127 protein-coding genes (2 of these 127 running past the window's edge) are annotated in these 108,320 nt (G+C 63.2%); 60 read left to right on the top strand and 67 right to left on the bottom strand.

Annotated elements, in window-relative coordinates; translation table 11 throughout:
- The 3 genes in view from J5J10_RS12700 to J5J10_RS12690 are tightly spaced (at most 10 nt apart) and all read left to right on the top strand, a layout consistent with a single transcriptional unit that may run on beyond the window.
- Positions 1–694, top strand: the 3' portion of a protein-coding gene (locus J5J10_RS12700) for a DUF692 domain-containing protein (RefSeq protein WP_211930152.1). 161 nt of this gene lie to the left of the window's left edge; the window shows 694 of its 855 coding nt (coding positions 162–855); its start codon lies off the left edge, out of view; its stop codon occupies positions 692–694.
- Between the two features lie 4 nt (positions 695–698).
- Positions 699–1,475 (top strand): DNA-binding domain-containing protein, encoded by a 777-nt coding sequence (locus J5J10_RS12695; protein WP_211930151.1) that lies wholly within the window; start codon positions 699–701, stop codon positions 1,473–1,475.
- A gap of 10 nt (positions 1,476–1,485) precedes the next feature.
- Positions 1,486–1,944 (top strand): DoxX family protein, encoded by a 459-nt coding sequence (locus J5J10_RS12690; RefSeq protein WP_249116896.1) that lies wholly within the window; start codon positions 1,486–1,488, stop codon positions 1,942–1,944.
- Positions 1,945–1,992: 48 nt separating this feature from the next.
- Here J5J10_RS12690 and J5J10_RS12685 read toward each other — a convergent pair whose 3' ends face one another.
- On the bottom strand, positions 1,993–2,754 hold the full coding sequence (locus tag J5J10_RS12685; RefSeq protein ID WP_211930150.1) for an SDR family oxidoreductase: 762 nt from the start codon (positions 2,752–2,754) through the stop codon (positions 1,993–1,995).
- A 160-nt stretch (positions 2,755–2,914) separates the two neighbouring features.
- Between J5J10_RS12685 and J5J10_RS12680 the strand changes: the two genes are divergently transcribed.
- A complete protein-coding gene (locus tag J5J10_RS12680) occupies positions 2,915–3,508 on the top strand; it encodes a TetR/AcrR family transcriptional regulator (RefSeq protein WP_211930149.1) in 594 nt (197 codons plus the stop codon).
- 238 nt (positions 3,509–3,746) lie between these two features.
- Here J5J10_RS12680 and J5J10_RS12675 read toward each other — a convergent pair whose 3' ends face one another.
- Together J5J10_RS12675 and J5J10_RS12670 are read right to left on the bottom strand one after the other, a co-directional pair.
- Positions 3,747–5,663, bottom strand: coding sequence for an EAL domain-containing protein (locus tag J5J10_RS12675; protein ID WP_211930148.1), 1,917 nt, complete (start codon positions 5,661–5,663; stop codon positions 3,747–3,749).
- 197 nt (positions 5,664–5,860) lie between these two features.
- Positions 5,861–6,337: a YcgN family cysteine cluster protein gene (locus tag J5J10_RS12670; RefSeq protein WP_211930147.1), complete on the bottom strand. Its 477-nt coding sequence runs from the start codon at positions 6,335–6,337 to the stop codon at positions 5,861–5,863.
- A 143-nt stretch (positions 6,338–6,480) separates the two neighbouring features.
- Here J5J10_RS12670 and J5J10_RS12665 point away from each other — a divergent pair, with 143 nt between their 5' ends.
- The 4 genes from J5J10_RS12665 to J5J10_RS12650 all read left to right on the top strand — a co-directional run bounded on the left by J5J10_RS12665 (position 6,481) and on the right by J5J10_RS12650 (position 11,230).
- Positions 6,481–8,664 (top strand): PBP1A family penicillin-binding protein, encoded by a 2,184-nt coding sequence (locus J5J10_RS12665; RefSeq protein ID WP_249116735.1) that lies wholly within the window; start codon positions 6,481–6,483, stop codon positions 8,662–8,664.
- Between the two features lie 148 nt (positions 8,665–8,812).
- The gene (locus J5J10_RS12660) at positions 8,813–10,009 is read left to right on the top strand and encodes a GGDEF domain-containing protein (protein WP_249116734.1); all 1,197 of its coding nucleotides are present in this window, start codon (positions 8,813–8,815) and stop codon (positions 10,007–10,009) included.
- Positions 10,010–10,092: 83 nt separating this feature from the next.
- Positions 10,093–10,680, top strand: a complete 588-nt coding sequence (locus J5J10_RS12655; protein WP_211930145.1) for a DUF1214 domain-containing protein — start codon at positions 10,093–10,095, stop codon at positions 10,678–10,680.
- Complete coding sequence (locus J5J10_RS12650) at positions 10,673–11,230, top strand: DUF1254 domain-containing protein (protein WP_211930144.1); 558 nt, start codon at positions 10,673–10,675, stop codon at positions 11,228–11,230. Before J5J10_RS12655 ends, J5J10_RS12650 begins: the two co-directional genes overlap by 8 nt.
- 22 nt (positions 11,231–11,252) lie before the next feature.
- Here the strand turns inward: J5J10_RS12650 and J5J10_RS12645 are convergent, their stop codons facing one another.
- The gene (locus J5J10_RS12645; RefSeq protein ID WP_211931308.1) at positions 11,253–11,459 is read right to left on the bottom strand and encodes a hypothetical protein; all 207 of its coding nucleotides are present in this window, start codon (positions 11,457–11,459) and stop codon (positions 11,253–11,255) included.
- Between the two features lie 328 nt (positions 11,460–11,787).
- Here J5J10_RS12645 and J5J10_RS12640 point away from each other — a divergent pair, with 328 nt between their 5' ends.
- From J5J10_RS12640 to J5J10_RS12605, 8 genes are all read left to right on the top strand, one after another.
- The gene (locus tag J5J10_RS12640; RefSeq protein ID WP_349252065.1) at positions 11,788–12,864 is read left to right on the top strand and encodes a DUF2336 domain-containing protein; all 1,077 of its coding nucleotides are present in this window, start codon (positions 11,788–11,790) and stop codon (positions 12,862–12,864) included.
- Between the two features lie 103 nt (positions 12,865–12,967).
- Positions 12,968–13,309 (top strand): DMT family protein, encoded by a 342-nt coding sequence (locus J5J10_RS12635; protein ID WP_208548867.1) that lies wholly within the window; start codon positions 12,968–12,970, stop codon positions 13,307–13,309.
- Between the two features lie 134 nt (positions 13,310–13,443).
- Positions 13,444–14,352, top strand: coding sequence for a hypothetical protein (locus tag J5J10_RS12630; RefSeq protein ID WP_211930143.1), 909 nt, complete (start codon positions 13,444–13,446; stop codon positions 14,350–14,352).
- Between the two features lie 15 nt (positions 14,353–14,367).
- The gene (locus J5J10_RS12625) at positions 14,368–16,263 is read left to right on the top strand and encodes a peptidoglycan-binding protein (RefSeq protein WP_211930142.1); all 1,896 of its coding nucleotides are present in this window, start codon (positions 14,368–14,370) and stop codon (positions 16,261–16,263) included.
- Positions 16,264–16,420: 157 nt separating this feature from the next.
- A complete protein-coding gene (locus J5J10_RS12620) occupies positions 16,421–18,007 on the top strand; it encodes an MBL fold metallo-hydrolase (RefSeq protein WP_211931230.1) in 1,587 nt (528 codons plus the stop codon).
- A gap of 139 nt (positions 18,008–18,146) precedes the next feature.
- Positions 18,147–18,725 carry a hypothetical protein gene (locus tag J5J10_RS12615; protein ID WP_211930141.1) on the top strand — a complete coding sequence of 193 codons (579 nt, stop codon included), beginning with the start codon at positions 18,147–18,149 and terminating at the stop codon, positions 18,723–18,725.
- Positions 18,726–18,741: 16 nt separating this feature from the next.
- Positions 18,742–19,098 (top strand): YciI family protein, encoded by a 357-nt coding sequence (locus tag J5J10_RS12610; protein WP_211930140.1) that lies wholly within the window; start codon positions 18,742–18,744, stop codon positions 19,096–19,098.
- The gene (locus J5J10_RS12605; protein WP_211930139.1) at positions 19,095–20,321 is read left to right on the top strand and encodes a DUF6596 domain-containing protein; all 1,227 of its coding nucleotides are present in this window, start codon (positions 19,095–19,097) and stop codon (positions 20,319–20,321) included. The genes J5J10_RS12610 and J5J10_RS12605 overlap by 4 nt, the downstream gene beginning before the upstream one ends.
- Positions 20,322–20,547: 226 nt before the next feature.
- On the opposite strand, the gene J5J10_RS12600 is transcribed toward J5J10_RS12605, so the two are convergent.
- Positions 20,548–22,158, bottom strand: coding sequence for a BCCT family transporter (locus tag J5J10_RS12600; protein ID WP_349252091.1), 1,611 nt, complete (start codon positions 22,156–22,158; stop codon positions 20,548–20,550).
- A 497-nt stretch (positions 22,159–22,655) separates the two neighbouring features.
- On the opposite strand from J5J10_RS12600, the gene J5J10_RS12595 reads away from it, so the two are divergent.
- Positions 22,656–24,419 (top strand): methyl-accepting chemotaxis protein, encoded by a 1,764-nt coding sequence (locus J5J10_RS12595; protein ID WP_211930138.1) that lies wholly within the window; start codon positions 22,656–22,658, stop codon positions 24,417–24,419.
- A gap of 81 nt (positions 24,420–24,500) precedes the next feature.
- Here J5J10_RS12595 and J5J10_RS12590 read toward each other — a convergent pair whose 3' ends face one another.
- Entirely contained in the window at positions 24,501–25,376 is an 876-nt protein-coding gene (locus J5J10_RS12590) for a LysR substrate-binding domain-containing protein (RefSeq protein WP_211930137.1), read from the bottom strand.
- A 106-nt stretch (positions 25,377–25,482) separates the two neighbouring features.
- Between J5J10_RS12590 and J5J10_RS12585 the strand changes: the two genes are divergently transcribed.
- Together J5J10_RS12585 and J5J10_RS12580 are read left to right on the top strand one after the other, a co-directional pair.
- Entirely contained in the window at positions 25,483–25,677 is a 195-nt protein-coding gene (locus tag J5J10_RS12585; RefSeq protein WP_211930136.1) for a hypothetical protein, read from the top strand.
- 32 nt (positions 25,678–25,709) lie between these two features.
- Positions 25,710–26,105: a rhodanese-like domain-containing protein gene (locus J5J10_RS12580; protein WP_211930135.1), complete on the top strand. Its 396-nt coding sequence runs from the start codon at positions 25,710–25,712 to the stop codon at positions 26,103–26,105.
- 104 nt (positions 26,106–26,209) lie between these two features.
- On the opposite strand, the gene J5J10_RS12575 is transcribed toward J5J10_RS12580, so the two are convergent.
- The 5 genes from J5J10_RS12575 to J5J10_RS12555 all read right to left on the bottom strand — a co-directional run bounded on the left by J5J10_RS12575 (position 26,210) and on the right by J5J10_RS12555 (position 29,983).
- Positions 26,210–26,686: an N-acetyltransferase gene (locus tag J5J10_RS12575; RefSeq protein ID WP_211930134.1), complete on the bottom strand. Its 477-nt coding sequence runs from the start codon at positions 26,684–26,686 to the stop codon at positions 26,210–26,212.
- A 68-nt stretch (positions 26,687–26,754) separates the two neighbouring features.
- Complete coding sequence (catB, locus tag J5J10_RS12570; protein WP_211930133.1) at positions 26,755–27,390, bottom strand: type B chloramphenicol O-acetyltransferase; 636 nt, start codon at positions 27,388–27,390, stop codon at positions 26,755–26,757.
- Positions 27,391–27,651: 261 nt separating this feature from the next.
- On the bottom strand, positions 27,652–28,293 hold the full coding sequence (locus tag J5J10_RS12565) for a glutathione S-transferase family protein (RefSeq protein ID WP_211930132.1): 642 nt from the start codon (positions 28,291–28,293) through the stop codon (positions 27,652–27,654).
- Between the two features lie 163 nt (positions 28,294–28,456).
- Positions 28,457–29,509: an NAD(P)-dependent alcohol dehydrogenase gene (locus J5J10_RS12560; RefSeq protein ID WP_211930131.1), complete on the bottom strand. Its 1,053-nt coding sequence runs from the start codon at positions 29,507–29,509 to the stop codon at positions 28,457–28,459.
- Between the two features lie 75 nt (positions 29,510–29,584).
- The gene (locus tag J5J10_RS12555) at positions 29,585–29,983 is read right to left on the bottom strand and encodes a cupin domain-containing protein (protein ID WP_211930130.1); all 399 of its coding nucleotides are present in this window, start codon (positions 29,981–29,983) and stop codon (positions 29,585–29,587) included.
- Positions 29,984–30,098: 115 nt separating this feature from the next.
- Between J5J10_RS12555 and J5J10_RS12550 the strand changes: the two genes are divergently transcribed.
- Positions 30,099–31,001, top strand: a complete 903-nt coding sequence (locus J5J10_RS12550) for a LysR family transcriptional regulator (RefSeq protein ID WP_211930129.1) — start codon at positions 30,099–30,101, stop codon at positions 30,999–31,001.
- 6 nt (positions 31,002–31,007) lie between these two features.
- Here the strand turns inward: J5J10_RS12550 and dmeF are convergent, their stop codons facing one another.
- The 5 genes from dmeF to J5J10_RS12525 all read right to left on the bottom strand — a co-directional run bounded on the left by dmeF (position 31,008) and on the right by J5J10_RS12525 (position 33,892).
- The gene (dmeF, locus tag J5J10_RS12545; protein WP_211930128.1) at positions 31,008–31,973 is read right to left on the bottom strand and encodes a CDF family Co(II)/Ni(II) efflux transporter DmeF; all 966 of its coding nucleotides are present in this window, start codon (positions 31,971–31,973) and stop codon (positions 31,008–31,010) included.
- Entirely contained in the window at positions 31,970–32,248 is a 279-nt protein-coding gene (locus J5J10_RS12540; RefSeq protein ID WP_211930127.1) for a metal/formaldehyde-sensitive transcriptional repressor, read from the bottom strand. The genes dmeF and J5J10_RS12540 overlap by 4 nt, the downstream gene beginning before the upstream one ends.
- A 60-nt stretch (positions 32,249–32,308) precedes the next feature.
- On the bottom strand, positions 32,309–32,935 hold the full coding sequence (locus tag J5J10_RS12535; protein ID WP_211930126.1) for an FMN-binding negative transcriptional regulator: 627 nt from the start codon (positions 32,933–32,935) through the stop codon (positions 32,309–32,311).
- Between the two features lie 98 nt (positions 32,936–33,033).
- Complete coding sequence (locus J5J10_RS12530) at positions 33,034–33,444, bottom strand: GNAT family N-acetyltransferase (RefSeq protein WP_349252090.1); 411 nt, start codon at positions 33,442–33,444, stop codon at positions 33,034–33,036.
- Positions 33,445–33,541: 97 nt separating this feature from the next.
- The gene (locus J5J10_RS12525; protein ID WP_211930125.1) at positions 33,542–33,892 is read right to left on the bottom strand and encodes a DUF1778 domain-containing protein; all 351 of its coding nucleotides are present in this window, start codon (positions 33,890–33,892) and stop codon (positions 33,542–33,544) included.
- Positions 33,893–33,976: 84 nt separating this feature from the next.
- On the opposite strand from J5J10_RS12525, the gene J5J10_RS12520 reads away from it, so the two are divergent.
- Positions 33,977–34,318, top strand: coding sequence for a DUF1491 family protein (locus J5J10_RS12520; protein WP_211930124.1), 342 nt, complete (start codon positions 33,977–33,979; stop codon positions 34,316–34,318).
- 77 nt (positions 34,319–34,395) lie between these two features.
- A complete protein-coding gene (locus J5J10_RS12515) occupies positions 34,396–34,683 on the top strand; it encodes a hypothetical protein (RefSeq protein WP_211930123.1) in 288 nt (95 codons plus the stop codon).
- 3 nt (positions 34,684–34,686) lie between these two features.
- Here J5J10_RS12515 and J5J10_RS12510 read toward each other — a convergent pair whose 3' ends face one another.
- The 3 genes from J5J10_RS12510 to J5J10_RS12500 form a co-directional block, all read right to left on the bottom strand.
- Positions 34,687–36,156 carry a methyl-accepting chemotaxis protein gene (locus tag J5J10_RS12510; RefSeq protein ID WP_211930122.1) on the bottom strand — a complete coding sequence of 490 codons (1,470 nt, stop codon included), beginning with the start codon at positions 36,154–36,156 and terminating at the stop codon, positions 34,687–34,689.
- Positions 36,157–36,263: 107 nt separating this feature from the next.
- Entirely contained in the window at positions 36,264–37,181 is a 918-nt protein-coding gene (locus tag J5J10_RS12505) for a peptidoglycan-binding domain-containing protein (protein ID WP_211930121.1), read from the bottom strand.
- Entirely contained in the window at positions 37,156–38,730 is a 1,575-nt protein-coding gene (locus tag J5J10_RS12500) for a HAMP domain-containing sensor histidine kinase (RefSeq protein ID WP_349252064.1), read from the bottom strand. Before J5J10_RS12500 ends, J5J10_RS12505 begins: the two co-directional genes overlap by 26 nt.
- A gap of 437 nt (positions 38,731–39,167) precedes the next feature.
- Between J5J10_RS12500 and J5J10_RS12495 the strand changes: the two genes are divergently transcribed.
- Both J5J10_RS12495 and J5J10_RS12490 read left to right on the top strand, forming a co-directional pair.
- Complete coding sequence (locus J5J10_RS12495; RefSeq protein WP_211930119.1) at positions 39,168–39,566, top strand: DUF5330 domain-containing protein; 399 nt, start codon at positions 39,168–39,170, stop codon at positions 39,564–39,566.
- 247 nt (positions 39,567–39,813) lie between these two features.
- Complete coding sequence (locus J5J10_RS12490) at positions 39,814–40,242, top strand: SufE family protein (RefSeq protein WP_208548843.1); 429 nt, start codon at positions 39,814–39,816, stop codon at positions 40,240–40,242.
- Here the strand turns inward: J5J10_RS12490 and J5J10_RS12485 are convergent.
- From J5J10_RS12485 to J5J10_RS12435, 11 genes are all read right to left on the bottom strand, one after another.
- The gene (locus J5J10_RS12485) at positions 40,239–41,057 is read right to left on the bottom strand and encodes a DUF6456 domain-containing protein (protein ID WP_249116733.1); all 819 of its coding nucleotides are present in this window, start codon (positions 41,055–41,057) and stop codon (positions 40,239–40,241) included. The two genes, J5J10_RS12490 and J5J10_RS12485, sit on opposite strands and share 4 nt — an antisense overlap.
- Complete coding sequence (locus tag J5J10_RS22430; RefSeq protein WP_249116732.1) at positions 41,054–41,443, bottom strand: helix-turn-helix domain-containing protein; 390 nt, start codon at positions 41,441–41,443, stop codon at positions 41,054–41,056. Before J5J10_RS22430 ends, J5J10_RS12485 begins: the two co-directional genes overlap by 4 nt.
- A 202-nt stretch (positions 41,444–41,645) precedes the next feature.
- Positions 41,646–42,074, bottom strand: coding sequence for a MucR family transcriptional regulator (locus J5J10_RS12475; protein WP_208548841.1), 429 nt, complete (start codon positions 42,072–42,074; stop codon positions 41,646–41,648).
- A 439-nt stretch (positions 42,075–42,513) separates the two neighbouring features.
- Positions 42,514–42,876 carry a monovalent cation/H(+) antiporter subunit G gene (gene mnhG / locus J5J10_RS12470; RefSeq protein ID WP_211930118.1) on the bottom strand — a complete coding sequence of 121 codons (363 nt, stop codon included), beginning with the start codon at positions 42,874–42,876 and terminating at the stop codon, positions 42,514–42,516.
- A complete protein-coding gene (locus J5J10_RS12465) occupies positions 42,873–43,226 on the bottom strand; it encodes a cation:proton antiporter (RefSeq protein WP_211931225.1) in 354 nt (117 codons plus the stop codon). Before J5J10_RS12465 ends, mnhG begins: the two co-directional genes overlap by 4 nt.
- Positions 43,226–43,699 (bottom strand): Na+/H+ antiporter subunit E, encoded by a 474-nt coding sequence (locus tag J5J10_RS12460; protein WP_211930117.1) that lies wholly within the window; start codon positions 43,697–43,699, stop codon positions 43,226–43,228. The genes J5J10_RS12465 and J5J10_RS12460 overlap by 1 nt, the downstream gene beginning before the upstream one ends.
- Positions 43,696–45,255: a Na+/H+ antiporter subunit D gene (locus J5J10_RS12455; protein ID WP_211930116.1), complete on the bottom strand. Its 1,560-nt coding sequence runs from the start codon at positions 45,253–45,255 to the stop codon at positions 43,696–43,698. Before J5J10_RS12455 ends, J5J10_RS12460 begins: the two co-directional genes overlap by 4 nt.
- 81 nt (positions 45,256–45,336) lie before the next feature.
- Complete coding sequence (locus tag J5J10_RS12450; protein WP_211930115.1) at positions 45,337–45,714, bottom strand: Na+/H+ antiporter subunit C; 378 nt, start codon at positions 45,712–45,714, stop codon at positions 45,337–45,339.
- Positions 45,714–46,133: a Na+/H+ antiporter subunit B gene (locus J5J10_RS12445; protein ID WP_211930114.1), complete on the bottom strand. Its 420-nt coding sequence runs from the start codon at positions 46,131–46,133 to the stop codon at positions 45,714–45,716. The genes J5J10_RS12450 and J5J10_RS12445 overlap by 1 nt, the downstream gene beginning before the upstream one ends.
- Complete coding sequence (locus J5J10_RS12440) at positions 46,130–48,529, bottom strand: putative monovalent cation/H+ antiporter subunit A (RefSeq protein WP_211930113.1); 2,400 nt, start codon at positions 48,527–48,529, stop codon at positions 46,130–46,132. Before J5J10_RS12440 ends, J5J10_RS12445 begins: the two co-directional genes overlap by 4 nt.
- A 147-nt stretch (positions 48,530–48,676) precedes the next feature.
- Complete coding sequence (locus J5J10_RS12435) at positions 48,677–49,084, bottom strand: hypothetical protein (RefSeq protein ID WP_211930112.1); 408 nt, start codon at positions 49,082–49,084, stop codon at positions 48,677–48,679.
- A gap of 83 nt (positions 49,085–49,167) precedes the next feature.
- On the opposite strand from J5J10_RS12435, the gene J5J10_RS12430 reads away from it, so the two are divergent.
- Both J5J10_RS12430 and msrB read left to right on the top strand, forming a co-directional pair.
- Complete coding sequence (locus J5J10_RS12430; RefSeq protein WP_211930111.1) at positions 49,168–49,608, top strand: helix-turn-helix domain-containing protein; 441 nt, start codon at positions 49,168–49,170, stop codon at positions 49,606–49,608.
- Positions 49,609–49,668: 60 nt separating this feature from the next.
- Positions 49,669–50,076, top strand: coding sequence for a peptide-methionine (R)-S-oxide reductase MsrB (gene msrB / locus J5J10_RS12425; RefSeq protein WP_211930110.1), 408 nt, complete (start codon positions 49,669–49,671; stop codon positions 50,074–50,076).
- 126 nt (positions 50,077–50,202) lie between these two features.
- Here msrB and J5J10_RS12420 read toward each other — a convergent pair whose 3' ends face one another.
- Positions 50,203–50,460 carry a hypothetical protein gene (locus J5J10_RS12420; RefSeq protein ID WP_208548831.1) on the bottom strand — a complete coding sequence of 86 codons (258 nt, stop codon included), beginning with the start codon at positions 50,458–50,460 and terminating at the stop codon, positions 50,203–50,205.
- Between the two features lie 220 nt (positions 50,461–50,680).
- Between J5J10_RS12420 and J5J10_RS12415 the strand changes: the two genes are divergently transcribed.
- Positions 50,681–50,914: a hypothetical protein gene (locus tag J5J10_RS12415; protein WP_211930109.1), complete on the top strand. Its 234-nt coding sequence runs from the start codon at positions 50,681–50,683 to the stop codon at positions 50,912–50,914.
- Here the strand turns inward: J5J10_RS12415 and J5J10_RS12410 are convergent.
- Positions 50,896–51,957, bottom strand: a complete 1,062-nt coding sequence (locus J5J10_RS12410; RefSeq protein ID WP_211930108.1) for an AraC family transcriptional regulator — start codon at positions 51,955–51,957, stop codon at positions 50,896–50,898. The genes J5J10_RS12415 and J5J10_RS12410 overlap by 19 nt on opposite strands.
- 142 nt (positions 51,958–52,099) lie before the next feature.
- Between J5J10_RS12410 and J5J10_RS12405 the strand changes: the two genes are divergently transcribed.
- Both J5J10_RS12405 and J5J10_RS12400 read left to right on the top strand, forming a co-directional pair.
- Positions 52,100–52,837 carry a hypothetical protein gene (locus J5J10_RS12405; RefSeq protein WP_211930107.1) on the top strand — a complete coding sequence of 246 codons (738 nt, stop codon included), beginning with the start codon at positions 52,100–52,102 and terminating at the stop codon, positions 52,835–52,837.
- A gap of 120 nt (positions 52,838–52,957) precedes the next feature.
- Positions 52,958–53,554, top strand: a complete 597-nt coding sequence (locus J5J10_RS12400) for a hypothetical protein (protein ID WP_249116731.1) — start codon at positions 52,958–52,960, stop codon at positions 53,552–53,554.
- A gap of 4 nt (positions 53,555–53,558) precedes the next feature.
- On the opposite strand, the gene J5J10_RS12395 is transcribed toward J5J10_RS12400, so the two are convergent.
- Positions 53,559–54,059 carry a GNAT family N-acetyltransferase gene (locus J5J10_RS12395; RefSeq protein ID WP_211930106.1) on the bottom strand — a complete coding sequence of 167 codons (501 nt, stop codon included), beginning with the start codon at positions 54,057–54,059 and terminating at the stop codon, positions 53,559–53,561.
- Positions 54,060–54,191: 132 nt separating this feature from the next.
- Here J5J10_RS12395 and J5J10_RS12390 point away from each other — a divergent pair, with 132 nt between their 5' ends.
- Positions 54,192–54,707: a hypothetical protein gene (locus tag J5J10_RS12390; protein ID WP_211930105.1), complete on the top strand. Its 516-nt coding sequence runs from the start codon at positions 54,192–54,194 to the stop codon at positions 54,705–54,707.
- A 10-nt stretch (positions 54,708–54,717) separates the two neighbouring features.
- Here the strand turns inward: J5J10_RS12390 and J5J10_RS12385 are convergent, their stop codons facing one another.
- Positions 54,718–55,374: a hemolysin III family protein gene (locus J5J10_RS12385; protein WP_211930104.1), complete on the bottom strand. Its 657-nt coding sequence runs from the start codon at positions 55,372–55,374 to the stop codon at positions 54,718–54,720.
- 211 nt (positions 55,375–55,585) lie between these two features.
- Here J5J10_RS12385 and J5J10_RS12380 point away from each other — a divergent pair, with 211 nt between their 5' ends.
- Together J5J10_RS12380 and J5J10_RS22425 are read left to right on the top strand one after the other, a co-directional pair.
- Positions 55,586–55,969 carry an MAPEG family protein gene (locus tag J5J10_RS12380; RefSeq protein WP_208553143.1) on the top strand — a complete coding sequence of 128 codons (384 nt, stop codon included), beginning with the start codon at positions 55,586–55,588 and terminating at the stop codon, positions 55,967–55,969.
- 493 nt (positions 55,970–56,462) lie between these two features.
- Positions 56,463–58,118, top strand: a complete 1,656-nt coding sequence (locus J5J10_RS22425) for a flagellin (RefSeq protein ID WP_249116730.1) — start codon at positions 56,463–56,465, stop codon at positions 58,116–58,118.
- Positions 58,119–58,278: 160 nt separating this feature from the next.
- On the opposite strand, the gene J5J10_RS12365 is transcribed toward J5J10_RS22425, so the two are convergent.
- Positions 58,279–58,929 carry a pyridoxamine 5'-phosphate oxidase family protein gene (locus J5J10_RS12365; protein ID WP_211930103.1) on the bottom strand — a complete coding sequence of 217 codons (651 nt, stop codon included), beginning with the start codon at positions 58,927–58,929 and terminating at the stop codon, positions 58,279–58,281.
- A gap of 211 nt (positions 58,930–59,140) precedes the next feature.
- Between J5J10_RS12365 and J5J10_RS12360 the strand changes: the two genes are divergently transcribed.
- A complete protein-coding gene (locus J5J10_RS12360) occupies positions 59,141–59,563 on the top strand; it encodes a DUF421 domain-containing protein (RefSeq protein ID WP_249116729.1) in 423 nt (140 codons plus the stop codon).
- A gap of 44 nt (positions 59,564–59,607) precedes the next feature.
- On the opposite strand, the gene J5J10_RS12355 is transcribed toward J5J10_RS12360, so the two are convergent.
- Entirely contained in the window at positions 59,608–60,015 is a 408-nt protein-coding gene (locus J5J10_RS12355) for a GNAT family N-acetyltransferase (RefSeq protein WP_211930102.1), read from the bottom strand.
- Positions 60,016–60,156: 141 nt separating this feature from the next.
- Between J5J10_RS12355 and greA the strand changes: the two genes are divergently transcribed.
- Together greA and J5J10_RS12345 are read left to right on the top strand one after the other, a co-directional pair.
- Entirely contained in the window at positions 60,157–60,639 is a 483-nt protein-coding gene (gene greA / locus J5J10_RS12350) for a transcription elongation factor GreA (RefSeq protein ID WP_211930101.1), read from the top strand.
- Positions 60,640–60,750: 111 nt separating this feature from the next.
- Positions 60,751–61,683, top strand: a complete 933-nt coding sequence (locus J5J10_RS12345; protein WP_211930100.1) for an MYG1 family protein — start codon at positions 60,751–60,753, stop codon at positions 61,681–61,683.
- 79 nt (positions 61,684–61,762) lie between these two features.
- Here the strand turns inward: J5J10_RS12345 and J5J10_RS12340 are convergent, their stop codons facing one another.
- Positions 61,763–62,122, bottom strand: a complete 360-nt coding sequence (locus J5J10_RS12340; RefSeq protein ID WP_249116727.1) for an Atu4866 domain-containing protein — start codon at positions 62,120–62,122, stop codon at positions 61,763–61,765.
- Positions 62,123–62,148: 26 nt separating this feature from the next.
- Positions 62,149–62,874: an SDR family oxidoreductase gene (locus tag J5J10_RS12335; protein WP_211930099.1), complete on the bottom strand. Its 726-nt coding sequence runs from the start codon at positions 62,872–62,874 to the stop codon at positions 62,149–62,151.
- Positions 62,875–62,980: 106 nt separating this feature from the next.
- Here J5J10_RS12335 and J5J10_RS12330 point away from each other — a divergent pair, with 106 nt between their 5' ends.
- A complete protein-coding gene (locus tag J5J10_RS12330) occupies positions 62,981–63,871 on the top strand; it encodes a LysR family transcriptional regulator (RefSeq protein WP_211930098.1) in 891 nt (296 codons plus the stop codon).
- Between the two features lie 12 nt (positions 63,872–63,883).
- Here the strand turns inward: J5J10_RS12330 and J5J10_RS12325 are convergent, their stop codons facing one another.
- The 6 genes from J5J10_RS12325 to J5J10_RS12300 all read right to left on the bottom strand — a co-directional run bounded on the left by J5J10_RS12325 (position 63,884) and on the right by J5J10_RS12300 (position 69,266).
- The gene (locus J5J10_RS12325) at positions 63,884–64,162 is read right to left on the bottom strand and encodes a hypothetical protein (RefSeq protein WP_211930097.1); all 279 of its coding nucleotides are present in this window, start codon (positions 64,160–64,162) and stop codon (positions 63,884–63,886) included.
- Complete coding sequence (locus tag J5J10_RS12320; RefSeq protein WP_211930096.1) at positions 64,159–66,459, bottom strand: FdhF/YdeP family oxidoreductase; 2,301 nt, start codon at positions 66,457–66,459, stop codon at positions 64,159–64,161. Before J5J10_RS12320 ends, J5J10_RS12325 begins: the two co-directional genes overlap by 4 nt.
- Before the next feature lie 118 nt (positions 66,460–66,577).
- Positions 66,578–67,399 carry a class I SAM-dependent methyltransferase gene (locus J5J10_RS12315; RefSeq protein ID WP_211930095.1) on the bottom strand — a complete coding sequence of 274 codons (822 nt, stop codon included), beginning with the start codon at positions 67,397–67,399 and terminating at the stop codon, positions 66,578–66,580.
- 14 nt (positions 67,400–67,413) lie between these two features.
- Positions 67,414–68,334, bottom strand: a complete 921-nt coding sequence (locus J5J10_RS12310; protein WP_211930094.1) for a metal-dependent hydrolase — start codon at positions 68,332–68,334, stop codon at positions 67,414–67,416.
- Positions 68,335–68,487: 153 nt separating this feature from the next.
- Complete coding sequence (locus tag J5J10_RS12305; RefSeq protein ID WP_208548809.1) at positions 68,488–68,808, bottom strand: TraR/DksA C4-type zinc finger protein; 321 nt, start codon at positions 68,806–68,808, stop codon at positions 68,488–68,490.
- A 47-nt stretch (positions 68,809–68,855) separates the two neighbouring features.
- A complete protein-coding gene (locus J5J10_RS12300; protein WP_208548808.1) occupies positions 68,856–69,266 on the bottom strand; it encodes a universal stress protein in 411 nt (136 codons plus the stop codon).
- Positions 69,267–69,450: 184 nt separating this feature from the next.
- On the opposite strand from J5J10_RS12300, the gene J5J10_RS12295 reads away from it, so the two are divergent.
- Complete coding sequence (locus J5J10_RS12295) at positions 69,451–70,344, top strand: VOC family protein (RefSeq protein ID WP_249116726.1); 894 nt, start codon at positions 69,451–69,453, stop codon at positions 70,342–70,344.
- A 109-nt stretch (positions 70,345–70,453) separates the two neighbouring features.
- Positions 70,454–71,743, top strand: coding sequence for an FAD/NAD(P)-binding oxidoreductase (locus tag J5J10_RS12290; protein ID WP_211930093.1), 1,290 nt, complete (start codon positions 70,454–70,456; stop codon positions 71,741–71,743).
- 69 nt (positions 71,744–71,812) lie between these two features.
- Here the strand turns inward: J5J10_RS12290 and J5J10_RS12285 are convergent, their stop codons facing one another.
- Positions 71,813–73,624, bottom strand: coding sequence for an SLC13 family permease (locus tag J5J10_RS12285; RefSeq protein ID WP_211930092.1), 1,812 nt, complete (start codon positions 73,622–73,624; stop codon positions 71,813–71,815).
- Between the two features lie 284 nt (positions 73,625–73,908).
- Positions 73,909–74,310, bottom strand: coding sequence for a DUF930 domain-containing protein (locus J5J10_RS12280; protein WP_208548805.1), 402 nt, complete (start codon positions 74,308–74,310; stop codon positions 73,909–73,911).
- Positions 74,311–74,425: 115 nt separating this feature from the next.
- Between J5J10_RS12280 and J5J10_RS12275 the strand changes: the two genes are divergently transcribed.
- The 4 genes from J5J10_RS12275 (at position 74,426) to J5J10_RS12260 (ending at position 78,605) form a co-directional block, all read left to right on the top strand.
- Positions 74,426–74,671, top strand: coding sequence for a hypothetical protein (locus J5J10_RS12275; RefSeq protein WP_211930091.1), 246 nt, complete (start codon positions 74,426–74,428; stop codon positions 74,669–74,671).
- Between the two features lie 197 nt (positions 74,672–74,868).
- Positions 74,869–76,977: a S9 family peptidase gene (locus J5J10_RS12270; RefSeq protein ID WP_211930090.1), complete on the top strand. Its 2,109-nt coding sequence runs from the start codon at positions 74,869–74,871 to the stop codon at positions 76,975–76,977.
- A 235-nt stretch (positions 76,978–77,212) separates the two neighbouring features.
- A complete protein-coding gene (locus J5J10_RS12265; protein ID WP_211930089.1) occupies positions 77,213–77,758 on the top strand; it encodes a hypothetical protein in 546 nt (181 codons plus the stop codon).
- 154 nt (positions 77,759–77,912) lie between these two features.
- The gene (locus tag J5J10_RS12260; RefSeq protein WP_211930088.1) at positions 77,913–78,605 is read left to right on the top strand and encodes a hypothetical protein; all 693 of its coding nucleotides are present in this window, start codon (positions 77,913–77,915) and stop codon (positions 78,603–78,605) included.
- Positions 78,606–78,685: 80 nt separating this feature from the next.
- Here J5J10_RS12260 and J5J10_RS12255 read toward each other — a convergent pair whose 3' ends face one another.
- Positions 78,686–79,306: a glutathione S-transferase N-terminal domain-containing protein gene (locus tag J5J10_RS12255; RefSeq protein WP_211930087.1), complete on the bottom strand. Its 621-nt coding sequence runs from the start codon at positions 79,304–79,306 to the stop codon at positions 78,686–78,688.
- A gap of 243 nt (positions 79,307–79,549) precedes the next feature.
- Between J5J10_RS12255 and J5J10_RS12250 the strand changes: the two genes are divergently transcribed.
- From J5J10_RS12250 to J5J10_RS12235, 4 genes are all read left to right on the top strand, one after another.
- Positions 79,550–80,074, top strand: coding sequence for a DUF1697 domain-containing protein (locus tag J5J10_RS12250; RefSeq protein WP_211930086.1), 525 nt, complete (start codon positions 79,550–79,552; stop codon positions 80,072–80,074).
- A 172-nt stretch (positions 80,075–80,246) separates the two neighbouring features.
- Positions 80,247–80,540 carry a hypothetical protein gene (locus J5J10_RS12245; RefSeq protein WP_211930085.1) on the top strand — a complete coding sequence of 98 codons (294 nt, stop codon included), beginning with the start codon at positions 80,247–80,249 and terminating at the stop codon, positions 80,538–80,540.
- Between the two features lie 137 nt (positions 80,541–80,677).
- Positions 80,678–81,091, top strand: coding sequence for a helix-turn-helix domain-containing protein (locus J5J10_RS12240; protein WP_208548798.1), 414 nt, complete (start codon positions 80,678–80,680; stop codon positions 81,089–81,091).
- A gap of 4 nt (positions 81,092–81,095) precedes the next feature.
- Positions 81,096–81,554, top strand: coding sequence for a cupin domain-containing protein (locus tag J5J10_RS12235; protein ID WP_211930084.1), 459 nt, complete (start codon positions 81,096–81,098; stop codon positions 81,552–81,554).
- Between the two features lie 8 nt (positions 81,555–81,562).
- On the opposite strand, the gene J5J10_RS12230 is transcribed toward J5J10_RS12235, so the two are convergent.
- Complete coding sequence (locus J5J10_RS12230) at positions 81,563–83,101, bottom strand: cryptochrome/photolyase family protein (protein ID WP_211930083.1); 1,539 nt, start codon at positions 83,099–83,101, stop codon at positions 81,563–81,565.
- Positions 83,102–83,346: 245 nt separating this feature from the next.
- Between J5J10_RS12230 and J5J10_RS12225 the strand changes: the two genes are divergently transcribed.
- Both J5J10_RS12225 and J5J10_RS12220 read left to right on the top strand, forming a co-directional pair.
- A complete protein-coding gene (locus tag J5J10_RS12225) occupies positions 83,347–83,835 on the top strand; it encodes a GNAT family N-acetyltransferase (protein ID WP_208548795.1) in 489 nt (162 codons plus the stop codon).
- A gap of 20 nt (positions 83,836–83,855) precedes the next feature.
- Positions 83,856–84,422, top strand: coding sequence for a DJ-1/PfpI family protein (locus J5J10_RS12220; protein ID WP_208548794.1), 567 nt, complete (start codon positions 83,856–83,858; stop codon positions 84,420–84,422).
- A 12-nt stretch (positions 84,423–84,434) separates the two neighbouring features.
- On the opposite strand, the gene J5J10_RS12215 is transcribed toward J5J10_RS12220, so the two are convergent.
- From J5J10_RS12215 to J5J10_RS12185, 7 genes are all read right to left on the bottom strand, one after another.
- The gene (locus J5J10_RS12215) at positions 84,435–84,659 is read right to left on the bottom strand and encodes a hypothetical protein (RefSeq protein ID WP_208548793.1); all 225 of its coding nucleotides are present in this window, start codon (positions 84,657–84,659) and stop codon (positions 84,435–84,437) included.
- Positions 84,660–84,736: 77 nt separating this feature from the next.
- Positions 84,737–85,159, bottom strand: coding sequence for a VOC family protein (locus J5J10_RS12210; protein WP_211930082.1), 423 nt, complete (start codon positions 85,157–85,159; stop codon positions 84,737–84,739).
- 202 nt (positions 85,160–85,361) lie between these two features.
- Positions 85,362–85,700 carry a type II toxin-antitoxin system HicB family antitoxin gene (locus tag J5J10_RS12205; protein ID WP_211930081.1) on the bottom strand — a complete coding sequence of 113 codons (339 nt, stop codon included), beginning with the start codon at positions 85,698–85,700 and terminating at the stop codon, positions 85,362–85,364.
- The gene (locus J5J10_RS12200) at positions 85,697–85,927 is read right to left on the bottom strand and encodes a type II toxin-antitoxin system HicA family toxin (protein ID WP_249116725.1); all 231 of its coding nucleotides are present in this window, start codon (positions 85,925–85,927) and stop codon (positions 85,697–85,699) included. Before J5J10_RS12200 ends, J5J10_RS12205 begins: the two co-directional genes overlap by 4 nt.
- Positions 85,928–86,000: 73 nt before the next feature.
- Entirely contained in the window at positions 86,001–86,918 is a 918-nt protein-coding gene (locus tag J5J10_RS12195) for a cytochrome c (protein WP_211930079.1), read from the bottom strand.
- A gap of 85 nt (positions 86,919–87,003) precedes the next feature.
- Positions 87,004–87,447 (bottom strand): cytochrome c, encoded by a 444-nt coding sequence (locus J5J10_RS12190; protein ID WP_208548790.1) that lies wholly within the window; start codon positions 87,445–87,447, stop codon positions 87,004–87,006.
- Positions 87,448–87,598: 151 nt separating this feature from the next.
- Positions 87,599–88,237, bottom strand: coding sequence for a LysE family translocator (locus J5J10_RS12185; protein WP_211930078.1), 639 nt, complete (start codon positions 88,235–88,237; stop codon positions 87,599–87,601).
- A gap of 120 nt (positions 88,238–88,357) precedes the next feature.
- Here J5J10_RS12185 and J5J10_RS12180 point away from each other — a divergent pair, with 120 nt between their 5' ends.
- Positions 88,358–89,047, top strand: a complete 690-nt coding sequence (locus J5J10_RS12180) for a YafY family protein (RefSeq protein ID WP_211930077.1) — start codon at positions 88,358–88,360, stop codon at positions 89,045–89,047.
- A 24-nt stretch (positions 89,048–89,071) separates the two neighbouring features.
- Here the strand turns inward: J5J10_RS12180 and J5J10_RS12175 are convergent, their stop codons facing one another.
- Complete coding sequence (locus J5J10_RS12175) at positions 89,072–89,866, bottom strand: class I SAM-dependent methyltransferase (RefSeq protein WP_211930076.1); 795 nt, start codon at positions 89,864–89,866, stop codon at positions 89,072–89,074.
- A gap of 94 nt (positions 89,867–89,960) precedes the next feature.
- Positions 89,961–90,806, bottom strand: a complete 846-nt coding sequence (locus J5J10_RS12170) for a metallophosphoesterase (protein ID WP_211930075.1) — start codon at positions 90,804–90,806, stop codon at positions 89,961–89,963.
- Between the two features lie 139 nt (positions 90,807–90,945).
- On the opposite strand from J5J10_RS12170, the gene J5J10_RS12165 reads away from it, so the two are divergent.
- Both J5J10_RS12165 and J5J10_RS12160 read left to right on the top strand, forming a co-directional pair.
- On the top strand, positions 90,946–91,743 hold the full coding sequence (locus J5J10_RS12165; RefSeq protein ID WP_211930074.1) for a type II CAAX endopeptidase family protein: 798 nt from the start codon (positions 90,946–90,948) through the stop codon (positions 91,741–91,743).
- A gap of 78 nt (positions 91,744–91,821) precedes the next feature.
- On the top strand, positions 91,822–93,741 hold the full coding sequence (locus tag J5J10_RS12160; RefSeq protein WP_211930073.1) for a glycosyl transferase: 1,920 nt from the start codon (positions 91,822–91,824) through the stop codon (positions 93,739–93,741).
- Between the two features lie 63 nt (positions 93,742–93,804).
- Here J5J10_RS12160 and J5J10_RS12155 read toward each other — a convergent pair whose 3' ends face one another.
- Complete coding sequence (locus J5J10_RS12155; protein WP_211930072.1) at positions 93,805–94,197, bottom strand: GFA family protein; 393 nt, start codon at positions 94,195–94,197, stop codon at positions 93,805–93,807.
- Positions 94,198–94,345: 148 nt separating this feature from the next.
- Between J5J10_RS12155 and J5J10_RS12150 the strand changes: the two genes are divergently transcribed.
- From J5J10_RS12150 to J5J10_RS12140, 3 genes are all read left to right on the top strand, one after another.
- Positions 94,346–94,726, top strand: a complete 381-nt coding sequence (locus J5J10_RS12150) for a metalloregulator ArsR/SmtB family transcription factor (RefSeq protein WP_211930071.1) — start codon at positions 94,346–94,348, stop codon at positions 94,724–94,726.
- Positions 94,726–95,262: an SRPBCC family protein gene (locus tag J5J10_RS12145; protein WP_211930070.1), complete on the top strand. Its 537-nt coding sequence runs from the start codon at positions 94,726–94,728 to the stop codon at positions 95,260–95,262. The genes J5J10_RS12150 and J5J10_RS12145 overlap by 1 nt, the downstream gene beginning before the upstream one ends.
- A 157-nt stretch (positions 95,263–95,419) precedes the next feature.
- Positions 95,420–96,217, top strand: coding sequence for an SDR family oxidoreductase (locus J5J10_RS12140; RefSeq protein WP_211930069.1), 798 nt, complete (start codon positions 95,420–95,422; stop codon positions 96,215–96,217).
- 31 nt (positions 96,218–96,248) lie between these two features.
- On the opposite strand, the gene J5J10_RS12135 is transcribed toward J5J10_RS12140, so the two are convergent.
- Positions 96,249–97,151 carry a LysR family transcriptional regulator gene (locus J5J10_RS12135; protein WP_211930068.1) on the bottom strand — a complete coding sequence of 301 codons (903 nt, stop codon included), beginning with the start codon at positions 97,149–97,151 and terminating at the stop codon, positions 96,249–96,251.
- Between the two features lie 124 nt (positions 97,152–97,275).
- On the opposite strand from J5J10_RS12135, the gene J5J10_RS12130 reads away from it, so the two are divergent.
- Both J5J10_RS12130 and J5J10_RS12125 read left to right on the top strand, forming a co-directional pair.
- Positions 97,276–98,208: a VOC family protein gene (locus tag J5J10_RS12130; RefSeq protein ID WP_211930067.1), complete on the top strand. Its 933-nt coding sequence runs from the start codon at positions 97,276–97,278 to the stop codon at positions 98,206–98,208.
- A gap of 247 nt (positions 98,209–98,455) precedes the next feature.
- Entirely contained in the window at positions 98,456–99,061 is a 606-nt protein-coding gene (locus tag J5J10_RS12125) for an alpha/beta hydrolase (RefSeq protein ID WP_211930066.1), read from the top strand.
- A 60-nt stretch (positions 99,062–99,121) separates the two neighbouring features.
- Here the strand turns inward: J5J10_RS12125 and J5J10_RS12120 are convergent, their stop codons facing one another.
- A complete protein-coding gene (locus tag J5J10_RS12120) occupies positions 99,122–99,685 on the bottom strand; it encodes an NADPH-dependent FMN reductase (RefSeq protein ID WP_211930065.1) in 564 nt (187 codons plus the stop codon).
- Between the two features lie 266 nt (positions 99,686–99,951).
- Between J5J10_RS12120 and J5J10_RS12115 the strand changes: the two genes are divergently transcribed.
- On the top strand, positions 99,952–100,506 hold the full coding sequence (locus J5J10_RS12115; protein WP_211930064.1) for an NADPH-dependent FMN reductase: 555 nt from the start codon (positions 99,952–99,954) through the stop codon (positions 100,504–100,506).
- Positions 100,507–100,678: 172 nt separating this feature from the next.
- Positions 100,679–101,902 carry an MFS transporter gene (locus tag J5J10_RS12110; protein ID WP_211930063.1) on the top strand — a complete coding sequence of 408 codons (1,224 nt, stop codon included), beginning with the start codon at positions 100,679–100,681 and terminating at the stop codon, positions 101,900–101,902.
- Positions 101,903–102,149: 247 nt separating this feature from the next.
- Here J5J10_RS12110 and J5J10_RS12105 read toward each other — a convergent pair whose 3' ends face one another.
- On the bottom strand, positions 102,150–102,752 hold the full coding sequence (locus tag J5J10_RS12105; protein ID WP_211930062.1) for a superoxide dismutase: 603 nt from the start codon (positions 102,750–102,752) through the stop codon (positions 102,150–102,152).
- A 4-nt stretch (positions 102,753–102,756) separates the two neighbouring features.
- A complete protein-coding gene (locus J5J10_RS12100) occupies positions 102,757–102,960 on the bottom strand; it encodes a hypothetical protein (protein ID WP_208548767.1) in 204 nt (67 codons plus the stop codon).
- On the opposite strand from J5J10_RS12100, the gene J5J10_RS12095 reads away from it, so the two are divergent.
- On the top strand, positions 102,959–103,276 hold the full coding sequence (locus J5J10_RS12095) for a hypothetical protein (protein WP_211930061.1): 318 nt from the start codon (positions 102,959–102,961) through the stop codon (positions 103,274–103,276). The two genes, J5J10_RS12100 and J5J10_RS12095, sit on opposite strands and share 2 nt — an antisense overlap.
- A gap of 23 nt (positions 103,277–103,299) precedes the next feature.
- On the opposite strand, the gene J5J10_RS12090 is transcribed toward J5J10_RS12095, so the two are convergent.
- The 5 genes from J5J10_RS12090 to J5J10_RS12070 all read right to left on the bottom strand — a co-directional run bounded on the left by J5J10_RS12090 (position 103,300) and on the right by J5J10_RS12070 (position 107,402).
- A complete protein-coding gene (locus J5J10_RS12090) occupies positions 103,300–103,539 on the bottom strand; it encodes a type II toxin-antitoxin system prevent-host-death family antitoxin (protein WP_211930060.1) in 240 nt (79 codons plus the stop codon).
- A 30-nt stretch (positions 103,540–103,569) separates the two neighbouring features.
- On the bottom strand, positions 103,570–103,893 hold the full coding sequence (locus J5J10_RS12085; protein ID WP_211930059.1) for a YkgJ family cysteine cluster protein: 324 nt from the start codon (positions 103,891–103,893) through the stop codon (positions 103,570–103,572).
- Positions 103,894–103,898: 5 nt separating this feature from the next.
- Positions 103,899–105,074, bottom strand: a complete 1,176-nt coding sequence (locus J5J10_RS12080; RefSeq protein ID WP_211930058.1) for an MFS transporter — start codon at positions 105,072–105,074, stop codon at positions 103,899–103,901.
- Positions 105,075–105,157: 83 nt separating this feature from the next.
- The gene (locus tag J5J10_RS12075; protein WP_211930057.1) at positions 105,158–106,438 is read right to left on the bottom strand and encodes a hypothetical protein; all 1,281 of its coding nucleotides are present in this window, start codon (positions 106,436–106,438) and stop codon (positions 105,158–105,160) included.
- An 82-nt stretch (positions 106,439–106,520) separates the two neighbouring features.
- On the bottom strand, positions 106,521–107,402 hold the full coding sequence (locus J5J10_RS12070) for a branched-chain amino acid aminotransferase (protein ID WP_211930056.1): 882 nt from the start codon (positions 107,400–107,402) through the stop codon (positions 106,521–106,523).
- 266 nt (positions 107,403–107,668) lie between these two features.
- Here J5J10_RS12070 and J5J10_RS12065 point away from each other — a divergent pair, with 266 nt between their 5' ends.
- Positions 107,669–108,320 carry the 5' portion of a haloacid dehalogenase type II gene (locus J5J10_RS12065; protein WP_211930055.1) on the top strand. It continues 11 nt past the right edge of the window, so only the first 652 of its 663 coding nucleotides appear in the window; the start codon lies at positions 107,669–107,671; the stop codon falls past the right edge of the window.

Below are 108,320 nucleotides of genomic sequence, written 5' to 3'. Positions count from 1 at the left end.
GGAAGACTATGCGCTGTCCGTCCACGGCGTCGGCCTCTCCATCGGGGCGATGCAGCCGCTCGACCGTGACCATCTTCTTCGGCTGAAGACACTCTGCGATCGCTACGAGCCGGAAAGCTTTTCGGAACATCTGGCCTGGTCCAGCCATGGCGAGGTGTTTCTCAACGACCTCCTGCCGCTGCCCTACACCGAAGAGACGCTTGCCCGCGTCGCCGCGCATGTCAGCGAGGTGCAAGACACACTCGGGCGGCAGATGCTGCTGGAAAACCCGGCGACCTATCTGGTGTTCGAGGAAAGCACGATCGAGGAAACCGCTTTCCTGCGCGAGATCGTGGGCCGCACCGGCTGCGGGCTGCTGCTCGACGTCAACAACGTGTTCGTCGCCTCGATCAACCACAATCTCGACCCGCGCGCCTATCTTGCGCAATTCCCGCTGGAGGCGGTGCGCGAAATCCATCTGAGCGGCCATTCCGAGACGGTGGACGATGCCGGCGCACCGCTTTTGATCGACAGCCATGACACGCCGGTCAAGGACCCGGTCTGGGCCCTCTATGACGAGGTGATCGCCCGAACCGGACCGATGGCGACGCTGATCGAATGGGACAATGACGTTCCGGACTGGCCAATTCTAAGATCCGAAGCGGAAGCCGCAGGCGCGATCCTTTCCCGCGCCGCGCAAAGCCGGGCCGCGTGACGCCATGTCGACCGCCACGCAAGAGCGTTTCGCCGCCGCCCTCACCGACCGGGAAAGCCCGGTGCCCGAGGGCCTGACAAGCTGGACCGCGCCGCGCCCCGAGCGCCGGTTCGGCGTCTATCGCAACAATGTGCGCGTCGGGCTGACCGGCGCGCTCGCCTCGCGCTTTCCCGCAACGGAGCGGATCGTCGGCGCGGACTTCTTCGCCGCCATGGCCGGCGAATACGTGGCAGCCGATCCGCCGCGCTCGCCGCTGCTTCTGACCTATGGCGACGGCTTCGCGGACTTCGTCGCCGGGTTCGAGCCGGTCGCGGGCCTGCCTTATCTGCCTGACGTGATCCGGCTGGAGGCAGCGCGAAGCCGCGCCTACCACGCCGCCGATGCCGCGCCGCTTGTTCCGGAACGGCTGGCCGCGATCCCGCCGGAGCGGCTGGGCGACATAAGGCTTCAGCCGCATCCCTCCACCGCCATCCTGCGCTCGCCCCACCCGGTCGTGACGATCTGGGCGATGAACGCCGAAGGCGGCACGCCGCACCCGGTCGAGACATGGATCGGCGAGGACGCGCTCGTCGTCCGCCCGGCCATGCTGGTCGAGGTTCACCGCCTGCCGCCGGGCGGGGCGACCTTTCTGTCGGCTCTTGCCGAGGGGGAACAGCTCGGAATGGCGGCGACGCTGGCGATGGCCGAGACCGACCAATTCGATCTGACCCGAAACCTCGCCGGTCTGCTGACCACCGGCGCCTTTACCGACATACTCCCGGAGGACGACCATGATGCATGACGACCACACCATGGGCGCCCTGCCCGACCGCCCGCTTGCCCGCAATCTCGCATCGGGACGCGCCATTCTGGAGCGGATCCCGCACGATCTCGTCGCGCTCGTGGCGCGGCTTTCGATCGCCGGCGTATTCTGGCGCTCCGGCCAGACCAAGCTCGACGGCTGGTCTGTATCCGACAGCGCGCTCTTCCTGTTCGAAAACGAATACCGGCTGCCGCTGCTCTCGCCCTGGCTGTCGGCGCATCTCGCGACGATAGCGGAACATCTGTTCCCGATGTTGCTGGTGATTGGTCTCGCCAGCCGTCTTTCGGCGCTGGCGCTGCTCGGCATGACGCTGGTGATCCAGATCTTCGTCTATCCCGATGCCTGGCCGACCCACGGCACCTGGGCCGGCTGCCTGCTGATCGTCATCGCCAAGGGACCGGGGCGGCTGTCGCTGGATCAGTTGATCTGGAAGCGGATGGGGACGTGAAGGGGCGCGGCGCGATCGGAAAATGATCGCGCCGTCTTGTTTCAAGCCTCAGGTTCCAATGCCCCCGGCGATGTCGATGGTGGAGCCGGTGATGTAGCCGGCGTGCGGGCCGGCGAGGAAGGCGACGGTTTCGGCGACTTCCTCCAGCGTGGCGATGCGGCGGATCGGGTGCATGTCGAGGATGGCGTCGCGGTTCGGCAGTTCGCCCGCCACCTCCGCCGCCATGTCGGTCGGCATGATGCCCGGCTGCACGACATTGACGGTGATGTCGCGGGGCCCGAGTTCGCGGGCGATGCCGCGGGCATAGCCGACGAGCGCGGTCTTGGTGGCTGCGTAGTCGGCGACGCCGGGGAACGGAACGACGGAGCCGAGCCGCGAGCCGATGAAGATGACGCGGCCGCCCTCGGCAAGCTTCGAGGCAGCCGCCCGGGTATTGGCGATCGTGCCGGTGACGTTGACCTGCCAGTTGCGGTCGTAGGCGGTCCAGTCGAGGTTGGGATCATCGACCATATGGCCCTGGATCGCGACGCCGGCGTTGTTGACGAGGATGTCGAGACGGCCGAATTCGGCGATGACTTTGTCGATCAATGGCCGGGCGGAGGCGGGATCGGACTGGTCGCTTTTGATGGCGATGGCGCGCACGCCTTTCGCTTTCAGCCTTTCGACGACCGCTTCGGCCTTCTCGGCGGAGGCGGCGTAGCTGATCGCGACATCGGCGCCATAACCGGCGAGCGTTTCGGCGATTGTGGCGCCGAGGCCGCGCGAGCCGCCGGTGACGAGGGCGACCTTGCCCTTGAACTGCTGAGACATGGGTATCCTTTCAAAGAGACTGTTCAGCGCCGCCGGACGGGACGTCGGCCGTCGCGCTTCAATTTCATAACGGTCATTACGTAATGAGTGTTACGGAATGTGGACAAAGGCTGTCAAGCGGTTTATTAATGGTCGTTATGAAATTGATCGGAGCGGACTGATGGGACGTCCCAGGGAATTCGACGTGGACAAGGCACTCGACGCGGTGACGTGTGTCTTCTGGCGCAAGGGCTACGAGGGCGCGTCCTATGCCGACCTCACGGAGGCGACCGGCGTGGAGCGCCCTGCCCTTTATTCGGCGTTCGGCAACAAGGAAGCGATGTTCCGCCGGGCGCTAGACCACTATTACGAACGCTATCTCGACTTCATTCCCCAGGCGCATGCACAAAAAACGTCACGCGAGGTGGCATCCTACATCCTGCACAGCGCGATCGACCTGCACACCCGATTCCAGACCCATCCGGGATGCCTCGGCATCAACGGGCTGCTGGCGGGATCGGACGAGGCTGAACCGGTGCGGCAGGCGCTGATCGATGCCCGCGCCGTCGGCGAGGAGGAATTGCGGCAGCGGTTCGAACGGGCAAAGGCGGAGGGCGACCTGCCTGACAACGCCGACCCGGAAGCGCTGGCTGCCTTCCTGCTGGCGATGGTGCATGGGCTGGCGGTTCAGGCCAAGGCCGGTTTCAGCCGCGAGAAGCTGCAGGCCGTCGCCGAGCAGGCGCTGGCGACATGGCCGGGCGGCGGGGCCGGGTGAAGGGTCAGGGAGGGGCTGAACTTCTCAGGGGGATAGGCGGGAGACTGCTCCGCGATGACCGTCAGTTGTGTCGGCGGCGAGCGTAGTAGACAACGAAAACGACCACCGAGATCGCCAGGAAGACAAACCCGACCTGATTGTAGAAGCCGGTCGTCGTCGTGAAATCGATCATTGCGCTTCCTCCAGATCTTTGACCCACAAAAGATCGACCTGAAGTCTAGCGGAAGTCGGTCGACAGTTAAACCGTCGCGGCGCTCGCCGACCGGTTATCCGCGTTGCGCACCCCTTGCGTCGCGGCGACGGCAACGGCTTCGTCGGCGGTCATGGGGCGGCCGAAGTAGTAGCCCTGGATGAGATCCGGCTCGAGCGGCAGGACGACGGCGAGTTCGGCGTCGGTCTCCACGCCTTCCAGCACGCTGCGCAGGCCGAGGCGCTGGCAGAGCGCGATGACGCCCGCAACGATCTCGCGCGAGGTGACGCTGTGGGCGACCTGGCGGACGAAGCTCTTGTCGACCTTCACCTTGTTGAGCGGCAACTGGTCGATATAGCGGAAACTCGAATAGCCGGAACCGAAATCGTCAAGCGCGATCCGGCAGCCGGCGGCGCTCAGGTCTTCCAGGATCAGGCGGGCGAGCGGCAGGTCGGCCATGACGGCGGTTTCGGTGATCTCGAACTCCACCCGGTCGGCGGCGATGCCGCGCGCCGCGATCATGCGCAGGAGACCTGCAGCCACAGAGCGATCGACGAGATCGCGGGCTGAGAGATTGAACGACAGGCTCATGTCGGCAGGCAGCCTTGCGAGCGTTTCGAGCCCTTTGGCAAACAGGATGTCGGTGACCCGACGCATGAGGCCGGAGCGCTCGGCGATGCGGATGAACTTGTCCGGCTGGACCTCGCCCAGTCCGTCGCACCGCCAGCGGGCCAGAGCCTCGAAGCCGGTGATGGCGTTTTCCCGCAGGGAGTATTGCGGCTGCAGCAGAAGGTAGAGCTCGGCGTTCAGATCATGCTCGCGCAGCGCCCGCTCCATCGCCACGTTCTCCTTCATCTCCTCGTCCTCGTCGCTGTCGAACAGCACGGTGCGGCCGCGGCGATGCGCCTTTGCCTTGTAGAGCGCGTAATCGGCGCGCTCGTAGAGCTGGGCACCGGAGGCTCCCATCGAGGGAAAATGGGCAAAGCCGGCGGAGGCGCCGACCGACAGCGACAGCAGCGAAATCTGGAACGGCAGCGCCAGACGTCCGATCATGGCGTCGCCGAGCGCCTCGATCTCGGCCGGCGGACGGTCGCCGGGAACGATGATCGCGAACTCGTCGCCGCCGATGCGGCCAAGCAGGATGTCGCCCTTCGAGGCCTCCTCCGCCAGCCGTTCGACGACAGCGCCAAGCAGGCGGTCGCCGATCAGGTGGCCATAGACGTCGTTGATGGACTTGAAGCCGTCGAGATCGACGATGCCGAGCCAGAGCGGCTTGCCGGACGCGACCAGACCATCGAGCTCGGCGAACATGGAGCGGCGATTGGGCAGAGCGGTCAGCATGTCGGTACGGGCGAGCGCCTGGGCCCTGGCCGCCATTTCGTCGGCGGCAAGACGTGCCTCGATCTGCTTCAGGATCGCCTTGCGCAGCAGCGAGGCCATGCCGAACGCGGCGAACGAGGTGGCGATGCCGATGAAGACAAATTGCTCGCGCGTTTCCTGATCCGCACCGCCGGCGAACCAGAACAGCGAGCCGATGGACAGCACGATGCTGAAGAGCGTTCCCCGCAATGTGACACCAGAGGTCGAGAACACCACCGCCATCAGGACAAAGTAGATGAGCTTGGACGGCTCGAAATGCAGCAGCATGTAGGCGAGTACATTGGAATACATGAGGACGTTGGTGAGGACGCCGCAGGCCTCCAGCACGCCGAGGCTTACCTTCGGACGACCCAGCACGGACTGGCGCATCAGCCAGTAGGCAAGCGCGGTCAGCGCGCTGATGCCGCCCAGGATCGCAAGTTCGCGTCCGGTTTCATCGCGCCAATGACCCCAGGTGACGAAGACGTAGTAGGCGCAGCCCGGCAGCAGGAAGCCGCGAACGATCGGCACGTAGGCATCGGCAAGGGCCTGCCGGCGCACCGGATCGCGCCAGGCCTTGCCGTAGGTCTCGATAAATCGCAGCACGTTCCGTCCCTCCCGACCTTACCAAGATGAAACCGAGGGAACGAAGTAAAAAATGATCAACGAAACCGAGCCCCCGCACCGGATACAATGTAATGAAACGTTTTAAATGCTCGCGATTAATGGGGGCTTAATCGGCAAGGACGCTTTACGGGGTGTTTTACTTGACAATATTCAACGCGAGAGGCCGTGTCATGTCATCACCCGCGGGCCGCTTTCGGGTCGAGGCCGACGGTCAGGGGCCAGTCGACGACATAGTCCTCGAAGTCCTCGACGTCGACATCTTCCTCCGACACCGTCCGCCCCTGGGCGGAGATGCCGGCCTGATGCACCGTGTCGCGGTCGCCTGAGACGAGATAATGCCACCAGTAGAGATCCTCGCCGTCGCGGATGAGGCGGTAGGCGCAGGTGGGCGGAAGCCAGTGGATGGTCTCGACGCTCTCTATCGTGAGGCGGATGCAGTCCGGAACCGTCGCCATGCGGTTGTCGTAGTCCTTGCAACGACAGCTTTCCCCGTCGAGCAGCTTGCAGGCGACAGAGGTGAAGACGACATCGCCGGTGTCCCAGTCCTCAAGCTTGTTGAGGCAGCAGAGGCCGCAGCCGTCGCACAGCGACTCCCATTCGGTGTCGCTCATCTCGGCCAAAGCCTTGGTCTTCCAGAACGGTTCGCCCGTCATCGTTTACCTTTCGGCACGGAACGCAAGCTTCGCACCGGTTTTTCCTTGTTTCCTAAGCGCAAATCGACCATTTATCAGCAAATGCCGATCCTCGCAGCGCAGGCCACAACTGGCCTCTCGAAGGCCCGGCGTCAAGCACAGCATTGGGCAGGGCTGGTTTTAGCGTGCAGAATACCGACAAGCCGGAAGAGAAGCCGAGGCTCAAACGCCATTACCTGCTGCGGATCGACAGCTGGATCGACTCGACGTTGTGGAACGCGGGGTTCCGGGCGGTCGACATGTGGGAGGACATCACCATTTTCTTCCGCCGCTTCCGCGTGCGCGGCTGGAAGAAGCTGTTCTTCGAGGTTCTCGGCGAAGGCATGACGCTCGGCACCGCCGGTACTGTCCTGCTGCTGGCGCTCGCCTTGCCGGCCTTTGAGGAAACGAAAAAGGACTGGCGCAACCGCGGCGACTTCGCCGTCACCTTCCTCGACCGCCAGGGCAACGTCATCGGCCATCGCGGCATCATCCACGAGAACTCCGTTCCGATCGACGAATTGCCCGATCATTTCATCAAGGCGGTCCTGGCGACCGAGGACCGGCGCTTCTTCGAGCATTTCGGGATCGACTTCATGGGCCTTGCGCGCGCCATGAGCGAAAACGCGAGGGCCGGCGGCGTCGTGCAGGGCGGCTCGACGATTTCGCAGCAGCTTGCCAAGAACCTGTTCCTGACCAACGAACGTTCGCTGGAGCGCAAGATCAAGGAAGCCTTCCTCTCGCTCTGGCTGGAAGCCAATCTGTCGAAGAAGGAAATCCTCACCCTTTATCTCGACCGCGCCTATATGGGCGGCGGCACGTTCGGCGCGGCGGCCGCCTCGCAATTCTATTTCGGCAAGCCGCTCACCGAGGTGACGCTGGCGGAATCGGCGATCCTCGCCGGCCTCTTCAAGGCGCCGGCCAAATATGCGCCGCACGTCAACCTGCCGGCCGCGCGTGCCCGCGCCAACGTGGTGCTGACCAACATGGTGCAGGGCGGGCTGATGACCGAGGGCCAGGTGATCGCCGCCAGGCGCAACCCGGCAACCGTCATCGACCGCGACGAGGCGGAGGCGCCGGACTTCTTCCTCGACTGGGCCTTCGACGAGGTTCAGCGTCTTGCCTATCGTTTCCCCGACCACACGCTGGTCGTGCGCACAACGATCGACATGGGACTGCAACACGCGGCCGAAGCGGCCGTCGAATCCAGCCTTCGGGAATATGGCGAAGGTTACAAGGTGCGCCAGGGCGCACTCGTGATGATCGAGAATGGCGGGGCGGTGCGCGCCATGGTCGGTGGCCGCGACTATGGCGAGAGCCAGTTCAACCGCGCGACGAAGGCGCTGCGTCAGCCGGGCTCGTCGTTCAAGGTCTACACCTATGCCGCCGCCATGGAAAAGGGCATGACGCCGGAAACAACCGTCGTCGATGGACCCGTGACCTGGCGCGGCTGGTCGCCACAGAACTACGGCCGCTCCTATTCCGGCCGTGTGACGCTGATGACGGCGCTCGCCAAGTCGATCAACACCGTGCCGGTGCGGCTCGCCAAAGATGAGCTGGGTCTCGACGCGATCGTCGACATGACCAAACGCATGGGCGTGGAGACGCCGATCCGCAAGGACAAGACCATCCCGCTCGGCACGTCGGAGCTGACCGTTCTCGACCAGGCAACGGGTTATGCGGTGTTTCCGGCCGGAGGCATGCAGTCGCGACGCCATGGCATCGCGCAGATCATGAACTATTCCGGCAAGGTGCTCTACGATTTCGAGCGGGACGAGCCGCCGGCAGAGCGGGTATTGTCCGAGCAGGCGATGTCGTCGATGAACCGCATCCTGGTGACCATCCCGGTCAACGGCACGGCGCGCCGTGCCGCGCTCGACAACGGCATCGTCACCGGCGGCAAGACCGGCACGACTCAGGCATACCGCGACGCGTGGTTCGTCGGTTTCACCGGCAACTACACGACCGCCGTCTGGTTCGGCAATGACGACTACACCTCGACCGCCAACATGACAGGCGGATCGCTGCCGGCGATGACGTTCAAGACGCTGATGGACTACGCCCACCAGGGCATCGAGCTTCGGGCCATCCCCGGCATCGAAAATCCTCTGCCGACCGGCACCCGCCCGCAGGCGATCGCCAAGGCGGAGAAGGGAAAGACGGACGCGAAGACCATTCCCGAGCTCGTGCGTCCGCGATCGCTCTCGGCCGAATCGACCCGGATCCTGCGTGACATCCAGCGCATGCTGAAGGATGCCGCGCCGCTCGCCGTCGATCTGCAGACGACCGCCAGCCTCGCGAAACCCTGAGGCGACCGCTCTCCAATATACAATTTTAGTGTTCACCCCAATTTTGGGGTGAATCGACCCGTTTTATTAATCCAAACTTAACTTCTGGCGCCGCACAAGAACCGCACGGGCATCACGCCCCCGACGCACGCGATCCCAGGGATGATCCATGAAGAACTGGTTTGGCCTCGATGCCCGTCCGACGCTCAGCCCCGAACAGGCTGCCGCCTTCGACCGGTACCGAAACCCCGTGCGAACGCAGGTGCTGATCGCCAACGTCGTGATCATCGGCTTGTTCTACATGAGCTACGCGGTCGTCGATGCCCTGCTGCTATCGGATGTCACGGAGCTTTCCCTTCTCCTGCGCTTCGGCGTCGTCCTGCCGCTCGCGCTGGTTCTGCTCGCCTTCCTGCACCAGGACCGGCCGATACGCCACAAGGAGTACGCCGCGATCGGGGTCTCCATCATCGGCAACATTGCCTGGTGCGTGATCCTCATGCATAGCAACAGCGAGGCAGCCCTGCACTACTATTATGCTGCTGTCATCTTCCAGATGGTGGTGACGATCGGCGCCCGCCCGCCTTTCGTCACCGCGCTCGCGGCGAGCCTCGTGACCTTCGTCGTCAACTATAGCTGCATCTGGTTCCTGCACGGCTTCTACACCTCGTTCCTGGTGTTCCACATGACCGTCTACGTGCCGGCGATGATGCTGACCTTGATCGCCTGTCACCAGCTGGAGGCCGAACGGTTGATCGCCTTCGTGCAAATGCACGAGAACGAGATGCTGAAGCGCGAACTGAAGCGCCGCAACGGCGAACTCGAGCAGTTGTCGGTCACCGACCCGCTGACAGGCCTGCCGAACCGCCGCGGCACCAGCGTCTCGATCGCCAGCATGCGGGCCGGCGCGGAAGCGGACGATCTCGACCGCTGTGCACTGCTTTTGATCGATATCGACCATTTCAAGAGCTACAACGACGGCTACGGCCACGCGGCCGGCGACGACTGCCTCGTGCGCGTGGCGGAGACGATGCGGGCGGAGCTGGACGGGCACCTGCATCTCGGACGCCATGGCGGCGAGGAATTCCTGGCGATCCTGCCGGCGATCGAGCCGGGCCACGCCCGCTACATCGCCGAGCGGTTGCGCGCGGCGGTGTTCAACCTGGCGATCCCGCACGACCACATCCGCGACGGACGCGGCCGCGTCACCGTCTCGATCGGCATAGCCTGCGGTTCAGCCACCGACGACAAGACGCTCGGCGAACTCGTCGAGGCGGCCGACCGGGCGCTCTACTCCGTCAAGGCCGGCGGCCGCAACGGCACGTGGATGGCAGAGCCGGTGGCAAAGGGCGTGACGGCCGCGGCGTAGGGGACAGCCGCCGCGTCCCCTTCCCCTGATCGCGGAATCAGTGTTACGCCTCGACAAAAGCCTTTCGAGGATCGAATCGACCCGTGTTTCGTGTTCCCCTGCTCGTTGCCCTTGCCCTTGCCATCGCCTTCGGCGGCGGCATCGGCGTGACGCTTTCGGCGCTCAACGCGTCGGCGGGCATGGGCGCGGTGCGCGTCGGGGTCTGGAGCGCCTTTCCGGAAGCGCAGCTTGCCAGCGCCGACCCCTATGCCAAATCGCACCGCGCGCGCGCCGGGCGACTGCTCTACGGGTCCGCAGAGGGACTGACCTTCACGGCCCGCACGGACGACAGCGGCCAGCGGCTGACCGGCACCTGCAGCTACAGGATTCGCGGCGCATCGCCGCCGGCACGGCTCTGGACGCTCTATGCTGCCGATGCCGGTGGCCTGCCCTTGCAAACGCCGGCGGGTTTGCCGGGCGCGATCAATTCGCTCACCGTGCTGCGCGATGGCGACGGCCTGTTCGACATCACGATCTCGCCGACGGCGCAGCCGATGAACTGGATTGCGCTGGCCGATACCGGCGGTTTCCAGCTGGTGATGACGTTGTTCGATACGCCGGCGTCGGGCAATTCGGGCCTCATCGGTTTCGAGATGCCGAGCGTCGCGGCGATCGGGTGCGGCGATGAATAGGCTTGCGCAGATCCTCATGGCGATCGTGACCGGCCTTGTCGGGGCGGCGGTGCTGCACATCGTGATCATCCTGGCGCTGCCGCACTTTACCGGCAAGGACGCCTATACGCGGGTGCGCGCCGAAGGTGCGGCGAACCGCTTTCACCTGCTGGACGACAGCCCGGACCGCATCGGGCTTTCCAACCTCGATCCCTTCGTGAAGACGGCGGTCTGCCATTTCGACACCACGGAGCGCGCGGCACGGCTGGTTTCGCCTGCCTATGCCGGCTTCTGGTCGCTGGCGATCTACGACCGGTCATCCAACGAGGTTTTCTCGATGAACGACAGGACCTCGCTCGACGGGGTGCTGGATGTCGTGGTGGCCTCGCCGGTGCAGGTCGCGCGGCTGAGAAAGGCACCGCCGGAGGGGCTGGCAAGCGCCATCATCGTCGAGCTTCCGACACAGGCCGGCTACGCCGTGCTTCGCACGCTGGCACCCCAGGCCAGCCTGGAGGCGGGTGCCGCCGCCTTTCTCGCGGAGGCAGGCTGCGTGTCGCTCAGGATCGACTGACGCCAACACGCGAGAACAACAATCAGACCGACCAGGGATCCTGACCGGGAGCCGGCAACTGAGCCGGCAGCTTCGCCACCGCCGGCAGACGACGATCGACGGGCGCGCCGACGGCGGTCCGTTCGTACCGGATACCGGTGAACAAGAGAATATCCGCGCCCTCGCCATCGACACGCTCGCGCCTGACCGAGCGGGGTTTCCTATCCTTGAGCATTACAACTTCCGCCATACGCGTCTCCTGTCTGTTGCGAGACGGATGAAGAGACAGTGATCTCATCCTGCCCCGGTTCCAACGGGGCTGGCACATCCCCGTGCGGCCTGACGGCGGCATGGCACGGCGGGGGGCATCTGCGCCTTTCTCGACGCGTGACCGGGGAGGGAAACAAAGCTGCCCTCATGAACACCGGGCACGCGGACTCTACGTTCGCAACGCCGGCATGATCGCGCAAGTCCGCACGAATCACCGGCAAGACCATATCGCCATAGGATAGTTAACAGCTTGCTAATAAATTTGGTCCAAGATGCGGCAAGTGTATCGCGTAGACGCAGGTTCAGTCGTGAGTGATGAGTTTCGTGAACTTGAACGGCCCTCGGGTGGCCGCAGAAAGGATGTGGTGTTGATGGCGACCGTCACCGGTTTCGAAAGCCTCACGCATCCGACCAAATCCGAATTGCGGCAGTTCGCGGAGCTCTTTACCCCGCTGTTCCAGGCCTCGAGCGACGAGGCGCGCCGGCAGGCGGTGGCCGCGCTCTCGCAATGCGCGAACGTGCCGGAGGCGGTGGCGCTGTTCATCGCCAGCCAGCCGATCTCGGTGGCCGCACCCTTTCTCGCCTCTTCGCCCTGCCTGTCCGACGACCTCCTGATCATGGTCGCGAAGACCCAAGGGCTCGCCCATGCGCGCGCCATCGTCCGGCGCGAGAACCTGTCGCCCAAGGTGATCGACGCGCTCGTCGACCTGCGCCACGAGCGTCGCCCGGAAAAGGCGCGACCCGTGCCGCAAGCGGACGCCGCCGCCACCCCGCCCGTCGCCTCCGTGAAGGTGCGGCCGACACCTGCCGCGGACGTCGAAACGGCGCGGCAGGCACGCGAGGAGGTGCTGCGGCAGACGATCAAGTCGCTTGCCAACCAGCTTGCCCGCCCGTCCAGCGATCGCCTCGGTCTCCTGACCGTCACGCCGATGCAGGAGGCGCTTCTCGTCCGCTTCGCGCGCAACCGCGAGACGGGGCTTTTCGCCTCGACGCTTTCCGATGCGCTCTCCGCCAGCCGGTGGCTGGCCGAACGCATCCTGCTCGACATTTCCGGTCGGCAGCTGGCCGTCACGCTCGTCGGTCTCGGCATGGAGCCGGAGGAGACTGTGGCGGTGCTCACCGATCTCTATCCGCAACTCTCCGCCCGCGAGGGCATCCGCAACCGTGCCATCAACCTGGTGGCGGAGCTCGACCCGGTCGAGTGCGAGGAACGGATCGAGGCCTGGCGCAAGGCCGACAGCTACACGTTCCCGAAGGAGGGCGCGGCACCTGCCCTGCCCGCCGAGGACGCGCAGCCGATGGCCACGTCTCCCGCCAAGCGTGCGGCAGCGAGACTTGCCGGCGACGAGCACGCCCGGGTGGTTCTGCGGCAGCGTCGCGGCTAGCGGCGCGGCCGACTATCGATGGCGTTTGACGAACGCCATCTTTCCGGCGTGAAGCTTCGGTGCTATGCGGCGTTTTCCCTCCCCCTTCCAGGAATCCCGCCGCATGTCCGCCAACATGATCCTCCCGCCCCTGATGCTGATTGCCTCCAACGTGTTCATGACGTTTGCGTGGTACGGCCACCTGAAGCACAAGGGATCGGCGATCGCGCTCGCCATCCTCGTCAGCTGGGGCATCGCCTTCTTCGAATACTGCCTTGCCGTGCCCGCCAACCGCATGGGCAGCGCGGTCTACACAACGGCACAGCTGAAGACGATGCAGGAAGTGATCACGCTCGTGGTGTTCGCCGGCTTCTCGGTGTTCTGGCTGAAGGAAGCGCTGACCATCAACCACGTGATCGGCTTCTGCCTGATCGCGGCGGGGGCCGCTTTCGTGTTTCGGGGGTGAGGAGACGGCAAAGGCCGCAACCTCAACAATAGGCGCTTTGAATTTTACACGCGACAAACGCCGGCCTATATGCTACCTTGAATTGCTGCGAGCATGATGCTCGCGTTGCGAGGTGTCGTGCGGGAGGATGGGGCGTGGCATCGATATGGGGCAATGTCGCTCGATGTGTGGCCGCGTGGCTGTGCTTGTCATCGCTTGCATCATGCACGCCGGGATTTACGGAATTCGGCTTCTACGATCAAGCATTCGATGCGCAGCACGCCCAGGGTGAACGGGTCCTCGACCGACTTTCCACGGCCGAACGCACCGTCATGCAGCGGGCGTTTTCCGAAAAGCTCGATATCCGCGAGTTTCATCCCGACCTTGCCGGTTACTACCTCGAAACGGGCGACGCACCCGCAACAGCCTCGCTGCGCTCCAGTTTAAGAGCGGTCAGGGATTACAACAAGGTTCTACTTGGGCTTGCGAATGGCGAAGGCGCCAACCTCGTGCGGGCGCGCGTCACGGAGATCGCAACTACGCTTGACAGCACGGGAACCCTTATTCGAGACAGCAGTGCGACGCTCGCAGCAACCGGAGTTGCCGGCTCCAACCTCGTCGAGGCGATGAAGGATCTGTGTGCTGCCTGTGGCGCGGCCATGACGATCGCGCGCCAGCTCAGTCCCGCCTTCGACGAGATTCTCAAGCTGCAAACCTACGCCGAATTTCGTTCGCGTCTCATCGCGCAATATCCGCATATGCGTGCACTGCTGGTGAGGCTGCGCGAAGGAAGCCAGGACATTTACCGAATCGTCGTTCGCGCCAACTCCGGAACATCCTTGGCAACCGGCATTGGGATCAATCCGGCGGCACGGGACGACCTGCTGCAGTTTCGCAGGGAACTGGCCGCATGGGTGGTGATGCTGGATCAAACGCTGTTGGCGATGGATGCCGCCGTTCAGGCTGCCCGTAGCCCAACACAACTTTCCGCCACCGCTCTTCTCAGCCAGTCCATCAAGCTGCGCGAAGCCGCCATCACTGCCGAGATCGCCCGCTCCCAATAACGAAGGTCGCTTGCCATGACAGACAAACTGACGCTTGAACGGCAGCTCTACTCCATGCTCGACGACCTCCAGAGCCAGTACAATCGCGCCCGAGCGGCCAACGACACGCAAACCATGGAGAAACTCGAGGTTCTCGCGGCACGCCTTAACAAGGCATTGGACCGGTTCGCGCTTTTGTCACTGTTCGAACTCAGCGATGAAGTTGCGGCGTTGCGCAAGCTAATCGACGGCGGGACCAGTCAGCCGCCCAGTCCTGCGGAGGATGCTGAAGCGCTTCAGAAGGAAATCGAGGCCATACTCGCCCAATCGTCGGAAGAAGAGGTGGCGACGGAGCCCGTCCCGTCTGAACCGGTGGTCGCGCCAGAGGACATCACCGCTCCTCCGCCTCCCGCCGTGGCCGGCGGACCGCTGACACTGACCGAAGCGCATCTGATCGCGCTTTGGAAGCGATCCCAGTTTCCATTGCCGACGGCGGGGATCGTCGTCTTCGGAATACGAGGATGCCGTCCCGTCGACTATTCCGGCACGGATTTCGGCCCCGGCCACGCGCTGGAAATGCGCGAACTTAACTACACCACGATGAACTGCACGATTGGCTTGTGGAAACCGGGAAAGGGCCTCGCTCTCTTTCCCGGCTCGACGGTGCCGTATCGAGGCGTTGTGGCAGGCGCTGTCTCCAAGGGTGGTAAGGATGTCAACCAGCTGGGGCGCGGGCGATACAAGAAATACATCCCCGGCTGGCACAAGTTTTCTGAGGGTGCGAGCGGGCACTGGGCGTTGCGGCAGAGCTGCTTCATCACGCTCCAGCGAACCGGAGACGATCTCGACTATGACGGGAACGACCCCTGGACGGTGACCGAGGGTGCCGGCGACAACATCCACTGCGCCTTCGGCATGGGACCGGATGGCAAGATTCCGGATGCGAAATTTTCCTCGGCGGGATGCCAGACGATCGCTGGGCTCGTGACCAAAGGAACAGAGGGCAGCGAACGCGGCCCCTGGAAGAAGTTCATCGCTCCTTTCAGGCGCGGCCTCTCGCAGGAATACGGCAGTACCGAGTACGTTTTGTTCGACGCCGCCGAAGTCCAGCAGATGATCGTCAATCGCTGCAAGGGCAAGTCCGTCATCCTCCGCTTCGGTAGCGAGGGGGCTCTGGTGAAGAAGTTACAGGCAAGTCTCAAGGCTCGGGGCGCCGATGTTGGCGTCGATGGTGATTTCGGACCCGAGACCTTCAATGCGATCAAGGAGTTCCAGATCAAGACGCGGGGCTCCGTGGACGGAATTGTTGGCGCCGAAACAGCCGGCGCGCTGGGGTTCGAACTACCTCAGTTCGAGTTCGATTCGGCGATTTCCGGAAATCCCGGCTATAGCGTTACCAAAGGCTCGGTCGGACGCCAGATCGCTTGGGGCCAGGTGACGGCGAAGCACCCCAATTTCAACGAGACTGTGCTTGACCTATGCGAACGGCTTCACATCGATCCCGATCACCTCATGGCCGTCATGGCCTTCGAGACGGGCGAAACCTTTGCGCCGGACAAGAAAAACGCTGCCGGAAGCGGAGCGACGGGTCTTATCCAGTTCATGGGAAGCACCGCGGAAGATCTCGGCACATCGACGGCCGCCCTGGCGGCAATGACCGCGACCGAACAGCTCAAATGGGTCGAGAAGTATTTTCGGCGGGTCGCCGCCGGTCGCAATCTGGCATCGCTGTCTGACGTCTATATGGCAGTCCTCTGGCCAGCCGCCATCGGCAAACCCGAAAGCTACGCGCTCTTTGTCCAGGGGACGAAGCAATACACGCAAAACGACGGCTTGGACGTCAACAAGGACGGCGTCGTGACAAAGGCGGAAGCGACGGCCAAGGTACAGCAAAAGCTCGTCAAAGGACTGGCCGCCGACCGTATCGGCTGACCGCAGCCTCCCGAAGCCTTGCGCGGCGACTGGACAAGCGACCGACCCCGACGCGATCTATCTCATCCCCCGCCGCACTCGACCTGCCTCGCCGGCGGGCGTAAACCTGTGATCCAGAATTAAAAAAAGATCGCGGGAGGATGTCATGACACTTCATATGCCGGAACAGCCGTCCATCAGTTTCCACGGAGCGGCGGGGACCGTTACCGGGTCGTGCCACCTGGTGACGCTGGGGGAGAGCCGCGTGCTTGTCGACTGCGGCATGTTCCAGGGGTCGAAGAGCGAGAAGGAGCTCAATTACCGCGCCTTTCCATTCGATCCCCGGCGGATCGACGCTGTCATCCTGACGCACGCACATATCGACCATTCGGGGCTGTTGCCGAAACTTGTGAAGGCCGGGTTCGACGGGCCGATCTTCGCGACCCGCGGTACGATAGACCTCTGCTCGGTGATGCTGCCGGATTCGGCGCATATCCAGGACATGGAAGTGGAAACGCTCAATCGGCGCAACGCTCATCGCGGCCGCAGGACGGTGGAGCCGATCTACGACGCGGCGGACGCGGCGCGCACGGTCACGCTGATGCGGCCGGTGGAGCTGAAGGTGTGGCAGGAGGCGGCCGACGGTATCCGCTTCCGCTTGTGGAATGCCGGGCACCTTCTGGGCTCGGCCTCGATCGAGATGGAGGCTGGCCGTGGCACGCCGGTGCGGCTTGCGTTTTCCGGCGATATCGGCCCGCACCACAAGCTGCTGCAATATGAGCCGGAAGGGCCGAGCGCGGTCGATTACGTGATCACCGAAAGCACCTATGGCAATACCGAGCGCGAGGAACTGGACGATGCCGCGCGGCTGAAGGCGCTGAAACGGGAGGTGGACGGTGCCTATAGGCCCGGCGGAGCGCTGCTGATCCCCTCCTTCGCGGTGGAGCGCACGCAGGAGCTGGTGGCGGACCTGATGTTCCTGATGCAGGAGGGGCAGATCCCGCATTGCCCTGTCATCATCGATTCCCCGCTTGCCACCCGCGCCAGCGAGATCTTCCTGCGGCATGCCCGCGACCTGGAAAACGGCGAGCAGCTGGCGCGCGCCTTCCGCTCACGCAATCTGCGGTTCACGGAAACGGTGGAGCAGTCAAAGTCGGTCGATCATATCCGCGAGTTCCACATCGTCATCGCGGCGAGCGGCATGTGTGATGCGGGCCGGATCCGGCATCGGTTGAAGAACTGGCTCTGGCGGGAAGAAGGCACGGTTCTGCTGGTGGGTTACCAGGCGGCCGGTACTCTGGGGCGCATTCTGGCCGAGGGGGCATCGACGGTGCGCATCCAGGGCGAGGAGATCAACGTGCGGGCCCGCATCCGCACGCTCGATGTCTATTCCGGCCATGCGGATGCGGAGGAGCTGACCGACTGGGTCCGGGCGCGAAGCCCGATCAGCGGCGGCATTTTTCTGGTGCATGGCGAAGAGCCGCAGATCGCGGGGCTTGCCGCCAGGCTCGCGGATTTCCTGATGGAAGGACAGGTGATCCCGCCGAGGCTCGATTCCTGCTACCGGCTCGCGAAGAACGGCAGGCCGGTTCTGGTGAGCGAGGCACCTGCCCCCCGGATCGAGCCGATGCTGATGGGCAGCCGCGACTGGCACAACGAGTTCCAGTCGCTGGTGCTGGATCTACAGCACGACCTGATGGAGGCGGCCGACGACCGGCAGCGCGGCGTGATCCTGAGGCGCATGCGCCGGGCGCTATCGGAATAGCACCCTTCGGCCAACCGGAGCAAAAAAATCTGAATCAGCGCGATTGCCGACTGGCTGGATGTAGAAATGCGCTGTTGGCCAATCGTCATGGGGTATCGGCGCCCATAGGGGGCGTCCGCACAGGAGAAGGTATTACCCCATGAAATTCCTTGTTCTCGCAGTCGCATCCGCCTTGGCCGTTGTCACGCCGGCCTCGGCTGACTCAACCGCCGTTGCCGCGCTTCAGGCGCTGAACGGCACCTTCCAGAGCCCCGCCGTCGAACAGTGGTATGGCGGCTACGGCACGCGCGAATTCGTCTTTGCCGATGGTCGGTGGAGCCTGACCTTCATACACGCGCTTGATCCGGGCATGACACAGCGCACCTTCCAGTTCCGAACCGGTGGCGAATACACCGTGAAAAACCCCTCCGGGGCCGTGCCCGGCGCTTTCCACACGGTGTTCAACGAGGACTGGAAGCATCTTACCCTGCTCACCCCGGTGCCCGAGATCGCTGCCGCTATGGGTATGGCCGACTGCGGACTGACCGTGAACCTCGAGGCCGACATTTCCGAAACCGGCTGTGCCGCATGGCGGCCTGTGGCAGACTGCGGAGAAGATCACGACCTTCTCGCCCTGACCGACGAGGGGCTTCACTTCGGCGTGCGGCCGGCTGACAACGATATGTGCTCAGCCGACAAGACACCCACCGCACTGCTGACCGCCGTCGTGGCCCGCTAAGAAGGAGATCGTAACCATGCAGTACATGATCCTCAACTATACCCCGCCCTCGGAGTATGCCGATGCCGCTGCGGTCGCCGCCGCTGCAGAAGGCGAGGTCTGGGGTGCCTATACCCGTGCCCTCATGGAGGCTGGTGTGTTCGTTGGCGGAAACGCCCTGCACCCGCCGCACACGGCAACCACTCTGCGTGTACGCGGCGAAGCACGCGACATCCAAGACGGCCCCTATGCCGCCAGCAAGGAACAGTTCGGTGGCTACTACCTCATCGATGTGCCCGACCTGGACGCTGCGCTGCACTGGGCGGCGTTGAACCCCGCCGCGTCCTCCGGAGCGGTAGAGGTGCGTCCTGTTGTGACGCGCGGGGCTGCGTGAACACGGCCGAACAGATCGAGAAGGTGGCGCGCCTGTCTCATGGCAGGCTCGTCGCCATCCTCGCCGCCCGGACAGGCGGCGTGACCGACGCCATGGACGCCCTCTCGGATGCGGTGCTGCGCGCGCTGGAAGTCTGGCCACTTCGGGGCGTCCCCGACAATCCCGAGGGCTGGCTTGTGGCAACCGCGCGCAACCGCGCGGCCGATGCCGCCCGCAGGTCAGCGCGTGCGGCGCGGGCGGCCGACACCCTTGCTATCCTGGAAGAGGAACGCGCCGATATGGGACAGGCCGTCACCCCAGACCGCACGCTGAACCTGATGTTCGTCTGCGCCCACCCATCCATCGATGCGCGGATGCGCACGCCGTTGATGCTACAACTCGTGCTCGGGCTTGATGCGCGACGCATGGCCGGCGCATTCCTGATACCGCCGGGGACACTGGGCCAGCGGCTGACGCGGGCCCGCGCTAAAATCGAAGCGGCGAGGATCGGTTTTTCGATTCCCGAGGGTGCTGACCTCGCGCCGCGGCTGAGCCATGTGCTGGATGCAATCTATGTTGCCTTCACCGTGGGTACCGACGGCGAGGGCGCAGGGGACGCCAAATCCTCCTCCTTGGCACGCGAGGCAATCTGGCTCGGGAGTCTCGTCGCCGCACAGATGCCCCACGAAGCCGAGGCGCAGGCGCTTTTCGCACTCATGCTCTACACCCAGGCCCGCAGACCCGCGCGGGTGGATGCGGAGGGCTGCCTTGTCCCGCTAGACAAGCAGGACATGTCTTTGTGGGACGCTCGCCTGCTCGACGACGCCGACATGGCGCTCCGGCTCGCCGCAAGCGAGGCCAGCCTCGGGCGATATCAGATCGAAGCCGCGATCGCTGCCGCACATGTCGCCAGGCGCCATGGCCTCACGACGGATTGGCAGGCAATCGCCGCACTCTATCGGGGGCTGGTGGCCTTGTTCCCGACGATGGGAGCCTTAACCGGCCTCGCCGCTGCCCTTGGCGAGTGCGGGGAACCGGCGGCGGGACTTGCGATACTTGACGATGCCGAGCCCGTCCAAGCACGCCAGTATCAGCCTTGGTGGGCGGTGCGCGCCCACCTCCTGGCGGCCGTTGGAGACCAGGCGAACGCCCGCGCCGCCTACGATCAGGCGATCACATTGAGCCCCGATCCGGCCACGCGGACGTTTCTGGCGTGCCGGAAAGCGCTTTTGCTGTCTTCGTGACAAGGCGCTACAGACCTGGAATGGGGCCATCCGGTTTGGCGACAGACGCCCAGGTGTCAAGGACGGCAACAATTCTTGCTGGTTCGTTTCCGCCGCGGGGCCAGGCAACGACATTCGATTCCCTGCCTGAACCCAGGTCGAAAAGGCTCTGGCGGGCGGCTTAGCGGCAGCCGCGCACGGCTGCCGCAGTTGGTCAATTCCACCTCACACCCCACCGCGGATTTTGTCAGCGCGGTTCGGCGCGCAACCCCATGACGAGGGCCACCGCCGCGCCGAGCAGGACGAGGGCGAATGGCAGGCCGGTGGAGACGGCCATGGCCTGTAGCGCGGCAAGCCCGCCGCCGAGCAGGAGCGCGATCGCGACGAGACCCTCGAACGTGGCCCAGAAAACGCGCTGGGGCACGGGGGCATTGACCTTGCCGCCGGCGGAGATCGTGTCGATCACCAGCGAACCCGAATCCGACGAGGTGACGAAGAAGACGATCACCAGAACGATGCCGACAAGCGAGGTGAGCCAGGTGAGCGGCAGGTGGGCCAGCATCTCGAAGAGCTGGATTTCAAGCGCCGCGTCCTGAACGGAGGTCAGGCCATCGGTGACCACCTGGCTGATGGCGGTGCCGCCAAGCGCGGTCATCCAGAGGACGGAGACGAGCGACGGGATCAGCAGGACGGCCACCAGGAACTCGCGCACGGTGCGGCCACGGCTGACGCGGGCGATGAACATGCCGACGAACGGCGACCAGCTGATCCACCAGGCCCAGTAGAAGGCGGTCCAGCCCTGGCGGAAGTTGTCATCGGTGCGGCCGAACGGGTTCGACAGTGCCGGCAGATGCTGGACATAAGCGGAGAGGTTGAGGAAGAAGCCGGAGGCGATCTGCATGGTCGGACCGAAGAGGATCACGAACAGCAGCAGCAGGAGCGCGAGACCCATGTTGATCTCGGAGAGCCGCTTGACGCCACTGTCCATGCCAGCGATGACCGAGGCGGTGGCGATGCCTGTGATGATCATGATCAGGAAGATCATCTCGCCGGTCGACGAGGCAATGCCGAACAGAAAGTCGAGACCGGCGGAGGCCTGCTCGGCGCCGATGCCGAGCGAGGTCGACAGGCCGAAGATGGTCGCGAAGACGGCGAGGATGTCGATGATGTGGCCCGGCCAGCCCCAGACGCGCTCGCCCAGAAGCGGATAGAAGATCGAGCGCAGCGTCAGTGGCAGGCCTTTGTTGTAAGCGAAGAGCGCCAGCGACAGGGCAACCACCGCATAGATCGCCCAGGGATGCAGCGCCCAGTGGAAGATGGTGGCGGCCATCGCCAGTCGGCGTGCGCCTTCCGCGTCGCCGGCGGCACCGTCGAGCGGCGCCCAGTCGGTGCGAACGCCGTTCTCGATCACCGGCCCGCCAAAGGCCGAGGTGTAGTGGCCCAGCGGCTCGGACACGCCGTAAAACATCAGGCCGATGCCCATGCCGGCGGCAAAGAGCATCGAGAACCAGGAGAGATAGCCATAATCCGGCCGCGCATCGGGACCGCCGAGCCGGATACGGCCGAGCGGCAGGACGATCAGCGCCACGCACAGAAGCAGAAAGACATTGCCCGCGAGCAGGAAGAACCAGTCGAGATTGGCTGTCAGCGTATCGCGCAGCCCGACGAAGAGCGGATCGAGCGTCGTCTGGAACATCAGCGTCAACAGGGTGAACGCGATGATCGTCAGCGCCGAGACGCTGAAGACGATGTTGTGGATGTCGAGTTCGAACACAAAACGACGACGGTAGTTGATGTTGTCCTGGCCGATTTCATAGTCGGTGTCGATGATCTCGGTCGGCCCCTCCGGCGCCGGCACAGCTTCGACGTCATCGACCTGCGGCTCCCTGAAGGTATCGTTCACGGTCGTGGTCAATGTCACACGGATCTCCTTTTTGCGTCATCCTATCTCAATTGCGACGTAACGGCGGCTTTATTGCAGCGGAAACATGAAATTGCAAATTCGGATGGAACAAAAAGGTTCCGGTGGCTGATAGGTATTTCTTGCGGGTTTTTCGCGCATTCACCGCACCGCACTCGCGTCCTGATCGCCTGACGCGGCTTTCGCCCGATGACCGGGCAAATACCCAAAATGATCCAGAAGCGGTAGAATTGTATATAAGCTTTTCAGAAAGCATCAGGTTTTGCCGGATATGTTCACGGCCGAGCCGCACCTACGGCAGCAGGACGCGACCCGACCCGTCGCCACGACACGGGATAGTTTCGACCAACGCTACAGAATTTAACCGTTCCCGTGACCTGACGAGCCGAAACTATGGCTTCAGAGGCCGCCGGACGCCATGCAGAGATATTGCGATGAAGGTCTTCCCCACCACAAATTCCGACGCCATTCTCCAGGCCATCGGCCGATCCCAGGCGATCATCGAGTTCGACCTGACCGGCCGCATCCTGAAGGCCAATGACAATTTCTGCGCCGCGCTCGGCTATCGCTCCGAGGAGATCGTCGGCCAGCACCACCGTCTGTTCGTCGATCCGGCGGAGGCCGGCAGCCCCGAATATCAGGCGTTCTGGGAAAAGCTCGCCAAGGGTGAGTACGACCGCCGCCAATACCGCCGGATTGCCAAGGGCGGGCGCGAAATCTGGATCGAAGCGTCCTACAACCCGGTGTTCCGTAACGGGAAGCCGTGGAAGGTCGTGAAGATCGCCACCGACATCACGGCGGAAAAGCTGAAATCGGCCGAGGACGCCGGCAAGCTCAACGCGTTGTCGCGGACGCAGGCGGTCATCGAGTTCAACCCCGACGGCCAGATTCTGACGGCGAACGAGAACTTCCTGCAGGTGATGGGCTACAGCCTCGAGGAAATCCGCGGCAAGCATCATTCGATGTTCTGCGATCCGGATTATGCCCGCAGCCAAGACTACGCGCAGCTCTGGGCGGATCTGCGCGCCAACACGCCCAAGGCCGAGGAGTTCATGCGGATCGCCAAGGGCGGCCGCAAGGTGTTCATCCAGGCCTCCTACAACCCGATCGTCGACGAGCAGGGCCGCGTCTTCAAGGTCGTCAAGTTCGCGACCGATGTGACCGGTCGCGTCCAGAACGTCAACGACCTCGGCGCCGGCCTCAAGGACATGGCGAACGGCGACCTCACAGTTCACATCGACGAGCCCTTCATTCCCTCGCTCGAACAGCTGCGTGTGGACTTCAACGAGGCGGTGCACAGGCTGAACGACGCGATGGAGACTGTTCACCGCAATGCCCAGACGATCGCCTCGGCCTCGTCGCAGGTCCGCACGGCTTCGGAGGATCTCTCCCGCCGTACCGAGCGGCAGGCGGCATCCGTCGAGGAGACCGCCGCCGCGCTGGAAGAGATCACGCAGACGGTCGCCGACAGCAGCCGGAGGGCCGCCGAAGCGGGACGACTTGTCGCCGATGCCCGGCTCAACGCGGACAGATCCAGTACCGTGGTGCAGAACGCCATCGAGGCGATGAGCGCCATCGAGGGCTCCTCCAAGGAGATCTCCAACATCATTTCGGTGATCGACGAGATCGCCTTCCAGACCAATCTCCTGGCGCTGAACGCCGGCGTCGAAGCGGCGCGCGCCGGGGATGCCGGCCGCGGCTTTGCCGTGGTTGCCCAGGAGGTGCGCGAACTCGCCCAGCGCTCCGGCAAGGCGGCCAAGGAGATCAAGACGCTGATCACCACATCGGGCAATCAGGTCGGGCAAGGCGTTTCGTTGGTCAACGAGACCGGGGCGGCCCTGAAGAGCATTCGCGGGCAGGTCGACGAGATCAACATCAACGTCGCGGCGATCGTGGAAGGCGCGCGCGAACAGGCGGTGGGACTGAAGGAGATCAACGTCGCGGTCAACACGATCGACCAGGGCACGCAGCAGAACGCCGCGATGGTCGAGGAATCGTCAACGGCAAGCGCGAGCCTCGCGTCCGAAGCCTCGGCCCTATTCGGCCTCGTCTCGCAGTTCCGGCTAAGGGGCTTCACCGCCGCCACCAAGCCAACCCCGATGACCGCTTCCGCTCTCACCAGGGTGCCCGCCGTCGCAAAGCGTGCAGCCTCCGTTGTCGGAAACACCGCGATCAAGGAGGACTGGGAGTCGTTCTGAGCACGCCCCCACATCCCGGCTGCAACCGGCTATGACCAGCCATCGCCGCGCGTCACCCGCGCGGCGATATCGTCTTCCCGGTCAGGCCTCCCAGGCGCGCGCCAGCGGCGAGAATGCCTCGCGGATCATCGCCGCCAGTCCTTCGATCGTCGCCGACGAGCGGTGGCGGCTGCGTTTGAGCACGACGCGGGAGGAATCGACCGGCGGGAAGCCGTCCGTTGCAGTCAGCGCGCGGCAGCCGGGCGGGATGTGGCTGCGAGCAAGCGGGGCGATGGCAAGGCCCGCCGCGACAGCCGAGCGCAGGCCGCCGGCCGTGTCGCAGGTAAACGCGATGCGGTAGGGAATGGCATGCTGTTCGAGCGAGCGGATGGCAAATTCCCGGCACCAGTCGGAATTCCAGTAGACGCCGATCGGCACGGGCCTGAGGAGATGGCGGTCGTGCAGTTCCGATGTCACCCAGACGGTCGGGTCGATCGCCAGCACCTCGCCCGATGCATTGTTGGCGCTGTCGAAGACCACGGCGAGATCGATCTCGTCGTTCGTTAGCGCCGCCGCCTGCTGGGCGGAGTAGCCGCAAAGCACGGTCACCTCGGTTGCCGGATGTCGTTCGGAAAATGCGGCGAGTGCGGCCGGCAGGATCGTCTCGCTGTACTCGGGCGGAATGCCGACCCGGACCGGCCCATCGAGGGGTGCCACCCGCATGGCGGCGGTGGTTTCATCGACAAGGCCGACAATGCGGCGCGCGAAGGGAAGCAAGCGTTCGCCCTCCCCTGTCAGCCGTACGCCGCGCGGACCGCGCTCGAACAGCGGCGCGTCCGCCAGTTCCTCCAGCCGCTTGATCTGCATGCTGACAGCCGACTGCGTGCGGCCAAGCTGGCTCGCGGCATGGGTGACGTTTCCGCATTCCGCGACGATGAGAAAGGTGCGCAGCAGATCGCTTTCGAGCGGGAGTGACATGCGGTCTCGCAATCGAATTTCCTGATGATAGGCATAATCACTATTCGTTTGTGGAATGTCCAGCGGCGGCGATCATGAGGCCGAAACAGGTCGAGGAGGTCGGGTCATGACGTGGTTTCGCCGTCTGGTAAGAGTTGGACGTGATTTGTTGGCGTCGAAGGACGGCCGCGACCAGTTGCGCCTTATCCGGGCGCGCGCCAACGATCATCTCCTCCGCGACGCCTGCGTTGATCGCGATCCGAAGACGAACGGAGCTCTCAGTTTCAGGGAACGGCTTGAGCCGCGCCATCCGGCGCTCTAGTCTGGCGACAGGAGCAATGCGGGAGGAAAACCATGCTGAAGAAGGGCTACAAGGAGCTGCTCGCGGAGGCGAATGCGCAGGTGACAGCCGTGCCGGCCGGCGAAGCGCGGTCCCTTGCCGGTGCAGGCGACGTGGTGTTCGTCGACCTGCGCGACCCGCGCGAACGCGAGCGCGAGGGTACCATCCCCGGCGCATTCTCCTGCCCGCGCGGCATGCTGGAATTCTGGATCGACCCGGAAAGTCCCTATGGCAAGCCTGTCTTCCAGGAAGACAAACGCTTCGTCTTCTTCTGCGCCTCCGGCTGGCGCTCGGCGCTGGCGGCGAAGACGGCCGAGGACATGGGGCTTGCGAATGTCAGCCATGTCGAGGGCGGATTTTCGGCGTGGAAGGCGGCGGGTGGAGACGTGGAAGCGGTGGAGCGGAAGTGAGGGCGCTTTGTATCTTCTCCCGCAAGGTTCCGCGCCCCATGACGTTGACCGGGTCCTCGCTAAGACGCTGTAGAACCTGAATAGCGCGGTCTCGAAGGTCGCTATCAAAGATCCTTGTGAAGCGCCACTTTCTCCAGCGTCACGCCAAGTATCGGATCATACGCCCTGCCCCGCCAGGTGTCGACGTAGCCGAGGTGGCGGTAGAGGCCGAAGGCACGGGTGTTTTCGGCTGCCACGCTGATGGTCGCCTCCGTGAAGCCGGCCGCCCGTATGTCTTCTTCCAGCGCGCGTATGAGCGCGGAGCCGACACCCCTGCCCTCATGGTCCGGCGACACCCAGATGTCGCTGATGTGGTTGTCGGCATGTTCGCGGCCACCGAGACCGGCCAGCGCGCCATTCCATTCGGCGACCAGGATGCGCCCGCCCTGCTCCCGCAGGAAGGGAATGAAGGGGTTGTCACCTTCGAGGCGCCGGACGACCTCGGACGTCACAAGCGGGAGGATGCCGCGTTTCCATGCAGAAAAGCCGAGTTCGGCAAGGCCGGGGATGTCGTCTGGGCGCGCCGGTCGAAGAGAAATCATGGTGCAGGTCCTGGCGGGGTAATCGGGATGTAGCGATCCGCACGGCAGGCGCGCGGATCGCCATGGGATCAGCTCTTCCGGATCGCCGAGGTCCAGTGACGGTAGAGGGCATCCACATCGCCGCTCGTCAGGATCGGCATCACCTCATGCAACTTGTCATCCGGCCAGTCCCACCATTTCATATCGAGGAGCAGGCCGATCCTCCGATCGTCGAAGCGCCTGCGGATTTCCTTCGCCGGATTACCGCCGACGATGACATAGGGTTCCACGTCGCGAGTGACGAGCGCTCGCGTGCCGATGACGGCGCCGTCGCCGACCTTGATGCCGGGCATGATGATCGCCTCCGAGCCGATCCAGACATCGTTGCCGATCACGGTGTCGCCGGCGGGCGCATAGCCGTTTTCGGCACCCGCAAACTCCGGAATCTCGGACATCCAGTAGAAGGGAAATGTGCTGATCCAATCGCTGCGATGCCCCTGATTGCCGGCCATAATGAAGGCCGCGCCCGATCCGATCGAGCAGAAGCTGCCGATCACGAGGCGGTCAGCCCCCTCGTCGGGGACGAGGTAGCGGGCGCAATCGTCGAAGCTGTGGCCATGGTAATAGCCGGAATAGTAGCTGTAGCGTCCGACGCTTATGTTGGGATTGGTGACCTGACGGTCGAGCGTGATGCCCCGGAACGGGCTTTCAAAATAGTTTTCCATCGATGTACTCTCTGCATTCGTCCATTGCCGCTTGCGAGAAGGCAAGCGGAGACCAGGCCCGAAACCCCTTGAGGTTTCCGGCCCTTGCCCCTCGCGTCAGAGACGCGGGAGCACGATGCAGGGGGTACTCGCTGTTCTTATCATGCCCGCCTTTTAGCGCAGATTGCACGGATGGCCAAGACAAGGGGATATCGGGCGGTAGAAGGAGAGCGTCTACCGCGTGGTCACGCGGCTCGGGTAACGCACATCTCCGATCTCCGGTCAGCCGAGGTATCGCTGCAGTCCGATCTCCTCAATCGCGCAGACCTGCTGGACGGCAGGTCGCTCCGCCATGTCGCGCATGAAGCGCGGCAGGTTTTCAAATGACGTGGTTGGGCGTGAAAGTTCCTCGCTCCACATCGCCAGCATGAACAGAAAGTGGTCGCAGCCGCTGACGGTATCGCCGAGCAGGAACCTGTTCTTTCCCAGCTGTTGGTCGAGAAGCGCAAGGAACCGTTCCAACCGCAGTTCCTGGGCGGCCTTGATGCCCTGGACGCCGCCCGGGTCGGTCGTGTGGTTCTCCACGTATCGCCACATCATGTACTCCGCCTGGAGCGTGTTGTTGAGGAAGGCGAGCCATTGGAAAAAGAGGGGCCGGCTCTGGTGACCGAGCGGCGGGATGAACCGGGAGGCGGGGTCCAGCTCGCAGATATAGGTGCAGATCGCAGGGCTCTCGAACAGAACGAGGTCGTCGTGCACCAGGGTTGGAATTCGACCGGCCGGATTGAGCTTCAGGTACGCCGCGGATTTCTGCGCATTCGACTGCCGGTCGACGAGGACCAGCGAGTATTCGACACCCGTCTCGACCAGCAGAAAATGCGGCGCGAGACTGGCATTGTCGGGGAAGTAATGGAGTTGGAGCATCTTGGCTTTCTCGGAAAACGGGCGCGGGCAGAGTAGCGCGCGTCTCTTGCCGAGAGCAAGGAGCAGTCAGGTCCTGAACCGGTTTTGAGAGTGAATTGCATCCCCGATCGTCCTAGATCCCTTCCCCCCGGCAGCCGGGGAGAAGGGAATTCGTGGTCTGGCCTCAGGCAGCCAGCGTCTTCGAGTCGATCACGAAGCGGTACTTCACGTCGCTCTTCAGCATGCGGGCATAGGCGGTCTCGATGTCCTGCACCTTGATCATCTCGATCTCCGAGACGATGCCGTGTTCAGCGCAGAAATCAAGCATTTCCTGGGTTTCGGCGATGCTGCCGATGGTGGAGCCGGCGATCGAGCGGCGCTTCATGATCAGCGGGAAGACCATCGGTGACGGGTGCGGATGTTCGGGCGCTCCCACCAGCGTCAGCGTGCCGTCGCGCTTCAGGAGATTGATGAAGCTGTTGAGGTCATGGCTGACGGCGACGGTATCGACGATCAGGTCGAACGAGTTGGCGTGGGCCTGCATCTCCTCGGCATTGCGCGAGACAACGACCTCGTGGGCGCCGAGCGCGACCGCATCCTGCCGCTTGCTCTCCGAGGTGGTGAAGGCGACGACGTGGGCGCCGAGCGCCCGGGCGAGCTTCACGCCCATGTGGCCGAGACCGCCGATGCCGACGATGCCGACCTTCTTGCCGGGGCCGGTGTTCCAGTGCTTGAGCGGCGACCAGAGCGTGATGCCGGCGCAGAGCAGCGGGGCGACGGCGGCGAGCTTTTCGGCCGGGTGGCTCACCTTGACGACGAACTTGTCGCGGACGGTGATCGACTGCGAATAGCCGCCCAGCGTGTGGCCCGGCGCGTCCGGGGTCTTGCCGTTATAGGTGCCGGTGAAGCCGTGTTCGCAATACTGTTCGAGACCGTCGGCGCAGGCGTAGCAGCTCTGGCAGCTGTCGACCATGCAGCCGACACCGACGGTGTCGCCGACCTTGAACTTATCGACGGCGGAGCCGACAGCCGTGACATGGCCGACAATCTCGTGGCCCGGAACGCAAGGGTAAAGCGTGCCGGCCCATTCGGAGCGGACAGTGTGGAGGTCGGAATGGCAGACGCCGCAATAGGCGATCTCGATCTGCACGTCGTTGGCGCCGGGTTCGCGGCGAAAGATCTCGATGGCTTCGAGCGGTTTGTCGGCGGCATGCGCGCCGAAGGCCCTGGTCAACATGGTGGTGTCTCCAATGCTAGGGGTTATCGATAGGGGAGGATCGGCTTCGTTTTGACGGAGCTGATCGGTGGCGGATCAGCCGCCGGAATATTGTTGGTCGGACACGTGTTCGAGCCAGTCGACGGCCTTGCCGTCCAGCGCCTCCTGGATGGCGATGTGGGTCATCGCGGTCGTGGCCGAGGCGCCGTGCCAGTGTTTCTCGCCCGGCGGAAACCAGATCACATCGCCCGGCCGGATTTCCTCAACGGGACCGCCTTCGCGTTGGACAAGCCCGAGGCCGGCGGTGACGATCAGGGTCTGGCCGAGCGGATGAGTGTGCCAGGCGGTGCGGGCGCCGGGTTCGAAGGTGACCTGCGCCATGGCGACGCGCGCCGGCGCGGCGGCGGCAAACAGCGGGTCGAGGCGCACCTGGCCGGTGAACCAATCGGCCGGTCCCTTGCCGGAAGGCTGCGACCCCGCTCTTCTGATTTCCATGAGATGCTCCCTTGGGGGAACGCCGGGAGATCCGGCGAACAACGGCACTATAGCGGCACCCGTTTATTTCGATTAGACTATATAAATCGATTTCACTTATATCGGATATCAATGAATGAAGCGGGAAGACCTGCCCGACCTGATGGCCTTCCAGGCCGTGGCCGAGGAGCGCAGCTTCACCCGCGCCGCCGCCCGGCTTGGCACCTCGCAATCCTCGCTGAGCCTGATCGTGCGGCGGCTGGAGGAGCGGCTGGGCGTCAGGCTTCTGACCCGCACGACGCGGAGCCTCGCGCCGACGGAAGCCGGTGAACGGCTGCTGGCGGCCCTGACGCCGGCGTTCGGTAGCATCGAGGAGGAACTGGAGGCGCTCGGCCAGTACCGCGAACGGCCGGCCGGCAGTTTCCGGATCACGGCGACGCAACACGCGATCGATACCGTGCTGTGGCCGAAGCTTTCGCCGGTTCTCGCTACCTATCCCGACATCCGGGTCGAGCTGTTCTCCGATCTCGCTCTCGTCGACATCGTGGCGCAGCGCTTCGATGCCGGCGTACGGTTCGGCGAACAGATGGACAAGGACATGGTGGCGGTGCGGATCGCGCCGGACGCGCGACTGGTGGTGGTCGGCGCCCCTTCCTATTTTCATGACCGCACACGCCCCCAGACGCCGCGTGACCTGACCCAGCACGACTGCATCAACACGCGGCTGCCGACCTATGGCGGCTTCTACGCCTGGGAGTTCGAGAAGGACGGCCAGGAACTGCGGGTCCGCGTCGACGGGCGGCTCGCCTTCAACGATGTCGGCCACGTGTTGCGGGCGGCGCTAGAGGGCCATGGGCTGGCCTTCCTGTTCGAGGACATGGTGGACGAACATCTGGCGGCCGGACGACTGGTATCCGTGCTCGACGACTGGACACCGCCCTTTGCCGGCTACCACCTCTACTATCCCAGCCGACGTCACGTCTCGCCTGCCTTCGGCATCATCATCGACGCGCTCAGGCAAAGCGGGCGGGGGCGGTAGGGAACGTCAGGCCGCGCGATCGATCTCGATCGTCAGATGCGATATTTCGTGAATGTGGGACAGCTTGCGGCGATAGTAATCCGTGTCTCGCGCCTCCTGGGACGTGATCGAAACGATCGCGCCATGATGGCCGGGACCGAGGCGCCAGATGTGAAGATCCGTCACGGTCCCGCCCTCGCCCTCGATCGCCTCGCGGATCTCGGCAGGCAGGCCATCGTCCACGCCGACGTAATCGAGCAAAATCGCACCGGACTGACGGATCAGACCGACTGACCAGCGCAGGATCACGGCCGCGCCAACGATGCCCATGAGCGGGTCGAGAGCTGACCAGCCATAGAGCGCGCCGAACACCAGAGCGACGATGGCGAGCACCGAGGTCAGGGCGTCCGCCAGCACGTGCAGGTAGGCGGCCCGGAGATTGTTGTCGGCGGCATGCGCATGGTGGCCATGATCGTGGTGGTGATGCTCGCCGTGGTCATGATGATGATGGTGGTCGTGACCGTGGTGATGCGCCCCGCCATGCAGAAGCCAGGCGCTGACGAGATTGACGATGAGGCCGAGCACGGCGACGATCATCGCCTGGCTGAAATCGATCGCGACCGGATTGCGGAAGCGCATCAGGCTTTCCCAGGCGATCAGCGCCGCGACGAGGGCCAGCAGGATGGCGCTCGCAAAGGCCGCGAGGTCGCCGAACTTTCCGGTCCCGAAGGTGAAGCGCGGATTGTCCGCGTTTCGGCGCGCATACATGTAGGCCAGCGCCGCAACCAGCATTGCGGCCGCGTGGGTGGACATATGCCAGCCATCGGCGACCAGCGCCATGGAGCCGAAGACGGTCCCCGCGACGATCTCGACGACCATCGTGACGGCCGTCAGCGCGATCACGAACCATGTCCGACGCTCATTGCGTCCGTGGTCCTTGCCGAGGAATACATGATCATGCGGAGAAGCATGACGGGGGGACGCTTCGGTCATTTGAGATAGGTCCTCACGGCTGCGATCAGATCCTCCGCACCCCTGGCGCGTTCAAGATCGGGATCGGTCTGTGGATTGGAGACATGCTCGCGGATATGCTCCTCGATCAGTTCGACGGTCAGTCCGTTGACCGCGCCGCGAATGGAGGCGACGAGATTGAGGATATCGCCACACGGCTTTTCCGCATCCAGCGCGCGCTGCACGGCCTCGATCTGGCCCTGCAGACGGCTGACCCGGGCAGACAGCTTCGACTTGTTTTTGATCAGGTGCGACATAGGATAGGGGTGTACCGTATATTAGCTCGGAGAGCAATCCTCGCCGCAGCGCGCTTGCGCTTACCCGCGAGGGATCATTGCGGCCATCACCCGTTCCTGCGGCCGCTCGCTTTCGGCCAGACCATCCGCCACGCCGGCGCGGTCGGCGGCGCTGCGGTTCTGGCTGAGCTTGCGCTTGCCTTCGAGGCGCGTGATCGGCATGCGCAGGCCGATAATGCCGCGCAGCTGGGCGGCTATGAAGGGCTCCGGGGCGTCGGAGACGCTCCATGGCGCCGGGCGACCGGCTTCGTGCCGGTCCGTCAGACGGGTGACGACGTCGTGCAGCCGGTCGGCATTCTCGAAGAACTCGACGGGGCCGGAAGCTTGTACCGTGGTGTAGTTCCAGGTCGGAACGACCTTGCCGTGCTCGGCTTTCGCCGCATACCAGGAGGGCGTGACATAGGCGTCGGGGCCGGAAAAGATCGCGAGCCCCTGCCCGATCACCTCCCCCTGCCATTGCGGATTGGCGCGGGCGAGATGGCCGTAGAGGGTGCCGTGTTCCCCCTCGGTTTCGTCGAGGAAGAGCGGCAATGGCGTCGCCATCGGCCCGCCGGGGGTGGCTGTGACGAAAGTCGCGAGACGACTTTCGCGGATCATGGCAAGGAGCGTCGGACGGTCGTCCTCGCGGAAGGCGGGCGGGGTATACATTGGCGGTCTCCAGGATGGCTCAGGAGAGTAGAGCGGGAATTGGATCGGGGATACGTCCAATGACGGGCGATTTCTGTGGACCAATGCTAGCTCGCGGATCAGTCGAGCGCCTTCCTGATCGTGTCGATGGCCAGGAAAAGCGTACGGCTATCGGCCGGAAACTCGTTGAACTCGGCACAGGCGCGATAAAATGCCTTGGCGCGATCGTCCTTTGCATGCACGAGAACAGCCGCCATCCCTATCGCGTCGGCGGCCGCGGCGATGCGCTTGAGTGCATCGGCGAGGAGGTCAGCACCGAGTCCCTTGCCGGCGAATTGCCGGTCGACAGCGAGCCGCCCCAGCACCGCGACGGGAATGACGTCGGGCGCGTTGCGGCGAATATTACCTCGCACCGTCGCGCGCTCGACGGCTCCGCTCGAAATGCAATAGTAGCCGACAACCCTACCGGCAGCAGCAACGACATAGGTGCGAGAAAATCGCCCCTCATTGCGGGTGGCACGGTGTTTCAGCCAATCGTTGAGAATGTTTTCGCCGCAATCAAAGGCGGCAACATCATGGGCCGAGCCGAGCGGCTCAGGGGCGGAGATCGGCTAATTCCGCTGGCGTCTAGCTCTTCCATGCGGGCGTACGCCGGACCAGTGCGTCAAGCCTCGGAGCCGGCTCGGATGGCGAATCCAGCATGGACACGAATTCGTCATAGCGAGTGTCATCCAGCGCAAAAAGTCGCTCGTCGAGCAGCACATCTATGGCGGCCTTTCGTGCCGTCTCGACCATGAATTCGGTTCGAGTCTTGCCGAGAGTGCTGGCAGCGGCGTCGATCAACTCGCGTGTCCGCCCCTCAATGCGCAGGTTGATGCTACTACGCTGGTCCCCGTCGACCTTCGCGACACGTACTCTTGCGCCCTTTGGGCCTAGCGTTTTGCTTTTCTCCGCGAGGGAACCGTGCTTCTTGCTCATGGGCGTAAGATGGCATCTGTGTAGACGTTGTCAATACAGGTTGCCCGGCGTATTCAATCATTGTTGTCGAACTGGATTATCTTCATGCGCCTCAAGACCGACATCTATGTTTCCGCCCTCGTCCGCCGTGTGTTCGGGATGGGGGGCTTTGCGGCCGTCGAGCGCAAGGGGGCGGAGGAGGCAGGCGCGGTGTTCATTCGCCAGCGCTTCCGCGACGGGACCGAAACGCTTTACGGGCCGGCGCCGCAGGCCTATGCGATGGACGACGAGGCGGATGCGGGCCGCCACTTCGAGGTGCGGATCAAGCACGCCGAGGCGGCCGAGGTGGATGCCGTGATCGAGCGCGAGCGGAAATGGGATTCCGATCTCTGGGTGCTGGAGCTCGAGATCGATGAGCTCGGCGAGCTCTTTCCCGTCACGGGTTGATGCCGGGCTTGCGGAACTTCACCGTTCGGCGGAAGTTACAGCGGCAAGCGCACCTCTCCCATGGAAGGACCGTCCTCATGAAGACCGCCATCGCGATTGCCGCCCTCGCCCTTGCCCTCTCCGGATGCACGGTGGCGTCCGGGCGACTGGATACGCGGGCCGGGCTGGAGCCGATCCCGGGCAGCATCACCTATGGCGGACAGCCGCGCACCAAGCTGACCCGCTCGCCGGTCGGCAGCATCGTGCGCCATACGTTCCGCAACGAGCTTGGCCAGCGGGTCGACGAGGTCTATGTCGTCGAACCCGACCGCAGCCTCAAGATCGTCAGCCGCAAGGTCTGCCGCGGCCCGTTCTGCGACGACTGACCGTTACACCTTCACCGCCAGCCTCAGGCCGCCCCAGTGGCGGCCGCCGGCGAAGATGGGGGCGGAGATGTCCTTCATCACGACGAAATTGCCGCCGCCCATGTCGCGGCGGTAGGTCTGAACGAGGAACGGCGCCTTCGAGCGGCCGGCGGAAAGGCCGACGCGGTCGTTGAAGATACGGCGGTTGCGGCAGTTGGCCGTATTCCACACCGGGTCATTCGGGCGCTGCGGGGCGGAGAATTTCCTGTTGTGGGTCGGCAGGTAGCCGTTTTCATCGACGGCGGCGCAGAAGCCGATGCGGTCGCTGATGTCGAGGACAGGTTCCAGGATCGGTGGGAACAGCCGGTCGGTGAGTTCGGTAAAGCCCGTCATCATCTGCACCGGGTCGGTCCCGGCGATCGGGCGATAGTTGCGGTCGAAAAGGGCCGGCATGGAGGTCTGCCCGGAGGCAAGCGACTGTTCGAACGCGGCAGAGATGCGCGCTGCGGTCGACTGCGCAAGCTCGATCCAGCGGCTGTCCTCTGTCTCGATGCCGGCGCTGGCGGTCAGCTGGATCAGCGTTTCGGAAAGGCCGACGACCTTCTCGACACGGCCGGCGGCCTGCTGCAGCGCCTTGTCGGAGTTGACGACATCGGAGGCCATCTCGCTCAGCACGCCCACGAACTCCGAACACTGGCGGTTGACGGTCTCGGTTGTGTTGGCCATCACGGACGAGCCGTCGAGGATCCGGGTGATCACCTCCTCCATGGCGCTGAAGGACTGGTTCATCGCCTGGGAGGTATCCTTGACGCCGATGGCGCTGGTGCTCGCCCCCTGCCCGGCTTCGGACAGTCTGGTGATCTTGCTGCGAATCTCGGTCAGGATTTGCTGGATGGAGCCGGTGGCCTGCGAGGTCTGCAGGGCGAGTGCGCGGATTTCGGCGGCAACGACGGCGAAACCCTTGCCGGCCTCGCCTGCGCGCGCGGCTTCGATGGCGGCATTCAGCGCGAGAAGATTGGTCTGGCGGGCAATCGTGCCGATCTCCTCGGCAACCTTGTCGACATTGGCAAGCGAATTGTCGAACGAGCCGATTTCGGTGGTGATCTCGGCGGAAGCCTCGACCATGTGGTCGATCTCGCGCACGGCGCCGGCGAGACGCTCGGACGACTGCTTCAGCATCTCTCGGGCATTGGAGGCCGTCTCGTCGGTCGCGCGCAGGGCGGTCGCCACCGACTTGTTGGTTTCGGCGATCGACAGGGCGTTGCGGGTAACGTTTTCGAAGGTCTGCGCATGGCGCTTCGACATCGCGGCCATGTCCTGGATAGCGCCAGCGATATCCACCAGATCGACGCCCAGGGAGGAGGCATCACGGGCCATTTCACCGATGATCTCGCGCAGGGCTTCGGCGCTGATCTCCGGCTTGGCAACCCTCTCATCGTCCTGTTCCGGGTCCCGCTCCCACTCGGGCTCGACGGCGCTGTTCGCAATATTCATGAATAAAAATCCTCCGCTATCCCGCAAATATCTGCGGTTGAAGTTAAGGATTTGCAAACGTTCTAATAAGTAAGTTTACTGCCTTTTAACCCTACCAAACGATTCGGTCAGAGGGCGCCGATGGATTTCAACTTGGCGAGCACGCGCTCGTTCGGCTCACCGGTTTCCGGCAGGCGGTAGTGCCGCTCGAAGTGGCGGATGGCGGCCTTCGTCTGTTCGCCGGCGACACCATCGACGGTAATCTCGGCATAGGCGATGTTGGACAGACCACGCTGGATCTGCATCACCATATTGCTCGCGGCCATCGTCTCGCCGGCCGGGAGCGAGACAGGGGTGGCGGCCGGCTTTTTGGCGGGCTGGGTGACCACTGTCTTTTCAGCGGACAGAATGGCTGCCGCGACGGGATCGACGGCGACGCCAGGCGTCAGGTCATCCCCGGCGGGACGTTGCTTCGGGACGGCGGCGGTGGCGTTGCGATCCACCTTGAGAGCGGCCAGCAGCTCTGGTGTCGCCTGCCCGGTCACCGACATGCCGACCGAAGCCTCGAATGCGGATATCGCGGCGGCTGTCACCGGCCCGGCGACGCCATCGGCGGTGCCGGCCAGCAGGCCGAGCCTGATCAGTTCCTCCTGCACAGACTTCGTCAGCAACACCTGTCCGGTTTCGGACGATACCGGCGCATCGGTCACCTCGGTCTGACCGGGACGGCTCTCCGATTCGCGTTCGATACGGAACGTCGTGACCTCGGCCGGGTCGCGTTCCGTCATCAGATTGCGCCGAAGGCCCGCGAAGGCCGTGAAATCCTCGGCGTCACGCGTACGCAACACCGGCGAGGGATGGCGACCCGGCTGGTACCAGAGCGCATTGGCCGCGACAAAGCCGAAGACCACGAAGAAACACACGGCGCCGCCGACAGCAGCCGGATGGCGGGCGACCTGGCGGTTGATCGCGGCGGTGCCGGCCATCAACCAGCGCAGCACCAGCGGCGTCGGTTTCCGGTTAGGCGATTTTCGCTTGCGCGCCATCGGTGATCCTGTCCTCATTCATTGCGGCCCGCGCCATTTCCCTCGACAGCGCGAAGAGATCGCTTGCAGCCGAGGCACTATCGCGCAGCCGTGGCGGAAATTCGACGGCGGCGAGGTCGGCGTCGGCATCCGTTCCCAGGCTGCCACTGCCGTCGGCCGGTAGCGTAATCGTCACGACGGTTCCCTCGCCCGGACGGCTGACCAGCGCGAAACCGCCGCCATGCAGTGCCGTGAGGCCCTTGACGAGCGAGAGGCCGAGGCCGGAGCCGTCGTAGCGACGCGCGTAGTCGTCGTGGATCTGCGTGAACGGCCGGCCAATCAGATCGAGCTTTTCCGCCGGGATACCGATGCCCGTGTCGGAGACAGCGATGACCAGCCGGTTGTCGGCGATATCGGCATCGACCATGACGGCGCCGCCGGCCTCTGTGAACTTGATGGCGTTGCTGAGCAGGTTGATCAGGATCTGCTTGACGGCGCGCTGGTCGGCGACCACCTCGCCGATATTGCGGCTGAAGCGGCTCGTCAGGAGAACACCCTTTTCGCGGGCCTGGAGGCCCAGCATGCTCTCGCATTCGCGGATCGTCCCGCCAATCTCGAAAGGTTCGGTGATCAGCTCATAGCGACCGGCCTCGATCTTCGACATGTCGAGCATGGCGTTGACGACCGAGAGAAGATGGGCGCCGGACTGGCGGATCAGCTGCACGTATTCGCGCTGGCGATCGTTCTCGAGCTTGCCGAAATATTCACCGGCGAGGATGTCGGAAAAGCCGAGGATGGCGTTGAGCGGCGTGCGCAGTTCATGGCTGACGGCTGCGAGAAAGCGCGACTTGGCGTCGTTGGCTTCTTCCGTCTCGACCGACAGACGCTGCATCTCGGCGCGGGCGGTCGTTTCCGAGCCGATGTCGAGGATCTGCGCGACGACGGAGGTCAGCTCGCCGCTTTCGTCGCGTTCGGCGGTCATGTCCATGCGCACGGTCATGAACTGGCCCTGGCGGCGGCCGAGGGCGGGACGCTCGAGCCGCAGTTCGACCACGGCGGCATCCGCACCCTGCCGCAACCCGTCGAGGGCCTGGAGCACACCGATGCGGTCGGAGACGTGAACCTGGTCGGCGAAGGCACGCGTTTCGGGTTCGCGCAGGCAGGGCAGATAGGTATCGCGATCGCGGCCACCGAGCGCCAGCACGTGGCCCTGCGGATCGAGAACGAGAACGAGACCGGGGCAGACGGACAGTCCGAGCGTGCGCGGAGCCTCAAGGAGCGCGTCCTCGTGCTCGGCCCCACGGCCAAGCAGCAGGACGAGGCCGGCGCCGGCGAGCAGCGCGCACAGCACGAGAGCAAACCCCAAAGGCAGCGCGATGGAGGGATCGACAAGAAAGCTGAGCGCAAACGGGAAAGCGACGAGCAACGGCAGGCCGACCGTTATCAGCGCCGACAGGCGTCGCACGTCACGCGCAGGTACCTGTCCGCCATGTACGCGAGACAGGCAGTGACCGGCGATCCGATCGCAGGCTCCGAGAGCCGCCGCAGCTATGTTACTCAATACAGACACGCCACTTTCCGCGACAGTTTTTCTATGTCCGACCATAGGCTTGGCCGCTTAACCAAAAGATAAAGTCGACCCCGATGTTCCCCTTTCCCACAGCCGAAAAGGGCCATTTCGGCACAGGTTGGGAGGGCTTTGCGGATCGTGGTTAATGGGGGGTAATCGGGTTTTGCGGGTCCGTGTTAACCTTTCCCGGGGACGAGCCGGCCGTCATCCCTTGCGCGGACGCATTGACGCCGCAAACATGCTTAACGGTGATCGTTCGAATTGTCGCGAAACGGGCCGGGATCGGCAAATCACTCGAATTTTATGCAAACTTTCCGAAAACCCGAACGTTTTTGGCAAAGCGATTTTTGCGGACGGCCGCTAGGGTGCAGCCACGACGCCGGAAGAAACCGGACGAGAACCGGGCAAACCGGTCGAAATGGGACAGGGTCAAGACAATGTGGTTTCTGATCAAGGGAACGTTCTGGTTCACGATGATGCTGGTGGCATTGTCGTTCTTCAGCGGACGCGAGGCGACCGAGGAAGCAACCGGGTCACGCTTCGAGATGACCGACGCGGTGGCCGCGGCCAGCGAGGCCTACCAGTATCTCAGCAAGATCTGCCTGGAAAAACCCGAGGTGTGCGAGAAGGGCGCGGAAACGCTGACCGCCCTCGGACACCGGGCCCGCGAAGGCGCGCTCGTTGCCTTCGAACTGCTTGACAAACAGCTTGCCGACGAAGGCCAGCCGGCCGCAGCCATCCAATCCGCGACGCCTGAAGAGGCGATCGTCACGGGGACGGTCACAACACAGTCCCCCGGCGTGCCGCTGCCGCGCGCCAAGCCTGCGGCCCCTTAAGCCGCGAACCGCGCTCGAATAGTCCGAAATTCGGAAGGGCGAGACCGCCCCTCCTCCCAAACATGCCCCGGTGGTCCGCTCGCGGACCCGCCCGGAGCCTGTCGTGCCTGTCCCGCATGTTGCTTCAGCTCTTTGCTGGCCCGCGAGGAACTTCGGTTCCTCGCGGTCTTTTTTTGTGCGGGCGGTTCTCTTGGCAGAGCGCATGGCCTATATCGCGGAGGACTTAAGCGATATCGCGGACCGGACCATGGCAACGCTCGAAGAGATCAAAGAAGACTTCGCCTTCCTCGACGACTGGGAAGACCGCTATCGCTACGTGATCGAGCTCGGCAAGGCGCTGCCGGACCTGCCGGAGGAAAAGCGCACGGCCGAGAGCAAGGTTCGCGGCTGCGCCAGCCAGGTGTGGCTCGTGCCGCATGCTGGCGACGGCGCCGATCCCATCATCACCTATGAAGGCGATTCCGACGCGCATATCGTTCGCGGCCTCGTGGCGATCGTACTTGCCGCCTATTCCGGACGCCACGCCTCCGAGATCGTCAAGCTCGACGCACTTGAGCTCTTTGCGACGCTCGGCCTGATCGAGCATCTCTCCGCCCAGCGCGCAAACGGCCTGCGTTCCATGGTCCAGCGCATTCGCGAGGAAGCGGCAAGGCATCTGGCGGCGACGCAGAGCTAAAGCTCCGGCCTGTAACCCTCGGCGCCCCAGTGGCGCGTGCGGGGGCCCGGCTGTGGCGGCGCGTAGTGGCGGGAGAGCGCGCAGAGCGCGGTCCTCAACATGAGCTTCGCCGACCGCGCCGGCCATTGACGCTCCCGTTCCACCAGTTCGAGACCTTTGCCGAAACAGCAGACATCGAGTGCCACTCCGGCGAGATCGGGGCCGATCATATCGAGCGCGTCACCCAGGCGTTTTCGCGCGGCGGCGGCGCTGTCGGAGATCGTCGGCTCGGGTGCCGCGCGGCGGCGCGGGGCCTGCGACAGGCGCGGTTCCCAGGTGGAGGTTATGCGCGGCTGCAGGCCCGCGCGCTCGAACTCCCGCGCCAGCCGCTCGCCGGCTGCCAGCGCATCATCGGAAAAATAGGCCGCGCCGTCGCGATCCTTGAGACGGGCGAGTGGCCCGAGCGGCGATTCGGCAAGGTTCACACGCACCGTCTCGCATCGTCCGCCGATGCGGACCTCCCTCTTCGACAGATCGCGGTGCTGCGCCTGGAAGGCTTCGTCCTCCAGTTCGGCGGCATGGCGACGGAGGAAGGCGCGTGCCGTCGGTGCTGCCTTCAGCCTGCCCTCCCCTTCCTGCACAAGCCCCCGCCGCAGGGCTTCCGCCACAACAACGGGCATCACCTCCCGACGCGTGCCATCGAGGCCGCGCAGCGCGCCCTCGGCCGTCGGCTGAAGCGGCCCGGAGGCAAGGGCGAAACGGATAAGCCGGGCGAGCGCTCTGTCGCTGGCGACCGATGCGGTTTTTCTCCGCTGCGGCTTCTTGCTGCCGGTCATTGGATACCCCTTTCCTGTACACGCTCCACGACATCCTCTTCGATCGCCGTCAGGATGTCGTCGAAGAGCCGATGGTCGCGCCGGTCCTCGGTGCGGCGGCAGGCGTGACCGACGGTCGATCGATCCCGCTCGAAGGCGTGGCCGACATCGTCGTGGGTCAGACGGAAGACCACATGGCACAGATACATTGCAACCTGGCGTCGCAGGCATTCCAGACAGGGCACCCCGAAGCGGCGCAGTTTTTCAAAGACTGGCCTCGTCAGAGCGTCTTCCGTGGCGAGCGCCACCGTCACGCAGATGACGTTCGTCGTCGCCGCGTCGCGTCGACGGGGATCCGCGCGTCGGAACGGAATCTGGCTTTGAGTTGAAAGGATCACCTGGTGCATGTCGTACTCCCGAAATAGGAATTAATTCATAATTCCGTCGGAAGCAATAGGAGGCATTCAGGCGTAAAAATTGCCTATACCTCTGTTTTTCAAGCATTTCGGGCAATACCACCCTTGAAATTATATGAATATTTTCCTTTCTTTTGGATACAAAAAAGCCGGATCGACGACCCGGCTTTTGCTGCTGGCGATGTGAAACCGCTTACTTGCCGCGCTTGCGGCGCTGACCGAGACCCATTTCCTTGGCGAGGCGCGAACGCGCTTCGGCGTAGGCCGGGGCCACCATCGGATAGTCCGCAGGAAGACCCCACTTCTCACGGTATTCTTCCGGAGTCATGTTGTAGTGGGTCATAAGGTGGCGCTTCAGCGACTTGAACTTCTGGCCATCCTCGAGGCAGATCAGGTAATCGTCCTCGATCGACTTGCGAATCGGAACCGGCGGCTTCGGCTTTTCCTGCACCGTTGCGACCGGAGCCGGCGCATTGGTGTTGCTCAGCGCGGTGTGGACGTCGGCGATCAGACCGGAAAGGTCTCCGACCGGTACGACGTGGTTGCCGACATAGGCGGCAACGATATCCGCAGTCAGCTCGACCAGCAGATTGCGGTCGGACGCTTGTGCAGTTTCGTTCATTACAGTTCTCCTGTTCAATCGTACTTGCCCCGCGCATCGACCGAATTGCCGACACACGTTTCGTTCAACAAAGCCGACAGTCGCCCTCCCATGGCCGAAACCTCGTTGCACCCGATATGGAATTTACCCCTAAATCCCAAGGTGCAACGCGAGAGCGCAACTGCCCGATCCAGTAACATTTGCCCGCAACAACGTTAAATTGCTGTCCACAGAGTCGAAGACCCGGTTTTTTACTGTGGAAAGCAAATCATCCGTCGCATCAGGCAACCATATGTCCCGCGATCAGAGCTTATCTATTTGGAATATCACCGTTGGAGAAAAAGTCCAGCGTACCAACCTCCCAAAAAAAGGGAGGATAAATATTGCAATTGCGAAATATTCAATACAAACGGACGCTGAAAAATGAGCAGACAGCTACTTTAGTTGGAGATGACCGCGCCTAACGAGGCTCCGCTGCCGCCTTTTTATTTCCCGGCTTCTTGAGATCATCACGAACCGACAGAGGATCGAGCGGATAACCGACCTGATGCGCCGCCTTGGCGAGAAGATGTGCGCCGATGGGCGCCGTCAGGATGAAAAACAGGACACCTGCAATGGCGCGGCTGAAGGTCGAAAGATCGCCGGAATGGATGCCCACCGCGACCAGAAGCAGGCCAGATCCGACCGTGCCGGCCTTCGATGCGGCATGCATGCGGGTGTAGAGATCCGGAAGGCGGTTGATGCCGATCGCCGCGATCAGCGCAAAGGCCGCGCCGCCAAGGATCAGCAAACAGGTGAGGATCGCAACGAGATAGGCCGTCATCGGGATTTCCTTCCTGCCTTGGCGCCTGCCGGCGGCTTGCGCGGGGTGTCGGACTGACCCTCCGCAGCCTCGCGAGTGCCGCGGGTGATGATGAACCGGGCGAAGGCGACCGTCGCCAGAAAGCCGACGAGGCCGAGCGAGATCGCGATGTCGATATAGAGCGTATACCCTGTGCGGATGGCGATCACGGCAATGAAGCCGAGCGCGATGCCGACGAGCATGTCCAGCCCGACGACGCGATCGGGGAGCGTCGGTCCCTTGATCACGCGGTACACGGTCAGGAAGAAGGCCGCGCCGAGCAGCGCAAGGGCGGCATAGCAGGCGGCCTGGATGAGCGCTTCGGGGGCCATCATTCGAAGGTCTCCATGATCTTGCGCTCGAAACCCTCGCGAATATCGCGGATGGTGCCCTCGACATCGGAGCAATCCACGGCATGGACGTAGAGGATCTTGCGATCCTCGGACACGTCGACCGACAGGGTGCCGGGCGTCAGCGTGATGAGATTGGCGAGCAGCGTGATCTCGAAATCCCGCTGCACGGTGAGCGGATAGGCGAAGATACCCGGCTGCAGGTTCATGTTCGGCGAGACCACCATGGCCGCGACTTTCCAGGCGGACTTGGCGAGTTCGACCAGGAAGAGCCAGACCAGCGAGATGAAGCGGATCGTGCGTGTGACATAACCGGCGCCATCCACCTGCTCGCGGATCAGACCGAGCGCGAGGGTGGACAACAGGAAGCCGAACAGCAGATTGTGGATCGTCAGGCTGCCGGTGACGGCGACCCAGATCACGGCCATGACGACAGCGATGGCATAGAGGTTCATGGCGTTCCTCCGGCAGGGAAGACCGAGTTCAGGTAGGCGGTCGGATCGATAAGGCCCTCGGCAGCCGTCTGGGTCAGGACCAGAAGTCTTTCCGGGAACAGGCCGAACCAGACGACGAGCAGCGAGAGCACCAGAAGCGGACCCAGCCGAACCCAGGCGATACCGGCGCTTTCCGGCGTCGGTGCCGTCTCACCGGCGGGGCGCCAGTAGGCCAGCAGGAAGACACGACCGAACGCGATCGTCGTGACGAAGCCGGCAACCAGGATGGAGGCGGCCAGCCACCAGGCGCCGATGTCGATGGAGGCCTTGACCAGCAGCGCCTTTGGCCAGAAGCCGGAGAACGGCGGCAGGCCTGAGGCGGCGAAGAACAGCGCCAATGATACCGCCGCAAATGCCGGCGCCGTGCGCCAGAGCCCGCCCAGGGCGACGAGCGAATAGCTGCCGCCAAGCTGGCGCGCCTCGCCGGCGACGAAATAGAGCGCCGTCATCAGAACGATCGAATGGAGCGCATAGAACAGCGCGGCCGACAGGCTGCCGACGGCGCCAATGGCGACGCCCGCCAGCAGATAGCCGATGCCGGAGATCACCACGAACCCGAGCATGCGACGAAGATCGCTCTGGGCGAGCGCACCGAGCGCGCCGAGCACCATCGTGAAGGCGGCCAGGACGGCGATGACGAAGCTCAGTTCCTCGCGCTCGACGGGGAAGAGCGTCACCATGATCCGCAACAGCGCGTAGACGCCGACCTTGGTGAGCAGCCCCGCGAACAGTGCCGACACCACGAGCCTCGGCGTGTGATAGGAAGCCGGCAGCCAGAAATTTACCGGGAATGCGGCCGCCTTCATGCCGAAGGCCAGTACAAACAGCGCGGCGAGCGTCATCATCGGCGCGGTGCCGCGAAGGCCCTCGGCCTTGCGGGCGATGTCGGCCATGTTGAGCGTACCGAAGATCGCGTAAAGATAGCCGACGGTGATGAGGAACAGCGTCGTGGCGATCAGGTTGAGGATCGCGTATTTCACCGCGCCGTCGATCTGCTCGCGCTCCGACCCGAGGATGAGCAGGCCGAAGGAAGAAATCAGCAGAACCTCGAACCAGACATAGAGGTTGAAGACGTCGCCGGTCAGGAAGGCGCCGGAGACGCCGGCCATCAGCACCAGGAGGAACGGATAGAAGCCGTAGCGGCGGCCCGACCCGTTGATGTCGACTGTCGCATAGATGGCACCCGCCAGCGCGACGATGGCGGCGGAGAGCGCAAAAAGCGCGCCCGTCAGGTCAACGGTGAACGCGATGCCGAAGGGCGGCAGCCAGCGGCCCATCATCATGGTCACAGGCCCGTGCTGGGCCACCTGGACCACGAGCAGCAGGTCGATGATCACGAGCAGGACGAGCGTGGCGATCGCGACCGGGGGATGACGATGGATCGCGTGGCGCACCATCATCAAGCCGGCGCCAGCGGTCAGGCAGAGTGCAACCGGCAGGATCGCCAGCCACTGCGTGGCGACGGTTGGCTCCATGACCAGGGCGAGCGAGAGATCGACGGAGGACGGCGCGGCCATCAGGCTTTACCTCCACCGGAGCCGATCGGGCCCTTCGTGACGACGTGAGTGCCGCCGGTGAAACTCATGCTACGCGTCATCTCAATACCCCAGCGGCGGCAGCGGCTGGCCTTCCGGCTCGGCCACGCGCATTTCATCGGTGTCGTCGCTCTTCAGTTCCTGGTAGGCGCGGTAACCCAGCACCAGCAGGAAGCAGAAGAAGGAAAAGGAAATCACGATCGCGGTCAGGATCAGCGCCTGCGGCAGCGGGTTGGCCGCGCCAGCTGCAAGCGTGTCTGCGTCAACGCCAATGATCGGCGGCACCTCGCGAGTCAGGCGTCCGGAGGTGAAGAGCAGCAGGTTAACGCCATTGCCGAGAATGGCGACGCCAAGCAACACGCGGACAATCCGCTTGGACATCATCAGGTAGAAGGCGGAGGCGAGAAAGATGCCGACGACGACGGCGAACAGGGCTTCCATCAGTCGTGATCCTTTTCTTCAAGGGCCAGCGCGATCGAGGTAATCGAACCGACCACGACGAGATAGACGCCGATATCGAACGAGATGACCGTGGCGAGCGGCACTTCTATGCCGGCGAATGTCGGATAGATCCAGAGCCCTGTCATGAACGGCACGCCGAAGAAGGCCGACAGCAGGCCGGACAGGCAGGAGATGAACAGCCCGCAGCCGGCAATCGACATCGGGTGGAAGATGATCGCGCGGCGGACCGACTGGACACCGAAGGCAATACCGTAGATCGCGAAGGCGGAGGCGGCGATCAGCCCGCCGATGAAGCCGCCGCCCGGCTCGTTATGGCCGCGCAGCAGGACGAAGATCGAAAAGAGCACCATCAGCGGGGTGAGGAACGGCGCAACGGTGCGGAAGATCAGTGTGTTCATGCCTTGGCCCTCTTGCGCGCACGGCTCTTGGCGACATCCGCCTTGACGACCGGTTCGGCCGGCGGCTCGCTCACCGCCTGCGGCGAACGAACACGAATGAGCGCCAGGATCGCAAGCCCGGTTATCATGACGACCGCGATCTCGCCCAGCGTGTCGACGCCGCGGAAGTCGACGATGATCACGTTCACGACGTTGGCACCGTGGGCGATGATCTTGGAATAGGTGTTGAAGAACTCGGTCAGCGTGGAGTCGAACGGCGCCTCGGTGGCTTTCAGCAGCATCAGCGTGAAGCCCAGGCCGCAGGCAATCGCGATGATGGCGTCGCGCAGGAACTGGCCGAAGGGGCGGTGATCGGCGGCGGCAAGCCGCAACCTGGTCATCACCAGGGCCAGGATGACCACCGACAGCGTCTCGACCATGAACTGGGTGAAGGCAAGGTCGGCCGCGCCGAACAGCAGGAAGAGCACCGCAACGGCGAAACCCTGGATGCCGAGCGAGACGATGGCGGTCAACCGGTCCTTTGCGCGCAGCACGGCAAAGAGGCCGATCACGGCGATCGCGAGGAAGATCAGCTCGTGGAACTGCGCGTCCTCAGGCCATGAGGGCATGGCCGGGAGCTCGCCGTAGATGGCCAGGGGCATCAGCAGCACGAGCGCCACCATGGCGAAGGTGAAGGTGACGTAGGAATCGAGCCGGCCGTGCTGAACGACGCGGGTGATGCCGAAGGCAATCCGGACGAGCCCAGTGACGAAGTGATCGAAGCCACGATCGGGACCGGGCCCGAGGGTCGCCAGGATCCGCCCCATGACGGCACGGGCGCGATCGAGTTGCAGGAAGAGGACGATACCCAGGACGACAGTGACGACCGACAGCAGCAGCGGCACGCCGATATGCGGCACGAGACTGATCGTCACCTGCTTGGCGACGCCGCCGACAGCGGACGCCATGGGGGAAGAGATGTAGTAATGCGCCGTGCCCGAAAAGATTGCGGCGAGCAGGCCGACGATCGCCAGAACGAGCGGTCCCAGCCACAGGAGCGCCGGCCCTTCGTGCGCATGTTTCGGCGTATCGACATGAGGACCAAGGAACGGCTTCAGCGCCACCGCGAAACCGATGACGAACATCAGCGCGTTGCCGACGATGGCAACAATGGTGAAGAGGATCGAGCGCGGATCGGCTCCGGCGAGCGCAAGGTAGATCTCCTCCTTGGCGAAAAAGCCGAAGAAGGGCGGCAGGCCGGCCATCGAGATCGCCGCGAAGAGAGCGGCGACAAAGGTGATCGGCATGGCGGAGCGCAGGCCGCCGAGTTTCGTAACGTCGCGCGTGCCGGCCTCGTGGTCAATGAGACCGGCGACCATGAAGAGCGCGCCCTTGAAGAGCGAATGCGCCACCAGATAGAGCACCGCGCCGATGACGGCATATTCGGTGCCGAAACCGGTGAGCATCACGAGAAGGCCGAGCGAGGCGACGGTGGTGTAGGCGAGCATCAGCTTTAGATCGGTCTGGCGGATCGCCATCGTCGCGCCGACGATCAGCGTTATCCCGCCAAACAGCGGCAACAGGATTTCCCAGGCGGGCGTTTCGCCGAGCACCGGATTGAGGCGCATCAGCAGATAGACGCCGGCCTTCACCATGGTGGCGGAATGCAGGTAGGCGGACACCGGGGTCGGCGCCTCCATGGCGTTCGGCAGCCAGAAATGGAACGGGAACTGCGCCGACTTGGTGAAGGCCCCGCCGAGCACCAGAAGCAGCGCCGCCAGGTAAAACGGGCTTTCCCGCAGGATATCGCCGCTGTGGACGAGCAGCGACAGTTGGGTAACGCCCGACATGTTCCAGATGAAGATCATGCCCGCCAGAAGGGCGAGCCCGCCGCCGCCGGTGACGACAAGCGCCTGCAGCGCCGCGCGACGGGAGGCTTCCCGCTCATGGTCGAAGCCGATCAGCAGGAACGAGGTGATCGAGGTCAGTTCCCAGAAGACGAAGAGCATCAGGAAACTGTCGGAAACAACGACGCCGAGCATGGCGCCCATGAACAGCAGGATGAAGGCAATGAAGCGGCCCTGCTGCGGGTGACCCTTCATGTAGCCGCCCGAATAGAGCACGATGAGCGTGCCGATGCCGGTGATCAGCAGGGCGAAGGTGAGCGAGAGGCCGTCGAGGAACCAGGAAAAGGACAGGTTGATGCTCGGAACCCAGGCAAAGCCGCCGGTCACCACCTCGCCATTGCCGATCTCCGGCAGGAAGCCGGCGAAATGCAGGAAGGCGAGCGCCGGCGCAAGTGCCAGCAGCCAGGCGGCATTGTGCCCCATGCTTCGGGTCAGGGCCGGAGCGATCAGCGCGCCGAGAAACGGCAGGATCATGGCCAGGAATGTCATATCGGCGAGAACGTCGAACATTGCTTTCCTCGTCACCGCACCAGCGCGGCCTCCCCAAAAAGGGTGGCCCTGTTGTTATGGCAAAGAAAGCGCGCTCTCAAGAGCCTGACATGTTTTTGACATACCACAATTCGTCGCAGTCAGGACAACAGGTCGTGAACGGGAAAATCAGCCCGGCTGGCGGTGCGCAAGAGCCATCAACGGGGAGACCACGGCGAACTGGATCGCCGTGAAAACGGTTTCCAAGATCATAAAACCGGCCACCGAATTCATCCTGTATTTCGCTGCCACCGGCAGGACGACAAACGAAAAGGCGAGTACGCCGAAGACGACGAAACACTGGAAGGCGCTTTTCCAGACATCGTTCGGCGCGGTCGAAAACAGCCGTGGATAGGCCCAGGAGAACACCAGCGCCTGCAAGAGCATCGACAGGAAGCCGAGCGGGATGATCACATCGTCACGGTACATGCCGAGCGCCTCGTAGCGGTCGGCAAAGGTCTTGAGATGCCAGAAATACCCGAGCGGAAACGTCGGCACGAGATAAGCCGCGACGCCCAGCCAGAATGCCTTGTCCATGCGAAGCCCCCATCCGGATACGATGGGGCTATACTGCATGTTAACTTGCATTTTGCAAGTGTTTTGCCTATGAGCGGACCATCATGACCGTGAAAGAATCACCCCGCTCGCTCTGCCCGATCAGCCTCGCGCTGGAGCTTTTCGGCGACGCGTGGTCGCTGCTCATCATCCGCGACCTGATGTTCAAGGGCATCGAGAGCTACAACGGGTTTCTGGCGGCCGGCGAAGGTATCGCCACCAATATCCTGGCAACACGGCTGTCGCGCCTGGAGACCTGCGGGCTGATCGAAGGGCGGCCCGATCCAGACGACCGGCGGCGAACGATCTATCGGCTCACGGAAAAGGGCGTGGACCTCGCACCGGTGCTGGTGTCGCTGGTTCTCTGGTCTGCAAAACATACCGCGACGGATGCGCCGGCCGAACTGGTGGCAGTGATGCAGGCCGACCCTTCCGGCTTTGCCGGCCGCATCATCGCCGACTGGAATGCGGCCCGCGCGAAAGACACGATGGCCACGCGCTCTTGATCGGGCGGTGATTGTCCGGAGGTCCGCCTGATCCTATCTATGTGCCAAAGGAGAAACGCCATGACCGAACAACTGAAGCCGAAGATCGAGAAGTCCGACGCCGAGTGGCGCGAGCAACTGACACCGGAGCAGTATTACATCCTGCGGCAGGCGGGCACCGAACGCGCCTTCACCGGGCCTTTCTGGAACAGTCACGAGAAAGGGCTCTACCGCTGCGCAGCCTGCGACGAGCCGCTCTTCTATTCCGACACCAAATTCGATTCCGGCTGTGGCTGGCCGAGCTATTTCGAGCCGGTGAAGCCCGATGCCGTCGTCGAATTGAAGGACACCTCGCACGGGATGATCCGCACCGAAATCCGCTGCGCCAATTGCGGCGGCCATCTTGGCCACGTCTTTCCAGATGGGCCCAAGCCGACCGGCCTGCGCTACTGCATCAACGGCCATGCCATGGTCTTCGAGGCGGCATAACGGGACGCCGAAACAAGATCGGAGCGCCTTCGCGCTCCGGTCATCCTCTTCATTTTCGTGGGCAATGGCCGAGGACGAGGGTGCGCTGTCCACGCATCCTGTTGTCGTCACCCCATCGGTCGGCCGTCACATCGCGGCGTGATGCACCGGATCGGCAACCGGCCGGCGGATCTTGACGGCAGGCTTGCGGACGGCGGGCTTGCGTGCCCGGCGGGCAGCGGCCTTGCGGGCCTTCTGGACCGCTTCGGCCACCGATCGCTCCTCGCGGTGGATCCGACTCTGGGCCTTTGCCATTCCATAAACGGCACACCCCATCGAACCGGCCACGAGGGTCGTGGCGACTGCCGCAAACGCGGCGATGATCAGCATCGTTTCCATGCCCATGATTTGGCTCCTCCATGGTCAGGATACAATGGCGGAGCTAAGAATAAGTTCACAAAACCCTGCAATTCACGCGGAATTGAGGCGAGATCCGATCATTTCCGGCGATCTTTCATCAAGCCGTTGTTCCAACTTCACATCTGCCAATTTTCACGGGTGGACGAAGTGGAGCAAATCAGTCAACATGGTTAACGTTCAATATATTTTCATGACGTGAAATCAAATGACCCTGCCGCTGACCCTTCTCTGGCTCGTGCCTGCCCTGCTGATGCTGGGCATGACGTTTGCCGAGGGCATGGCGGGCGGCAACCGTTTCGACGGCAGCAGACTTGTGGGATTGCTCGCCTGCCTCATCTGGCCGGTGACACTTCCCGCCCTGATCGTCGGATCGCTGGTCCACGCCCGCAGCCATCGCGGCAAGCCGCCGGTGCTGACACGTCACACCGACGTCATCTGACCGCTCGCCTTCACCTTTCTCCAGTCGCTCGGGTTCATGCCCGTGACGCGCAGGAATTCCCGATTGAAATTCGATTTCGTCATGAAGCCCGCTTCATAGGCGACTCTCGTGACCGGCATGTCCGTTGCCGACAGCAGTCGGCAGGCGTCGGCCACGCGCCGCTCGTTCACGTATTGCGAGACGCTCATGCCGTGAACGCGATTGACCGCATGGGAGACGGCGCGGGCGGGTGAGCCGAGCCGGCGGGCAAGCCGCGACAGGTTGAGGCCCGCATCGGCATAAAGCCGGCGCTCGGCCATCAGGCGGTCGAGTTCGCCGGCGAGCTTTTGATCCTGGTCGGACGGTCCGGTTGATTCCGGCGCCACCACCGCCGCCGTGGCGCTACCTGCCGCCTCCTCCTCATCATCCTCGCTTTCTGCCTGACCGACGGCCACGGCTGCGATGCCGAGCAGCAGAAGCACGATCGTGGTCGCGACCGAAACCACGGCGGGGGAATGACGGCCGCCGCCGACCAGCATGTCGAGGCTGATCAGCACATCGACCAGCGCCGAGCCGACCAGCACCGCGCCCGTCAGTTGCAGGGCGCGCCAGGACCTGAGCGAGCCGTCGAGGCGCGAGGCGACGAGGCCGTCAGGCCCAAGGCGGGAAAGCCACAGCAGCGCCCCACCATAGCCCACGAAGGTGGCGACGATCACGATATCCACGCCGCTGCGCCAGACGAACAGCAGCACGAGGACGAGCAGCATGGGCAGGAGATGAACAGCGTCCCGCCAGGTCAATCCCCGCCGCTCCTGCGCCAGATCGCGGAAGGCGAGCCAGGAGAGCGGCGGCACGAGGCCGGCAAGCGTTGACAGAAGCGGCAGGATCGCCGTGACGCCATAACCCCAGCGCAGACCGACCAGCAGGCTCTGGACGATGTGAACCGACAGAAGCAGCAGGAAAAGGCCATTTCCGCCGCTGTTACCGCGGCCCTGCCAGGCAAGGCGGACGAGGAAGACGAGCAGATAGAGCGAGACGAGGAAGGAGAGCGGGACGAAGATCATGCGTGTGGCAGTCCGGGGCGTTCAGAGACATCGATCATGCCCTTATGCGCGATCAAGGTCGACCTGAAACGCGTTTCAGGTCGCCGGCGGCGTGCGCAGATGGTGGATGGAGGCATCGAAACGGCCAACAAGGAGCCTCACAATGCGCACCCGAACCATCCTTCTTTCCATCGCCGGCGCGGCAATCGCCGTCGCCACTATCGACGGCCTCGTCTCGCTGGTCAGCACCCGTGACGCGGCGGCCGGACCGCTCGATCTTGCTGCGGTGTCAAAGATCCGCGTCAGTGGCACGGCAAGCGAGATCGAGATCACGACAAAATCCGAAGGGCCACTGACCGCCGAGCTTTCCGGCGAGCGGCATGGCTGGGCTGCTCTTTGGCGATCGAGCTGGTTTTCCGATGCCTGCCCGGCGGAAGGGTCGCTCACCGTGGACGGCGACACCTTGCTTGTCGATGTCGGCCGGGCACCGCACTTCCTCGACTGGAGCGACTGCAGGATGACGCTGAGCGCCAACGCGCGTGAGGGAACAGCCGTGATCATCGACCAGAAGGCGGCGCGGATGACGCTCGACGGCGAGTTTTCGCTGGTCCAGGTGAACAGCGATGCCGGCGACTTTCACTTCACCGGTCATGCGCACGAGATCGATGTCGCGGGCGCCGCTCTCCGGGCACGGCTTGCCTTCGAGCGGGTGGCGAACGACGAGGTGATCGCGATCTCCGGCAAGATGCTCGACGCGACGCTGCGGTTCCTGACCCCGACGCCGGTCAGCTATGCGGTGGAGACCATCGCCTCGTATGTCGACAGCGCCCTGCCCAATACGCCCGGCGCCAAGCCTTCGATCCGGATAAAGGGCGAGATGGCGCGGGTCCGGATCGAATGAGGCAGCATGACGCCTATGTGATCGATTGACCTTTGGAAAACCCTTGCCCGCCGGTCGCGCGAGACTTGTGCGACCAGCGTTTTGCGGTTGTGATGGGCGGAACAGCAAAGGGGAACGGGCATGCGTCTTTCGGTCGTGGCGTCGCTGGCGATTGTGCTTGCGTTTTCTGGATGTTCGTCGGTCGCGGAAAAGGCCGAGGGCGCGGCCAATCGCTCGTTCACAAGCTACGCACTGGGACGGTCCTATGCCCAGGTGGCGGGCCTCGGGCAATCTCCGATGGACCAGCTTGCCGGCAATGACCGCGCGACCTTCGGCCCGATGCTGGGCTCGACGCAGCTTGCGAATGGCATGACGATTTACCGCCACATGGCCCCGGCGGCGAGAACGGAGACGGGCAGCAGCTTCGGCGGCCTCGTCGGGCGGGAATCGGTCAGCACGAACAACCGCCTCTCCTATTTCCTGGTCGGACCCGATGGCATCGTCAAGGATTGGGCAACAGGCTCGGTTCAGGGCGCGACCAGCGACTGCGTGACCTATATCGGCGGCATCATCAACCGCTGCAGCGATACCGCGCAATTGCAGGCGGCTCTGTCGTTTTATGATTCCCGCGTGCTGACGAAGGACGGCCAGCCGATCACGGTCTGGGGCGCGCCGACTTTGGCGGCGGGCACGGTCGCTCCGGCGGGCGTTACGCCGACGGCGGCGCCGTCGCAGTGAGGCGTCAGAGTCTGAGTTCCATCATCGCCAGATCCAGCCAGCGGCCGAACTTGGTTCCGACCTCGCGGTGGATGCCGACAAGGGTGAACCCGAGTTTCTCATGCAGGGCGATGGAGGCGGCGTTGCCGGCCTCGATGGCGGCGATCATCACGTGCTTGTCGTTGCCGCGAGCGTGCTCGACCAGAGCCGCCAGTAGAGACTTGCCGATGCCGCCGCCACGGCAGGTACGGTCCACATAGACGGAATGCTCGACCGTGTGGCGGTAGCCATCGAAGGCGCGCCAGTCGCCGTAGGTGGCATAGCCGACCGTCTGCCCGTCACGCTCGGCGACCAGCACCGGGAAGCCGCGTTCGGTCCGCAGCCGCCACCAGTCGCGGCGATTGTCGAGATCGACCAGGACCTCGTTCCAGATCGCGGTCGTGTTTGCCACCGCGTCGTTATAGATGTCGCGGATGACCGGCAGGTCGGCTTCGCTGGCTTGGCGGATGGTGAGCGGGCTGGGCATGGGCTGTCTCAAATACGGCGGGATTGCCGCCTCTCATAGACAGCCCCCTGCCCGCCTGTCCAGACGAAAGCGGCGCTGGCACGGCGCGCAAAGGGCCGATAAAATCGCGCGGCAAGACGAGGAGGACATGGCATGACGAGGCGAAAGAGGAGAGCGGGCGTGACGCTTCGGGCCGCAGGTCTGGTAGCTGCGCACCTTGCGGCATCGGCAGCGATGGCGGTGGAATGGCGCCATCACGCCAATGCGCGGTTCGGCTACGAGATCGAGGTGCCGGCGGATTTCCTGATCGCGTCGAGCGCCGACAATGGCGACGGCGACACCTTCGAGAGCGCCGACAAGACGGCGGAACTCAGGGTGTGGGGAACCAGCGTTGCCGAGGGCGATTTCCGGGCAGAGGCGGACGACCGGCGGAACACGGCATCTTTCGTCGACGGATGGCAGATCAGCTATGAGAAGACGACCGATCGCTGGACCAGCTATTCAGGCACGAAGGACGGACGCGTGATCTACGTGCGCGGCATTGCGCTCTGCGACGGGGAAGCCGCCTTTTTCCAGCTCGTCTATCCTCAAGCACAGCTTGCGGTCTATGACGCCGTGGTGTCGCACCTTGTGGACACGTTGAAACCGGCGGACGGTTGCGAGCCGTGACGGGCCCCGCTCAGCTGAGGCTGAAAGTGGTGAACACCGCCGTATAGTGCACAGCGGCGGCCGAGACGACGAAGCCGTGCCAGATGGCGTTCTGGAAGCGCAGCTTTTCCCAGACGTGGAAGATGACGCCGGCCGAATAGATGACGCCGCCGACGACGATCAGCACCAGCGAGACCATCGGCAAATACTCGGAAATCGGCCCGACAGCCATCAGACCGCTCCAACCCATGCCGAGATAGAGCAGGATGGCGAGGCGATCATAGCGGCCGGGGAAGATGCATTTGACTGCAATGCCGAGAACGGCGAACACCCAAATGCCGATCAGCAACGTCAGGATGAACGTGTTCTCCGCGCCGCGCTGCAGGAAGGGCGTGTAGGTCGCGGCGATCAGGACGAAGATCGCCGAATGATCGAGACGGCGCAGAATCCACTTGGTGCGCGAATGCGGCCACATGTTGTAGGTGAAGGAGGCTGCGAGCGCGAGAACGAGGCCGAGGCCGTAAATCCAGGCGGCGGCGAGCTCGCCATGGCTCGACCAGACCGTGGCGTAGAAGATCAGCACGGTGGCGCCGATCAGCGCGAAGACCACGCCGATGCCATGGACGATGCCGTCGGCGACAAGTTCGGGAACGTCATAGGCCCGGCCAAAACGGAAATACTCGGTCATGCGCGGTCCTCTTTCCTCCATGCACTGCTTCGCGTCCATGATGCGCAAGCAATCCGTCATAAGCAAGGCCGGCAAGCTGACCAAACGTGGTGCGCAAGCGTCGCTCCGGTTTGGCCGGTTAAGCCTGCCTGCCCTCACGTTCGCAAAAGCGGACCGGGCCAGATGGAACAGCGCCGCCTCACCGGCGCCGCCGCCGAACCAGGAGCCGCCGATGCGCTATACCGTGCTTGCCACCTTCGCCGCGCTGATCGCCTATACCTTCTTCTTCATCAAGGTGGGCCAGGCGCGCCAGCAATATGGCATCGAGGCGCCGAAGACGACCGGCAACGTGCATTTCGAGCGGATCTTCCGGGTGCAGCAGAACACGGTGGAGCAGATGGTGCTGTTTCTGCCCTCGCTCTGGCTGTTCGGCACCTATGTCTCCGACGTCTTCGCCGGAACCCTCGGCCTGATCTGGACGGGCGGGCGGGCGCTCTATGCGGTGGAATATTACGCCGACGCGAAGAAACGCGGACCGGGTGCCGCGGTGACGTGGGTGGTGGCGCTGACGCTCCTGGTGGGCGGCACGGTGGGCGCGTTGATCAGGACGGGGTGAAGTGGCAGACGCCTTATCAAAAGCGCCTCGCGACCGATGACAACGCCGGTGACGTCCACGATTTTAAAGCCAGTCAAATCCTGCGCGGCTCGGCGCCTGTTTTTATCATCACCGTAGTAGTTACCGCGTTGGAGAATCACGCGCGCAACTAAAAATGCGAAATCACTCGGAAAGCGGTGCCGCGAGATCAAAGAGACTACCCTTACGTGTGCCGAGTTATCCTGCCTTCGAAATATGCCAAGTGAACTAGATTTTCGCTATCGATTGCATCGCCGTATGTTCCTCCATGGTGTCGTGCCTAGATCCTGCGCTGCTTTGGCCTGCGCAGGTGACCACGTCCGGCTTCAAGGCAGCTCTTCAAAATCAGTAGTTTGGCAGAAGCGAGGTTAATTCTTCCAGTCGAAAATTAACCCGGCGTTAATCACGATCATCTCTTTATCATGGCTCCCACCTTACGCCATGACCGCGTGCACCACTCCTTTTTGAGTCCAGTATGACCAGTATTCTAACGAATATTGGGGCGACAAGTGCGCTCCAGACGCTTCGGGCAATCTCCGGTCAACTGGAGAAGACACAACTACAGGTTTCTTCAGGAATGCGCGTCGGACAGGCCTCCGACAATGCCGCGTACTGGTCGATCGCCACCACGATGCGGTCCGACAATATGGCGCTCTCGTCAATCGAAGACGCACTGGGTCTGGGCGCGGCCAAGGTCGATACCGCGTATGCCGGCATGACCGCTACGGTTGATCTTCTGAAGCAGGTCAACAGCAAACTCGTGGCGGCTTTCGAAGAGGGAGTTGATCGAAACAAGATTCAGGAAGAACTGGATCAGCTGCGAGAACAGATCGAGAGCATTTCCAGCGCGGCCAGCTTCAGTGGCGAGAACTGGTTGCAGTCCGACGCCGAAAAGGCGTCGGTCGTATCGTCCTTCGTCCGGTCCGAAAGCGGTGCTGTCTCGGTCAAGAGGGTGGATGTCGATCTGGCCGCGGTGGCACTTTACAACTCGGAGCAAACGGGCCTGCTCGACGGTGGCGTACCCGTGGATGTCGGCGACCTCGCTGATCTCGATGAACTGGGTTCGGGCGGTGGATGGGTATTGCGTCTGCCGTTTGCCGGCCCTCTCGTCTTCGATGACGACACCACCACGATCACATTCGATCTGACTGTAGACGATGATGATCCAAACTACATCCCCAATCCGCAGCCGGGTGTCACAACGGCAATCACGATCAATCGGACGCTGGTGGACTCAGTCTTAAGCACCGCCGGGGTTGTAAGCACCGAAAGCGAATGGGTGCAGGTTCTCGATGTCGCCCTTGCTGCCGGAGGGGCATCGGCGTCCGACTGGCCCTACTCGAACGAAATAGACATATCGACAGACTACACCTCAGGTGCACGTGGCAGCCACGTCGCGTTGAATAATGTGCAATCGACACTCGTTTCAGGAATGACGGGCGGCCTAACCAATATTTCCGCAAAATATGGAAGCCCTGCCAATGCCTCGTTCCGGTTCAACCAACCCTTCACCCTTGGCAAGGCTGAAGTGTATCTCCGGCTGACCACTGACGGAACCCCGCACGAGATCGTAATCAATCAATCGACGTTGGATCGTGCACTGCAGCGATCCAACGCCACTGTCAGCACCATAGATGACTATGCTCTCGTTCTTGGCCTGGCGTTCGCTGATGCCGGTTCCGGATATTCGGCAGAGGTAACCACAAGCTGGCCCGACAACGTGCCCAGGGTCACCATTCAGGGTAATCCCGCCGTTCACCATTCCGCCGGACAGAACTCGACGGTGGCCCTTAAGTTTCAATACGCGGATTGGGGGATGGGGCTTTCCGATATCGACGTTACTGGATCGGAAAGCCTTGATGCTATGCTGCGAAGTGTCGAGAGAATGCTCTCGTCGACGACCGCCGCGGCGGCAACTCTTGGTGCAGTTCAGGCGAGGATCGACATGCAAGCCGACTTCGTTGCGACACTGACCGACAGCATCGACAACGGGATCGGGCGGCTTGTGGACGCCGATATGAATGAAGCCTCCACACGCCTGAAGGCGCTGCAAACACAGGAGCAACTGGCAATCCAGTCGCTTAGCATCGCCAATAGCAATAGTGAGAACATTTTGGCCCTGTTCCGGTGACGCAGGCGGCGAGACGGGCCCGCTTCCACGCTGCCGTGAACCGACTGGCAAGCGCCGCCGCGAAGTCGCTTTAGCGGTGGAACGGCCCGCCGAGGATTTTCGTCAGGCGCTCGACGTCGCCGCTTTCGGGGATCATTCCGTCGTCGCGCGACAATCCCCCTCAATACATCGTCCGCCGATAATCCTCCTCGAGCTCCGCGTCCTTCGTCCTCTGCTCGCCCTCCGCGACCGGCGGCTCGCCGATGTCGTCGAGGATCATCTTGACCAGCGAGGGCATGTCGGAGCGGGGCTGGTGGTGGGCGGGGTTCCAGAGGCCGGCGCGGCGGAAGGCCTTGGCGCAGTGGAAGAAGACTTCGGCGATGTCGATAATGATCGCAAGCTTGGGACGGCGGCCGTCGACTTCCATGGTGTCGAGCAGCGCCGGGTCCCTGGTGAGCGTAGCGCGGCCGTTGATGCGCAGCGTGTCATCGAAGCCGGGGACCATGAACAGCAGGCCGACGAAGGGATTGGCGAGGATATTCGCGAGCGTGTCGAGGCGGTTGTTGCCGGGACGGTCGGGGATCGCCAGCGTGCGGTCATCCAACACGCGGACAAAGCCGGCCGGATCGCCGCGCGGGCTGACATCCGCCCTGCCCTTTCCGTCCTGGGTCCCGATGCAGACGAAGGGCGAGCGGCGGATAAATTCTTGCGCATGCGGTCCGAGGTGGGGCAGGCATTTCCGGACAGCCAGATCATGGGTCGGATCGAACAGGCTGCGCAACGCCTGCTCATCCGCGATCACGTGGGCCGGATCGATCTCATAGGCCGTCATCGTCTCTCCTCCCGATGGATGGCTATCGTTATGCTATGAGGTACGTACCTCATATCGATTGGATACCGCGCCGCGGCGCTCGGCGCAAGGGGCTTCCGGCGACATCCGCGGGAAACGCGCTTCACCCGGGCCGCCGCCGTCGCCACGCCTCTTCCGAACTTTCCGCCCGCTCTGTCGTTCGGCAAAGAAGCAACAGCCGGAAGGAGAAGTCATGGGCTGGCAGAGCATGGTGTTCCAGAACTGGTCGGGAATCGTGCGGACGGTTCTGGTGGGGGCGCTCGCCTACGCGGTGCTTGTGCTGTTTCTGAGGATTTCCGGCAAACGCACGCTTGCAAAGCTGAACGCCTTCGACCTGGTGGTGACGGTGGCGCTGGGCTCGACCCTGTCGGCGATCATGCTGCAGGAATCGATCGCGCTGGCAGAGGGGGCAACGGCGCTGGCGCTGCTGATCCTGTTGCAGTTTCTCGTCACCTTCTTCTCGGTACGGTCGCCGGGCTTTGCCCGCGCCGTCCGTTCGGAGCCGGCATTGCTCGCCCGCAACGGCGCGTTTTGCGAGAACGCCATGGTGCGGGAACGGATCACCAAGGACGAGGCACTCAGCGCCATCCGCTGCTCGAAAGCGACGGGACGATGAGCGTGGTGTTTCGCGAAGAATAGCCGCTTGGCGACCAACGGTGTTTACCCAGCCGCATCTGCCCGCCAGCGGAGGCACTTCGCGCCGCTCGGGTGGAAGCCGAGGCGGGCGTAGTAATCGACCTTGTCGTCGCCGGTCAGCAGGAAGACCTCTTCAACGCCGTCGAGACGGACGAGCAGGCGGCGCATGATCTCGCTGCCGATGCCCGCGCCCCGGCTTGCCTCGTCGACGACGACGTCGTCGATCAGGGCGCGGAAGCGGCCATCGGTCAATGCCCGTGCATAGCCGACGAGGCGGTCGCCCTGCCAGGCACCGATCTGCACCGGCGTCTGCCGGATCAGAAGAGCGACGTCGGAATCCGAGCGCCTGTCGGCCCAGTCAGTCTGTCGGAAGAGGACCTGGAGGGCTGCAACGGAAACGGGTCTTTCGAAGGAGTATTCGGTTTCGGTCATTGCGCTCGCCTCCTGTCTTTCATCGTCATCCCTACCCTATCATCCCACAACGGGAAAACACGGCAGCGGTCCGCACTTGGCGTACGGATCGTTCTGGTCGTACAAGCGTTATGACGGAGACATGACAACAAGGATTTGAACGTGAGCGTCGCCTTCGTGAAGGAAGAGAGCGCGGAAGCCGCGCAGGAGACCCTGCTGCCGGACCGGCCGGTTTCGCCGCATCCGAACCTCGTGACCGAGGACGGGCTGAAGGCGCTGGAAGCACAACTTCAGGCGGCGCGGGACGCCTATGAGACGGCAAACGCGATAGAGGACGTCAACGAGCGGCGGCGGCAATCGGCGGGACCGTTGCGCGATGCGCGCTATTTCACCGAACGGGTGCGCACGGCCCAGGTGATGCCGGTGCCGGAGGATAAATCCGTCGTGGCTTTCGGCAGCACCGTCACCTTCAGCCGCGACGATGGCCGCGTACAGACCTACAGGGTCGTCGGCGAGGACGAGGCCGATCCGAAGGCCGGCTCGATTTCCTATGTCTCCCCGGTGGCAGGGGCGCTCTCAGGCAAGGCGGTTGGCGATCTGGTTACTGTCGGCGAGCAGGAGTTGGAGATCGTCAGAATTTCCTGACCTTCGGAGCTCCCGTTCCGATAGTTCGTTATACCTGCAACGTTACCACTTGCCTCTGGCGGCCGGTTGTGGTCCGAAGGGTTTAAACCGAAGCACAGGGCCGCGCTCTCCATGACTCCAGCTTTTCTCGTCACCCATTCCGGCGGTTTCCATGCCGACGAATTGCTTTCCACCGTCGTGCTCGGCCGGCTGTTTCCCGAGGCGAAGCTCGTGCGCAGCCGGGCTCCGGAGTGGATCACGCCGGCGGACGACCGGATCATCTACGATGTCGGTGGTGCCTACGACGCGGCGACTGGCATCTTCGACCACCACCAGCGGGGCGCACCGAAGCGCGACGACGGACAGCCCTACAGCTCGTTCGGCCTCGTCTGGAAGCATTTCGGCCTCGATTATCTGAAGGCGCTCGGATTGCCGGAGAGCCAGGTCGACGCCCTGCATGCCTCGTTCGACGCGAGCTTCGTGCTGCCGATCGATCTTGCCGACAACGGCGCGATCGATCCCTCCGTCGCCGGTCCGCTCGCCGGTCTGACGCTGCCGGTCTTGCTCGAAACGCTGAAGCCGGTGTTCGACGAAAAGGACCCCGAGGCCGAAACGCGCGGCTTCGAGGCGGCGCGGGCCATCGCGCAGAGCTTCGTCGAGGCGAAGATATCGGGCATGGCGGCGAAGCTCCGGGCCGAGGCGATCGTGCTGAAGGCCATCGAGGCCGCGGGTGAAAGCCGCGTGCTGGAACTGCCGGCAGGCATGCCGTTCCGCCCGGCAATCGTGAAGGCCGGCGCCGATCATCTGTTGTTCGTCGTCCATCCGCGCGGCGACAAGGACTGGTGCGTCACCGGTATTCGCCTGAACGAGGACAGTTTCGAGCAGCGGGCCGACCTGCCCGCCGCCTGGGCCGGGCTCACGGGCGAGGCGCTGGAAGCCGCCTGCGGCGTCATGGGCGCCACCTTCTGTCACAATGGCCTGTTCATTGCCGCCGCGAGGACGCGCGAGGCGGTGCTTGCGATGGCGGACATCGCTGTCAAGGAAGCGCTGGCGAAGGGTGCGTAAGCAGCCAGCGCGATGAGGCTCGTCGACCCGTCGGTCCCCTCCCCGTTTCCACGGGAAGGGGAAAAAGCGCGGGCGGCTCTCACTTCTCCCGGTAGAACACCATGCCGCCATGGTAGAGCACGTCGCCCTCGAAGCGGCCGTCGGCGGTGAAGCCGGTGTCGTCCCAGTAGTATATGTCGTTGCCGGTCACTTCGTAGCGTCCCTGGTAGGCGCTCTGGCGATTGCCGCGGGCCTCGTCGTAGCGGCCGTTGGGCAGGAGTTCCTGCCGGATGCGGCGGTCGGCAGTGACCCACATGCCGACGAAGGGGTGGTCCTGCGCCATTTCGGCGGGGGCGGTCGTCTGGTTCTCCATGTTTGCTACTCCGTTTGTTGGTGCGAGAAGCGTCGCCGGACCGGCAGTGAGGAAGGCCATGGCAGCGGCTCTGAGGGGCGTGTTCATCGGTCTTCTCCTTTTCGGCTTGGGGTTCAGGTGCTGGCTGTGGGGGTGACGACGATCTCGCCGACGTTCACGTCATCAGGCTGCTCGATCGCGTAGCGGACGGCGCGGCCGATGGCGTCTGGGGTGAGCGCCACCGCGCGGAAGCTTTTCATCGCCTCTGCAGCGGCGGGATCGGTGATCGTGTCGGCAAGCTCGCTCTCGACGACGCCCGGATGGATGCAGGTGACGCGGATATCCTGCCGCTCCAGGCGCAGACCTTCCGAGATCGCCCGGACGGCATATTTCGTGGCGCAATAGACGGCAGCCATCGGATAGACGCGCAGCGCACCGACGGAGGCGATGTTGATGACGTGGCCGGAGCCGCGTCCGGTCATCTCCGGCAGCACGGCTGCGATGCCATGCAGCACGCCCTTGATGTTGACGTCGACCATGCGCATCCACTCGTCGACCTTCATCGAGTCCATTGGCGAGAGCGGCATGACGCCGGCATTGTTGACGATCACGTCGACGCGGCCGAAGGCCTGGCTGGCGGCCTCGGCGAAGGCTTCGACGTCTGCCCGGTCGGTCACGTCAAGGCGACGGAATTCGGCGGTTCCGCCATTGGCGCGGATCTCGGCGACGAGGGTTTCGAGGCGTTCGGTGCGGCGGGCACCGAGCATGAGTTTCGCGCCGGCGGCTGCCATTTCCCGGGCGATGCCAGCGCCGATACCGCTCGATGCACCGGTGATGAGGACGACTTTTTCATTCGACATGTTCGGCTCCTTCTCTCGAACCTTGCGGTCGACAGGGAAGGTAGTGGCAGTATATTGTCGCGATAAGCCGCCTATTCGTTTGCACAATGGCAAGGAAAACTAACCAATGCAGGCAGAGCTGAACTCGGTCTCGGTGTTCGTCCTGGTGGCGCAGGAGCATAGTTTCCGTGCGGCGGCGGATCGTCTGGGTGTAACCCGCTCCGCCGTCAGCCAGGCGATCCGCAAGCTAGAGGAAACTGTCGGCGTGGCGCTTATCCGGCGGACGACGCGCAGCGTCAGCCTGACAGAGGAAGGCGAACGGCTCTATCGTGAAGTCGCCCCTGCGGTGGCGGAAATCACCTCGTCGCTCGCCACGATCCGCGACCGGCCGGACCAGCCGAGCGGGCAGTTGCGGCTGGCCGTCTCCTCGATCGCGGAGGAGTTCCTGTCGGGGCGTATGCTCGGCGCCTTCTCGATCGCCTATCCGCAAATCGAGATCTACATCAACGTCACAGACGAGGAATTCGACATCGTGGCGGAGGGTTACGATGCCGGGGTGCGGCTCGGGGAAGTGATCGCACACGACATGATCGCGCTGCCGGTCTCGGGTCGGCAGCGGCAGATTCCCGTATGCTCGCCGGCCTATCTGGAACGGACTTCGCGACCGACCCATCCGCGCGATCTCGCCAACCACCGCTGCGTCAACTGGCGGCCGGCGCCTGATGTCGCGCCATTCCGCTGGGAATTCGCCGAGGATGGACGGGAATTCGTCGTCTCGGTCGGGCCCGGCTTCACGACCAACGACATGGCGTTGATGGTGAAGCTCGCCCGGTCCGGAGCCTGCATCGCCTTCGGCATGGAGGAGAGCTTTCGCGCGGACATCGAGGCGGGGCGACTGGTGCCGCTGCTGGAGGACTTCTGCCCCTACTTTCCGGGCTTCTACCTCTACTATCCGAACCGGCGGAACATGGCGCCGAAGATGCGGGCGCTGCTGGATTTCATCAAGGATTTCCGGTGACGGGGACGATGGCTATTCCGTTTTGCGGATGGCGTAGTGCACCCGCATCGTCCTTGCATCGCGCCTGATGATCTCCAGCGGTCCGCCCGGCTCGGTCAAATCATTGAGTTCGCGCAGAACCAGCGCATGGGCGACATCAAAGATGCGGGCGAAGCTGCGGCTATCGGTGGCGATGCCCTCTTCCGCCGCGACCAGAAGACCGGCTTGAAGTCCGCTCAGCGCCGGATCCCGGGCCTGCCGTTCGGCGACACGGGAGAGAAACCGGTCGGCGGCCTCGGCCTCCCCGCTCACGCGGCGGAGGCCTGGCGCTTGCGGAAGGAGACCATGATCGACTTCGAGGTCGGCGTATCGCTTTCGGCCCCGGCGCTGCCGACGGGTACCAAAACGTTCAGCTCCGGGTAGTAGCCAGCGATACTGCCGCGCGGGATATCGTAGGGCACGAAGCGGAAGTCTGGCGCAATGCGCTCGACACCGTCGTCGAACTCGCCGATCACATCGACGCGTTCGCCGGCCTCGGCGCCCAGCGCCTTCAGGTCTTCCGGGTGGATGAAGATCACCTGGCGCTCGCCGTAGACGCCGCGATAGCGGTCGTCGAGGCCGTAGACGGTGGTGTTGTACTGGTCGTGCGAGCGGAAGGTCTGGAGCGCGTAACGACCCTCACCCTTCCTGGCCTTCTGATGGACGGTCTCCTCAGGCAGCGGGCAGGCGAAGAAGGTTGCCTTGGCGGCCGGCGTGTTCCATTCGCGTTCGGCGGCGGCGTTGCGCAGGTGGAAGCCGCGCGGCTTGCGCAGGCGCCTGTTGTACTCCTCGAAGCCCGGAATGGTCGCCTCGATATGATCGCGGATCTTGTCGTAGTCGCCGGCGAGATCGCTCCAGTTCACCACGCTATTGCCGACGGTCGCCTCGGCGATGCCGGCGATGATGCCGACCTCGGACAGGAGATGCGGCGAGGCCGGGCGGTTGATGCCGGCCGAACCGTGAACCATGCTCATGGAATCCTCGACGCTGACGAGCTGCGAGGTGCCGTTGGCGCCCATGTCCATCTCGGTGCGGCCGAGGCAGGGCAGGATAAACGATACTTCGCCGGGCATCAGATGCGAATGATTGGGCTTGGTGCCGACGTTGACGGTGAGCTTGAGGCCGCGCAGCGCCTTTTCCACCAGCGCGCTGTCGGGCGTCGCACGGGCGAAATTGCCGCCGAGACCGATGAAGGCCTGCGCCGAGCCGTCGAGCATGGCGCCGATCGCGGCGAGAACGTTGTGGCCGTGCTTGCGCGGGACCGCGAAGCCGAAGTGCTTTTCGAGCGCATCGAGGAAAGCGGCCGGCGGCTTCTCGTTGATGCCGACGGTGCGATCGCCCTGGACGTTGGAATGGCCGCGCACGGGGCAAAGGCCGGCGCCGGGACGGCCGACATTGCCGCGCAGGAACATGAAATTGGAGATTTCACGGATCGTCGCGACCGAATGCAGGTGCTGCGTGACGCCCATCGCCCAGGTGCAGATGACGCTGTCAGCCTTCATGTAGACATCGGCCGCGCGCTCGATCTCGGCGCGGGTAAGGCCCGACTGGTCCTCGATCTGATCCCAGCCCGTCGCCTCCACGGCGGCGCGATACTCAGCGAAACCGTCGCAGTGTTCGGCGATGAAGGCATGATCAAGCACCGACGGCAGGCTGGCGGCAATTGCCGCATCCTCTGCCGCGAAGACGACCTTGGCCATGCCGCGCACGGCCGCCATGTCGCCGCCGAGCTTCGGCTGGAAATAATGGCTGGCGATATCGGTCGCGCCGCCGCGCAGCATCTCGATCTTGTCCTGCGGGTCCGAGAATTTTTCGAGCCCGCGCTCGCGGACGGGGTTGAGGACGACGATCCGGGCGCCGCGGAGGGCGGCGCGGCGCAGGTCGCCCAGCATGCGCGGATGGTTCGTGCCGGGGTTCTGGCCGATCACGAAGATCGCGTCGGCCTTTTCGAAATCCTCCAGCAGCACCGTTCCCTTGCCGACGCCGATCGACTGGCGCAGGGCCACACCGCTTGCCTCGTGGCACATGTTGGAGCAATCGGGGAAATTGTTGGTGCCGTAGATGCGGACGAAAAGCTGGTAGAGATAGGCGGCCTCGTTGGAGGCGCGGCCGGAGGTGTAGAATTCGGCCCGATCGGGGCTGTCGAGGCTTTTGAGGATGGCGCCGATCTCGGCGAAGGCATCCTCCCAGGCGACCGGCAGATAACGGTCGGTGGCAGCGTCATAGCGCATGGGATGCGTCAGGCGGCCGTTGAGTTCCAGCTCGTAATCGGAGAGCTTGCGCAGGTCGGAGACCGTATGTTCGGCGAAGAAGGCCGGCGTCGCGCGCTTTTCGGTCGCTTCCCAGGAGACGGCCTTGACGCCATTTTCGCAGAATTCGAACGACGAACCGTGCTCCGGATCGCCCCATGCGCAGCCCGGGCAGTCGAAACCATCCGGTTGATTGGCTTTTAACATCGTTCGGGCGCCGCTCAGCGGCATACCGCTTTGCAGCAATTGCTTGCCGCAGCTCTTCAAAGCGCCCCAACCCCCGGCCGCAGCCGATTTCTTGCCGATAAATGTCGTGTCCATGGGCTCGTTATCGCCCAAAGATGACAAACATCAAGCTGGCGGACAGAATGGATCGATAGATAATTTCTATTAATGAGCCGTTTTGCGCCGAATTACATTGCGTCGCAGCATATGCGGATCAGGAAGCCTGGGACTTTCGATAGCGCCGGGCGACATAGACCACGCTTCCGCCCTTCAGACCTTTGTAAAGCATGGAGCCCTTGGAGCCGGAGAATTCACTGATGAAGCGGCGGAAGAGGAAGGCCTTGCCGATGCGTTCGCTCTTGCGGGTCTCGGCGGCGTTGAGCGCCTCGACCACGCCCTTGGAGATGTTGCGGTTCTCGACCAGTTCCAGGCCCGGCGCGCCGAGCTGGATGTCGAGAGCGGCCAGCTGGCTCTTCGGGCGCATGTCGGCGAAAGTGAACCAGCCGCCGGGCTTCAGAACGCGGGAAACCTCGCGCGCGAAGGCGGGCACGTCCCCATAGCAGTGCGAGGATTCGATGTTGACGACGATGTCGAAGGAGCCGTCCGGGAACGGCAGGTTCTCGGCGTCACCGGTCGTGAACGACAGAACCGGCACGTCGGCATTGAGCTTACGGGCGCGGCGCACGGTTTCCGGCGAATAATCGAGACCGGTGACTGCGGTGGGCGAATAATAACGTGCGACGTAGCGCGAGCCGCCGCCCCGGCCGGAGCCGATTTCGAGCACGCGGGCGCCTTCGACCGGCAGGCCGTCGACCGCCTGCTGGTAAAGACCGATGAAGGCGCGTTCGGCCTCGTCCTCGGGCCTCAGTTCGAACGGTTTGGCCGGCACGAAACCGTAGTTCATGAAGCGCCAGTCGCCATCGCTCCAGAAGCGCGACAACAGGTTATAGATGCGCTTCCACACCCATTTCTGGGCGCGCGGAAACTTGCCGGGGCCGGCGACGTCGAGGACCTTGGAAAAGAGGCTGCTGCTCATGAAGGATTTTGCTTTCAACCCGCTTGCGGAACGGAGCGTGCCGCTTCGAGGGACATGAATTCGTCGTAGAGCCAGGAGCGGCCCTTGCGGATCAGGTCGTGGTCGTCCTTGTTGATCGGGTTGAAGCCCGGCAGGTAATATTTGATGACCAGCGGTGCGCATTTGCGCCAATAGCCGGGCTTGCCGAACAGGACCCACAAAAGCCGCATCCAGTAGCGCGGACCGGTCTTGATGCCGTCGACCTTGGCGAACAGCGTCAGGTTCTTCAGCGTGATCGTCAGGAAGGTCCAGCAGACCGCGTTGAAGGCCATGGTGCGCAGCATGTAGCGCTTGAAGGGGGAATAGTTCTTCGTCGCGGCGGCGAGAACGTCGAGCGCGACGGCTTTGTGCTCCAGTTCCTCCAGTGCATGCCACATCCACAGGCGCCTGTAGGCGGGGGTGGCGTTTTCGAGGAGTTCGGGATGGCGCAGCGTCACGGTCGACAGCGTCGCCGTCAGGTGTTCGATGGCGCAGGTCACCGCGAGGCGGAAGATCGGGATCTTGTCGCTGCGCAGCGTCTTGATAACAGGCGCCTCCATCGTCTCGACCTCATAGCCGAGCTGGGCGAGCGCGCGATTGTAGTCCTCGTGCTCGCGGGTGTGAAAGGCCTCCTGCACCGCATAGCCGTTGATCTCGGCGGCGAGCTGCTTGTCCTTGAGCTTGGGGGCGTAGTGCTTCAGCGAGCGGATGAAGTAGCGCTCGCCCTCGGGCAGGAAGATCGACAGACCGTCGATCAGCGCGGTCTTCTGCGGGTCGCCGTCCAGCCAGTGACGCGTCGGGTTTTCGAGAATGCCGAAACGGATGTCGCGCGGGATGATATCCTCGTTATCGTCCGCGGGCGCGGCCCCCTTCCAGGTGGCGTTCGAATCGGCGGATGCCTTTTGCGCAATGTTCATCGGTTTTCCGTCCCAAGGGCTCGCCATGGCTGGCGGGCACTAGCCTGAATGGCGGCACCTTATCCAAAGGGACCGGGTGGAGCAACACGGAGGAGCCCAAGCAATCGTCGTAGATCCTCCGCTGGTCCGCCCTGCCGAGCGTCCCGGCGTCGATCAATGGGCCGAAGCGCAGGCCTGGCAGAAGGGCGTATACGGGACGGCGTGGAGGCGGGCTTCGCCGATGGGCTCGCCGCACTTGGCACAGGTGCCGAATGTACCGGCGGCGATGCGGTCGAGCGCCGCATCGATGGCCTTCAGCTCGTTTTCACCGACCTGGCCAAGTTCCTCGAGCACTTCATCGTTCTCGCGCTCCGTGGCGCGCTCCTCGCTGTCGTCGCTCTTGCGGCTCCCGAGATCGTCGTCGATCCGGTGCAGGCGGGCGTGGAGCTCGCTTTGTCGCCGGCGCAGGATCTCCTCGTAGCGTTGCGTGTCCATCGGGCGCATGTCCTCCGTTCAAGTTCTTTTTTATGGCGGGCCTTGTGTCAGCGATCGACGAGGACAGAGCACTTGCAATGGCGGACGACCCGGTCGGCGGTGGCGCCGATGAAGTAGTTGCCGAAATCAGGCACGTGCGAGGCGATGATCACCAGATCTGAACCATGCTCCTGGGCGGCGGCGATGATCTCGCGAGCCGGGGCGCCGTTGCGGATTTCGACGCGGGCTGCGATGCCGGTCTTTTCCTTCAGTTCGACGAGCTTCGCCTTGGCGTCCTTGATGGCATTTTCAACGATGTCGACAGGCAGGTCGATGGCGAGGTAGCCGGGCATGTCCTCAACGACAGCGAGCATTACGATTTCGCCACCGGCATCGAGCAGCGCGGACGCCTTGCGCAGAATCTTCTCGCCCTTGTCGAGCTGGCCGCAATCAACGGGAACGATGATTTTCTTGTACATGATCTTGTCTCCTTGGGCCGGAGCGTTTGCCTCCGGTGGTCCTCTCACAGTGCCGACCTTCCTCCCGCTGGACCCTCAACGCATTGATCAGGATCAAGTTTGAACGGTTTCACCGTCAACCGACGTCGAACGATAAATCAAGAACATCGCGTCTTTCGTGAACGATGCGGGAGCAGCATATTCAATGCAACACGATCCACTGGAAGACACCGCCATGACCGAGCAGTCACCAAGCTTCGCTCTTACCCGTCCTGCCCATGTCGGCCGCGCCCATCTTGTGGTGCGCGACCTGGAGACCACCGGGCAGTTCTATCAGTCCATGCTGGGACTGAAGACGATTGAAAAAAGCGAAAGCGGCATCACGCTCGGCGCTGGTGATACGCCACTGCTGACGCTCACGACGTCGAGCGACGTCGCCCAGGCGCCGCGGTCGGCCGCCGGGCTGTTTCACAACGCCTTCCTGATGCCGAACCGGCGCGAGCTGGCGCACTGGCTGGCGCATGCCGTCAATCTCGGCGTCCAGCTTCAGGGCGCTTCGGACCATCTTGTCTCCGAAGCGATCTATCTGGCGGATCCGGAAGGCAACGGCATCGAGGTCTATGCCGACCGGCCGGTGCGGGATTGGGCCTTCCATCCCGACGGCACCGTCGAAATGGCGACGCTGCGGCTCGACCTGCAGGCGCTCTATGACAGCGCACCGAAGGGCGCATGGACCGGAATGGATGACGGCGCCGCGATCGGCCACATCCATCTGCAGGTCGGCAACATTCCCGCCGCCGACAAATTCTATGAGGGCGTGTTAGGCCTCAAGAAGATGGCCACCTATCCGGGCGCGAGCTTCTTCGGTTCCGGCACCTACCACCATCACGTCGCCGCCAATATCTGGAACAGCCGTGGGGCACCGGAAAGAACCGGCCAGATGTCCGGCCTCCAGGGCTACAGCATCCACTTCAACGACAAGGAGGCGCTGGAAACGGCGCTGAAGACGCTCGACGAGATGGAGATCGCGGTTGAGCGGACAGCGGAAGGCCATGCGCTGAAAGATCCCTGGAGCATCGGCGTCACGCTCTCCGCCTGAGCGGTCGCGTCTCCCCCTACCTTCGGCGCAGACGGAAGATATCGTTTTACATATATATAGTTTCGTATATGTATTGACTATTCACCGTCGACGGTCAGGAGGAGTGATCATGGCGCATGTGGTGGTTTTGGGTGCCGGACTTGGCGGCACCATCATGGCTTACGAACTAAGAGACAATCTGGGACGGGACCACAAGGTCAGCGTCGTCAGCAAGGGCAGCGTCTATTCCTTCGTCCCGTCCAATCCCTGGGTGGCCGTCGGCTGGCGCGATCGGGAGAGCATCGAGGTCGATCTGTCGGCGGCCTGCAGCAAGCGCGACATAACGCTTCATCCCCAGGGCGCCAAAAGGCTGCATCCGGCCGAGAACCGGATCGAGCTTCTCGACGGAAACTCGCTCGATTACGACTATCTCGTGATCGCCACGGGACCGGATCTGGCCTTCGACGAGATCGAGGGCTTCGGCCCGGCGGCGCACACCAATTCGGTCTGCCATATCGATCACGCGCTGATGACGAAGGAAAAATTCGACCAGTTGGTGAAAAAGCCCGGCCCGGTCGTGATCGGGGCGGTCCAGGGAGCATCCTGCTACGGTCCGGCCTACGAGTTCGCCTTCATTCTGGAAAAGGCGCTGCGCGACGCGAAGGTGCGCGACCGGGTGCCGATGACCTTCGTCACATCGGAGCCCTATATCGGCCATCTCGGACTCGACGGCGTCGGCGACACCAAGGGACTTTTGGAAAGCGCGATGCGCGACAAGCACATCAAGTGGATCAACAATGCGAAGGTGCAGCGTTTCGAAGCCGACAAGGTTGTGGTCGAAGAGGTCAACGACGACGGATCGACCAAGGCGGTGACAGAGGTTCCGTCCAGCTTCACGATGATGCTGCCGGCCTTCCGCGGCGTGGAAGCCGTCCGCAACATCGAGGGGCTGACCAATCCGCGCGGCTTTATCCTGGTGGACAAGCACCAGCAGAACCAGGCCTTCAAGAACATCTTCTCGGTCGGTGTCTGCATCGCCATTCCGCCGACGGGCAAGACGCCGGTTCCGGTCGGCGTTCCCAAAACGGGCTTCATGATCGAGAGCATGGTAACGGCGACGGCGAAGAACATCGCCCGCGTCCTCTCCGGCGAGCAGCCGAACGCCCAGGGGACGTGGAACGCGGTCTGCCTCGCCGATTTCGGCGACGGCGGCATCGCGTTCGTCGCGCAGCCGCAGCTTCCGCCTCGCAACGTCAACTGGTCGTCGCAGGGCAAGTGGGTGCATGCGGCGAAAATCGGCTTTGAGAAATACTTCCTGCACAAGGTCCGGAGCGGAACGTCCGAACCGTTCTATGAAAAACTGGCCCTCCAGGTACTCGGCATCGACAAGCTCAAGGCCGTCACCTTCGAGGATGCCTGACAGCTCCCTCCCCCACCGGCCGTCGCGGCTTGCCGCGCGGCCGGTGGTACGGGACGCCTCACCCTTTTGTCAGAGATAGAACACCCAGATGCCGACCGTTGTCACGATGGCGGCGACGATGTTCATCGGCACGCCGACCCGCAGGAAATCGGCGAAACGATACCCGCCGGCCGACGCCACCAGCGTGTTGGTCTGGTAGCCGATCGGGGTGGCGAAACTGGCGCTGGCGCCGAACAAGACCGCCAGCACCATCGCCTGCGGCGGCATGTCGAGGGAAGCAGCGAGCGATATGGCGATCGGTGTAAGGATGACGGCCACCGCATTGTTGGTCACCATTTCGGTGAGGATCGACGTCAGCACATAGACCGCGAGGACGACCACAACCGGCGGCGCATTCTGGAGTACCGGAAGGACGACGTTGATGATCGCCTCGACCGTGCCGCTATTTTGCAGGCCGATGCCGACGATCAGCATCGAGAAGATCAGCGCCAACACGTCGCCGTCGAGCGCCCGCCAGGCATCGGAGGGGTCGATGGCATGGACGGCGAACAGGAAACCGACGGCGATGAGCGCCAAAGCCGCGATCGGCATGATGCCCAGGGTCGCGAGCGCGATGACGGCGGCGAGCGTGATCAGCACGAGGATTGCCCGATCACGCCTGAAAGGTTTCGCCAGCGGCGTTTCGGACTGAATGAGCCGGACGTCCTGGCGCAGCGCCTGCAGGGCGTCTGGCGGGCCGGCGACCCACAGCGAATCGCCAGCCTTCAGGCGGAGATTGGCGAGGTCGGGACCGGCCGGATTGGTGCGGCGGCTGGCACCAAGAATGCGGACCTGCACGCGTGAGAGAAAATCCGCTTCGGCGATGCGCTGATCCACGGCACGGTGGCCGGCGGCGAGAACGATGCGGGTGACCTTTTCCTCCGGAGTCGCAGAGGACGAGCGAACCTGGAGGCCAAGTTCCACGCCGTAGACATCTCGCAATGTGGCGAGTTCCTCCTGCGTAACGCGCAACACAACGCGGTCGCGCTCCATGACCAGAACCTCGGGATCGGACGTATCGAGTTTTTCGCCGGCACGCCATGCGGAGACAAGTTCGATACCGCGGGGCGCATAGGTCTTGGCCTTGGAATAGGCTTTCCCGATCTCGGAAAAATCCTTGCCGATCCTGAGCTCGGTGATGATGTCGGGCTTAGCATCGCCTTCGGCGGGTTCATCGCCCTCGCTGCGCACCGGCAGCAGGAAGGATTGCGTGAGGAACAGGAACGCGGCGCCGACGGCGGCCAGCATGAGTCCGATGGGTGTGATCGAGAATATTCCGAGCGCCTGCATGCCCTGCTGACGCGCGACGCTGTCGACCAGCAGGTTGGTAGACGTGCCGATCAGGGTGCAGGTGCCCCCGAAAATGGCGAAATAGGAGAGCGGGATCAGAAGCCGGCGGCGCCCCACGCCGGTGGCGGCGGCGAGCGAGGTCATGACCGGGATCAGCATGACGACGACAGGCGTCGAATTGACGAAGGCCGATGCGACCATCGTCAGACCGAGAAGCGCGACGATCGCCAGACGTGGCCTGGTGCGCGCGAGGTTGACGATGCGCGAGATCATCGCCTCGAGGATGCCGGTTCGGGCAAAGGCGACGGAGATAATCAGCATGGCGGCGACGGTGATCGCCGCGCCGTTGGAAAACACCGACAGCGCGTCGTCCGGCGCGACATAACCGACGGCGATCATGAAGGCCGCTCCCGTGGCGGCAATGGCGGCGGGCGGCGTTTTCTCCCGGACGAAACCGACAAACATCGCCGCGAGCACGGCCAGCCCGATCAGGGCGGAATAATCCTTCAGAATGTCGGCGAAAAACATCAAATCCCCCGGAAACACGCTCACGGAAACTAGCTCCTGAGCGGGTGCTGGCAAAGTGGCGGAGGGTAACTTGGCGAGGCGAGGAAAGTTCCGCCGCATCAATTTTCTGCGAGTGGTTCGCCGAACCATTCAAGATTGTAGCGACGTGCGTCTTCGGTTGGGCATGGCCGGCAGCCCGGTTTTCTTGTCTCACCTGTTTCCAACATCACCAAGGTGTCGGCAATGCGGCACTGAGCGGACACCCGCCAAGGGGGCAAAGGGCTGACCATGACAGGCTGGCCGCCGAACAGCGGGCTGCCCTTCCGCCTTCAGTTGTAGAGATAATACTCCTGCCACTCCTCGCGCGGCACGATCGAACCGATCTGGTATTTGAACGACTTGACGGTGAGCTGACGCGGGCCGGTTTCGCACTTGAACTTCAGGCGATACCAGTCACCGCCGGAGCGGAAAACGGCGCCGGGGGCCTTGATCCTGTTGTCTGCGACCTCGGGGTCGGAGAAGGTGTAGGCGATGACCTTGTCGGGCCGGAAGCCATCCTGCTCCTTACGGATCCGGTCCATGGCCTCCATGTCGCAGCGCTGTTCGAGACGCTCTTCCGGTGTCAAAGCCTCAAGCTGACGGACGATACCTGCTTCCAGCGCCAGCGCGGGAGAAACGGCAAGCACCACAGGTGCCACCAGCGCAGCTATCGCAACATTCGGGATCTTCATGAACACCTCTTGTCATCGACTCGAAGTCGGCGAAACTAGGAGATGGAGAGGCCGTTGACCACCTATCAGAGCGCGAAATAGAGTTTCGAGGTCAGGGACTCAGGGAGCGCGATGCATGACGGCGCAGGCACTCACCGACGCGCAGAAGGAGCAGATCAAGCTGCGCGCGACATTTCTCAACAATATCGGGATCGGGGTGATTTTGATCGGGGTCTTCACGCCGATAGCGCGAGCATTCTACGATGCGCCCGCGGCCGGTGCCCCGTTCGGTCACGTCTCGATCCCGGTCGTGATTTGCTTTTCCCTTGGGGTCGCCTTACATATGGTTGCAGGTTGGATCCTGAGAGGATTGAACAGATGACGGACCAGATGCTTTTGCTGGCCATACCAGCTGTCGGCTTGTGCCTTGTGGTCGCAGTGATCATGCTGCAAAGCTGGTGGGACGGTGTCCTCCCCGGCCAGAAGCCTCCACATAAATAACAATAGTCTTCCCCGCTTGCCTCCGGCGTTGGCGCCGCCTATCTCTGGCACTCCTGCCCCTTATACCGGAGTGCTCCATTGTCCCCCTTCACGTCCCTGCCCGCCATCCCCTCCGTCGCCAAGAAGCCGGTGACGGATACTCGCCACGGGATTACGCGCGTCGATGAATATGCGTGGCTGAGGGCCGACAACTGGCAGGCGATGTTCAAGGATCCGAGCCTGCTGGACAAGGAAATCCGCGCCTATCTCGAAGCGGAGAATGCCTATGTCGAAGCGGCGATGGGCGATACGGCGGAGCTGCGCAAGACGCTGTTCGCCGAGATGAAGGGCCGGATCAAGGAGGACGATTCGTCCGTGCCGGTGAAGGACGGTCCGTTCGCCTACGGCACCGCCTTCGTGACCGGCGGCGAGCAGCCGCGCTACTTCCGCATTCCGCGCGACGGCGACCACAAGGACGAGACGATCCGGGACCTCTTGCTCGACGGCGACAAGGAGGCGGCCGGCAAGGAGTATTTCCGGCTCGCCGGCATCAACGGCACGAGCGATCACACGCTTGGCCTCTGGGGCTATGACGACAAGGGCTCGGAATATTACACGCTGCGCGTCCGCGATCTCTCGACCAAGGAAGACCTTGCCGACGTCATCGAAAATTCCGGCGGCGGCGGGGTCTGGGCGCCCGACGGCAAGAGCTTCTTCTACACGCTGCAGGACGAGAACCACCGGCCGTCGAAGGTGTTTCACCACATCCTCGGCACGCCGCAGTCGCAAGACCGGCTGGTCTACGAGGAGAAGGATGCGGGCTTCTTCATGGGCGTCGGCGGTTCGCTGCTCGACGATTTCATCTACATCGATATCCACGACCACGAATCGTCGGAGTATCGGATCCTCTCGACCAAAGACCTGACGGCCGAGCCGAAGCTGGTGGCAGCGCGCGAACCTTCGATCGAATACACGATGACGGAGGGCGGCGATGTCTTCTACATCCTGACCAACGATGCCGGCGCCAAGGATTTCAAGATCGTCGAAGCGCCTGTCGAGGCACCGCAGAAGGCAAACTGGAAGGACGTCGTGCCGCACGTGCCGGGCCGGCTGATCCTCGACCATTCGGCCTATGCCCGCCACCTCGTCTGGCTGGAACGGCGCGACGGCCTGCCGCGCATCGTGATCCGCGACCGCAAGACCGGCGAGGAACACGCGATCGCGTTCGAGGAGGAAGCCTATTCGCTCGGCCTGCAGGGGGCGGCGGAATACGACACCGACGTCATCCGCTTCTCCTATTCCTCGATGACGACGCCCTCCCAGCTCTACGATTACAACATGGCGACGCGCGAGCGCGTATTGCTGAAGACGCAGGAAGTGCCATCGGGCCATAATCCGGACGACTATGTCACCCGGCGCGTGTTCGCCAAGGCGCATGACGGAGAGAGCGTGCCGATCACCCTGCTCTACCGCAAGGACACACCGCTCGACGGCTCCGCCCCCTGCCTGCTTTATGGCTACGGCGCCTACGGCATCACGATTCCCGCCTCGTTCAACACCTCCTGCCTGTCGCTCGTCGACCGCGGCTTCGTCTATGCCGTCGCCCATATCCGCGGCGGCAAGGACAAGGGCTATCACTGGTACGAAGACGGCAAGATGGCGAAGAAGATGAACACCTTCCTCGACTTCATCGCCGCGGCCGACCACCTCGTGGCGGAAAAGTTCACAAGCTACGGCAAGATCGTTGCCGAGGGTCGCTCGGCCGGCGGCATGCTGATGGGTGGCATCGCCAACATGGCGCCGGAAAAGTTCGGCGGTGTGATCGCCGGCGTGCCGTTCGTCGACGCGCTGAACACGATGCTCGATGACACCCTGCCGCTGACCCCGCCGGAATGGCTGGAATGGGGCAACCCGATCGAGTCGGCCGAGGAGTACGCCTGGATCGCCGCCTACAGCCCCTATGACAATGTCGGCACCAAACCCTACCCGCCGATCCTGGCACTCTCCGGCCTCACCGATCCGCGCGTCACCTACTGGGAGCCGACCAAGTGGATCGCCCGCCTGCGCGACCGGGCACCGGACGCCGGACCCTACCTGCTCAAGACCAACATGGGCGCCGGCCACGGCGGCAAATCCGGCCGCTTCCAGCGGCTGGAGGAACAGGCGTTCGACTACGCCTTTGCGATCAAGGTGGCGGGGAAGATGTGATAGGACGGACTGCCAGCCACACAATCCATCGGTAGCTTCTTTGCGAACCTCGGAGAATTTCGGACGGAAACTCTCCCCCGCTCCCAGCATCGCTTAGAGACTGCACAGTTGATCTGGACCTTTACGTCCGAAGACGATAGTTTTTACCCAAGTGGCATTCGCCGCATGCTTCGGTAGATATGCCGGAGCCTTGCATAACGGGCGATTGCGCTGTGTGGGGGCGGGATAAATATCATTGACTGACACGGAAAGACCAATTGGCGGCTTGATCAATCCGTTGTTGAGGATACTGAAGCTACCGGTGCTGCCTAAGGCTTATGACCGGGCGGCAACCGGGATCGGATGCCTTTTCGCCGGGATCGGACTTTTCTTCGGCGACGATGTTGTGGGGTATCTCAAACAGCCTTTCGGTCCCGCAGATACCTTCGTCATCTCCAGGAAAGGCGATGCGCAGCAATTCGTTTTGCTGAAATCAAGGACCGAAGCGGACGGGCGTATCGACGGTTATATTTGCGGAACCAGCGGCAGTAAAAGCATGAGCCCGGCCTTCTTCATCAGCTTCAGACCGATGGAGGAAGAGTTTCCGATCATGCGGGATAATCACTTCCTGTCGGACCAATCCAGCGTCTTCATTGCCTCGAACATTTTCTACAACGATCGTGAATACGGTCTTATCGAGTGGTGGGATCTGGACAATGGAGTGCGACTGGAGAGCAAGGTTCTCGATCACTCGATAGAAACCTGCAGGGAGGTTTACGATGTCATGGCCAGCAATCAATAGAAGATCCTTTGTCGGCGCCGCCGCCGCCCTGATGGGTACGGCAACAACTCCGGCCTTTGCCTTCGAACAATGCTCTCCCTACAAGGACGAAAATATCGACGGTCTTCTCAACGGCTTCGGCTTTACGCTCGGCCCGCAGGATCGAGAGCATGACATGATCGCGCTTGTCGCGCCATGGTGCCCGAACTGTGTGCGGCTGATGGAGGACGCGCGACACGGCGAACTTCCCTACAACCTTTTCGCTATACCGACCGAACCTGCAAACGACACCGACAGACTGCGCATCGCCGAAGCGTGTTTCGCCGAAACGGATGAGGAGAAGGCATTCTTCCATTCCCGCAGCAAACTGCCCAAGCGGACACTGACATTTGAGCAGATCGAGTTCATCAATCGCGTACAACTCGAAACCCTGCATATAATATTTGCCTATGCCAAGCGCTTTCAGAGCGACCCGCCGAAAGGTTTTCCGACAATCTACACCGCGTATTCTGACGGGTTCTGGGCTGGAAGCGGCTATGTCTCCGACCTCTACCGGAAACACGTAAAGCGAAGTGCGAAATCGGAATTGAGACCGAACTTCATCAATACCGCGACGTTGGCGCAAATGATGGAAACGTCGCAAAACAAAAAAACCTACCGGCTTAAGAATTCAGAGACACGTTTCAGATTGCTGCCGCGCAGTGACACCTTGACAGCAATGTGCAGCGCACCGCCCAATGGTTTCGAGGCGGACTTCCAGATCACTGTCGACGGCAAGACCTTTGTCGGCCTGACCGTGGGTAATTCCTATCTGAATATCGCAAGCACCGGTCGCTATGTCGATCTCAACGATGTGGCAGAGGCCTAGCCTGCCCGGAAGGCGGATAGACGAAATCTGGCCGCCTCGATCTTCCGTCCGTCTAGTTCTACGTCGGAAAGGCGAGTCGCCTATGACGAAAACGTACTCATCACCCGCTTCACCGCATCCCTCTCCGCCATCCGCCGGCGGTGGTCGGCCACCTTCGGGAAGCGGGACGGGTCGACGCCGTCGCCTTCCAGCCAGCCTGCAAGGGTAAAGAGGTAGGGGTCGGCGATCGTGTAGCGGTCGCCCATGACCCAGGGGCCCTTGAACATCGTCGTCTCGATCAGCTCGAAGCAGTCGGCCATGGTCTGTGGCACCTTGGCCTTCATGGCCTCGATCGCAGCCGGATCGTCGGCCCAGCGGCTGCCGCGATATTTGTGCGCGTGCGCTACGTGCACTGTGGACGCGAGGTAGTTCATAAAGGACTGGAGTTCGGCGAAGGCAAAAGGATCGTCGAGCGGCGCCAGACCGGCATCGGGAAAGGACTGGGCGATGAAGGTGAGAATCGCGGGCGTTTCCGTCACCACACCACGATCCGTCGCCAATGCCGGCACGCGGCCCTTGGGATTGACCGCGAGGTAATCGTCGGCGCGCTGGGCGCCCTTGGCGAGATCTAGCTTGACCGCGCTGTAGTCGGCTCCAGCCTCTTCCAGCGCGATATGGGATGCGAGCGAGCAGCTTCCCCTGGCGACGAAAATCTTCAGCATGTCTTCCTCCTTCGACGTTCCTTTCGTCCTGCGTAACAGCCCGCACCGGGAGATGCCAGAGGGAAGTCCTGTGGTGACGCTTTTCGACATCTTTCGATACAGCGCTGATTTCACCGTCTTTTTCGGCCCGGAGAGGAACAATTCGGCGGCTGCGGGTTTACCCGACAGGAGCGGCGAGAGGACAACGACATCCTCGCCAACGGCTGCTTTATCGTCAGTAACGGCTCCATCAAGGAGAACGGCATGCGTGTTCATGTAGCGCTGGTTTGCGCCCTCGAAATCCCCGGAGAGGGCAAGCTCTCCATGCGGGAGTTGAGGATGATCGGCAGCGATATCGGCCTGCGTGACGTCGCATCCTACATTCAATCCGGAAACCTGGTGTTTCGCGACGAAAGCGACAGCGCGGAAGTGGCAGCGATGCTGGACATCGCGCTTGGAATCCGCATGGGACGGGCGCCCGGCGTGATGGTACGCAGCCCGGCGGAGCTGCGGGCCGTCATCGCGGACAATCCCTTCGCCGGCATGGATCAATCGCGTGTGAGCGTCAGCTTCTTCTCACGCCGCCTGCCCGCAGACGCGTTGAACGGCATTATGGCTCCGGGAGGCGAAGAGGCGATCGCGGCAGAACGCGAGATCTACGTCCATTATCCCCTTGGGAGCGACCGTCACCGTTTCAGCCTGCCGGTACTCGAACGGGGAACACCAAGAAGCATAGAGACCATCATCAGGCTTGCCGATCTCGGGCGGAAGCTGGAAGCCAAGTCCTGACCGATGGGAAGCGCGCTTCCCATCGCGGGTGATTTGGCCCGGCAAGCACATCTTCCGCGACAAATCCAGAGGCTGGATCAAGGCTTGCAGCATCGACGCAAGCTTCACGCAAGCCACAATGGTTAACAAATGGTTAACGAGACCATCAACGCGAGAGCGCACGAGGCCTGTCATGAAGATTGATAGCAGCCTGAGCAACTACTACTACAACAGCCGCTTCCAGCAGGATCAGGCTGATCAGGAAGAGATTGCCAACGACGCCGCCACCAAGAGCCGGCCGAACACCGCGTCGAACCCCGCCTTCAGCAGCACGCTGCTGTCGCCTTCGCTGTCGAGTGCCCTGTGGGTTATCGAGGGCGGACGCAGCGCCGGCAAAGCGGAAAGCACGTCGAGCCGCACGCCGCCGAACATTCCGACTGCAGCAGAGCAGGTCGAAGCTTTTTACCTCGAGTTCTCCGAGGAATAGGCGGAACAAACCTTCATCTTCAGTTTCTCCAGGGGGCGGGCGACCGCCCTTTTCCTTGCCCAGACAACAGTCCCTGTCTTGAATCGACAACCGGGCAAAGCCATTATCTCCAGTGACTGGAGATATGGAGGCGTGGCTTGTACACGATCGGAGAACTCTCACGGCGTACCGGTGTGAAGGTGCCAACCATCCGCTATTATGAGCAGATGGGGCTTTTGACCGCACCGGATCGGACAGAGGGCAACCAACGGCGCTACGAGCGGGCAGAGCTCGACCGTCTGACCTTCATTCGCCACGCGCGCGACCTTGGGTTTCCGATCGAGGCGATCCGCGAGTTGCTGTCGCTCAGCCGGCATCCGGACGAACCCTGCGAGCGGGCGGATGCGATCGCCCGCGAACAGCTGATCGAGGTGCGCGACAAGATCGCCAGGCTGCGCAAGCTCGAAAGCGAGCTGGACCGGATCGTCGACCATTGCGACCACCACACGGTGAGCGACTGCTACGTCATCCGGGCGCTCTCCGACCACGGACTTTGCGAAACGGAGCACTGAGACGATGCCAGTCATTCGGACCGAAGACGCCCCGCTCGAGGTCGGCAAGCCGGATGCCCTCAACGCGGATCTCGGACCTTACACCGCGCGACTTCTTTCCGATGCCGGCGGCCTCACCCAGTTCGGCGCCTTTCTCGAAACCCTGCCACCGGGGTCACGCTCGTCGCACAAGCACTGGCACGAGCGGGAAGACGAGTTCATCTACATGATATCAGGCGTCGTGACGCTCAACGAAGGCGACACATTGACGGAGATGCGGCCGGGCGATGCCGCGACCTTCAAGGCCGGCGTGCCGGTCGGGCACAGGCTGGAGAATCGCTCCGACCAGCCGGCGACCTATCTGGTGGTCGGCACGCGCTCGCCAGACGAGGTGGTCCACTACACCGACAAGGACCTGCATCTGACCAAGGTGAACTTTCACAAGCACCTGACGGACAAGGCCGGCAATCCGGTGAAGCGCTGACGTTCCTGTCAGAGCTTGTCCTCCGCCAGGAGATTGAGGCAGTGTTCGGCGCGGGACAGCAAGGCCGCCTTCTTCGCATCTCCCATGCGCCGCCATCCGGCGAGGATATTGGCCATGCGATGGTTGCCGCGCAGCCTCTCCTCGTTGACCGCGATGAAACGCCAGTACAGCGAATTGAAGGGACAGGCACGCTCTCCCTCGCCGTCCTTCACGTCATAATGGCAGGCGCCGCAGAAATTGCTCATCCGGTCGATGTACTTTCCGCTCGCCGCATAGGGCTTGCTCGCCATCAGGCCGCCATCGGCAAAGAGCGCCATGCCGAGCGTATTCGGCAGTTCCACCCATTCATAGGCGTCGGCATAGACGGCCAGATACCATTCGCAGACCTCGCTGACGGAGAGACCGGCGAGCAGGGCGAAATTGCCTGTCAGCATCAGCCGCTGGATGTGATGCGAATAGGCATGCTCGATCGTGTCATTCACGGCCGCCGACATGCAGGCCATGTTCGTGCGGCCGGTCCAGTACAGAGCGGGGAGCGGACGCTCGGCCGCGAGTGCATTCCGTTCGGCGTAGTCGGGCATGAAGCGCCAGTAGATGCCGCGCACATATTCGCGCCAGCCGAGGATCTGGCGGATGAAGCCTTCGACAGCATTGAGCGGCGCGGTGCCATCGAAATAGCAACGCTCAGCGCGGCGGATAACATCCATCGGCGTCAACAGCCCGGCGTTGAGGTAGGCCGCGATCATCGAGTGAAAGAGATAGGGTTCGCCCAAAACCATGGCATCCTGCCAGTCGCCGAATGATGGCAGTATCTCTGTCAGGAACTGTTCAAGTTCCGCGTCCGCCTGTTCCGCCGTCACGGCAAAATGGAAGGGTTCCAGCCGGCCGAAGTGATCGGGAAAACGATGCTCGACCAGATCGAGAACCTCGCGGGTGATCTCGTCCTTCTTCCACGACAATCGCTTCGGGCCGGAAAGCCCTTTCGGCGGCGACTTGCGGTTTTCCTTGTCGAAATTCCATTGTCCGCCTTCCGGTGTGCCGTCCTTCTGCATCAACACGCCGAAATGGCGGCGCATGTCGCGGTAGAAGTACTCCATCCTCAGTTCCCGCCGCTTGTCGGCCCAGCGGCCGAAGCCGGCACGGGTGATCAGGAAGCGATCGTCTTCGCGCAGATCAACGGGAATACCGAACTCATCGGTCCATGACTGCATCTCGTGCAGCAGGCGGTATTCGCCCGGTTCCGTCACAACGAGCCGGTCAGCTCCGCTTTCGGCAAGGGCACGCTTCACCTCGCTCGCGAGGCTCTGCGTATTGTCGGGATCGTCGAGCTTTATGTATCGAACCTCCAACCCCTCCGCCTTCAGCGCCTCTGCGAAATGGCGCATGGCGGAAAACAGGAAAGCGATCTTCTTCTTGTGATGGCGGACATAGGTCGCCTCGCCCATCACCTCGGCGATGAGGATCACGGAGGTTTTGGGGTCGATGTCGCGGAGCGAGGACAGCGAACGCGAAAGCTGGTCGCCAAGAACGAGGTGGAGCGTGGTCATGTGTCCGTTACGCGGCACTGGCGGCAGCGGATCAGCGGCGGTGTAAGACCCCGTTGACAACGGGTGAAAACCGGCGCATTGAAGCTGCCATGATCGACGCACGCGCAACCATTTCCTGCACGTATTTTTGGGCCTACCGGTAACCGGCGGCCCGACAGATCACTTTGTCAACAGGCCGCCGTCAGGCGGCCTTGTTGTTTGAGAGACAGCTTCCCCTGACGGCAAAACGAAAAAAGGGAAGCGACATGACCGAAGATACCGACATCACCCTGCCCCGCCCGCCCGTGGTGGTCATCCGTGCCGCACGGCCCGGCGACCTGCCGGCGCTTAACGCGATGATCGCCGAGCTCGCCAAGCATCATGGCGACGCCGCCGAGATCACGCCGGAAAAGCTGGAGCGCGACTTGTTCGGTCCCCTGCCGTGGATCCATGCCCTTGTGGCCGACAGCGGCACCGACCTGATCGGCTACGCCATCCTTGTTCCGCTCTACAAAGCCGAGCAGGGTCGTCGCGGCATGGATCTGCACCATCTCTTCGTCAAGGACGGCCAGCGCGGCAACGGCATCGGCCAGCACCTCGTCAACCGTGCGCGCGACATGGCCCGCAAGGCAGGCTGCGACTACCTCTCGGTCAGCGCCGCCACCGGGAATTTCGCCGCCCACCGGTTCTACGAACACATGGACTTCGTGCCGCGCCCTGTCACGGGCATGCGGTATATGCAGGCCATTGGCTGATTTCTTTTCGAGGACCGGACATGACCCGTATCGTCGTCGCATTGCAAAACGATTTCGCCGACTGGGAGCCCGCCCTGCTCATGGCCGCGGCCCGCTATTATCTTGGCTGCCAGGTGCTGACCGCCTCGCCGGACGGTAAACCGGTGATCTCCATGGGCGGGCTGAAGGTGACGCCGGACATTTGCTTTGCGGAGATTACGCCGGAGCGCTTCGATGCGCTCGTCATCCCCGGCGGCTATGCGTGGGAGAAGGGTGAGGCCTTCGACTTTACGGATATGGCGAAGGCGTTCCGAAGCGAGAACAAGGTGCTGGCCGGCATCTGTGCCGCAGCGAGCGCACTTGCAGCGGCGGGCGTACTTGACGACGTCGCGCATACCGGTAATTCGCTTGTATCACATCAGCGATATCAGGCCTATCGGGGCAGTGCGCTTTATCGGAACCAGCCGCAGGCCGTTCTCGACCGGGGCATCGTGACCGCTGCAGGGTCCGCGCCGGATACGTTTGCCATGGAGGTGCTGAAGGCACTCGATCTCTGGACGCCGGAGGCGGAAGCGGAGCTCTCCGGCTTCGCGGCGGAGCATCACTGAAGGCAGCGCCGCTCAGTGCCTCAGCGGCGGGTTTTCCGACCATTGCTGCAACGTGGCCTTGATCAGCACGAGAGCAGCGCGCTGGGCCTCGTCACGCTCGCGCGGATCAACAATGGCCTTGAGGCGTGTTTCGAAAGCGCGGATGGTTTCGTTGACCCAGACGTGCAACGCCGGATCCGGATGATTGTCCAGCAGGGATCGGAGCGCCGTCTCCATACGCCTGCGTTCAAGGCTCATCATAGTCTCCACCCCATTTTTCCTTGCCATCATGCTCCGGGCGACTTGCCCGAGGCTGGTCAGGCGCCGAAGGACAATCAGAGGCCGAAGGTGACGTGACCTTGCTGGTCGATGTGCCAAGCGGGGTTCCAGGCGATTTCCCAGGCGTGGTCGTCCGGGTCGACCACATAACCGCGCATGCCGCCATGCGGCGGCGCAGAGGCCGGCTGGATGATGCGTCCGCCAGCGGCGACAAGGCGCTCCATCAGCGGCGCGACGTCTTCCGCCAATGGGACATTGTGCGCCAGCGCGTAGCCGCCGGACCGGGAGAAGGCGGCGCGACCACTATCCTCCAGCATCATGTCCTCCCGGAAAAGTCCGAGAACCAGCCCGTTCATCTGGTAGAAATGGATGAACTCGTTCTCGAACACCGTTTTCCAGCCGAAGCCCTCGGCATAAAACCGGCGCGAGCGCTCCATATCGGTGGTGGCAAGCGTGATGACGGAAATCTGTTGCTGCATTTGGACATACCCTTAACGTCGACCGCCGCACCGCGCAGCGGTTTCACGTCAGGGGACGAGCCTAGAACACTCGTCGGTACCTTCCAGTTGGAAGGCGGGAGGACTAACCAGGCGCCGCCCTAACCGTTTCAGACACGTTTCAGAACTAAGCGACGAGGGTTCGCGGGTCAACCGGGCCGGCGTATGGAAACGTGACGGTCACTCATCCTACTCTCTCACTCGCCTTTGAAAGAACCTCTTCAGCCCACTGGTTGAGACTCTTCCCCGCCAGTTCTGCTGCCTTGGCGGCTCGCGCATGCACCTCCGGATCAACGCGAAACATCATCTTGCCCGAATAGGATTTGACAGGCTCGCGCCCGAGTTGCCGGCACGTTTCGACATAGTCGTCGACCGCTTCATGAAATGCTGATTTCAGGTCGTCGACGCTGCTGCCATGGAAACCCACGATATCCGCAATCCCGGCGATATGACCGACGAAAATCTCGTCCTCAGCATCAAACGCCACGCGCGCGGCAAATCCCTTGTAGGTCATCACGTTCATGGGCTTACTCCCAGTTCTTCCAAAAACTTCCGAGCGTCCCTGATTTGGTAGCGCTTGGCTTCCTTTTCCGGGTGAGGACGATGAAAAAAGGCAAGCTTCCCGTCCTTTTCGAAACGAACGCGCGAGCCATCACCCTCGATCAACCGACACCCGACGGAAAGGAGAAGACTCTCGACATCGTTCCACGCGATCGAGCCGGCGACCGGATCCCTGAAAATCGCTGCCAAAGTCTTCTTCTGCCGACTGTTCATGGCAGGGAAACATAGCAAATGCTTGCAAATTCTGCAAGCATGGGGCCCATCACTCCACGGCCGGTATCGCCTTCAGATAGGCGGCGATGGCCTCCCTGTCGGAGGACGGGAGTTCTGCCATGTTCTTCTGCACGGCGACCATGGAGCCTCCAACGCTATCATAGTCGGGGGTGAAACCGGTTTCGAGGTAGCTGGCGATATCGCTCTCGCTCCAGGAGCCGATGCTTTGCGATCCGGGGGTTATGTTGGGAATGGTTCCCTCGCCTTCCGGGTTTGGTCCGCCGGCGAGCCAGCGCCCGACCTGAAATCCGCCGATGGCGTTGCGCGGCGTGTGGCACTCGCCGCAGTGTCCAAGGCCTTCAACGAGGTACTGGCCACGCCGCACCTTTTCGTCGGCATTGGCGAGGTCGACATGGGGCTCGTCGGAAAAGTAGAGGAGCTTCCATCCGCCCAGCGCGAGACGGATGTTGAAGGGGAACGGCAATTCATGCGCGGGAGCGACTGCATCGCTTGCGGGCAGCGTCTTCAGGAAACCGAACAGGTCGTTGACGTCCTTCGGGCTCATGCGCGAATAGGAATTGTAGGGAAAAGACGGATAGAGATGTTCTCCCTCGCGACCAACGCCGCGGGTCATCGCATCGCCGAACTCCGCCAGCGTCCACGCGCCGATCCCGGCTTGCGGGTCCGGCGAAATGTTTGGCGCATGGAAGGTACCGAATGGACTTGTCAGCGGCGCCCCGCCGGACAGGTTGAGGCGTGCCTCACCTTCCGCACCCGCGGGGGCATGACATGACGCGCAGCCACCCGTGAAAAAGACGCGTCGGCCGTTTTCGAGGTCGGGTTCTCCGAGATTGGCCCAGTGTTCGGCCGGCTGACGCTCGGGCGCCGTTATTGTCACAAAAATTCCGCCGCCGACGACGCCAAGCGCCGCCACCGCCACGAGACCCCTGATCCATTTGACAGCCATGCCGTCCTCCAAACGCAAGACGCCGGGCACCAGGCCCGGCGATATCAGACCGGTGACCCCAAGAGATCACCGGCGGACAAGATTGTCACTTCTTGAGACGATAGGTTTCGTGGCAGGCACCGCAGGTGCTGCCGACAGCTTTCATGACAGCGCCGACACCGGCCTGGTCGGTCGGAAGCTGGGCAAGCTGCCCTTCGGCGGCGGTCACAAGAGCGGCAGCCTTGGCCTTGAAGTCTTCCATGTTGGCCCAGATCGCGGGTGCCGCTTCGCTGTCCATGCCTGTTTCCGAGCCGGCCGGGAACTGGTCCGGGAAGGTCTTGCCGACCTCGGCCATGGTTTCGAGCGAGGCCTTGATGACCTCGGCGTCGAAGGGCTTCTCGCCCTTGGCGATCGCCCCGATCGCGCCCATGGCGCCACCGACCTTCTTCATCATCTCCTGACGCACGACCTGCGGCTCATCGGCGGCGATTGCGGCGCCGATGCCAAGACAGAGGGCGGTGGCGGCGGCAAACACGAGTTTCAACTTCATCGAGGACTCCAGGGATAGGGCCGGCGCGCCGGCGGTTGGGAGACAGTGACTTTCGATGATTGCAACAAGGACGGGGCGGTTTGAAGTCACAATGCGGTGAAGTCTGCTGAACCAGAGATGGTATTGATATCAATCATTTTTTGTCGCTATGTCACACCGAGCCGCGCAGCCCCTCGAATGCGGTCAAAAGGGCGACGAGGATCAGCAGGAGCCCGACAACGCGACCTGTCCAGATCGTCGCGGCCGGATTTCCGACCAGCAGACCCCTTGCCCTGCCGGCCGCCAGGGCGACCGCGCCATAGACAATGGTTTGCGTCAGCGCGGTCATCGCGCCAAGGGCGAGGCCCTGCCGCCAGAGCGGACCGTATTCCGGGCGCACAAACTGCGGGTAGACTGCGATGACGAAGAGGTAGGCCTTGGGATTCATCAGGCAGGTCAGCACTGCGCGACGGAAGACGGTGGGGAGCGGAACGGCGGACGCCCCCTCTACGGTATCGACGGTGATGGAACTCCGGATCAGCGTGTAGCCGATCCAGCACATGTAGATCGCCCCGCCAAGAAGCAGCGGCAGGAAGAGTTTCGGCGCCAGCGCCACCAGAAGGCCGGTGCCGACGGTGCCGTAGAGCGAATGGACGCCGCCGCCGGCCACCATGCCCGACGTGGCGACGAGGCCGCTCTTTCGCCCACCCGTCAGGCCATTGGCGAGTACGTAGAGCATGTCCATGCCGGGCACAATGATGATGCCAGCGACGAGCAGCAGGAAAAGCCAGAGACTATCGGCATAGGTCATGTCAGTATATCCTCAGAAAGCGTGATCCGCCTGATCGTTTCCGGCGGAAAATCAAATCGTTGGAATACTGATTAGCGGAGACCAACTGACAGCATTGTGTCAGTTGCGATGGGAGTCCAGATGCGGAAGGCCTCTCGGCTGTTCGAGATCATCCAGATTCTCAAGTTGTCGCGCCGCGTCGTGACCGCATCGGAGATCGCGGAAAAACTGGAAGTGACGGTGCGGTCGATCTATCGCGACATCGCCGCGCTCCAGGCCATGCGCGTGCCGATCGAGGGCGAGCGCGGCCTCGGCTATATTCTCCGGCCGGGCTTCGACCTGCCGCCGCTGATGTTCGAGCATGAGGAGGCTGAGGCGATCCTCCTCGGGCTCGCCCTTCTCGACCGGACGGGCGATGCCGATCTCAAGCAGGCAGCCCTCAAAGTGCGGGGCAAGATCGCCTCCGCCGTGCCCGATCCGCTCCGGCACGACCTGTTTTCCGCGCCGCTCTACGCCTGGGGCCAGCCGGCGCCGACGCCGGAAGGCGCTGACATGGCGATGCTCCGGCGGGCGATCCGGGACGAGCAGGTGCTCGACATGCGCTATCGTAGCGAAGATGGACAGGAAACGGAGCGCGGTGTGCGGCCCATCGCGCTGATCTACTATTCCGGCTGGATGACGCTGGTCGGCTGGTGCGAACTGCGCGCCGCGATCCGCAACTTCCGGACAGACCGGATCATGACGCTGACGTCGACCGAACGCCGCTTCCGCGGCGACGGCGACAGGCTGCGGCGTCTTTGGGTCGACAGCTGGGACAAGCCGCCAGCGTGACCTGGCGCGCTGAAATCCTGACCCTCAGGCCTTCTTGACCGCGAAGACGTGGAAGCATTCGACGTGCTTCGGCGCCGGGTCGTCGATCGGCTGCCCCTCCATCGAGAAGAAACGAACCTCGCCATCGAAACCATGCGCGACAAGCTGGGCGCGCATCTGGCCCGGCGTCGTGGTGTGAACCATGATGCCGAAATTATGCGCCGGATGGAGCAGGATGGCCTTGTCGTCGCCGCGCTCCTCGAAGCGAAGATATTGGCGGCGGCGCAGCATGCCGACGCCGTGCATCAGCAGCCGGAAGCCGAGCTTGACGGGATTGGCGGTCCAGATGACGGTTGCCCGGGCGCGATGATTGTCATCGAAGCCGTGCCAATCGCGATTGAAGGTGGAGAACGCGAAACCGCCGCCCGATCGCAGGACGCGGGAGACCTCCGCCAGCACCTTCAAACGCCCCTCCGCATCGACGGAGTCGATGCCGTTGAACGAAAACACCGCGAGATCGAAATAATTGTCGGAAAACGCGGATAGATCCCGCGCATCCATGGTGTCGAAGCGTACGCCCGGATGGTTCTGGCGCGCCAGATCAATCATCTCGGGGGTATAGTCGATCCCGTAGTACTCGCCGGCATGCGAGCGCAGAAGCCCGGTGGTGCGGCCGCCGCCAACGCCGATATCGAGGAACCGTCCACCGCGGGCCTGCTGCAGCCCGAGCTCCATCACGGTCCGCTCGCCCTCGTTGAGGTAGAAGTTACCCGCCCGGTATTGCCGCCGCTCGATCGGACTGGTCCAGGTCCGGCGGTTGATTTCTTCCATCTTGTGCATGTGCGTTGCCCGTTAAACTTTCGTTAAACATAGGCGAGTGCTTGACAAGAGTCATTTAAGCCACAGGAAAATCGTGGAAATTCAGATATTAAGGTTAAAGCGTAAGCATACGGTCCAGCTCGCGGCCGAAACCCTGAACCTCAATCCGGTCGGCAAACAGCGAGACGATGGCGAAGGCATTCCGGTCTTCGGTGTCGACCATGCCCTTGAAGTTGACGAAGTGGGTGCCGTTCAGTTCGCCGTAATTGCCATGGTGGTAGTGGCCGCAGAGATAGGCGACAGCCGCCGGTGAATTGGCGATGATTTCGGCCACGCGAGGCGCATCCCAGAGGCTGTGATCGGTGAAAGGATGCAGTGGATAGTGACCGAGCACGACCGCCCGCTCACCTGCGGCCTCGGCCGCGCGCAAGCGGCCTTCCAGCCAGGCGATCTGGGTCTCCGACATGCCTGAATTCCAGACCATCGCGTTGGGTGCGCCGGTATCTGTCAACGCATGCAGCCGCCGCGCCGCGTCGATTCGGCGCGGATCCTGCAGCGGCGGCGCGAAGAGCGAGACCTCGTTGCCATCGATGACGATGAGGCGCACGCCCTTGATCTCGCGATCGTACCAGGGCGCGGGCATGGAAAGCTTTCCATGCACCGCGCCCAGGCGGTCCGCCGCGACCGCGAAATCATGATTGCCGGGGAGAAAGATGCAGTCGTGCCTCGATGCGGCATAGACGTCGAGCACCGGATCGAAATTCTCGAAGCCGTGATCGATCAGGTCGCCGAGCGTGACGATGAAATCCAGGTCCTCATGCTCGAAGAAGGACAGCGCGTCGCGGAGTTTGTCGAGGCTGTTGGCGTAGTACCTGTCATGCGCAAGGTTTGGCGCGACGGGCGCATACTGGGGATCGGCGATCACGCCGAAGCGGAGTTGCGGAACGGATTGCGCGGTCATGAATTGCATTCGGGCGGGCGAGACATGGCGGCGGAGATAACGGCCTCCTGTGACAGGTTCGTGACGGCGGCGGGCGCTTCCCTTCCCGGTTCCGTCGACTAATGTGCAGTGCAACGACGAGACTCGCAACGGACGCCCGATGAAGAAATACCGCAAATTCTGGATCGCACTCGCAATCCTGCCGCTCTGGATGGGCGTGACGCTCGTCGTGGGCTTTATCAGACCCAGACAGGCAGCCAACCAGGCGGTGCTGATCAGCGAGGGACTGGTGGATGGCATCATTGCCGCGTCGATCTTCCTGCTGATCGTGCTGGCTCTGCTGAAATGGGACAGGCTTGGGCTTCAGTGGCCGAAGCCGCCGCGATCCGTGCTGGTCACGTGGCTGCCTTCCCTCTACATCGTCGCAATCCTCGTGATTTCGACCACGCTTGGGCTTCCGCCCGTCGCAACGATGGCCATCGTGTTCATCAACTGCGCCTTCGTCGGCTTTTCCGAAGAGGTGATGTTTCGCGGCATTCTTTTCCGCGGGGCACTGTCGGCGATGCGGGTGCTGCCGGCGATCTTCTTCACCTCCGCGATTTTCGGGCTGATCCACACGCTCAACACGTTTGCCACCGGTCAACTGGACGTGGCAATCGCGCAAGCCGTCGCCGCCTTCATGAGCGGGCTGCTGTTCAACGTCATCAGGGTCAGGACGCAGTCGGTCTTCCCGATGATCGTGCTGCACACGCTCTGGAACTTCTCCCTCTTCATGCTCGTGCATGCGAGCGACGGCGTGAATGAAACGGTGACGATCACGCCGGCAACGCTGATCGCGCCGGCGCTGATGATCCTACCGCTGCTCGGATACGGCATCTACCTGATGCGCGGTATCGAGCGGGATTTCGGCTGGATGTCGGACGTCTCGAGCCGGGCCGTGCTCCAGCCGGCAGCCTGAAACAAGTTTCGGCCGTTAGCCTGCGACACGGAATCGGGGCTGCCGCTCCGGGATTTTGCATGCCGTGGAGACGCCATCATGAACGCCGAAACCATTTTCAGCGCCGCCTCGAAGCACTATCAAAAGCGCGATTACATGGGCGCGCTTGAGGCGCTGAACCAGTTGCTCGGCGTACAGCAGGACGGCAAGACGTTCGATCTGCTCGCAAAGACGCTTGTCGGGGTCGGCATGAAGGCGGAGGCTGCAACCGCCTACCAGAACGCCGCCAAAGTCGAGCCGGAACAGGCCGACGGCTTTCTGCGCAAGGCGATGAACCTCTTTCTCGAGGCCGGAGAGGACGACAAGGCGCTGCTGATCGCCAAAAATTTCATGGGCGTCGCCAAGGAGGATGCCGAGGTCGCCTTCGTGCTCGCATCCATCTTCGTGAAACGCGGGCAAAAGCAGATCGTGGCACCGTTGCGCGGCGCGCTGATCGACAGTGCCGATCCGCGCCATGTGCTGTTCTCGCTGCACTTCATGACCGGCGACATGGAGAACGCGGATGACGAGCGCACGGCGCGCGCCGTGCTGAAACATTTCCCGCACCGCAACGACTTGCGCTTCCACCTTCAGATGATCCTGCGCGATCGCTGCGACTTCGAGGGCATGCGCAAGAACTTCGCGCCGATCGAGGCTGAATTGAAGCGCGGCAACCTGAAGGTTCTCAACCAGGAACAGCCGCTTTCCAACGTGTTCTGGTGTGGCAACGAGAAGCAGAACAAGCACGCCACGGCGACGACGCCCGCTTTTACAGGGGAAGAGCGGGCGCGGCGCCGGCAGATGGCGCACACATGGCGGGACGACAAGCTCAGGATCGGCTATCTATCGGCCGATTTCTGGCCCGGCCACGCGACGATGAAGCTCCTGCAGGACGTGTTGAAGAGGCACGACCGGGAGCGGTTCGAGGTGACGCTGTTCTGCCATACGCCACCGCAGAAGATCGCCGAAAGCGGTTTCGACCGCAGCGTCTGGGGTGACATCGTCACCGTCACTCACCTCTCTGACGGTGAGGCAGCCGAGACGATCCGGGCCCGCAACATCGACATCCTTGTCGACCTCAAGGGCCACAACAAGGACAATCGCAGCCGCCTGCTAAACCTCGGGCTGGCGCCGGTGCAGGTGACCTGGCTCGGCTTTCCGGGCGCCGTCACCAATGTCGATATCGACTATGCGATCGGCGACCGGTTCGTGCTGCCGGAGAGTTCGGCGCCCCATTATCTCGAGAAATTCTGCCGGATGCCGGAGAGCTACCAGCCGAACGACCCCGTGAGCCGCCCGCCGCCGCGTCATGTGTCGCGGACGCTGGCGCAGCTGCCGGAGGGACCGTTCGTCTACTCCTCGTTCAACGGCGTGCGAAAGATCACCAGCCATATGGTGGATCTCTGGTCGCGCATCCTGAAGGGTGCGCCTGATAGCGTGTTCTGGCTGATGGCGCCCTACGAGAAGCAACGCGCCAATCTTGCGAAGGCCTTCGCCGAGCGCGGTGTCGATCCGGCCCGCATCATCTTCGCGCCGACCATCGTCTACGAGATGCACATTGCCCGCATGGCAACCGCCGACCTGATGCTCGACGCCTATCCCTGCAACGGCCACACGACCACTTCGGAAGCGCTGTGGAGCGGACTGCCGGTGCTGACCTACAAGGGCACGAACTTCGCCTCGCGCGTCAGCGAAAGCCTGCTGAACGCCGCCGGTCTGCCGGATCTGGTGGCTGACAACGACAAGGCCTATGTCGACCTTGCCATTGCGCTCGGCAACGACCGGGAGCGGATGGCGGGCATTCGGAAGCGACTGATCGACAACCGCTTCATCCAGCCACTGTTCGATTCCGAACGCTTCTGCCGCCACCTCGAAACCGCCTACGCAATGATGGCGGATCGGGCGAAAGCGGGTCTGGAGCCGGACCATTTCGACGTGCCGGCGCTGCCGCCACGGACGGAAGCCTTCGGGTCTCTGTAATTCACTTGCCGCAATTCCGAACGCAAAACCGGTTCCCACTTTTGCTGGCATTGCTCGGAACCGCTATTCCTCCGTTCGCCCTTCGCGTTCGCGGTCGCGCTCGTAGTGCTTCATGCCGGGAAACGGCGGCAGCCAGGATTCGCGGCGGATGGTCCAGAGCTCATAGGTCGGCTTGAACTGATCGACATCGTCGAACGAACCGAGATTGATGCCGATCTCGTCGCCGAAATGGGCGTAGACGGGAGAGCCGCAGGTGGGGCAGAAGAAGCGCCCTTTATAGTCGCACGCCTCGCCTTCGACCGTCACCGCATCCTCCGGAAAGATCGCCGATGCGTGGAAGAGCGCGCCGTGGTTCTTGCGGCAGTCGAGGCAGTGGCAGGTGCCGACCCTGTGAGGGCGACCCGTTGCCACGAAACGAAGATTGCCGCACAGGCAGCCGCCGGTGAAACGATCCATGCTTTCTCTCCTCCAGACTGGACAGGTACAAGGGCTACACCCTTTGAGGTCGCGGACGCAACGGGCATGACCGAGCCTTGGCAGCCAATGAAGACCGATATTCAACCGTACGGTTGACTATGGGTCCGATCCAGCTATATTCAACTACATGGTTGAATTAATCGCACCCGAACTCGACACCGTCTTTCACGCCCTCGGCGATGCCACGCGCCGCCGGATGCTGGGCCAGCTCGCGGATGGCGAGCGCACCGTCAGCGAACTGGCGGCGCCGCATGCCATGTCGCTTGCCGCCGCCTCCAAGCACATCAAGGTGCTGGAGGGTGCCGGGCTGATCCGCCGCGACGTTCGCGGGCGAACCCATGTCTGCCGGCTGGAGCCCGGGCCGCTGGCGCGCGCCCATGAATGGCTCGCCTGGTACAAGCGTTTCTGGACCGATCGTCTTGATGTCCTCGAGGATCTCTTGCGTGAGGAGGACGCGCGCAAGCCTGCCAAACCCAAGTCCGATAGACCCCAAGAAGGAGAGTTATGATGACTGACCTTGCGACGATGGACGCCTATGGCGCGCTGATCGAACCCGCCACACTCAAGCTCGAGCGCATGCTGCCCGGTCCGGTGGAGCGCATCTGGGCCTATCTCACCGACAGCGAGTTGCGGGCCAAGTGGCTCGCCTCCGGAACCATGACCATGGCGAAGGGCTCCGGCTTCGAATTCGTCTGGCGCAATGACGAGCTGACCGACGTACCGGGCGTCCGCCCCGACGGCTTCCCTGAGGAAATGCGGATGACGAGCACGATCGTCGAGGCCGATCCGCCGCACAGGCTGACCTTCACCTGGGGCGAGCGCGGCGAGGTCACGTTCGATCTCGAACCGATGGGCAAGGAGGTGCTGCTGACCGTGATCCACCGCCGCATTTCCGACCGCGCCAACATGCTGATGGTCGGCGCCGGCTGGCACATGCATCTCGATATCCTGGCCGCCGTGGCCTCTGGCAGGAAACCCACCCAAAACTTCTGGGCCGGCTGGACACGGCTGCGCGACGAGTACGACCGGCGGCTGCCGGCTTAAGCCAGACACACGACGACGGTGGCCGCCAGGTTCAAGGCGGCCGCCGGCGCAAGGCATTTCACCCCATATCCCCATCGGACGGCGTGGCGCGGACGAGATCGTTCCGCCCGATCGGTGCCGCACGCGTCGCTCCGACTTTCTTTCAAAGGACATCCCCATGATTCTCAAGGGAAAGACCGCCGTGATCCACGGCGGCAGCGGCGCCATCGGCTCCGCCATCGCCGGAACCTTCCTGCGCGAAGGAGCGAAAGTCTATCTTGTCGGCCGCAATCCGGATCGTCTTGCCAGCGCGGCAGAGCGTCTTCGCAATGGCGGCGGGGTAGTCGAAACCGCCGCCGTGGATGTGCTGGACGACACCGCGGTCGCCAGCCATGCCGCCTCCGTCGCCAAGGCGGAGGGCGGCATCGACATCGCCGTCAACGCCACGAGCTTCATGCATGACCAGGGGAGCCTGATTGATACGCTGAGCCTCGCGGACTTCATGGAGCCGATCGACCGATTCCTGCGCTCGCTGTTCAATACGGCGAAGGCGGTGACACCGCATATGGGCGGCGAACGCGGGGGCGTGATCCTGTCGCTGACGGCGCCGGCGGGACGCATGATGCTTGCCGGCCACATGGGGCACGTCGTCTCCTGCGCCGGCATCGAGAGCCTGACGCGCTGCCTTGCCGCCGATCTCGGGCCCCGCAACATCCGCGCCGTCTGCATCCGCCCGCACGGCATCAGCGACGCGCCAGAGGCAGGCTCCTATGCCGGACAGCTCTTCGACCGGAAGACGCGCGAGATGGGTATCACCCTCGACCAGTTCATGACCGGGATGGCCGACACCACGCTGCTGAACCGCCTGCCGACACTGACGGAGGTTGCCGAAACAGCCCTTTTCCTCGCTTCCCCCGCCGCCCGCAGCATGACCGGGACGACGGTGAACCTGACGGCGGGAGCGACGATGGATTGAGGGTATGGCACCTTGCTGCTTCGGAGACGCTTCACCCCACCGCCCAACTCTCCAGCACATACGCCTCGAAGAACTCCGAAAACGTCGCGACCTTCAGCGGCAGGTGTTCGTAGGGCGGGTAGTAGAGGGTGAGCCAGATTTCTGGGGCTTTCCAGTCGTCGAGTAGGGTGACGAGACGGCCAGCGGCGAGGTCATCCTCGACGATGAAGCGGGGCAGCAGGGTGATGCCTTCGCCGGCCAGGGCGAGCCGCATCAGGAAATCGCCGTTGTTGACCGAGAACCGTCCCTTGGCCTCGATGGTGCGGGTGGCGCCGGCGCGGGTGAGCGACCAGGTTTCCGTCTGGGTCCGGTCGTCGTAGCTCAGGCACTGGTGGTTCACCAGGTCTTCCGGCCGCTCGGGCTTTCCGTGGATCGTGACATAACCCGGCGAGGCGGCCAGCACACGCGGCACGAGGCAGATCTTGCGCCAGATCGTCGACTTGTCGGTTGGCGGGCCGGAAATGCGGATCGCGAGATCGTAGTCTTCCTCGACGATATCGACGAAACGGTCGGAGAGATCGACGGCCACCGTGGTGCCCGGATGGACAAGAGCGAACTGGCTGAGGATCGGCGGCAGGACCTTGAGGCCGAGCGACATGGGGGCGGAAATCCGGAGCGACCCGGTCGTGACCTTCTGCAGGTCGCGCGTCTCCTCCGTCGCCTTCGCAAGCCCCTCTGCGAGCGGCGCGACGCGGGCGGCATAGACCGCGCCGGCGGAGGTGAGCGACACCTGCCTCGTGGTGCGCAGGAGCAGTTGGAGCCCCAGACGTTCTTCGAGCGCCGCCACCGTGCGGGTGACGGACGCAGGCGTGGTGCCGAGCAGACGGGCGGCGGCGCTGAAGCTCTTCTGCTCGGCCACCGTCAGGAAGGTGCGGATCGATTCCAGCTCGCCCATCGGAGACCTTTACGAAAATCGCAATAGTGTTTGACGAATTATACCTATTCTATAGACATAATCCATGGGCCATATTCCAGCCAACGCAACGAACACACCGCACCGGTTGGAAAGGAAAAGCGCCATGCTTACCCAGATCAAAGGGCTTCACCACGTCACCTCGATGGCTGCGGATGCCCAGGAAAACAACGATTTCTTCACGAAGACACTCGGCCTGCGCCGGGTCAAGAAGACCGTCAACTTCGACGCTCCCGATGTCTACCACCTCTACTATGGCGACGAGGTCGGCAATGCCGGCACGATCATGACCTATTTCCCCTTCGCCAACATGGGCAAGGGCAAGCGCGGCGCCGGCGAAGTGGCCGAAACGGTCTTCTCGATCCCGCGCGGCACCCTGCCCTACTGGCAGGAACGCCTCTCCAAGCTCGGCGTCGGCAATCTCGAAACTTATGATCTCTTCGGCGAGAAGCGTCTGCGCTTCGCCGGCCCTGATGGTGACGGCTTCGCGCTGGCAGAAGTGGACGGCGACGAGCGCGCCCCTTTCGACGGCGGCCCGGTTCCGGTCGCGGACGGCATTCACGGCTTTCGCGGCGTGACCATGCGGCTGCGCGACGAGGGCGCTTCGGCCGAACTCCTGAAGTTCATGGGCTATGAAGCCATCGACAAGCAGGGCGAGATGGTCCGCTACGTCAAGCCCGGCGGCAACGGTGCCGACTATGTGGACCTCGAAGTGCTGCCCGGTGCCGCACCTGCGATGCAGGGTGCCGGTTCCGTGCACCACGTGGCTTTCGCCGTCGAGGACCGCGCCGCACAGCTCGAAGTGCGCAAGGCGCTGATGGACACAGGCTACAACGTCACGCCCGTCATCGACCGCGACTACTTCTGGGCGATCTACTTCCGCACACCAGGCGGCGTGCTGTTCGAGATCGCCACCAACGAGCCTGGCTTTGCCCGCGACGAGGATACCGCCAATCTCGGTTCGGCGCTGAAGCTGCCGACCCGTTACCAGCAGTACCGCTCGCAGATCGAGGCGCACCTGCCCGCCATTAAGGACTGACCGGCCGCCGGCTATCGCTTCGGGGGTAGCCCCTCATCCGGCTGCCGCCACCTTCTCCCCGTTTTGACGGGGAGAAGGGTTATGCCGCACCGACACCGTTCCTCCCGCTCTCCGTGGAGAGAGGAGCGAACCGCCGCCACAGGTCCCTTCTCCCCGCCTGCGGGGAGAAGGTGCCGGCAGGCGGATGAGGGGCAAGCCTGAATGCGACAGCCCGACCATTCCATTCTCACCGAAGGAGACCAGACTCATGTCTCTCGACAGCTACAAGCATCTCTACAAGGCCCCGGAAGCCGGCGCGCCGCTCGTCTTCACCTTCCACGGCACCGGCGGCGACGAACATCAGTTTCCCGGCCTCGTGCAGCAGATCCTGCCGGGCGCCGGCATCGTCTCGCCGCGCGGCGACGTTTCGGAATACGGCGCCAGCCGGTTCTTCAAACGCACCGGCGAAGGCGTCTACGACATGGCGGACCTCGCCGCCCGGACGCAGACGATGGCCGCCTTCATCCGCGCCCAGAGGGATCGCCATCCGGGCGTTCCAGTCTATGCGCTCGGCTATTCGAACGGGGCGAACATCCTCGCCTCGGTGATGTTCGAGGCCCCTGACTTGATCGACCGGGCGGTGCTGATGCACCCGCTGATCCCCTGGACGCCGGCCGACCAGGCTGGCTTCAAGGATCGGCCGATCCTCGTGACCGCGGGAGAGCGCGATCCGATCTGCCCTCTTCCGGGCACCCGGGCGCTCGTTGCCTATCTCGAAAAACAGGGGGCGGCGGTCGAAACCGTGCTGCATCCGGGCGGGCACGAGGTTCCGGCATCCGAAATCGAGGCGATCGCCCGCTTCCTCAAGGGCTGAGGTCGTCTGAGAACAACCCGGCGCGGCGCGCGCGCGCCGGGCTTTCAGCTCCTGAAGCGCTCAGGCGGCACGCATCTGCTTGAGCGGACCGGCCCACTTGACCAGTTCGTCAAGCATCACGGTAGCGCCCTGGATCATCGGCTCGTTGGCGGTGAAGACGCCATTCTCGTCGATGAACTGCGGGAAGAATGGCACCGGTACCGCCTGCGGGATGGGATGGGCATTCACCGATGTCATCAGCAGCCGCAATTCCTGCGCGGCGCGCAGGCCGCCGGAGACATAGGCGTAGGAGACGACGCCAACAGGCTTGTACGCCCACTCACGGACGAGGGTCTGGACGGCGTTGATCAGCGAGGCCGGCGGGAAGAAGTCGTATTCCGGCGTGACGAAGACAAAAGCGTCGGCGGCGTTGACGCTCTCGCTCCAGCGCCTGGTATGGTCGTGCTCGTATTTCTGCAGGACGGGATGGTTCGGTTCATCGAGCAGAGGGAGGTTGAAATCGGCGATATCAACGAGTTCGACCTCGAACTTGCCCTGCTCGCGGGCGAATTTCTCGAACCAGGCGGCGACGGTGGGGCCGACACGGCCCGGACGGGTGCTGCCAACGATAACGTTCAGCTTCATGGATACAATCCTTGTGTATGTATGTGAGGCTCCGCTTGGGAGCGTGGCGCGCCGACGGGAGGATGGGACGCACAGCACACAAAGACGCACACTATATGTTGTCTGATAAAACAATATCAAAGTTGGTGACGCAGTGTTCAAGTTCCTGACAGGCCGGATCGACGGCAATGCGTGACCGCCCCTTGGACTTCCGCTGATATGTATGGATAGATCGGCATCGCCCGCCATGACGCAGCGCGCGGCCACGAGATGAGGAGACAGACGCAATGGTAACGATCGTCGGAATTTCGGGAAGCCTGCGCAAGGGCTCTCTCAACACGGCGCTCCTGAAGACGGCAGCCGGGCTGATGCCGGATGGATCGACACTTGAGATCGGTACAATCCGCGGCATCCCGCTCTATGACGGCGACCTGGAAGCCGAACACGGCATTCCGGATGCCGTGACAACGCTGAAGGAGAAAATCGCCTCCGCCGACGGACTGCTGCTGGTCACGCCCGAATACAACAATTCGATCCCCGGCGTGTTCAAGAACGCAATCGACTGGCTGTCTCGCCCGTCAAGCGACATCAGCCGCGTCTTCGGTGGCCGGCCGACAGCGATCATGGGCGCCTCGCCCGGCGGCTTCGGCACCGTGCTCTCCCAGACCGCCTGGCTGCCGGTGATGCACACGCTCGGCACCGACCTCTGGCACGGCAAACGCATGCTGGTATCGCGCGCCGGCAGCGTCTTCGACGCCGAGGGCACGATGGTGGACGAGAAGGTGAAGGAGCAGTTGCGCGGCTTTATGGAGGGATTCGTGGCGTTTGTCGGGCGACGGTGAACGGAGCGCTTCGCGTCAGAAACTGTCAGTAGTCAGCGGCGGCGTCCCCACGACAACATATCCGCGATTTACAATCCTCGTCCCCTCCGTCAATCTGATTGCGTATTGCAATCTGTTTGACGACGGGACCCGGCAGCTGTAACGTTGCCGTGGCCGTCTGGAGGATATTTCCATGGAGAGGAATTACGGTTGGGTCGTGGTGGCGGCGGGAGCGCTGATCACGTGTGTGGCCATGGGCGCGATGTTTTCGTTGCCGGTCTATCTCCAGCCCATCGCCGACGATACCGGCTGGACGCGCGCCGGCATATCGGCGGCGATGACGGTCGGGTTCCTCACCATGGGCGTCGCGGGCTTCGGCTGGGGAACTCTCAGCGACCGCATCGGCGCGATGCCGGTGGTGCTGATCGCCGCTTTCATGCTTGGCACCGGGCTTCTCATCGCCAGCCGTGCAACCGATCTCCTGACCTTCCAGATCGCCTATGGCGGTCTCGTCGGCGCTTCGGGCGGCGCCTTTTTCGCGCCGATCATGGCGGCGACCGTCGGCTGGTTCGACAAGCACCGCAGCCTGGCAGTCTCGCTGGTGTCGATCGGTACCGGTATCGCTCCGATGGTGATCACGCCTTTTGCCAGCGTACTGATCGAAACCTATGGCTGGCGCAGCGCCATGACGATGATCGCAATCGCCGCGCTCGTGATCATCGCGCCGGCGAGCTTCCTTATCCGCCGACCGCCGGCCGTTATGGAGCCTGCGTTGACGCCTGCCGGCAGCGATGCCCCTGCCCGTCCCGCATCCGCATTCTCGGCGCTCGCCACGCCGCAGTTCGTGGTGCTCGCCGGCACCTTTTTCCTCTGCTGCGCAGCCCATTCCGGCCCGATCTTCCACACTGTCAGCTATGCGATGATCTGCGGCGCCACGCCGATCGCGGCGGCGACGATCTACAGCGTGGAGGGCGTGGCCGGGCTGTTCGGCCGGCTGTTCTTCGGGCTTGCGGCCGACCGTCTCGGCGTCAGGCGCGTGCTGGTCGCCGGCCTGGTTTTACAGGCAGTCGGTATCTATACCTATGTGCACGTGTCTGAACTGAGCGAGTTCTACATGCTGGCGCTTGTGCTGGGCATGGCCTATGGCGGCGTCATGCCGCTCTATGCCGTGATCGCGCGCGATTATTTCGGCCCGCATGTGATGGGCACGGTCATGGGTGCGGCGATGATGACCTCGTGCATCGGCATGGCCTTCGGCCCGATCGGCGGCGGTTATCTCTACGACACGTTCGCCACCTATGACTGGCTCTACCTCGCATCCGCCGCCGTCGGACTGGGCGCGGCCGCCATGGCGCTCGCCTTCCCGGCACCACGCAGGAAAGAGGATGCGGAACCGACGCTGGCGGGTGCCACCTGAGCGCTGAACCCATCGCCCGCGCGTTCCGCAGTTCTGGACACGGTCACCGGCTTCTGTCAGAAGGCGCCCGGGACGCGACTGCCGTTAGCTTAAGAACGGGGTCGGGCCGCTGATTGACGTCAGGCGGCTGCCGCGAGATCACGCTGGCCGTTCCAATTTTCAATCTTCCGCATGGCGCCGTTCGCGCAAAGAAAAACCCGGCACCTTTCGGCACCGGGTTCCTCAAAAATCACCAATCCGCCAAAGCTTACTTCGTGGCGGCCTCGTACATTTCCAGCACGTAATCCCAGTTGATCAGGCTGTCGACGAAGGCCTCAAGGTACTTCGGACGGGCGTTGCGGTAGTCGATGTAGTAGGAGTGTTCCCAGACATCGACGCCGAGGATCGGGGACGCGCCGTGGACGAGCGGGTTTTCGCCGTTCGGGGTCTTGGAAATGGCGAGCTTGCCGTCCTTGACCGTCAGCCATGCCCAGCCGGAGCCGAACTGCGTGGTGCCGGCAGCAACGAAATCAGCCTTGAACTTGTCATAGCCACCGAGATCGCTGTCGATCGCGGCCTGAAGCTTGCCCGGCAGCTTGGTGCCGCCGCCATCCTTCTTCATCCACTTCCAGAAGTGGATGTGGTTGTAGTGCTGGCCGGCATTGTTGAAGAGGCCGGCATTGGTGCCGTAGGACTTCTTGACGATTTCCTCGAGCGACAGGTCCGCCATGCCGGCTTCGGCGGCGAGCTTGTTGCCGTTGTCCACGTAGGCCTTGTGGTGCTTGTCGTGGTGGAACTCCAGCGTCTCGGCCGACATGTAGGGGGCAAGCGCGTCGTAAGCGTAGGGAAGTTCAGGCAATTCGAAGGCCATGGCGTCAATCTCCTTTTGGCAACGGAATGCGGTCAATGGTGACCGGGAACATAGGAGGGGAACTCAGGAGAGGCAACCTCGCAAACATCAAAATTGTTCCCATTCCTGCAAAGTTTAGGCTGGAAAAACCGCGCGATGCGGAACAGAGTTGCGGCGCGTCCGGCAAATGCCGGAAAGCACCCAAAACAGCTTTTACGGAGCCAGCCATGCGCCGCCTTTCCGGTCTCACGATCGCCGTCCTCCTCGCTGCCTCTCCAGCGTTTGCCTCCTCCGATGAAGCTTGGGATGAGTTCGCCAAGGAGGTCGAGGCGAAGTGCCTCAATACGGCGGCCCCGAACCTCGAAAACGCGAAGGTCGCCGTCGATCCGTTCGGCAGCGAGCGCTTCGGGCTCGCGATCCTGACGGGCAAAGCCAAGGGCGCGGATGCAACCGTCAGCTATATCTGCGTGATGGACAAGCAGGCCGGCACGGTGGAACTCGGTAGCGAGCTGACGGCGGATGTGGTGGGTGTGACGGTGCCGTGAAACGACAACGGCAAGCGCCGGACCTACTTCGTCTCTCCAAACAGTTCAGCGATCTCGCTTTCACCAAAGCGATCGAAATCATCTGGGAATTTCAGCTGTCCTTGGAGAAATCCGAGCCTCGTGGTCGGCGCTACCTCAACAGCAGCGATCACCTTGGCGAGAGGTTTGCCGGCTTTGGTTATAACAAACGACCGGCCATCGGCCGCCTCTTGGACAAGAGCGTCCAAGTTTACTGCCGCGTCGCGAATATCAATCTCCCGCATGGCACGCCTCCGACCCCCAACTCATTCAGCCTAACTCGCAATCGGCTGTATCGCCAGTCCGATTGCCTCTCGCGCCATGAGGCATTCCGGGTCGCCGGGCATGCAGTCGCGGCAGACGATGGGGCGGACGGTATAGATTGTGCAGCCGACGCATTTGCCGAGTTCGCCGTTGAGCGCGACGCAGCGGCCGTTTTCGAACTTCATGCCGGACAGATCGGTAGCGACCATGGCCTCCGGGATCGCGTCCAGCTGTTCGTCGGTTTCCAGCGAGAAACGCGGCCAGTCTTCGGAGTAGGCGCAGCACGCGCCGCAAGCCTGGCAGTCGTAAATGTCGGGCGATGGGCTTTGCGGCATGGCGGTCAGCCCCGCCTCTTGTCGCCGCGCAGCAGATTGTGGGCGAAGATGGCGGTGAAGCCGATCATGAAGAGGCCGGTGAAGACGGGGCCGGCATCGACCGACATAAGGTCCATCATCGCACCGGTCGCGCCTGAGCCGGCCGCGCTGCCGATCGCGTAGGAGAGCGCGAAGACGGCGCTGCCGGAGACCAGCAGGCCGCCCCGGAACCGCTCGCCAAGCAGTGTCAGAGCTGCGGTATACAGCGAGAAGCTGGCTGCGCCGAGCACCGAAATCGTGACGAGCAGCGCGACTTGCGATGTCATGAACGGCAAAACGAGAAAGGCGCCCGCTGTCAGCAGCGAGCCGACGACGGCGATGACCGGTCGCGAGACGCGGTCGAGCAGCCAGCCGACGAAGGGCTGGGCAAGCGCGGTCGGCAGCGCCACCATGGTAACGACATAGGCCGCGAAGTTCTGGGAATAACCGCGCTCGACGAAATAGAGCGGGATCATGGATATCGCGGCGATATCCGAGAAGCCGAAGGCGAGCACCATCAGAGTCAAAACGGGGGCGAGCTTGACGAAGGTGACGATGCCCCCGGCTTCCGACGCCTCCGGCTTGGTGCGCGCGTAGCGGCCGAGCATGACGGAGGCGAAGGCGACGAGGGCGACATAGGCTGCGGTGAGCGCGAAAGCGAAGCCATCCTCGATGCCGATCAACGGAATGGCGAGCGGCCCGGCGGCGAAACCGGCACACATGCCGGCGCTATAGGCACCGGACACGCGGCCGCGCAGGCGGTCGGGACAGGCGGTGTTCAGCCATGCCTCGCTGACGGTGTAAATGATCGAGGTGCAGAAGCCGAGCAGGAAGCGGGCGACGAACCAAACGGCGAGGCTGTCGAAGAGCGAGAAGGTCGCAAGCGCCATCGAGACGCCGCAGAGCGCGGCAACGATCAGGCGGTCGCCGCGTATCGTCTGCGTCAGCCGGCCGATCAGGAGCGTCGAGGAGGCAAGACCGAAGGCGAAGACGGAGGCGTTGAGGCCAGCCATGGTCGACGACACCCCCCGGCTTTCGAGCAGCAGCGAAATCAGCGGATAGGTCAGCCCCTGCCCCACGGCAAAGGCCGTGACGCCAAGGATGACCACGGCGATCGCCGCCCAGTCGGGCGCGAAATCCTCGGCGAGTGCGGAGGCCTGCATATTGAACCTGCCAGAAACGAGAAAGCCGGCTCAGCCGGTGGCCTCCGGTCTATCGGAGCAGGCCGGGGAAGTCGAGAGGCGGCCTATTTGGCCTTGACGACGATGTTCTCATCCATCAGGCGGAAGACGTGCCGCGTCTGGCGGATCGCGATGAGCGTCAGCACGGCGGCGAGGCCGAGGCCTGACCAGTAAAGCCACAGTGCCGCGGTGCTGCGCGTCATGTCTGGCGCAATCAGCGACAGCGAGGCGGCAAGCAGCGACGGCAGTGCCAGAAGGAATGTCGACACCACCTGTCCGAGGAGCGGGTGGATTCCGTAGCCGGTGTAGAAGACCGGCACGCTTCCGACCACCTCTTCGGCTGCACGCTTTGCCTCCCGGGCATAACGCATGCCGCGTTCGGTATAGATCAGAATGACCACGAGGCAGAAGCAAAGCGCCAGCGGCAGCACCACCACCGCATCTGACAGGGCGACAGGCACGTCCACCACGGGGAGCTTGAGACTGGTCTTTTCGCCGCTCGCCCTGGCATTGATCGCGACGAGCCTCCGATAGGCGTCCACCGTTTGTGCCTGCGGCTCGCCGAGCTTCAGGTCGCGATGGGCCAGTTCCCGCAGATAGGCATCCGGGCCGCTCTTCCAATCTCCGGACTGCAGCCATGCGACCCACAGCGCATGGGCGAGATCGTGTTCTCGCGTGGCCCGTCCGCGATCGGCGAGCGGCCGAATGATATCCAGCAAGGCGACCTGCCCCTCGGCATCTTCCGAAAGCGTCACAAGCTCCGCGGAACGGGAGAGCAGTTCGGCCTGCGGCTCCCGCGCGATCCAAAGCAGCCGCGCAGCATCCTCCATCCGCAACCCCTCGACGCTGTCGGCAACAAGCAGGGTTCCGAACGGGAACTCGGCGGTCTGCAAGGATTTTTCGTCACTCTGAAATGGCGCGGGTCCATGCTGCGCATCAACCGCATTATAGTACTGCATGGCCAGGAGCCAGTTCAGGGCATTGTTGACCGCCACTCGGTTCTCAACGTCGGTGAGCGGCAGCTTTGCCACATTGTCGCTGATGCGGGTCAGCAAGTCCCGTGCGGCGATATGCCGGGCGCGCAACAACCGCAGCGCCTCGGCCTCCGTTGCCGTGTCGGTGTCTGCAACAAAAAGAGCCGATCGAAGCGCGACCGCGACGTCCTCGGCGGGTCGAAGCAGCGGATCATGACGCTCAATGATGGCCTCGGCGTCCCGTCGCTCCTTTCCGATCGCGCGATACTCGAAAAAGCTCGTGAGAGCGACGATCGCCGTCAGCACCCACATCAAAAGATAATAGGCGTTGGCTTGCGAAAAACCCTGTTCGGCTGCCTCTATCCGTTTCAACCCGGCTCCCCCTGCCCAAGCAGAGGAACTATAGTTGAAATTACAAAGGATCACAACCGCTGGAGCTGTGCAATCCGCCCGATCACGCGTCGCCGGGCGAGCGGGCCCAGTCCATGTAGAGTTCCAGCGCCTTGCGGGTGACCGGGCCTTCCTGCAGTTCGCGACCATCGAGCTTCGTCACGGGCACGACCTTGGAATAGTTGCCGGAGGTGAAGATTTCGTCGGCATCCATGAAATCGGCGACCGTCAGCGTGCATTCGCGAACCTCGAAGCCGGCCTGACGCAGCAGACCGATGATCCGGGCGCGGGTGATGCCGGAGAGGAAGGTGCCGTTCGGCATCGGCGTCATGACGACACCGTCCTTGACCATGAAGATGTTGGAGGACGCGGTCTCGGCGACATTGCCGTTCATGTCGAGCGCCAGCGCATTGTCGAAGCCGCGGTTGCGCGCTTCAATGATCATGCGGCCGGAATTCGGGTAGAGGCTGCCGGTCTTGGCCGCGGTCATGGCGACCTCCGGCGAGGGCCGGCGGAACGGCGAAACCGTCAACGACGAGGGCTTGGCGGTGTGCATCGGCGCCTCGAACAGGCAGAGCGCGAAGCGGGTCGAGTCCGGATCGGCGGCAACGACGGAGAACGAAGCGCCGTGTTCGGCCCAGTACATCGGCTTGATGTAGATCGCGGTCTTGCCGTCGAACTTCTTTACGCCATCCCAGGCGAGCGCCTCGATCTCCTCCGATGTCTTGACCGGCTTCATGCCCATGTTGACGGCGGAGCGGTTGACGCGCTGGCAATGCAGGTCGAGATCGGGTGCGATGCCATCAAACCAGCGGGCGCCGTCAAACACGGTCGAACCCAGCCACATGGCGTGCGAGGTCGGCCCGATCAGCGGTGGATTGCCGGTCACCCAGTCGCCATCGACATAGGTCCAGGTGGTTGAGCGGGGCGCGGTATCAACAGCCATGTCAGGGTCTCCATATCACTTTCAGCCACTCAAGGACGGCCGGCGGGTGCAGGTCAAGATCAAAATCGTCCCAGAGACCAATTGGCAAGAATGCGACCGGGCATCGATCCGCAACGCAAGAATTTTCCTTCAAATCAGAAACTTGGCTGATCGGTCGATCAACTAAAGTGATAGGCAAGCCCTCTTCGCCGGGAGGGCCGGGCATGCGATACTGCAGCAGAAAAGACGTGTGGCCCACCTTCGCGACGCCACGAGGATCGCATGCGATGACCCATTCAGCTTATGTCTTCGACGCCTACGGTACGCTGTTCGACGTGCACGCCGCGGTGCGGCGCCACGCGGAGAGGGTCGGTCCGGACTATGTGCGGTTCTCGGAGATGTGGCGGGCCAAGCAGCTCGAATATTCCTGGGTGCGGGCGCTGATGGGAGCCTATGCCGACTTCTGGCAACTGACGGAGGAAGCGCTCGACCATTGCCTCGACCGGATGCCGTCGATCGACCGGGGCCTCAGGGCCGATCTGCTGAAGGCCTATTGGGTGCTAGACTGCTATCCGGAAGTGCCGGCGGTGCTGCGCGGGTTGAAGGCGCGCGGCGCACGGATCGCGATCCTCTCCAACGGTTCGCCGAGCATGCTGGCGGCCGCAGTCAAGAACGCGGCTTTGGACGCCGTGATCGACGACGTGTTTTCGGTGGATGATCTGAGAACCTACAAGACGGCGCCGCAGGTCTACGATCTGGTGGCGACAAGCTACCGCGTTTATCCCAGCGCCGTTTCTTTCCAGTCCTCCAACCGATGGGACATTGCGGGTGCGAAGAAGTTCGGCTTCCGCACCGTCTGGATCAATCGCACCGGCATGCCCGACGAATACCGCGACCTGCCACCGGACCTGATCCTGCCGTCGCTCGACAGCCTGCCGG

The sequence above is a fragment of the Ciceribacter sp. L1K23 genome (genome assembly GCF_018122705.1).
Lineage (GTDB): Bacteria > Pseudomonadota > Alphaproteobacteria > Rhizobiales > Rhizobiaceae > Allorhizobium.
Note: the sequence above shows the minus strand (reverse complement) of the source record. Positions and strands in the feature narration are given on the sequence as shown.

Bases quoted from the DNA above. Each gene is read 5' to 3' on its own strand.
- J5J10_RS12695 (WP_211930151.1), top strand. From the start codon at position 699: ATGTCGACCGCCACGCAAGAGCGTTTCGCCGCCGCCCTCACCGACCGG.
- J5J10_RS12690 (WP_249116896.1), top strand. From the start codon at position 1,486: ATGGGCGCCCTGCCCGACCGCCCGCTTGCCCGCAATCTCGCATCGGGA.
- J5J10_RS12685 (WP_211930150.1), bottom strand. From the start codon at position 2,754: ATGTCTCAGCAGTTCAAGGGCAAGGTCGCCCTCGTCACCGGCGGCTCG.
- J5J10_RS12680 (WP_211930149.1), top strand. From the start codon at position 2,915: ATGGGACGTCCCAGGGAATTCGACGTGGACAAGGCACTCGACGCGGTG.
- J5J10_RS12670 (WP_211930147.1), bottom strand. From the start codon at position 6,337: ATGACGGGCGAACCGTTCTGGAAGACCAAGGCTTTGGCCGAGATGAGC.
- J5J10_RS12660 (WP_249116734.1), top strand. From the start codon at position 8,813: ATGAAGAACTGGTTTGGCCTCGATGCCCGTCCGACGCTCAGCCCCGAA.
- J5J10_RS12650 (WP_211930144.1), top strand. From the start codon at position 10,673: ATGAATAGGCTTGCGCAGATCCTCATGGCGATCGTGACCGGCCTTGTC.
- J5J10_RS12645 (WP_211931308.1), bottom strand. From the start codon at position 11,459: ATGGCGGAAGTTGTAATGCTCAAGGATAGGAAACCCCGCTCGGTCAGG.
- J5J10_RS12635 (WP_208548867.1), top strand. From the start codon at position 12,968: ATGTCCGCCAACATGATCCTCCCGCCCCTGATGCTGATTGCCTCCAAC.
- J5J10_RS12625 (WP_211930142.1), top strand. From the start codon at position 14,368: ATGACAGACAAACTGACGCTTGAACGGCAGCTCTACTCCATGCTCGAC.
- J5J10_RS12620 (WP_211931230.1), top strand. From the start codon at position 16,421: ATGCCGGAACAGCCGTCCATCAGTTTCCACGGAGCGGCGGGGACCGTT.
- J5J10_RS12615 (WP_211930141.1), top strand. From the start codon at position 18,147: ATGAAATTCCTTGTTCTCGCAGTCGCATCCGCCTTGGCCGTTGTCACG.
- J5J10_RS12610 (WP_211930140.1), top strand. From the start codon at position 18,742: ATGCAGTACATGATCCTCAACTATACCCCGCCCTCGGAGTATGCCGAT.
- J5J10_RS12595 (WP_211930138.1), top strand. From the start codon at position 22,656: ATGAAGGTCTTCCCCACCACAAATTCCGACGCCATTCTCCAGGCCATC.
- J5J10_RS12590 (WP_211930137.1), bottom strand. From the start codon at position 25,376: ATGTCACTCCCGCTCGAAAGCGATCTGCTGCGCACCTTTCTCATCGTC.
- J5J10_RS12585 (WP_211930136.1), top strand. From the start codon at position 25,483: ATGACGTGGTTTCGCCGTCTGGTAAGAGTTGGACGTGATTTGTTGGCG.
- J5J10_RS12580 (WP_211930135.1), top strand. From the start codon at position 25,710: ATGCTGAAGAAGGGCTACAAGGAGCTGCTCGCGGAGGCGAATGCGCAG.
- J5J10_RS12575 (WP_211930134.1), bottom strand. From the start codon at position 26,686: ATGATTTCTCTTCGACCGGCGCGCCCAGACGACATCCCCGGCCTTGCC.
- catB (WP_211930133.1), bottom strand. From the start codon at position 27,390: ATGGAAAACTATTTTGAAAGCCCGTTCCGGGGCATCACGCTCGACCGT.
- J5J10_RS12565 (WP_211930132.1), bottom strand. From the start codon at position 28,293: ATGCTCCAACTCCATTACTTCCCCGACAATGCCAGTCTCGCGCCGCAT.
- J5J10_RS12560 (WP_211930131.1), bottom strand. From the start codon at position 29,509: ATGTTGACCAGGGCCTTCGGCGCGCATGCCGCCGACAAACCGCTCGAA.
- J5J10_RS12555 (WP_211930130.1), bottom strand. From the start codon at position 29,983: ATGGAAATCAGAAGAGCGGGGTCGCAGCCTTCCGGCAAGGGACCGGCC.
- J5J10_RS12550 (WP_211930129.1), top strand. From the start codon at position 30,099: ATGAAGCGGGAAGACCTGCCCGACCTGATGGCCTTCCAGGCCGTGGCC.
- dmeF (WP_211930128.1), bottom strand. From the start codon at position 31,973: ATGACCGAAGCGTCCCCCCGTCATGCTTCTCCGCATGATCATGTATTC.
- J5J10_RS12540 (WP_211930127.1), bottom strand. From the start codon at position 32,248: ATGTCGCACCTGATCAAAAACAAGTCGAAGCTGTCTGCCCGGGTCAGC.
- J5J10_RS12535 (WP_211930126.1), bottom strand. From the start codon at position 32,935: ATGTATACCCCGCCCGCCTTCCGCGAGGACGACCGTCCGACGCTCCTT.
- J5J10_RS12525 (WP_211930125.1), bottom strand. From the start codon at position 33,892: ATGAGCAAGAAGCACGGTTCCCTCGCGGAGAAAAGCAAAACGCTAGGC.
- J5J10_RS12520 (WP_211930124.1), top strand. From the start codon at position 33,977: ATGCGCCTCAAGACCGACATCTATGTTTCCGCCCTCGTCCGCCGTGTG.
- J5J10_RS12515 (WP_211930123.1), top strand. From the start codon at position 34,396: ATGAAGACCGCCATCGCGATTGCCGCCCTCGCCCTTGCCCTCTCCGGA.
- J5J10_RS12510 (WP_211930122.1), bottom strand. From the start codon at position 36,156: ATGAATATTGCGAACAGCGCCGTCGAGCCCGAGTGGGAGCGGGACCCG.
- J5J10_RS12505 (WP_211930121.1), bottom strand. From the start codon at position 37,181: ATGGCGCGCAAGCGAAAATCGCCTAACCGGAAACCGACGCCGCTGGTG.
- J5J10_RS12495 (WP_211930119.1), top strand. From the start codon at position 39,168: ATGTGGTTTCTGATCAAGGGAACGTTCTGGTTCACGATGATGCTGGTG.
- J5J10_RS12490 (WP_208548843.1), top strand. From the start codon at position 39,814: ATGGCAACGCTCGAAGAGATCAAAGAAGACTTCGCCTTCCTCGACGAC.
- J5J10_RS12485 (WP_249116733.1), bottom strand. From the start codon at position 41,057: ATGACCGGCAGCAAGAAGCCGCAGCGGAGAAAAACCGCATCGGTCGCC.
- J5J10_RS22430 (WP_249116732.1), bottom strand. From the start codon at position 41,443: ATGCACCAGGTGATCCTTTCAACTCAAAGCCAGATTCCGTTCCGACGC.
- J5J10_RS12475 (WP_208548841.1), bottom strand. From the start codon at position 42,074: ATGAACGAAACTGCACAAGCGTCCGACCGCAATCTGCTGGTCGAGCTG.
- mnhG (WP_211930118.1), bottom strand. From the start codon at position 42,876: ATGACGGCCTATCTCGTTGCGATCCTCACCTGTTTGCTGATCCTTGGC.
- J5J10_RS12465 (WP_211931225.1), bottom strand. From the start codon at position 43,226: ATGGCCCCCGAAGCGCTCATCCAGGCCGCCTGCTATGCCGCCCTTGCG.
- J5J10_RS12460 (WP_211930117.1), bottom strand. From the start codon at position 43,699: ATGAACCTCTATGCCATCGCTGTCGTCATGGCCGTGATCTGGGTCGCC.
- J5J10_RS12455 (WP_211930116.1), bottom strand. From the start codon at position 45,255: ATGGCCGCGCCGTCCTCCGTCGATCTCTCGCTCGCCCTGGTCATGGAG.
- J5J10_RS12450 (WP_211930115.1), bottom strand. From the start codon at position 45,714: ATGGAAGCCCTGTTCGCCGTCGTCGTCGGCATCTTTCTCGCCTCCGCC.
- J5J10_RS12445 (WP_211930114.1), bottom strand. From the start codon at position 46,133: ATGAACACACTGATCTTCCGCACCGTTGCGCCGTTCCTCACCCCGCTG.
- J5J10_RS12440 (WP_211930113.1), bottom strand. From the start codon at position 48,529: ATGTTCGACGTTCTCGCCGATATGACATTCCTGGCCATGATCCTGCCG.
- J5J10_RS12435 (WP_211930112.1), bottom strand. From the start codon at position 49,084: ATGGACAAGGCATTCTGGCTGGGCGTCGCGGCTTATCTCGTGCCGACG.
- J5J10_RS12430 (WP_211930111.1), top strand. From the start codon at position 49,168: ATGACCGTGAAAGAATCACCCCGCTCGCTCTGCCCGATCAGCCTCGCG.
- msrB (WP_211930110.1), top strand. From the start codon at position 49,669: ATGACCGAACAACTGAAGCCGAAGATCGAGAAGTCCGACGCCGAGTGG.
- J5J10_RS12420 (WP_208548831.1), bottom strand. From the start codon at position 50,460: ATGGGCATGGAAACGATGCTGATCATCGCCGCGTTTGCGGCAGTCGCC.
- J5J10_RS12415 (WP_211930109.1), top strand. From the start codon at position 50,681: ATGACCCTGCCGCTGACCCTTCTCTGGCTCGTGCCTGCCCTGCTGATG.
- J5J10_RS12410 (WP_211930108.1), bottom strand. From the start codon at position 51,957: ATGATCTTCGTCCCGCTCTCCTTCCTCGTCTCGCTCTATCTGCTCGTC.
- J5J10_RS12405 (WP_211930107.1), top strand. From the start codon at position 52,100: ATGCGCACCCGAACCATCCTTCTTTCCATCGCCGGCGCGGCAATCGCC.
- J5J10_RS12400 (WP_249116731.1), top strand. From the start codon at position 52,958: ATGCGTCTTTCGGTCGTGGCGTCGCTGGCGATTGTGCTTGCGTTTTCT.
- J5J10_RS12395 (WP_211930106.1), bottom strand. From the start codon at position 54,059: ATGCCCAGCCCGCTCACCATCCGCCAAGCCAGCGAAGCCGACCTGCCG.
- J5J10_RS12390 (WP_211930105.1), top strand. From the start codon at position 54,192: ATGACGAGGCGAAAGAGGAGAGCGGGCGTGACGCTTCGGGCCGCAGGT.
- J5J10_RS12385 (WP_211930104.1), bottom strand. From the start codon at position 55,374: ATGACCGAGTATTTCCGTTTTGGCCGGGCCTATGACGTTCCCGAACTT.
- J5J10_RS12380 (WP_208553143.1), top strand. From the start codon at position 55,586: ATGCGCTATACCGTGCTTGCCACCTTCGCCGCGCTGATCGCCTATACC.
- J5J10_RS22425 (WP_249116730.1), top strand. From the start codon at position 56,463: ATGACCAGTATTCTAACGAATATTGGGGCGACAAGTGCGCTCCAGACG.
- J5J10_RS12365 (WP_211930103.1), bottom strand. From the start codon at position 58,929: ATGACGGCCTATGAGATCGATCCGGCCCACGTGATCGCGGATGAGCAG.
- J5J10_RS12360 (WP_249116729.1), top strand. From the start codon at position 59,141: ATGGGCTGGCAGAGCATGGTGTTCCAGAACTGGTCGGGAATCGTGCGG.
- J5J10_RS12355 (WP_211930102.1), bottom strand. From the start codon at position 60,015: ATGACCGAAACCGAATACTCCTTCGAAAGACCCGTTTCCGTTGCAGCC.
- J5J10_RS12345 (WP_211930100.1), top strand. From the start codon at position 60,751: ATGACTCCAGCTTTTCTCGTCACCCATTCCGGCGGTTTCCATGCCGAC.
- J5J10_RS12340 (WP_249116727.1), bottom strand. From the start codon at position 62,122: ATGAACACGCCCCTCAGAGCCGCTGCCATGGCCTTCCTCACTGCCGGT.
- J5J10_RS12335 (WP_211930099.1), bottom strand. From the start codon at position 62,874: ATGTCGAATGAAAAAGTCGTCCTCATCACCGGTGCATCGAGCGGTATC.
- J5J10_RS12330 (WP_211930098.1), top strand. From the start codon at position 62,981: ATGCAGGCAGAGCTGAACTCGGTCTCGGTGTTCGTCCTGGTGGCGCAG.
- J5J10_RS12320 (WP_211930096.1), bottom strand. From the start codon at position 66,459: ATGGACACGACATTTATCGGCAAGAAATCGGCTGCGGCCGGGGGTTGG.
- J5J10_RS12315 (WP_211930095.1), bottom strand. From the start codon at position 67,399: ATGAGCAGCAGCCTCTTTTCCAAGGTCCTCGACGTCGCCGGCCCCGGC.
- J5J10_RS12310 (WP_211930094.1), bottom strand. From the start codon at position 68,334: ATGAACATTGCGCAAAAGGCATCCGCCGATTCGAACGCCACCTGGAAG.
- J5J10_RS12305 (WP_208548809.1), bottom strand. From the start codon at position 68,808: ATGGACACGCAACGCTACGAGGAGATCCTGCGCCGGCGACAAAGCGAG.
- J5J10_RS12300 (WP_208548808.1), bottom strand. From the start codon at position 69,266: ATGTACAAGAAAATCATCGTTCCCGTTGATTGCGGCCAGCTCGACAAG.
- J5J10_RS12295 (WP_249116726.1), top strand. From the start codon at position 69,451: ATGCAACACGATCCACTGGAAGACACCGCCATGACCGAGCAGTCACCA.
- J5J10_RS12290 (WP_211930093.1), top strand. From the start codon at position 70,454: ATGGCGCATGTGGTGGTTTTGGGTGCCGGACTTGGCGGCACCATCATG.
- J5J10_RS12280 (WP_208548805.1), bottom strand. From the start codon at position 74,310: ATGAAGATCCCGAATGTTGCGATAGCTGCGCTGGTGGCACCTGTGGTG.
- J5J10_RS12275 (WP_211930091.1), top strand. From the start codon at position 74,426: ATGACGGCGCAGGCACTCACCGACGCGCAGAAGGAGCAGATCAAGCTG.
- J5J10_RS12260 (WP_211930088.1), top strand. From the start codon at position 77,913: ATGATCGCGCTTGTCGCGCCATGGTGCCCGAACTGTGTGCGGCTGATG.
- J5J10_RS12255 (WP_211930087.1), bottom strand. From the start codon at position 79,306: ATGCTGAAGATTTTCGTCGCCAGGGGAAGCTGCTCGCTCGCATCCCAT.
- J5J10_RS12250 (WP_211930086.1), top strand. From the start codon at position 79,550: ATGCGTGTTCATGTAGCGCTGGTTTGCGCCCTCGAAATCCCCGGAGAG.
- J5J10_RS12245 (WP_211930085.1), top strand. From the start codon at position 80,247: ATGAAGATTGATAGCAGCCTGAGCAACTACTACTACAACAGCCGCTTC.
- J5J10_RS12235 (WP_211930084.1), top strand. From the start codon at position 81,096: ATGCCAGTCATTCGGACCGAAGACGCCCCGCTCGAGGTCGGCAAGCCG.
- J5J10_RS12230 (WP_211930083.1), bottom strand. From the start codon at position 83,101: ATGACCACGCTCCACCTCGTTCTTGGCGACCAGCTTTCGCGTTCGCTG.
- J5J10_RS12225 (WP_208548795.1), top strand. From the start codon at position 83,347: ATGACCGAAGATACCGACATCACCCTGCCCCGCCCGCCCGTGGTGGTC.
- J5J10_RS12220 (WP_208548794.1), top strand. From the start codon at position 83,856: ATGACCCGTATCGTCGTCGCATTGCAAAACGATTTCGCCGACTGGGAG.
- J5J10_RS12215 (WP_208548793.1), bottom strand. From the start codon at position 84,659: ATGAGCCTTGAACGCAGGCGTATGGAGACGGCGCTCCGATCCCTGCTG.
- J5J10_RS12210 (WP_211930082.1), bottom strand. From the start codon at position 85,159: ATGCAGCAACAGATTTCCGTCATCACGCTTGCCACCACCGATATGGAG.
- J5J10_RS12205 (WP_211930081.1), bottom strand. From the start codon at position 85,700: ATGAACGTGATGACCTACAAGGGATTTGCCGCGCGCGTGGCGTTTGAT.
- J5J10_RS12195 (WP_211930079.1), bottom strand. From the start codon at position 86,918: ATGGCTGTCAAATGGATCAGGGGTCTCGTGGCGGTGGCGGCGCTTGGC.
- J5J10_RS12190 (WP_208548790.1), bottom strand. From the start codon at position 87,447: ATGAAGTTGAAACTCGTGTTTGCCGCCGCCACCGCCCTCTGTCTTGGC.
- J5J10_RS12185 (WP_211930078.1), bottom strand. From the start codon at position 88,237: ATGACCTATGCCGATAGTCTCTGGCTTTTCCTGCTGCTCGTCGCTGGC.
- J5J10_RS12180 (WP_211930077.1), top strand. From the start codon at position 88,358: ATGCGGAAGGCCTCTCGGCTGTTCGAGATCATCCAGATTCTCAAGTTG.
- J5J10_RS12175 (WP_211930076.1), bottom strand. From the start codon at position 89,866: ATGCACAAGATGGAAGAAATCAACCGCCGGACCTGGACCAGTCCGATC.
- J5J10_RS12170 (WP_211930075.1), bottom strand. From the start codon at position 90,806: ATGACCGCGCAATCCGTTCCGCAACTCCGCTTCGGCGTGATCGCCGAT.
- J5J10_RS12165 (WP_211930074.1), top strand. From the start codon at position 90,946: ATGAAGAAATACCGCAAATTCTGGATCGCACTCGCAATCCTGCCGCTC.
- J5J10_RS12160 (WP_211930073.1), top strand. From the start codon at position 91,822: ATGAACGCCGAAACCATTTTCAGCGCCGCCTCGAAGCACTATCAAAAG.
- J5J10_RS12155 (WP_211930072.1), bottom strand. From the start codon at position 94,197: ATGGATCGTTTCACCGGCGGCTGCCTGTGCGGCAATCTTCGTTTCGTG.
- J5J10_RS12150 (WP_211930071.1), top strand. From the start codon at position 94,346: ATGGTTGAATTAATCGCACCCGAACTCGACACCGTCTTTCACGCCCTC.
- J5J10_RS12145 (WP_211930070.1), top strand. From the start codon at position 94,726: ATGACTGACCTTGCGACGATGGACGCCTATGGCGCGCTGATCGAACCC.
- J5J10_RS12140 (WP_211930069.1), top strand. From the start codon at position 95,420: ATGATTCTCAAGGGAAAGACCGCCGTGATCCACGGCGGCAGCGGCGCC.
- J5J10_RS12135 (WP_211930068.1), bottom strand. From the start codon at position 97,151: ATGGGCGAGCTGGAATCGATCCGCACCTTCCTGACGGTGGCCGAGCAG.
- J5J10_RS12130 (WP_211930067.1), top strand. From the start codon at position 97,276: ATGCTTACCCAGATCAAAGGGCTTCACCACGTCACCTCGATGGCTGCG.
- J5J10_RS12125 (WP_211930066.1), top strand. From the start codon at position 98,456: ATGTCTCTCGACAGCTACAAGCATCTCTACAAGGCCCCGGAAGCCGGC.
- J5J10_RS12120 (WP_211930065.1), bottom strand. From the start codon at position 99,685: ATGAAGCTGAACGTTATCGTTGGCAGCACCCGTCCGGGCCGTGTCGGC.
- J5J10_RS12115 (WP_211930064.1), top strand. From the start codon at position 99,952: ATGGTAACGATCGTCGGAATTTCGGGAAGCCTGCGCAAGGGCTCTCTC.
- J5J10_RS12110 (WP_211930063.1), top strand. From the start codon at position 100,679: ATGGAGAGGAATTACGGTTGGGTCGTGGTGGCGGCGGGAGCGCTGATC.
- J5J10_RS12105 (WP_211930062.1), bottom strand. From the start codon at position 102,752: ATGGCCTTCGAATTGCCTGAACTTCCCTACGCTTACGACGCGCTTGCC.
- J5J10_RS12095 (WP_211930061.1), top strand. From the start codon at position 102,959: ATGCGCCGCCTTTCCGGTCTCACGATCGCCGTCCTCCTCGCTGCCTCT.
- J5J10_RS12100 (WP_208548767.1), bottom strand. From the start codon at position 102,960: ATGGCTGGCTCCGTAAAAGCTGTTTTGGGTGCTTTCCGGCATTTGCCG.
- J5J10_RS12090 (WP_211930060.1), bottom strand. From the start codon at position 103,539: ATGCGGGAGATTGATATTCGCGACGCGGCAGTAAACTTGGACGCTCTT.
- J5J10_RS12085 (WP_211930059.1), bottom strand. From the start codon at position 103,893: ATGCCGCAAAGCCCATCGCCCGACATTTACGACTGCCAGGCTTGCGGC.
- J5J10_RS12080 (WP_211930058.1), bottom strand. From the start codon at position 105,074: ATGCAGGCCTCCGCACTCGCCGAGGATTTCGCGCCCGACTGGGCGGCG.
- J5J10_RS12070 (WP_211930056.1), bottom strand. From the start codon at position 107,402: ATGGCTGTTGATACCGCGCCCCGCTCAACCACCTGGACCTATGTCGAT.